Source organism: Klebsiella quasipneumoniae subsp. quasipneumoniae, from assembly GCF_020525925.1.
GTDB lineage: Bacteria > Pseudomonadota > Gammaproteobacteria > Enterobacterales > Enterobacteriaceae > Klebsiella > Klebsiella quasipneumoniae.
Genome location: NZ_CP084876.1, coordinates 3,223,043 through 3,335,404 on the forward strand (window position 1 = coordinate 3,223,043; position 112,362 = coordinate 3,335,404).

The window sequence follows — 112,362 nt, forward strand, 5'->3', positions numbered from 1 at the left end:
TCTAGTTTCTGCAGAGGTGCGCCAAGTAACTTGGCCTGGTGCGCTTCGCTGCATTCTTTGATTGCATTGGCCACCAGCTCAGTTTCAGTTAAGCCATGTTTTAGGCCATGTTTGCGCGCGATCTCTATCGGCATTGCATCAGCGATCGCCGCCGAAAGCTGGATGACATAACTGGTGTACTTCTCTGAACCGCCCTCGTTTTTCAGGTAGCGATACAGATTTTGTTTATTGACGCTGATACCGCGCCCGTTTTGTTTCTCCCACTGTTCGGCCACCAGCTGCGCGACGTGGTCTTGCGCACGCCCAGGTAATGAGGACTCCCATTCCTGAACGGCGGCCAAAATGGCTCGGCATTTCTTGCCGTCACGCCGACGGGGCAAATACTGATTTTCCGTTTTCAGTTGCATACTCATCACCGGAGTATGATTTTCAAAAGAGGTGGTTTGCATGGTCACTCCTTAGGTATTCCATCCGTCGGATTCGGATATAGATCAGGACGTAATTCATGAGGCGTAACGCCCGTTGCATTAAAAACCTGTAAAACTCGCGATGAAGGCACAATACCTTTTGTTTTCCACTGACTTACTGCCATGCCGCTTACTCCAAGCGTTGATGCTAATTTATTGGCTGAGCCAGCTACTCGAATTGCGTTATCAAGGGCTGTCATATCTATCTCCTCGTTAAGTTAGGCATAATAAAGCATAGGTTTATATTCAATGCAAATTTTTAATTTATTGTGACTATAAACTAAACCTTTACAATGGGCTTATGAAAAACACTGAAGAACTCAACAACCAACTGATTGCTCGTTTGGAAGAAATTACTCAAAGAGGGATCAGCAAGGCGGATATGGCTCGCATTGCTGGAGTTACACCTCAAGCGGTGAATGGGTGGTTTAAGAAAGGAGTAATCAGTAAAAAGTCCGCAATTGCCCTCGCGGAAGCTGCCAATGTGTCTGTAACTTGGTTGCTTGGAGAGAAAGTATCTGAAGATTCAGGCCTCAAGCCAAATGAGAGCAAAATGTTACGTCTGTTTAGGCAGTTACCTGAGGCTGAACAAGAGAGAATGATTGATACGTTTGAAGTCCGCCTAAAAGAAATCGATGATTATGTTGAGAAATATCTCCGTGGTCGATTTAAGGCTAGCGACACTAACTAACATCTCTGATCTCACCCCATGAAACCGGCAAATGCCGGTTTTTTTTTGCCTGCCGCGCAGCCTCAATCACTCCAACAGCTCCCCTGTCTCGATTAAAGCAAAAGTTTGCATCTGTATAAATCCAATATTGACATCAAACATAAACCAATGCTTTAATCATTCCATCGCAGCAAGTCATCGAGGCAGGAAGCCCACGAAGTAGCTGCCGGCGGCATACGAAACACCGGATGAGATGACAGCAATATCAATCGCAGCAGGTTCAACGTTCGGCTGCCCGGCCTTAAGGGAAAGAAATGAGTATGGATAAAGCATATGAAGACTATTTTGAAAGCCTCTCTGAAGGTGAGGAGGCGCTGAGTTTCAGCGAGTTTACCGCGGCGCTTTCAGGTAAGCCGGCAGACTGCGCCTCTTCTGAAATGTAATGGAAATCCTGCGCGCTTCGTGGTGGTGAATTGCAGGGTGAAAAAGCTCAATCGTGAAGATCAGCGTCACGACACCACCGACGAAGCGCGTCGAAGTAGTGAAAATAAAAAATCAGGGTTTGCAATGCGGTGAATGCGGCTATGCGCACGCGACACAGTTAAAAAAGTAAACATGGCGGTTATTCACACGTTGTGGGGAAAAAGTTGTCGGCGGTAGTTGTTAACTGGCTGCCGTCACCGGGAGGCACCCGGCGCCGCATTGCAAAACCACATCCTAATACTGAGTTAACTGGAGATAACTATGAAGGATTTTGCCCGAGTACCTACCGGGAACCAGGCGACCCGCCTGAACTGGTTCGAGGTGAGACTACGCCAGCTGTGTTACTTGCTGGCGCAGAAAGGAAACCCTGAGGCTGAGGCATGAATACCCTGTTTGCCCTTGTCATCAGCGTTTGTGCTCTCACTGGTGAATGCTCTGATGTTCTGATCGGTGTTTATCCATCAGAGGCCAGTTGCAACAGCAACGCCGATGAACAAAAAGTACAGGGCCAGTGCCTCCCCTACCGAAATGCACAAAACATGGCTGACGACCAACAGCCTGCAGCGAGTTTTTGAATCGAGTTTTGACCAATGGCCGTTACGGCCGGAGAAGTGATTATGGAATTTGGAATGAAACGCGTTCTGGCATCTGTCCAGGCCGCCGCCACTTTGAATAAGCTCTATGACGGCTCGCCCGTTTCACTGACGGCCATCAGTAAAGAGTCAAAGCTGTCTACTTCATACCTTGAGCAGATCTTCAAAAAGCTGCGGGCGGGTAACCTGGTAATTTCACAGCGTGGCCCAGGTGGTGGTTATAGCCCCCGCGGCGATGACATCACCGTTACAGAAGTGATCACTGCGGTATCTAAACTGCCAGCCCATAAAACTTTTGAGCCTATCCTGCGAGCGCTTGACGACGTTCGCGTATCACAGCTGCTGCGGGCCGATTCGCCAGCCCCATAAAGCACAAAACCCGCGCAAGGCGGGTTAAGTACCCGGTCAGCCGACCAAAGCTTTCCGGAATCGAGTTTTGACCAATGACCACCACCAGGGCGGCTGCCATCAGCTGCCGGGTATCTTACAATCCAAAGGAGCCCAAACGCAATGAACAACTACCCGTATCTCATTAAAGCTAAGGCAAAAGCAAACGAAGCGAAAAGCCTCTTCTGCTGGTTCTCTGCTAAATCCGATTCTCGCGCCGAGCGCAAAATCCTGGACATCCTGGAAGACGCTGAAATTAACGTTGGCCGTGGCGCCAGCCATCAGCTGCCGATCCGCACCAACTGGCTCATCGTTGATGACTTACCGGAAGAAGGTGTACTGGATGACACCTGGTGCGATCGCTACGAGCTTGGTGGTGAAGACGGGCTGACATGGCAAAAAATCGTTGCGCCGGCGGCTGCTGAACCACAGCCCTCTAGTAAACCAGAAAACGATATCTCTCCTGCAAATAGTGATGAAGAAGACTATTCGAACAATGAAGAAGCACTCTTCAACCTGGCGGAAATGTCATTCCGCACGCAGCTGCTTGCCCAGTATATGGCCGACGAACGTCACGTGTATCACATTAGCATTCCTCATCGTAACCGCCTTTCAGCGATGGAAATGGATACGGATAATCACGGTGTGCAGAATCTGCTGCTGACGGCAGAAAATATTCCGGAGCTTAAAAAATATGATATGCCTGGCCTGTGGAAATTTACCAGCGCATTTAAGAGCGTATTTCCTGTGGGGAAACGCCATGAGCTCGGCAAGCAAATTCAGTTCGCCAAATTGTGGCTTGAAACGTCGCACATTGACCGCGGGATCCTTACAAAGGAATGGACTGCTGGAAACTATATCACCTCAATAAACAAAACAGATACCGGCGCCAATGCTGGTGGCGGTAACAAAACTGACCGCAATCCGGATTATCAGCATTCGCTGGATACTCTGGACATAGAGATCGCCCTTGCGACGATGCCTATGGATTTTGATATCTATAATTTTCCGGCATCAGTCCACCGCCGCGCGAAGGAAATAGTACAGAAGAAAGAAAGTCCATTTAAAGAATGGTCTGCAGCATTACGGAGCACACCAGGCATCCTTGATTATTCCCGTGCAGCGATTTTTGTACTGATCAGGGAAGCATCCAGTGGAATAACTCCTTTTCCAGATCGGTTGCGTGGCTACATCAACGCGAATCTGACTGAACATAAGCATGATACCCCAAGCGCTGAAACGCTTGCCAAGGCGGGGCATATTCCATCTGCTGCAGTCACTCTGGATGCAATAAACCAAGCAATCGCCGGAGAGGATAGCAGCGCAAAGCTGGAAACACTCTCCTCCGACTTTAAAGCAGTTGGTACCGAACTGGTAAAAGAGGCTCAAAAGCAACGTCCAGACGCTAATCAGGTTCTGGCCTCCGAGCGCGGCGAATATGTTGAAGGGATTAGCGACCCTACGGATCCGAAGTGGGTAACCGAAGACCTTACCAAGACCAGGCAGCCTGAAGTTTCAAAAATTGGGGACGGAGTATTTTCCATTGACGGTCTTGTTGACGTTACGGGCAAGGTTAACCAAAAAGAAAAAACAGATGAAGTTGTTCATCAAACAGATGCTGTAGATATTGAATCCGGTCCTCATAATAAGGAGGAAGATCAGCCAATTGATTATGTTCACGTTATGGTTGATCTGGAAACCATGGGTAAAAAACATAACGCCCCTATCGTCGCTATTGGTGCGGTTGTTTTTGACCCGGCAACCGGCTCTATTGGAGAAAGTTTCTATAAAGTCGTATGCCTTGAATCCTCTGTGAACTGGGGCGCCGTAATCGATCCATCTACTGTTATCTGGTGGCTTAAGCAGTCCTCCGAAGCACGCTCTGCAATCGTAAATGATGATGCTATCCCGTTGCTGGATGCATTACTCCAGTTCAGAGAATTTGTTTCTGATAATGTCGCTGGTGGGAGCAAAAAGGCGCAGGTATGGGGTAACGGTGCGTCATTCGACAACTCTATTCTGCGTTCTTCTTACGATTGCATTGCTGAAGATTATCCGTGGGAATACTGGAACGATCGGGACGTACGAACAATGGTAGAGATCGGCCAGGCCATTAGCTTCGACCCCAAAACAACGATCCCGTTTGAAGGGTCTCGTCACAATGCCCTCGCTGATGCTATTCATCAGGCCCGCTATATATCAGCGATCTGGCAGCGAATAATTGCCGGCAATCAGGTGCTGCAAAAATTGATGCAAAACTGATTTTTTATTTTCAGATACTGGCCCAGCAATGGGCCATAATGAGGTAAAACATATGCTCCAGATGTTAACCCTTGAAGAGTGGGCAAACGAGAAATACAGAAGCAATCCTCCAAGTGTTTCCACTCTCAGGAATTATGCAAAACAGAATATGTTTTCTCCCCCAGCCAAAAAAGAAGGTCGATTCTGGCGCGTCAGGGAGGATGCTGAGTTGGTCGGTACATTGACCACTCCTGTAGTAAAGAAAAGCGACCCTGTTCTTTTGCAGAGGATTTTGAACGATGGCTGCCAGACCACGTAAAAATAATATATCTATTCCAAATTTATACCCGCTCTTCAGTAGAAAGGTTAATAAAGTATACTGGCGTTATAAGCACCCGATAACTGGTAAGTTTCATAGTCTAGGAACAGACGAAGCAGAGGCCACGGCAATAGCTATTGAAGCAAATAAAAGACTGGCGGAACAACAAACCCGCCAGATAATGGCAATCACTGACAGAATTTCCACCAGCTCAGGAAAATCAATATCAACTAACACTTGGCTTGAACGTTACTGGAAGATTCAGCAGGAAAGATTAAAGTCCGGAGATATTAAAGAAAATACTGTCAAACAAAAAGCAAAACCAGTATCTCTGCTTAAGGAACGGGTAGGAATGAAATTAATATCCGCTGTCAATGTTCGAGATGTTGCGCAAATTCTTGATGAATATTTAGCGGAGGGACAACCCAGAATGGCTCAAGTCATTCGCTCTGTCCTAATAGATGTTTTTAAAGAAGCTCAGCATGCGGGAGAAGTACCTCCTGGTTATAACCCTGCACTAGCAACTAAACAACCTCGTAGAAAGATCACTCGCCAGCGCCTCACTCTTGAGGAATGGCAAAAGATTTTTGATATAGCCGATGAAAATCACAAATACATGGGGAACGCCATGCTTTTAGCCATAGTAACAGGGCAGCGACTAGGTGATATATCCCGTATGAAATTCTCGGACATCTGGGACGATCATCTACACGTTGAGCAAGAGAAAACCGGAAGCAAAATCGCTATACCATTAGCTCTGCGTTGCAACGCAATCAACTGGAGCCTCCGAGATGTAATCAGTCGTTGCCGGGATTATGCAGTAAGCCCTTATTTGGTTCATTTCTTTAGAACCACCTCACAGGCTGAGCGAGGAGCACAGGTGAAACCCAGAACACTGACCATGAATTTCAGCAAGGCAAGAGACAGTGCAGATATTGACTGGGGACAAGGTACACCGGCAACTTTCCATGAACAAAGATCGCTTTCCGAGCGGTTATATAAAGCCCAAGGTATAAACACGAAAGATTTACTTGGACATAAAACTCAACAACAAACGGATAGGTACCATGATGATCGTGGGAAGGGGTGGACAACGGTGGCCTTATGAGGTTTTTCGGGAGGGGTTTTGATAACTTATTTTGATAAAATTTTGATAACCGTTCGAAAACTAATAATAAAAACGGGAACCACCAGGTTCCCGTTCTGACATAATCTGGGGGCCAGATTACATGTTCGCGATAATCGCGTCGCCAAACTCTGAACATTTCAGCAGTTTAGCGCCTTCCATCAGACGTTCAAAGTCATAGGTCACGGTCTTGGCGGCGATAGCGCCTTCCATGCCTTTGACGATCAGGTCTGCGGCTTCGAACCACTGCATGTGGCGCAGCATCATCTCTGCGGACAGGATGATGGAGCCCGGGTTCACTTTGTCCTGGCCTGCATACTTCGGCGCAGTACCGTGAGTCGCTTCGAACAGCGCGCACTCGTCGCCGATGTTGGCGCCCGGGGCGATACCGATACCGCCAACCTGTGCCGCCAGCGCGTCAGAGATGTAGTCGCCGTTGAGGTTCATACAGGCGATAACGTCGTATTCCGCCGGACGCAGCAGGATCTGCTGCAGGAAGGCATCGGCGATCACGTCTTTTACCACGATCTCTTTGCCGGTGTTCGGGTTCTTGATTTTCACCCACGGGCCGCCGTCGATCAGCTCGCCGCCGAACTCTTCGCGAGCCAGCTGGTAGCCCCAGTCTTTGAACGCGCCTTCGGTGAACTTCATGATGTTGCCTTTGTGAACGATGGTCACAGAGTCACGATCGTTGGTGATCGCATACTCAATGGCTGCACGAACCAGGCGTTTGGTGCCTTCTTCAGAGCACGGCTTGATGCCGATGCCGCAATGTTCCGGGAAGCGAATTTTCTTCACGCCCATCTCATCGCGCAGGAATTTGATCACTTTGTCTGCTTCAGCAGAGTCGGCTTTCCACTCGATGCCGGCATAGATATCTTCGGAGTTTTCACGGAAGATAACCATGTCGGTCAGTTCCGGGTGCTTAACCGGGCTCGGGGTGCCCTGGTAGTAACGTACCGGACGCAGGCAAACGTAGAGATCCAGCTCCTGACGCAGCGCCACGTTCAGGGAACGAATGCCGCCGCCGACTGGGGTCGTCAGAGGACCTTTGATAGCAACGCGGTAGTCACGAATCAGATCGAGGGTTTCAGCTGGCAGCCAGACATCCTGGCCATAGACGTGGGTCGATTTCTCACCGGTGTAAACTTCCATCCAGGAAATTTTACGCTCGCCCTTATAGGCTTTCTCAACGGCGGCATCAACCACTTTCAGCATCGCTGGGGTAACGTCAACGCCGATACCGTCGCCTTCAATGAACGGGATAATCGGATTATGAGGGACGTTCAGTTTGCCGTTTTGCAGGGTGATTTTTTGACCTTCCGCCGGAACTACTACTTTGCTTTCCATTAACCTCTCCTTCGAGCGCTTCTGGTTCTGCTCTTCCCTCTTCACGCGAGCCTGGTGTTGGCTGAGTCGGCCAGCTTCGGAGTACCGGGTCTTCCCGCTAACCGGAGCTATCGCGTCCGTGTCGCCTTCCTGCCTGTGTTGCGAATCGGTTTGAGCAATTTTTTGTTAATAATTTGTAATGAGCATGTCAATACTACCTGAATGTTTGCGTCCATGAAAGGCATTCGTAATTAGGCTATAATGCGGCAATTGATAGAGCCTGAAAATACCATGCAGAAAACTTCATTTAGAAAACATCGCGTTGAGCGATTCAGCACACAACAAGTCACCAGACAACGTAAAGAACGCCAGCCAAAAACTGTGATCTTGTTCAATAAACCCTATGATGTGTTGCCGCAATTTACCGACGAGGCCGGGCGCAGCACGCTGAAAGATTTTATTCCCGTAGCGGGCGTCTACGCCGCAGGTCGACTCGATCGCGACAGCGAAGGGCTGCTGGTGCTGACCAACGATGGCGCGCTGCAGGCGAAGCTGACCCAGCCGGGTAAACGCACCGGCAAGATCTACTACGTCCAGGTGGAAGGCGAACCCACGCCCGAGGCGCTGGCCGCTTTGCGCGACGGCGTCACCCTCAACGATGGCCCCACCCTGCCTGCCGGCGTAGAACTTGTGGAGGAGCCCGCCTGGCTGTGGCCGCGCAACCCGCCGATTCGTGAGCGCAAATCGATCCCCACCCGCTGGCTGAAGATCACGCTCTACGAGGGACGCAACCGTCAGGTGCGCCGGATGACCGCCCACGTCGGCTTCCCCACCCTGCGGCTGATCCGCTACGCTATGGGCGGCTACACCCTCGACGGGCTGGCCAACGGCGACTGGCGCAAAGCCGAATAACCGAAAAGGAAAAGCGATGTTTAAACCTCATGTCACTGTTGCCTGTGTGGTTCATGCCCAGGATAAATTTCTCATCGTCGAAGAGACCATTAACGGCAAAGCATTGTGGAACCAGCCGGCGGGCCATCTTGAGGCCAATGAAACGCTGCTGCAGGCCGCCGAACGTGAACTGTGGGAAGAGACCGGCATTCGCGCCACGCCGCAGCACTTCATCCGCATGCATCAGTGGCTGGCCCCCGATAACACCCCGTTTCTGCGCTTCCTGTTCGCCATCGAACTTAGCGATCTGTGCGCCACTGAACCACACGACAGCGATATCGATCGCTGCCTGTGGCTCAGTGCTGAGGAAATTCTTAACGCGCCAAACCTGCGCTCGCCGCTGGTTGCCGAAAGCATTCGCTGCTACCTGCAGGACCCGCGCCAGCCGCTGTCGCTGATTGGCGCATTTAACTGGCCGTTCACAGGGGGTGAATGAACGGTGAGCGCGTGCTAGAATACGCCGCCTCGAAGTTCAATGTAGCGAGTATTTCCATGTCAGAAAGCCAGAAAAAAGTGATCGTCGGCATGTCCGGCGGCGTCGACTCCTCGGTCTCCGCGTACCTGCTGCTGCAGCAAGGGTATAAGGTGGAAGGCCTGTTCATGAAGAACTGGGAGGAAGACGACGGCGAGGAATACTGCACCGCCGCCGCCGACCTTGCCGATGCGCAAGCGGTCTGCGATAAGCTGGGCATTGAACTGCACACCGTTAACTTTGCCGCCGAATATTGGGATAACGTCTTTGAGCTCTTCCTGGAAGAGTACAAAGCCGGCCGCACGCCGAACCCGGATATTCTGTGCAATAAAGAGATCAAATTTAAAGCCTTCCTCGAGTTTGCCGCTGAAGACCTCGGCGCCGACTACATCGCCACCGGGCACTATGTGCGCCGCGCCGATGTCGATGGTAAAAGCCAGCTGCTGCGCGGTCTCGACGGCAACAAAGATCAGAGCTACTTCCTTTATACCCTCAGCCACGAACAGATTGCCCAGAGCCTGTTCCCGGTGGGTGAGCTGGAAAAACCGCAGGTGCGTAAGATCGCCGAAGAGCTGGATCTGATCACCGCGAAGAAAAAAGATTCCACCGGCATCTGCTTTATCGGCGAGCGTAAATTCCGCGATTTCCTTGGCCGCTATCTGCCGGCGCAGCCGGGCAAAATCCTCACCGTCGACGGCGAGGAGATCGGCACCCATCAGGGGCTGATGTACCATACCCTGGGCCAGCGTAAAGGACTGGGTATCGGCGGCACCAAAGAGGGTAGCGAAGACCCATGGTACGTGGTCGATAAAGACGTTGAGAATAATATTCTTATCGTCGCCCAGGGCCATGACCACCCGCGCCTGATGTCTGTCGGCCTGATTGCCCAACAGCTGCACTGGGTTGACCGTGAACCGCTGCAGGGCACCCTGCGCTGCACGGTGAAAACCCGCTATCGCCAGACCGATATCCCCTGCACCGTTACCGCGCTGGATGAAGACCGTATCGAAGTCCGCTTCGATGAGCCGGTCGCGGCGGTGACCCCGGGCCAGTCCGCCGTGTTCTATTTGGGTGAAGTGTGCCTCGGCGGCGGAATTATTGAACAACGACTGCCTCTGCAGTCCTGAACGCGCGTTATTTCCGCCGGGACGAACCGCCCCGGCGGCTGACAAGGAGTATGTGTGGCGAAGAATTACTATGACATCACCCTGGCGCTGGCTGGCGTTTGCCAGGCGGCGCGACTGGTTCAGCAACTGGCGCATCAGGGACATTGCGACAGCGATGCCCTGCATGTGTCGCTGAACAGCATCATCGACCTCGATCCCGAGTCGACGCTGGCGGTGTTCGGTGGCAGTGAAGCCAATCTTCGCCTCGGCCTTGAAACGCTGCTCGGGGTGCTCAATACCAGCAGCCGTCAGGGCCTCAATGCGGAACTCACTCGCTATACCCTGAGCCTGATGGTGCTGGAGCGCAAGCTCGCCGCCAGTAAAGGGGCGATGGACACGCTCGGCAACCGCATCGCCGGCCTGCACCGTCAGCTGGAGCACTTTGACCTGCAGTCCGAAACGCTGCTCAGCGCCATGGCGGGCATCTATGTCGATGTGATAAGCCCGCTGGGCCCGCGTATTCAGGTGACCGGCTCCCCTGCCGTGCTGCAAAGCCCGCAGGTGCAGGCGAAAGTTCGCTCAGCGCTGCTGGCGGGGATTCGCGCCGCGGTGCTCTGGCATCAGGTGGGCGGCGGACGTCTGCAGCTTATGTTTTCCCGTAATCGTCTGGTTAACCAGGCAAAGCAAATTCTTGCTCATTTAACCCCGGAGTTGTGATCTATGGAATTATCCTCACTGACCGCCGTTTCCCCTGTAGACGGCCGCTACGGCGATAAAGTCAGCGCGCTGCGCGGTATCTTCAGCGAATTCGGTTTGCTGAAATTCCGCGTTCAGGTGGAAGTACGTTGGCTGCAAAAACTGGCCGCCCACGCAGCGATCAAGGAAGTTCCTGCTTTTGCTGCCGACGCAAACGGTTTCCTTGACAAAATCGTCGCCGATTTCAGCGTCGAAGACGCCGAGCGCATCAAAACCATCGAGCGCACCACTAACCACGACGTGAAAGCGGTAGAGTACTTTCTGAAAGAGAAAGTCGCTGACGTCGCCGAACTGCACGCCGTGTCGGAGTTTATTCACTTCGCCTGTACGTCCGAAGATATCAATAACCTCTCCCACGCGCTGATGCTGAAAACCGCCCGCGACGAAGTGGTTCTGCCTTACTGGCGCAAGCTGATTGACGCGGTAAAAGATCTGGCGACCCAGTACCGCGATGTACCGCTGCTCTCCCGTACCCACGGCCAGCCGGCGACGCCGTCCACCATGGGTAAAGAGATGGCGAACGTCGCCTACCGTATGGAGCGCCAGTACCGTCAGCTGAACCAGGTGGAAATCCTCGGTAAAATCAACGGCGCGGTGGGTAACTACAACGCCCACATCGCCGCCTACCCGGAAGTCGACTGGCATCAGTTCAGCGAAGAGTTTGTCACTTCGCTGGGCATTCAGTGGAACCCGTACACCACGCAGATCGAGCCGCATGACTATATCGCTGAGCTGTTTGACTGCATCGCGCGCTTCAACACCATTCTGATCGACTTCGATCGCGACGTGTGGGGCTACATCGCGCTCAACCACTTCAAACAGAAGACCATCGCCGGGGAAATCGGCTCCTCCACCATGCCGCACAAGGTGAACCCGATTGACTTCGAAAACTCCGAAGGCAACCTCGGCCTGGCCAATGCGGTCATGCAGCACCTGGCCAGCAAACTGCCGGTTTCCCGCTGGCAGCGCGACCTGACCGACTCCACCGTCCTGCGTAACCTCGGCGTGGGCATCGGCTATGCGCTGATCGCCTATCAGTCCACCCTCAAAGGGATCAGCAAGCTGGAGCTGAACCAGGATCGCCTGCTGGACGAACTGGATCACAACTGGGAAGTACTGGCTGAGCCGATCCAGACCGTGATGCGTCGTTACGGTATCGAAAAACCGTACGAGAAGCTGAAAGAGCTGACCCGCGGCAAACGCGTTGACGCGGAAGGGATGAAGCAGTTTATTGACAGCCTCGCCCTGCCGGAAGAGGAAAAAGTGCGTCTCAAAGCGATGACCCCGGCCAATTATATCGGTCGGGCAACCACCATGGTTGACGAGCTGAAGTAATCGCCCTGCCCCTCTTTCCGCCGGAAAGAGGGGCGTTTTATCGCCGGAAGGCGATCAGATCCAGACGTCGTTCACCGCCGTCCGCTCGCCGCCCTCGTGGCCGGTATTCAGCACCCCGCGCGGTTCAATCAGCAGCAGCTTCGCTTCCATCTCCGCCGAGGTCTTATGTTCCACCCCGCGCGGCACGACGATCATCTCCCCGGCCTTCACCAGCACATGTCCGTCGTGGAAGTCCACGCGCAATACCCCCTCCACCACCATCAGCGTCTCATCGGTTTCCGGATGGCTGTGCCAGATAAAGTCGCCGGCGATGCGCACGATCTTGAACTGATAGTCGTTCATTTCGGCCACCACTTTGGGCTGCCATTGTTCGCTGAACAGGGAAAATTTATGAGCAAGATTAACGAGTTGATACATAGGCTGTCTCCTTGTGATAAAGGCAGTCAGCATAGTTCGCCGCGCCGCGGTTACGCTTGAACGATTGTGCAACCTGCGCCGCCTTAGCCGCGGATCGCCCGCAGCCAGCGCCCCGGAGAGAGGCCAAAGCGGCTGATAAACTGGCGCGTCATGTGGCTCTGGTCGGCAAAGCCCGCCTCGGCGGCAATATCCACCAGACGCTCCCCGGCGCGCATCCGCTGGCGACAAAAATCAAGCCGGCGCATCATGACGTAACGCCACGGACTGGTGCCATACAGCGTTCTGAAATCGCGGCTCAGGCTCCAGCGGTCCCGGCCGCTGACCTGCGACAGGATGTCGAGGGTCATATCCTGCATAAAACAGGCATGGATATACTCCCGGGCCCTCTCCGCCGCCTGATAATCAAACGCCTGGCGACGGGAACGCTGCCCGCCGACCACGGCCAGGGTCTGCGCCAGGTCGTACAGGGCGTCCTCTTCCTCCAGCGGCTCGAAGGTAGCCGTGACCGCTTTCAACAGCGGTTGCGCGGCGCGACGTAGCCGTGGATCCGCCGACAGGCCGCCGGGGATAAACGGCAATGGCCTGCCGCCGAGTATCTTCTGGATCAGAGCGGGTTCGATATAGGCCATGCGGTAGTGAAACCCCGCCTCAGTGCCCGCCTCGCCATCGTGTATTTCGTCCGGGTGAAGGACCATCGTCCCGCCGGGCAGACTGTGCTGTAGCCCGCCGCGATAGTGAAAGCTCTGCACGCCGGCGATCGTCTGGCCGATGGCGTAGGTGTCATGCCGGTGCGGCTCATAGCCGTGGCCGCCGAAGAAGGCTTCGATGCGCTCCGTCCGACTGGGCGACTGCGCCAGCCTGACCCAGTCCGCGCTCTGCTGCTGAGACATAATGGATAACCTGCGGCGTCATTGAGGGATAATTCCAGCACTATTACACAAAAAATTAACATCACCAACCCGCCGCTGCCCGCGCCCTGCCGCTGGGCGTTTGCTGAAATTACGCATAGAATGAAGGAGTTCCATGCCCGTGCGCAAAAGGCGCCGCCCAACGCCGACCTGCCCGGCGATGCTGCACGCCGTTTGTATAAAAAGCTTTATTTAACAGCTGTTTATATTTTGCGTATATAATAAGCGTCAGACTACTTTCGAAATTGCAAGGGAGAACAGCCATGCGCGTACTCGTGGTTGAGGATAATGCCCTGCTGCGTCACCACCTCAAAGTTCAGCTACAGGAGCTGGGCCATCAGGTCGATGCCGCAGAGGATGCCAAGGAAGCGGATTACTATCTGGGCGAACATCTCCCGGATATCGCCATCGTCGATCTCGGTCTGCCGGATGAAGATGGATTATCGTTGATCCGCCGCTGGCGCAGCCACGACGTGTCACTGCCGGTGCTGGTGCTTACCGCCCGCGAAGGTTGGCAGGATAAAGTCGAAGTGCTGAGCGCCGGGGCGGATGATTACGTCACCAAGCCTTTCCATATTGAAGAGGTTGCCGCCCGCATGCAGGCGCTGCTGCGCCGCAATAGCGGCCTGGCCTCGCAGGTGATCTCTCTGCCGCCGTTCCAGGTCGACCTCTCCCGGCGCGAGCTGTCGGTGAACGACCAGCCGATCAAGCTGACGGCTTTTGAGTACACCATTATGGAAACCCTGATCCGCAATCGCGGCAAAGTGGTCAGTAAGGATTCGCTGATGCTCCAGCTTTACCCGGATGCCGAACTGCGTGAAAGCCATACCATCGACGTGCTGATGGGCCGGCTGCGTAAGAAAATTCAGGCTGAATACCCGCAGGACGTCATCACTACGGTGCGCGGCCAGGGCTATCTGTTCGAACTGCGCTGATGAAGGGACTGTTACGGCATATTTTCCCGCTGTCTTTACGGGTTCGCTTCCTGCTGGCGACCGCCGGGGTGGTGCTGGTGCTCTCCCTGGCTTATGGCATGGTGGCGCTGGTGGGCTACAGCGTCAGCTTCGATAAAACCACCTTCCGTCTGCTGCGCGGCGAGAGCAATCTCTTTTATATGCTGGCCAAATGGGAGAACGGCGCCATTGACGTCGATATCCCGGAAAATCTGAATATGGAAAGCCCGACGGTGACCCTTATTTACGATGAGAAGGGCAAACTGCTGTGGGCGCAGCGCGATGTTCCCTGGCTGACAAAACGCATTCAACCGGATTGGCTGAAACGCAATGGCTTCCATGAAATTGAAGCCGATGTCGACAGCAGCAGTATGCTGTTGCGCAATAACCATGAGGTTCAGGAACAGCTGGACGCCATCCGCGAACAGGGCGACGATTCGGAGATGACCCACTCGGTGGCGATCAACTTCTACCCGGCCACCAGCAAAATGCCCCAGCTCAGTATCGTGGTGGTCGACACCATCCCGGTGGAGCTCAAGCGCAGCTATATGGTGTGGAGCTGGTTTATCTACGTGCTGGCCGCCAACCTGTTGCTGGTGATCCCCCTCCTGTGGGTCGCCGCCTGGTGGAGCCTGCGCCCCATCGAGTCGCTGGCCAAAGAGGTGCGCGAGCTGGAGGAACATCACCGCGAGAAGCTCAATCCCAACACCACCCGCGAGCTGACCCGGCTGGTCAGCAACCTTAACCGGCTGGTTCGCAGTGAGCGTGAACGCTATGACAAATACCGTACCACCCTCACCGATCTCACCCACAGCCTGAAAACGCCGCTGGCGGTGATGCAGAGCACGTTGCGCTCGCTGCGCGGCGAGAAGATCAGCGTCGACGAGGCGGAGCCGGTGATGCTGGAGCAGATCAGCCGTATTTCGCAGCAGATTGGTTACTATCTGCATCGCGCCAGCATGCGCAGCGGCGGCACCTTGCTGAGCCGGGAGCTGCACCCGATCGCCCCCCTGCTCGACAGCCTGACCTCCGCCCTCAATAAGGTTTATCAGCGCAAGGGGGTCAATATCTCGCTCGACATCTCGCCGGAGATCAGTTTTGTCGGCGAGCAGAACGATTTTATGGAAGTGATGGGTAACGTTCTCGATAACGCCTGTAAGTACTGTCTGGAGTTCGTGGAGGTTTCCGTGCGCCAGACCACCGACAGCCATCTGCACATTCTGGTGGAAGACGATGGGCCGGGGATCCCGCCGAGCCAGCGCCGCGCGGTCTTCGACCGCGGTCAGCGGGCGGATACTCTGCGTCCCGGCCAGGGGGTGGGGCTCTCCGTCGCCCGGGAAATCGTCGAACAATATGACGGGGAGATCATCGCCGGCGAGAGCCTGCTCGGCGGCGCCTGCATGGAGGTGGTGTTTGGCCGCCAGCTGATGGAAGATAAAGAGAGTTAATCGTTGAGTTTTTTCACGGCGCCTGCATCGCCGGGGCGCCGCATCCGTTATAATCCCTGTCAGACACCTGCAGTGGAATATCAATATGGATTATCAATTAACGCTTAACTGGCCCGACTTTATCGAACGCTACTGGCAAAAACGGCCGGTGGTATTGAAGCGCGGCTTCGCCAATTTTATCGACCCGCTGAGCCCGGACGAACTGGCTGGACTGGCCATGGAGAGCGAGGTCGATAGCCGCCTTGTCAGCCATCAGGATGGAAAATGGCAGGTCAGTCACGGTCCCTTCGAAAGCTACGATCACCTGAGCGAAAACAACTGGTCCCTGCTGGTACAGGCGGTTAACCACTGGCATGAGCCGTCGGCGGCGCTGATGCACCCGTTCCGCGCCCTGCCGGACTGGCGTATCGACGACCTGATGATCTCCTTCTCCGTACCGGGCGGCGGCGTCGGCCCGCATCTGGATCAGTATGATGTGTTTATCATCCAGGGCACTGGCCGTCGGCGCTGGCGCGTCGGGGAAAAAGTGCCGATGAAACAGCACTGCCCGCATCCGGACCTGCTGCAGGTTGACCCCTTCGAGGCGATCATCGATGAAGAGATGGAGCCGGGCGATATTCTCTATATTCCGCCAGGATTCCCGCATGAGGGATATTCGCTGGAAAATTCGCTGAACTATTCGGTCGGCTATCGCGCACCGAATGCCCGCGAGCTGTTCAGCGGCTTTGCCGACTACGTTCTCCAGCGCGAACTGGGCAGCCAGCGCTACGCCGATCCGGACGTGCCCTCCCGCGACCATCCGGCGGATATTTTACCGGCCGAACTCGACCGCCTGCGCGAGATGATGCTGGGGCTGATTAACCAACCAGAGCACTTTAAGCAGTGGTTCGGCGAGTTTATCACTCAGTCGCGTCATGAGCTCGACGTCGCGCCGCCGGAGCCGCCGTATCAGCCCGATGAAATTTACGATGCCCTGCAGCAGGGCGATACCCTGGAACGCTTGGGCGGCCTGCGGGTGCTGCGCATTGACGGCGAGGTGTTCGTCAATGGCGAGAAGATCAACTCTCCGCACCGCCCGGCGCTGGACGCCTTAGCCACCCACCTGACGCTGCGCGCCGACCATTTTGGCGATGCGCTGGAAGATCCCTCTTTCCTCGCCATGCTGGCGGCGCTGGTCAACAGCGGCTACTGGTTCTTTGGCGACTGAGTGCCATCCTGCCCGGCGGCGCTGCGCTTGCCGGGCCTACGGGTTCCGCAGTCACCGGTTGGGCCGTAGGCCGGATAAGGCGTTAGCCGCCATCCGGCATAAAGACAAGTACCCGCTCTGCTGTTGGCCGCCCGGCGGCGCTGCGCTTGCCGGGCCTACGGGTTCTGCGGCCACCGGTTGGACTGTAGGCCGGATAAGGCGTTAGCCGCCATCCGGCATAAAGACAAGTACCCGCTCTGCTGTTGGCCGCCCGGCGGCGCTGCGCTTGCCGGGCCTACGGGTTCTGCGGTCACCGGTTGGACTGTAGGCCGGATAAGGCGTTAGCCGCCATCCGGCACGAAGACAGGCACCCGCTCTGCTGTTGACCGCCCGGCGGCGCTGCGCTTGCCGGGCCTACGGGTTCCGCGGCCGCCGGTTGGACTGTAGGCCGGATAAGGCGTTAGCCGCCATCCGGCACGAAGACAGGCACCCGCTCTGCTGTTGACCGCCCGGCGGCGCTGCGCTTGCCGGGCCTACGGGTTCCGCGGCCACCGGTTGGACTGTAGGCCGGATAAGGCGCAGCCGCCATCCGGCATAAAGACGAGTACCCGCTCTGCTGTTGACTGCCCGGCGGCGCTGCGCTTGCCGGGCCTACGGGTTCTGCGGTCACCGGTTGGACCGTAGGCCGGATAAGGCGTTACTCGCCATCCGGCACTTTGTGGTTTCGATGGCGGCAATGTCTTACCCGAGCATTATCGCCTCTCGCCTGCATCAAAGTCGCTTACCTCACCCGCCCACTCCGGGGGGTACCATCCCCGGCGCACATCACGATGAAAGGTCGAATACGGCCAATTCTGCACCCGACGGACATAACCGTGCTTAACGGGATTGATATAAACGTAATCCATATGCCGCCGGTAATCTTCTTCATTACGGATGGCATGTTCCCAGAAGCGCGGTTGCCAGATGTGGCGCTGCGCCAGCGCCCGGGTAAACGTTTTTTTAATATCCCGCCAGCGACCGGAATAATCGGTATCCCCCTCAGGCAGGGTCCAGATGCAGTGCATATGCTCCGGTAAAACCACCCAGGCGTTAATCAGAAAAGGTTTTTTGCTTTTAACCAGCGCTGTAGCGGTACGCAGATGAGCAATATGCCGCGTCAGGAGATCGCTGTGGCGATTTTGCAGGTTAACGGTGAAGAACCAGCAGCCGCCGGGGATATAACTGCGACGATAATCAGACATGTGAGGTTCCCTCCTCAGTATTAGCCTTATCGCTTTTGCCCGGCGGCGCTGCGCTTGCCGGGCCTACGGGTTCCGCGGTCACCGGTTGGACCGTAGGCCGGATAAGGCGTTAGCCGCCATCCGGCATAAAGACGAGTACCCGCTTTGCTGTTGACCGCCCGGCGACGCTGCGCTTGCCGGGCCTACGGGTTCCGCGGTCACCTGTTGGACCGTAGGCCGGATAAGGCGTTAGCCGCCATCCGGCATAAAAACGAGTATCCGCTCTGCTGTTGGCTGCCGGGCGGCGCTGCGCTTGCCGGGCCTACGGGGTCAGCAGTCACCGGTTGGACCGTAGGCCGGATAAGGCGCAGCCGCCATCCGGCGTCTTGTCCGACTCGCGGCCCTACCGGGCTGCCTGAGAAGATTAATGCCCTTTTCGTGCCGCCGTCAGCTCGGCGATACGCACGATCACCTGTACCGCTTTCTCCATCCCTTCCAGGGTGACAAACTCATGTTTGCCGTGATAGTTGTAGCCGCCGGTAAACAGGTTCGGGCATGGCAGTCCCATAAACGAGAGCTGCGCGCCGTCGGTACCGCCGCGGATCGGCTTCATCTGCGGTTCGATATCGCAGTCCACCATGGCCTGGCGGGCAATATCGACAACGTGCGGATGGGCGATCACCTGCTCATGCATGTTGTAATAACTGTCCTCGATCACCAGCTCGATATAGCAGTCCGGGTGCAGCCCCTTGCCCACCTTTTTGGCGATCTCCATCATCTTGCGCTTACGCGCCTCGAAGTGCTTACGGTCAAAATCGCGGATGATGTAGTGCATCTCGGCCCGATCGACGCTGCCTTTGATGCTGGTGAGATGATAAAAGCCTTCATAGCCTTCGGTAGTCTCCGGCGCCTCGTCGGCCGGCACTTCGGCATGAATCCGCGCGGCCAGCGACAGCGCGTTGACCATCACCCCTTTCGCGGTGCCGGGGTGCACGTTGTTGCCGACGATCTTAATAGTCACCGAGGCGGCATTGAAGTTTTCAAACTCAAGTTCGCCGACCCCGCCGCCGTCAACGGTATAGGCCCAGCGGGCGTCAAAGGCCTCGACGTCGAAATGTTTCGCCCCTTTTCCGACCTCTTCATCGGGGGTGAAGGCCACGCGGATATCGCCGTGGGGGATGTTTTTCGCCTGCAGGGTCGCCAGCGCGGTCATGATCTCGGCGATGCCGGCCTTGTCGTCCGCCCCCAGCAGCGTTTTCCCGTCGGTGGTGATCAGCGTCTGCCCCAAAAGCTGATGGAGAACCGGGAACATCACCGGGGAGAGCACCTCATCGCCGATACCCAGCGCAATATCGCCGCCGCGATAGTTTTCTACAATCTGCGGGTTAACGTTTTTGCCGCTGAAATCCGGGGAGGTGTCGACGTGAGAGATAAAGCCGATGGCCGGGATATCGCCCTCGACGTTGGCGGGCAGGGTTCCCATTACCGTCCCTTTTTCACTCAGCGTTACCTTGACCAGTCCCATTTCTTCCAGCTGCGCCTGCAACAGGCGTAACAGCTTCCACTGCCCTTCCGTGCTGGGGACCTGACGAACGCCAGGCTTCGACTGCGTGTCCAAAGAAACGTACTGCAAAAAACGCTCAAGCAATTTATCCATGTAGCCACCCTCTTCTTTTGTGACAACATTATTGATAAGCCAGAAAAGACAAATATTGCGTCAGGTCATTCTTAGCCCGTAAAGCGAAATTTAATAACGGAACCGACGTTATGGTGTAAAGGTAGACTATGCAGGCGTATCAAGGATTGGCGATTACCCTCGTTTGCCGTAGAATGCTGGCCCTTATTAAAAACGTGCAACCCCAAAGGTGGTTAATCACAAACCCCGCAGCGGTCGGAAGTTTCCGTTGCGTCTACATGGGACAGAGTCAAAAATTGAATATACAACCGCGTTCGCGTTCGCCGCTGGTGCAACTGGCGGGAATTCGCAAAAGCTTTGATGGTAAAACGGTCATCGATAACCTTAACCTGACCATCAACAATGGTGAGTTTCTCACCCTGCTTGGCCCCTCTGGCTGCGGTAAAACCACCGTTCTGCGCCTTATCGCCGGCCTGGAAAACGTCGACAGCGGACGGATCCATCTCGAAGATCACGATATCACTCATGTTCCGGCGGAAAACCGCCACGTTAATACCGTATTCCAAAGCTACGCCCTGTTTCCGCATATGACGGTGTTCGAGAACGTCGCCTTCGGCCTGCGCATGCAGAAAACCCCGGCGGCGGAAATCACTCCGCGGGTGATGGATGCCTTAAAGATGGTGCAGCTGGAGGCGTTTGCCCAGCGCAAACCGCACCAGCTCTCCGGCGGCCAGCAGCAGCGCGTGGCCATCGCCCGCGCGGTGGTCAACAAACCGCGCCTGCTGCTGCTCGATGAATCCCTTTCGGCGCTGGATTACAAGCTGCGTAAGCAGATGCAGAACGAACTGAAAGCGCTGCAGCGTAAGCTCGGCATCACCTTCGTCTTCGTCACGCACGACCAGGAAGAGGCCCTGACCATGTCCGATCGCATCGTGGTGATGCGTGATGGCAAAATCGAACAGGACGGCACCCCGCGCGAGATCTACGAAGAGCCAAAAAACCTGTTCGTCGCCAGCTTTATCGGCGAGATCAATATCTTCGACGCCACGGTCATTGAACGCCTCGACGAACAGCGCGTGCGGGCCAGCGTGGAAGGGCGTGAATGCAACATCACCGTCAATTTTGCGGTGGAGGCCGGCCAGCGTCTGCATGTCCTGCTGCGCCCGGAAGATCTGCGCGTCGATGAGATCCACCACAACAGCGACGCCGACGGCCTGATCGGCTATGTGCGCGAGCGCAACTATAAGGGCATGACCCTCGAGTCGGTGGTGGAGCTGGAAAACGGCAAAATGGTGATGGTCAGCGAATTCTTTAACGAAGACGACCCGGATTTCGACCACTCTCTTGACCAGAAAATGTCTATCAATTGGGTGGAGAGCTGGGAGGTGGTGCTGGCCGATGAAGAACACCAGTAAATTCCAGAATGTGGTGATCGCCACCATCGTCGGTTGGCTGGTGCTGTTTGTCTTTCTGCCCAACCTGATGATCATCGCCACCAGCTTCCTGACCCGCGACGACGCTAACTTCGTCAAGCTGGTCTTCACGCTGGACAACTACTCGCGGTTGCTGGATCCGCTCTATTACGACGTGCTGCTGCATTCGCTGAACATGGCGCTGCTGGCGACCCTTGCCTGCCTGGCGCTGGGCTACCCGTTTGCGTGGTTCCTTGCCCGGCTGCCGCAGAAGGTGCGGCCCCTGCTGCTGTTCCTGCTGATCGTTCCCTTCTGGACCAACTCGTTGATCCGCATCTACGGGCTGAAGATTTTCCTCAGCACCAAAGGCTACCTGAACGAGTTTCTCCTGTGGCTGGGAGTGATCGACACGCCGATACGCATTATGTTCACCCCGTCGGCGGTGATTATCGGCCTGGTGTACATCCTGCTGCCGTTTATGGTGATGCCGCTCTACTCCAGCATTGAGAAACTGGATCGGCCGCTGCTGGAAGCGGCGAAAGATCTCGGCGCCAGCAAGCTGCAGACGTTTATCCGCATCATCATTCCGCTGACCATGCCGGGGATCATCGCCGGCTGCCTGCTGGTCATGTTGCCGGCGATGGGGCTGTTCTACGTTTCCGACCTGATGGGCGGCGCCAAGAACCTGCTGATCGGCAATGTGATCAAGAGCCAGTTCCTCAATATTCGCGACTGGCCGTTCGGCGCGGCAACCAGCATTACCTTAACCCTGGTGATGGGCCTGATGCTGTTGATTTACTGGCGCGCGGCGCGCCTGCTGAATAAAAAGGTGGAGCTGGAATGATCGGTCGACTGCTGCGCGGCGGCTTTATGACCGCCATCTACGCGTATCTCTACATCCCTATTATTATTCTGATCGTTAACTCGTTTAACCGGTCGCGCTTCGGCATCAACTGGCAGGGGTTCACCACCGACTGGTATAGTCTGCTGATGAACAACGATAGCCTGCTGCAGGCCGCCCAGCACTCGCTGACCATGGCGGTGCTGTCGGCGACCTTCGCCACCCTTATCGGCTCGCTAACCGCCGTGGCGCTGTACCGCTACCGTTTTCGCGGCAAACCGTTCGTTAGCGGCATGCTGTTTGTGGTGATGATGTCGCCCGATATTGTCATGGCCATCTCCCTGCTGGTGCTGTTTATGCTGATTGGCGTCCAGCTTGGCTTCTGGTCGCTGCTGTTTTCGCATATCACCTTTTGCCTGCCGTTTGTGGTGGTCACCGTTTACTCCAGGCTGAAAGGCTTTGATGTGCGGATGCTGGAGGCGGCGAAAGATCTGGGCGCCAGCGAGATGACCATCCTGCGCAAAATCATCCTGCCGCTGGCCCTGCCGGCGGTGGCGGCCGGGTGGCTGCTGAGCTTCACGCTGTCGATGGATGACGTGGTGGTCTCCTCGTTCGTCACCGGTCCGGGGTATGAAATCCTGCCGCTGAAGATCTATTCGATGGTCAAGGTCGGCGTTTCGCCAGAGGTGAACGCTCTGGCAACGATACTGTTGGTTCTGTCGCTGGTGATGGTCATCGCCAGTCAGTTAATTGCACGTGATAAAACTCAGGGGACGTTAAAATGAAAAAATGGTCACGCCACCTGCTCGCGGCGGGCGCTCTGGCAATCGGCATGAGCGCCGCCCACGCGGACGACAGCAAAACGCTCTACTTCTACAACTGGACCGAATATGTGCCGCCGGGCCTGCTGGAGCAGTTCACCAAAGAGACCGGCATCAAGGTTATCTACTCGACCTACGAGTCGAACGAAACCATGTACGCCAAGCTCAAGACCTATAAAGACGGGGCGTACGACCTGGTCGTCCCGTCGACCTACTTCGTCGACAAGATGCGTAAAGAAGGCATGCTGCAGAAGATCGATAAGAGCAAGCTGACTAACTTCAGCAACCTCGATCCGCAGATGCTGAACAAACCGTTCGACCCGAATAACGACTACTCCATCCCCTACATCTGGGGGGCGACGGCCATCGGCGTCAACAGCGACGCTATCGATCCGAAAACCGTCACCAGCTGGGCCGATCTGTGGAAGCCGGAATACAAAAGCAGCCTGCTGCTGACCGACGACGCGCGCGAAGTGTTCCAGATAGCGCTGCGTAAGCTGGGCTATTCCGGCAACACTACCGACCCGAAAGAGATTGAAGCCGCCTATAACGAGCTGAAAAAACTGATGCCCAACGTCGCGGCCTTTAACTCCGATAACCCGGCGAACCCGTATATGGAAGGCGAAGTGAACCTCGGCATGGTATGGAACGGTTCGGCTTACGTCGCCCGCCAGGCCGGTACGCCGCTGGAAGTGATCTGGCCGAAAGAAGGCGGCATCTTCTGGATGGACAGCCTGTCGATCCCGGCAAATGCGAAAAACGTCGACGGCGCGCTGAAGCTGATTAACTTCCTGCTACGCCCGGATGTCGCCAAACAGGTCGCGGAAACCATCGGCTACCCCACGCCAAACCTGGCGGCGCGCAAAATGCTCAGCCCGGCCGTGGCCAACGATAAATCGCTCTATCCGGACGCCGCCACCATCGAGAAAGGCGAATGGCAAAATGACGTCGGCAGCGCCAGCGCTATTTATGAAGAGTATTACCAGAAGCTGAAAGCGGGCCGCTAATCCCGCCGGGCGGAACCGCGGTTCCGCCCTTTTTTTGCTCTCACTTTAGCCCCTCAGCGCGCGCCAGAGGATCGCCGGCAGCTTGCGCCAGCGCGGCCGATGGTAAAAATCCACCAGCCGCTGCGCCACCGCTTCCTGCCCCCGGTGAGTAATAAACCAGGGCGGCAGGGGCATCAGCGTCAGTTCGCCATGCCACAGACTGCGCGGAAACGGCCGAAACGGCGCCTCAATCACCGTGCGCTCGGTTTTCTCCAGCATAAAGCTGTTATGCACCTTGCCCCGCCCGCTCTGAATATCGTCGAGCCTGTGGCCGGGAAACGCCCCCCACGGGCAGGGAGCTAACAGAAAGGCCACCCCGCTCCAGCAGTTGATCGCCACCGTGCCATAGCGCAGCTCGGCGATCAGCGCGTTAAAACGCTTACGCCCAATCGCCTTGCGGGTGCGCGGGTGGATCACAATATTGGCCCCCAGCGTGCCCTGCAGCCGCTGATTGGCATAGCCGATCGCCTGGCGCAAAAAGCTTTCCGCGCTGTCGGCCTCAAGGCGGGTGACCGACAGCCCCGGGCCAAAGACCTCCTGCTGGCAGAAGTCCGGATCATCCTCGGTGTTCGCCACAATCAACGGCAGCGCGTCGCCGCGGGCTATCTCCAGCGGCTGACGGGCGCGCAGGCGAAAGTCAGTCAGCCGGTTTTCCGCGCCGGGGTAATAGTCCGGGCGGGTATTGGCGGCGATCAGCCGGTACAGCTGATTAAGCAGGGCCGACGCTGGCTCCCAACCCTGCTGCAGGATCAGCACCTGGCTGGCCACGCAGTTAAACCCGCCATTGTTCATCTTCTGCGTCGCCAGCTGCTGCGCCTGAAAAGCGATATCCGCCTCGCTCCACGGACCGGGGACGATAATGGTAGGGCTGACGCCGCCCAGCTCCGAGGTCACCCGACGCTGGTTCAGCGGCGTCCCGGCGGCCCGACGCTGGCGAGCCGCCTCACCATCGCCCCAGACGATAGCGTCATGGCTCTCCCGCGAGCCGGTGATATGGATCTCATCGACAGCGGGATGGGTGGTCAGCCACGCCCCCGCCTGGGCGTCGCCGGTGACGATGCGGAGCGCATCCATGGCGATCAGCGGCGCCAGAGCCTGAGCCAGCAGATCGTGCAGATAATCATTCACCGGGTTGAGCTTCAGCAGGCAGACCTGATTTTCAATAAACAGTTTGTGTAATACGTCCAGCGGCGCGATAGAGGCCACATTCCCGGCGCCGAGCACCAGCGCCAGCTTGCCCTGCCGCGCGGCCGGCGGGATATCGTATGCGGCCGCCGCGCAGCGATCGAGATTGGCCCGGGTGACCCCCGGCTGCATCCAAATTTCAGCGCGAACACCAGACAGCAACAGTCGATCCCAGAGCGTGCCGGGCACCACCCGCAGCGCCAGGCGGCCGTCCGCCAGCGTCCGCAGCGGGATCCGCCGGAGAAAGGTTTTCTCCTCCAGCTGCTCCAGGGTGGCGATAAGCCCGTTGCAGCCGACCATCAGCGCGCAGGGGCCTGCCAGCCACTCTTCGCCCGTCAGCGGATCGCCTGGCGGTAGTCCTTTGGCCCTCGCCGCCGCCTCCACCCACGCAGGAGCAATTGAAGCCAGGGCATCCTTGATCTGGCGCAGGAGCGCCAGACGACGATTCACTGAGGTCTCCGCCCAGCGCTGGCGCGCCGCCGACAAGGCGTGCAGCGCTGCGTCATACTGAGAGCAGGTCGTCAGACCGGGTCGCGCGTGGCTCATTTTCCCTCACTCATTAAAATCTCTCCATAGGCCTGGCGCAGCTGATTCTTGAGCACCTTGCCCGTGGCGCTGACCGGTAGCGCATCGACAAATATCACCCGGTCCGGGATCTGCCATTTGGGCACCCGTTTCTCAAACCAGGCCAGCAGATCGCTCTCTTCCACTTCGCCCCCTTCCACGCGAACGCACAGCAGCACCGGCCGCTCGTCCCAGCGCGGGTGACGGGCGGCGATGGCCGCCGCGCTGCGCACCGCCTGATGCGCGATGGCGATATTCTCCAGCTCAACGGTGGAGATCCACTCGCCGCCGGACTTGATGATATCCTTTGCCCGATCGCTGATCACCAGATAACCATTGGCGTCGAGCGTACCGATATCGCCGGTATCAAACCAGCCTGCCGCGGTCAGGGCGCTTTCGTCCTGACCATAGTACTGCTCCACCACCCAGTGCCCTCTGACCTGCAGATATCCCTGACTTTGGCCGTCCATCGGCAGTGGGTCCCCCTCGACATCCACCACCTGTAGCTCGATGCCAAAAATAGGCCGCCCCTGACCGGTACGCTGTTTTTGCTGCTCCGGCGCCGGGAGTGCGTCATGTTTGCTCAACAGCGTGTTAATGGTGCCGATGGGCGATGTTTCGGTCATTCCCCAGGCGTGGATCAGCGTAATGCCGTAATCGTGCTGAAAGGCCTCCATCATCGACGGCGGCAGCGCGGAGCCCCCGACAAACGCGCGTTTAAAATCAGGCAGCCGCATGTCCGACCGCCGCATCGCCGCCAACAGACCGGCCCAGATCACCGGCACGCCGAACGCCACCGTCACCTTCTCGGCGGCCAGCAGCTGCAGCAGGCTGTCGCCATCGAGGTGCGGCCCCGGTAGCACCAGCCGCGCGCCGACCATGGCGGCGATAAACGGCGTCCCCCACGCGTTGACATGGAACATCGGCACCACCGGCAACAGGCTATCCCTGGCCGAGATCCCGGCGGCGTCCGGCTGATTGCCGCTCAGGGCATGCAGGACCAGCGAACGATGGGTATTCAACACCCCTTTCGGTCGGCCGGTGGTCCCCGAGGTGTAGCAGAGCGAGGCCGGCGTCAGTTCATTGAGCGGCGGCCAGCGATAGTCTGCCATCCCCTGCTGCAACAGTTCGTCAAAAAACAGCAATGAGGGCAGCTGGCTGAGCGCCGCTTCGCTGCGGGGCGCCATCAGCACGACGTGTTTCACCGTCGGCAGCTGCGGCAGGAGCTGCGCCACCAGCGGCAAAAAGGTCTGGTCAAAGAACAGCACCTCGTCGGCAGCGTCGTTGAGGATATACCGCAGATGGTCAACCGACAGCCGCGGATTGACGGTGTGCGTCACCCAGCCGCCGGAGGCGACGGCAAAATAGATCTCCAGGTGGCGGCGATTGTTCCATGCGAGGGTGGCGCAGCGGGCGCCCGGCGGCAGCCCCAGCGACGCCAGCGCCGATGCCAGCCGCTGAGCGCGGCTGGCCACTTCCCCCCAGCTGCTGCGCTCCTTCTCACCGCCGGCGCCCACCGAGACGATCTCCGTCTCGCTGTGGTATTGCGCCGCATGGCTGAGCAGCGCGGTGGTAGTGAGATCCTGATAAATCATCGGTGACGGCATGGCGGGGTCTCCTTTACAGACTTCCGGGCGGGGGAACAGGGTCGCGGCGCGAACGTGCGGACGCCTATTGAATCTGGTCTACATTTGCCGGTCTGCACAAAAAAACGTACGGAAATCAGCGGTCACGCACAAAATTATCGCGGGTAATCGCTCAGAAAGGAGAAGCCGAGAATGATATGATGAAGGGCATTGCCCGGCGCCGGTCCGGGCGATATCGCCAGAGCGACCGCCGGGGACTGACGATAGCCTGGAGTACGTGATGCGCGCTTCAGAGGAAAGCGGCTCAGCGTCGCCCATCCTCGGGCTGGCCTTTGTCCTTCCCTTTTTCGGCTCGCCGTTGCACAAAATCTTCAATGATGCTGAAGAGCCCGTTGAGGGGTTTCCACAGCACCACCAGCAGCAGCATGGGGCCGTATACCCGCACACCGCCCGTCGCGACCTGACCGGTAAACAGCAGGGCTAAGCCATCCAGCAGCAGGCACAACGCGCTGCCGGTGCCGATCAACAGGCACAGCAGGAAGAGGATCGGTCGGCTATCGGCGTATTCAGGTAGCGCACGCTGGCTCCAGATGCCGACGATAATGGACGCGATCAAGGCGATCGATGCAATGACGAGGGGATGATGCATGGTCTGACTCCTGTCATGACGTGACATCCTTGTCAACAGCGCTGCCGGAAGCGGTGGGCGTCGCCCTGACCCCCGGCAGGCTGATTCAGTTTACAGCGCGTTTTCCTGCAGCAGCTTATCGATAAAGGCGGGTACCACTTCGCTTGCCAGCCCGTAGTGCTTTTCGGCAAACTCGCTGCCCACCTGGCTGGGCTCGAGGTTCAGTTCAACGGTATGGGCGCCGTGCAGTCGCGCCTCGTGCACAAAGCCGGCCGCCGGATAGACGTGGCCGGAGGTGCCGATGGCGATAAAAATATCCGCTTCGGCCAGCGCGCTGTAGATCTCGTCCATCCCCAGCGGCATTTCGCCAAACCAGACCACGTGCGGACGCAGCGCCGCCGGGAACTGGCAGCAGTGGCATTTGTCCTCTGCGGTGACGTCCCCGGTCCACTCCAGCACCTGGCCGCTCCACGAACAGCGCACCTTCAGCAGCTCGCCGTGCATATGGATCACCCGGCGGTTGCCGGCGCGTTCATGCAGATTATCGATATTCTGGGTGACCAGCAGAAAATGGTCGCCCAGCAGATCCTCCAGACGCGCCAGCGCCAGATGTGCCGCGTTCGGCGCGATCTCCGGACTCTGCAGCTGACGACGGCGGGCGTTGTAGAACGCCTGCACCAGCGCCGGGTCGCGGGCGAAGCCTTCCGGCGTCGCCACATCTTCCACCCGATGCTCTTCCCACAGGCCATCGGCCGCGCGGAAAGTTTTGATCCCCGACTCCGCCGATATGCCCGCGCCGGTTAACACCACCACTCTCGGTTTGGCCATCGCTTCAGGCTTCATCCTGTCCTCCCTAAAGAAAATCCGCTGACGCAGACGGTCACGCAACTGACGTTTATTGCGACGAAAACGGCTCAATCGATGTAAACGGCGCGACTGCATAGCTACCTCTGTGGTTAATGGCTCAGATGAAGGAAGGCCGCACCGCGCATTCCCCCGGCATCGCCGTGGCGCGCGCGCTCAATGCGCGGTACCCTGGCGACCGGCAGAAGATGGCGCGGCAATCGCTGCGCCAGCCCTTCGCTAATGGCCGTAAAGTTAGATAATCCACCGCCGAGCACCAGCAAATCCGGGTCGACAATGGTCAGTATATTTCCCAGACACACCGCCAGCAGATCGAGATAGCGCTCGACGTGCGCCTGGGCGCGGGGATCGTGCTGCTGCCACTGCGCCACAATCTCCGGCGAGGTAAGCGGTTGCTGATAAAAATGTTCATACAGCCAGGCGAAACCGCGGCCGGAGAGATAATTTTCAATGCAGCCCAGCTGGCCGCAGCCGCAGCGAAGCAGCGGAAAATCACGCCCGACCACCTCCAGGGCATCCACCGGCAGACGAATATGACCAAACTCGCCGGTGATATAGCTATGTCCGGTAATCGATTTACCGTTCAACACCAGGCCGCCGCCCACGCCGGTGCCGAGGATCAGCCCCATCACCAGCGGGTATTGCGTAAACTCATCGTCCCACGCTTCCGACAGCGCGAAGCAATTGGCGTCATTATCGAGGCGCACATCGCGCCCCAGCCGCGCGCTGAGGTCGGCGCGCAGCGGCCGGCCGCTGGCGGCAGGCACGTTAGCGGCATACAGCGTGCCGTCCGCCGTTTCCGGCATCCCCGGGATACCGATCCCAACCGTCCCCTGCCGGTCGAAGCGCGCATCGGCCTCGCGGACCAGCGCCTCCACCGCCTGGAGAAAATCCTCATAACTGCTTTTCGGCGTGGCGACGCGTTTTTCCCACTGCAGCCGCCGCTCCTGATTAAATACGCCCAGCGCTATCTTGCTGCCGCCAATGTCAAATCCATAGTACATTTCAGCAATTCCTCTTGTGTCGTCAGCCAGGCCGACGATGACGATAAATTACTGGCCACTCAGCACCCTCGCCGGGTCGATACGGCTGGCGCGGCGGGCGGGATACCAGCTGGCCAGCAAACTCAGCAACAGTGCTGTCACCAGCACATAAAAGACGTCCAGCCAGTGCAGTTCAGACGGCATGAAGTCAATAAAATAGATGTCGCCGGAGAGGAATTTATGCCCAATCAGGTATTCGATGCCGTTGATGATTGACGTCAGATTCAACGCGCAGATCACGCCGATCACCACCCCGAACAGGCTGCCTACCGATCCGGCTAATAAACCATACCACACGAAAATCGCGCGAATTAAGCCGTCTTTTGCGCCAAGCGTGCGCAGCACCGCAATATCGCCGCTTTTGTCTTTGACCGCCATCACCAGCGTCGAGACGATGTTGAAGCAGGCCACGCCGATCACCAGCACCATCGCCAGGTACATAATGGCGCGGATCATCTGGATATCGCGATACATATAGCCGTAGGTGCCAATCCAGCTCTTGATGTAGACGTAGCTGTTGGTCACCTCGCCGGCGTCGCGCACCAGCTTGTTAGCATGGAAAACGTCGGTGACCTTGATGGCAATGCCGGTCACGCTGCCGCCCATCTCCAGGTACTGCTGCGCATCCTGCATCGGGATCATGGCAAAACTATGATCGAGCTGGCCGCTCAGCTGTAAAATACCGGTCACATGCAGCCTGACGCGTTTCGGCTGCAGCAGTTGATGGTCGGCGTCGGCGTTAGGGATCATGATCGACACCCAGTCCCCCTGCTTCACGTGCAGGGCATCGGCGACGCCTTTACCCAGAATCACCTGCTGTTCGCCGGCCTTGAAGCCGGCCCACGCGTTATTCTGCACAAAGGTGGGCAGCGCGCTGAGCCGGGTTTCCTGCTGCGGGTCGACCCCTTTCACCTGGATGGCGCGCATATTGCTGCCGCTCTCCACCAGGCCGGTGAAGTTAATATAGGGCGCCGCCGCGACAATCCCCTTCACCTTCTGCACCTTCGCCAGCGCCTCCTGCCAGTTATTCCACGGCTGGTTCACGGGTTCGATTTCACCGTGCGGCACCACCGCCAGCACGCGGTGGTTCAGCTCGCGCTCAAAGCCGTTCATCGCGCTGAGACCGACGATCAGCACCGCCACCCCCAGCGCAATGCCGATGGTGGAGATCACCGAGATCAGCGACACCATGCCGCCGCGCCGCCGGCCGCGGCTGAAACGCAATGCAATTAATAACGATAAAGGAGAGGCCATTACTCGGCCCCCATCAGGGTCAGGTCGGCGGTCAGGCGGCCATCGCGCATCTCCAGCTGGCGGCTCATCCGCTTCGCCAGCAGCAGGTCGTGGGTCACCACCAGAAACGCGGTGCGCTGCGCGAGGTTCAGTTCGCCCAGCAGCTGGAAGATGCTGTCCGCGTTGCGGGCGTCGAGGTTCCCGGTCGGCTCATCCGCCAATACCAGCCGCGGTTTGTTCACCAGCGCGCGGGCAATCGCCACCCGCTGGCGTTCGCCGCCGGAGAGCTCCGACGGACGGTGTTGGCTGCGGTGTTCAAGCCCGACCGCCTGCAGCATTGCTTTCGCCTGGCGTTCAATGTCCGCCGGCTTCTTTTTACCAATCAGCAGCGGCATCGCCACGTTTTCCAGCGCGCTAAAGTCCGGCAGCAGATGGTGGAACTGATAGATAAAGCCCAGCTCGCGGTTGCGCAGGTCGGCGCGCGCGGCGGTGGAAAGCTTACTCATCGGCTGACCGGAGAAAATCACGTCGCCAGAGGTCGGCGTATCCAGGCCGCCCAGCAGATGCAGCAGGGTACTTTTGCCGGAGCCGGAGGTGCCGACGATGGCCATCATCTCGCCTTCATCAATGCTGAAGCTGACATTGTGCAGGACATCGGTTTGCACATTGCCTTCCTGATAGCGTTTGCACAGGTTGTCGCATTGCAGCAGGATCTTATTCATAACGTAAAGCCTCAGCGGGTTGAGTGGCGGCAGCGCGCCAGGAAGGGTACAACGTAGACAACAATGCCAGCGCCATCGCCACCAGGGCGATAACAATAACCTGCAGCGGCTCAATCGCCACCGGCAGCGCCGCGCCGTCAAGGAAGGCGCCGATGATCGGCATTAAATTATTCAACTGGCTGGCCAGCAGCGCGCCAAGCACGGCTCCCAGCAGCGCGCCGACGATCCCGGCGCTGGCGCCCTGCACCATAAAGACGGCCATAATCTGTCGCGGCGTCAGCCCCTGGGTCTGCAGGATCGCCACTTCGCCCTGCTTCTCCATCACCATCATCCCCAGCGAGGTAATAATATTGAAGGCCGCGACGGCGACGATCAGGCTGAGCAGCAGGCCCATCATATTTTTCTCCATACGCACCGCCTGGAACAGTTCGCCCTTGCGCTCGCGCCAGTCCTGCCACTGGGTGCCCGACGGCAGCGTCTGCTGGCTGAGGGTATCCACTTGCAGCGGTTTATCCAGCCACAGGCGCCAGCCGGTGATATTCCCCAGCGGATAGCGCATCAAACGGGAAGCATCGTCGATGTTGGTCAGCATCTGATAACCATCGACTTCGCTATTGGCGGCGAAGGTGCCGATGACTGTAAACAGACGCTGGCTCGGCACGCGTCCCATCGGCGTAAACTGGCTGGCGGAGGGGACCATCACGCGAATTTTATCGCCGCGATTCACCCCCAGCTGGCCCGCCAGCTGCTCGCCGAGAATCACGTTATATTTGCCCGCCTGCAGATCGCTCTGTTTGACGTTCACCAGGTACGGTGTCAGGGGATCGTTCTGCGCCGGGTCGATGCCCAGCATGACCCCGACCGCCACGCTGCGCGCGCTCTGCAGCACCACGTCGCCGGTGGTGATCGGCGCCACGCGGGTGACGCCCTGGAGTTTCGCCTCGCGCTCCGGCAGCTGTTGGGGATTCACCGAACCCTGTTTGGCGCTAAGAATGGCCTGGGGCATCAGCCCCAGGATGTTGTTTTGCAGTTCGCGTTCAAAGCCGTTCATCACCGACAGGACCGTCACCAGCGCCATGACGCCGAGGGTAATACCGATGGTGGAAAGCCAGGAGACGAAACGACCGAAGCGGTCGGCTGCGCGCCCGCGCATATAGCGCAGGCCGATAAAGAGTGCGGCAGGTTGGTACATGTCATCCATCTGGTTGCTGATAGCCGATTCCCGAGTATATAAGCGATTAGGGGCAGCGTAAATGACTGATACCTGACGACTTTATTAGCAATAATCCTAAAAATCAAGCAAATACAAACGGATAGATAAGTACTTACTTATTAATCTTTACGCTTATCGACAGCGCTGACCTTTCTTCACTCAACACGCGATGGCAATTCGGGTTGGCGAATCCAGACCAATCGCGGATAATCTCACTATTGAATATCAGCGAGTTGCCCTCCATATCGGCAGAGCGAATCCCTAAGAGACCATGAAACCGTCTATGCCTGAACAATATCGATACTCATTGCCGGTGAAAGCCGGTGACCAGCGCCAGCTTGGCGAGTTGACCGGCGCAGCCTGCGCCACCCTGGTGGCGGAGATGGCCGAACGCCACAAGGGCCCGGTGGTGCTGGTGGCGCCTGACATGCAAAACGCGCTGCGTCTGAACGACGAGATCAGGCAGTTCACCGACAGCCTGGTGATGGGGCTGGCGGACTGGGAAACGCTCCCTTACGACAGCTTCTCGCCGCATCAGGACATCATCTCCTCCCGTCTTGCCACCCTTTACCAGTTACCCACTATGCAGCGCGGCGTACTGATCGTCCCGGTCAGCACGCTGATGCAGCGCGTCTGTCCGCACAGCTTCCTTCACGGCCACGCGCTGGTGATGAAAAAGGGTCAGCGCCTGTCGCGCGATGCGCTGCGCGACCAGCTCGAGGGGGCCGGCTACCGCCATGTCGATCAGGTGATGGAGCATGGCGAATACGCCACCCGCGGCGCGCTGCTCGACCTGTTCCCGATGGGCAGCGACCAGCCCTACCGCCTCGATTTTTTTGACGATGAAATCGACAGCCTGCGCCTGTTCGACGTCGACAGCCAGCGCACGCTGGAGGAAGTGGCGGCCATTAACCTGCTGCCGGCGCACGAATTCCCCACCGACCAAACCGCCATCGAGCTGTTCCGCAGTCAGTGGCGCGACCGCTTTGAGGTGAAGCGCGACGCCGAGCATATCTATCAGCAGGTCAGTAAAGGGACGCTGCCTGCCGGTATCGAATACTGGCAGCCGCTGTTCTTCAGCGAGCCGCTGCCGCCGTTATTTAGCTATTTCCCGGCCAGCACGCTGATCGTCAACACCGGCGATCTCGAGGCCAGCGCGGAGCGTTTCCAGAATGAAGCCCGCGCCCGCTTTGAAAACCGCGGCGTCGATCCGATGCGCCCGCTCCTGCCGCCGGAACTACTGTGGCTGCGCAGCGATGAGCTGTTCAGCGAACTGAAAAAATGGCCGCGCGTTCAGCTGAAAACCGAGCGCCTGGCCGAAAAAGCAGCGAATACCAACCTGGGCTACCAGACGCTGCCGGACCTCGCCGTCCAGGCGCAAAACAAAGCGCCGCTGGATAATTTGCGCCGCTTCCTCGACGCGTTTGCCGGTCCGGTGATCTTCTCCGTTGAAAGCGAGGGTCGCCGGGAAGCGCTGAGCGAAATGCTGGCGCGGATCAAAATTGCGCCGAAACACCTGCTGCGCCTGGAGGAAGCCACCGGCAACGGGCGCTATCTGATGATTGGCGCCGCCGAGCACGGGTTTATCGACAGCCAGCGCGGCCTGGCGCTGATTTGCGAGAGCGACCTGCTCGGCGAGCGCGTAGCGCGCCGTCGTCAGGATTCCCGTCGCACCATTAACCCTGACACGCTAATTCGCAACCTTGCCGAACTGCATATCGGCCAGCCGGTCGTTCACCTGGAACACGGCGTGGGCCGCTATGCGGGGATGACCACCCTGGAGGCGGGCGGCATCACCGGCGAATACCTGATGCTGACCTACGCCAACGATGCCAAATTATACGTTCCGGTCTCCTCGCTGCATCTTATCAGTCGCTACGCCGGCGGAGCGGAAGAGAACGCGCCCCTGCACAAGCTGGGCGGCGATGCCTGGACCCGGGCGCGGCAAAAAGCGGCCGAGAAGGTACGCGACGTAGCGGCCGAACTGCTGGATATCTACGCCCAGCGCGCGGCGAAAGCCGGGTTTGCCTTTAAACACGACCGCGAACAGTATCAGCTGTTCTGCGACGGTTTCCCGTTTGAAACCACGCCGGATCAGGCGCAGGCGATCAACGCCGTCCTCAGCGATATGTGCCAGCCGCTGGCCATGGACCGCCTGGTGTGTGGCGATGTGGGCTTCGGCAAGACCGAAGTGGCCATGCGCGCCGCCTTCCTCGCCGTGGAGAACCACAAACAGGTGGCGGTACTGGTGCCGACCACCCTGCTGGCTCAGCAGCACTATGACAACTTCCGCGATCGTTTCGCCAACTGGCCGGTACGCATCGAAATGCTCTCCCGCTTCCGCAGCGCTAAAGAGCAGGCGCAGATCCTCGAGCAGGCCGCGGAAGGCAAAATCGATATCTTGATCGGCACCCATAAGCTGCTGCAGAGCGAAGTGAAGCTGCGCGATCTGGGGCTGCTGATCGTCGACGAAGAGCACCGGTTTGGCGTGCGGCATAAAGAGCGCATCAAAGCGATGCGCGCCGATGTCGATATCCTGACCCTCACCGCCACGCCGATCCCGCGAACGCTGAACATGGCGATGAGCGGGATGCGGGATCTGTCGATCATCGCCACGCCGCCGGCGCGCCGCCTGGCGGTAAAGACCTTCGTTCGCGAATACGATGCGCTGGTCGTGCGCGAGGCGATCCTGCGTGAAACGCTGCGCGGCGGTCAGGTTTACTATCTGTTTAATGACGTCGAGAACATCCAGAAAGCCGCCGACAAGCTGGCGGAGCTGGTGCCTGAGGCGCGGATCGCCATCGGCCACGGTCAGATGCGGGAGCGCGAGCTGGAGCGGGTGATGAATGACTTCCATCACCAGCGCTTCAATGTGCTGGTGTGCACCACCATCATCGAAACCGGGATCGACATTCCCACCGCCAACACCATCATTATCGAACGCGCCGACCACTTTGGCCTCGCCCAGCTGCACCAGCTGCGCGGCCGCGTTGGCCGCTCCCATCACCAGGCCTATGCCTGGCTGCTGACGCCGCATCCGAAGGCGATGACCACCGATGCGCAAAAGCGCCTCGAAGCCATTGCCTCGCTGGAAGATCTTGGCGCAGGCTTTGCGCTGGCGACCCACGATCTGGAGATCCGCGGCGCCGGGGAGCTGCTGGGCGAAGATCAGAGCGGTCAGATGGAGACCATCGGCTTCTCCCTGTATATGGAGCTGCTGGAGAATGCGGTAGATGCCCTGAAAGCCGGGCGCGAGCCGTCGCTGGAAGATCTCACCAGCCAGCAGACGGAAGTCGAACTGCGCATGCCTTCCCTGCTGCCTGATGATTTCATCCCCGACGTCAATACTCGTCTGTCGTTCTATAAGCGCATTGCCAGCGCCAAAAACGAACAGGATCTCGAGGAGATCAAAGTCGAGCTGATCGATCGTTTTGGCCGCCTGCCCGACGCCGCCCGCAATCTGCTGGATATCGCCCGTCTGCGTCAGCAAGCGCAGAAGCTGGGGATCCGTAAGCTGGAGAGCAATGAAAAAGGCGGCGTGATCGAATTTAACGAGAAAAACAACGTCAATCCGGTGTGGTTGATCGGCCTGCTGCAGAAGCAGCCGCAGCACTTCCGCCTGGACGGGCCGACGCGCCTGAAGTTCATGCAGGATCTCGAGGAGCGAAAGACGCGGATGGATTGGGTTCGCCAGTTCATGCGCCAGCTGGAAGAGAACGCCGTCGCCTGATCGCGGGGGAGATACGGCCGGTACGCCGTATCTCCCTTTTCACATATCTGGCAATCTTTACAAACATTTTGCAATCCGCCTGGATTTCCCCACACAGACTCACGCCATAATCTCATCTCCTTTTTCATATAAAAATAACCAGTTATATATTTTGGAGTTATGGTAATGAGAAACCGTTTCCCCCTGGCGCTGGCGCTGGTCGCGCTGGTTGCCGCGCTGGCGCTGCCTGCGCGCGCTAACACCTGGCCCCTTCCCCCGCCGGGCAGCCGGCTGGTGGGGCAAAATCAGTTCCATGTGGTGCAGGATAACGGCGGTTCGCTGGAGGCGATTGCCAAAAAGTACAATGTCGGCTTTCTGGCCCTGCTGCAGGCCAATCCCGGGGTAGACCCCTATGTTCCGCGCGCCGGCAGCGTGCTGACTATCCCCCTGCAGACGCTGCTGCCCGATGCGCCGCGCGAAGGGCTGGTGATCAACCTTGCCGAACTGCGCCTCTACTATTATCCGCCGGGCAAGAATGAAGTGACCGTCTACCCGATCGGCATCGGCCAACTGGGCGGAACCACCATCACACCGACGATGGTCACCACCGTGTCCGACAAGCGGGCTAATCCGACCTGGACGCCAACCGCTAACATTCGCGCGCGCTACAAAGCGATGGGGATTGAGCTGCCGGCGGTGGTGCCTGCCGGTCCTGACAACCCGATGGGCCATCACGCTATCCGCCTTGCCGCCTATGGCGGAGTCTATCTCCTGCACGGCACCAATGCCGATTTCGGCATCGGCATGCGCGTCAGCTCCGGCTGTATTCGTCTGCGCGACAACGATATCAAGGCGCTGTACAACGCGATCTCGCCGGGCACGAAGGTGAATATTATCAACACGCCGATTAAGGCGTCGGTGGAGCCGGACGGCCGCCGTCTGGTCGAAATCCACCAGCCGCTGTCTGAGCATATCGATGACGACCCGCAGACGCTGCCTATTACGCTTAACGCGGCCATGAAGGCGTTCAAACAGGCGCCGCAGACCGACGGTACGGTAATGGAGCGCGCGATGAATTACCGCTCGGGCATGCCCATTGACGTTACCCGTCATGCCGACCCTGGTCCGCAGTCGCTGTAACCTCACGCTGCAGAAAACAAAAAACCCGCCTGACGGCGGGTTTTTTGTTGGCAAGGGTCAAACAGGGGTACAACAGGGTCTTACTCATCGCTGACCGGTGAAGGGGGCCGGGCAGCGACGCATCGGGTTTACTTGTAGATAACCGCGGTACCGTGAAGAGTATTCGGACCAGTTACCGAAGTAATACGGTATGAGGTGGCGCCCATTTCATCCGCTTTCTGCGCCAGCTGGTCTTCCAGCGACCCCAGGTTAGTCCCTGCGGACGCAGAGATGGTGCCCACTTTATGCTGGCCGGCTGGGGTGGACTGCACCTCAACAGCGGCAAAGCTGGCGAAAGAGAGGGAGCTAAGCACGGCGGCAATAGCCAGAGTATTAACGGTTTTCATGATTATTATACCTATGCAGATGAATTTTATAGTAGGGTCGTAAGCATTAACTTAACGATCGATAGGTAAATAATAATGTGATCTAAGTCACACGTCAACGCATTTTTATAACGATCGTTTAACTATTTATAAAATGCTTAATTTTCATACGCATATGAATTATTTATTTTTGAACCAACAGCGCTGGCCCCGGCGATCGTTTATTTTTATAATGGCCATTCACCAAACCAACATAGGTACAACGGCATCATGACAACTGACGTTCAAAGTTGCGCCAAAAAAAGCCGTGGCCGACCGAAGGTGTTCGACAGGGATGCGGCGCTGGACAAAGCCATGACACTCTTCTGGCAGCACGGCTATGAGGCGACCTCGCTCGCCGATCTGGTCGAGGCGACAGGAGCAAAAGCCCCCACCCTGTATGCGGAATTTGTGAATAAAGAAGGACTGTTCCGCGCAGTATTGGATCGTTACATTTCGCGCTTTGCCGCGAAGCACGAAGCCGTGCTGTTTGCTGAGGGAAAAACCGTCGATCGGGCGTTGCGCGACTACTTCACCGCGGTCGCCACCTGCTTTACCAGCAAAGAGACGCCGGCCGGCTGCTTTATCATCAATACCTCCGCCGCGCTGGCCGCCTCCTCGACGGATATCGCCAACACCATCAAATCCCGCCATGCGATGCAGGAGCAGGCGCTAACCCAGTTTCTGCAGCAGCGGCAAGCGCAGGGCGAACTGCCTGCGGGCCGCGACGTGGCGCAGCTCGCGCAGTTTCTCAACTGTGTCCTGCAGGGGATGTCCATCAGCGCACGGGAAGGCGCCGATTTCGACAAACTGATGCAAATCACTGACACCACTCTCCGTCTCTGGCCGCTGGTCCTCGAGTCCTGATGCGCCCCGCTTCCGGCGGTATTCTGCCGCCGGAACCGCCCGCCGTTTCGCTTTACCCCCACAAAATAGATTGATTTTTATTACCTTTTCTCGCGCAAGATAAACGCAAATGATATTGATTGCGATATTCATTATGTGCAAAATCCTTTTTTGAGTTTTTCCAGATGTTTCGCATTGTAACGAATACCGGCCGACGCCGGCCCATAACAACGACAAAGCAACTTGCTCATAAAAGGAATGGATATGAAAAAGCGCCTCTGGGTGCTCCACCCTCTGCTGCTGGCCAGCGCGCTGCCTGCGCTGGCGGCTCAGTCTGATGAAGACAGCATCATCGTTAGCGCGAACCGCACCCACCGCACCGTGGCCGAGATGGCCCAAACCACCTGGGTCATTGAGGGCCAGGAGATTGAGCAGCAGGTCCAGGGCGGGAAAGAGTTCAAAGACGTGCTGGCGCAGCTGATCCCGGGCATCGATGTCAGCAGCCAGGGGCGCACCAATTACGGGATGAACATGCGCGGGCGCGCCATCGTCGTGCTGATTGACGGCGTCCGGCTCAACTCCTCACGCACCGACAGTCGCCAGCTCGACGCCATCGATCCGTTCAACATCGAACATATCGAAGTGATCTCCGGGGCGACCTCACTGTACGGCGGCGGCAGTACCGGCGGACTTATCAACATCGTCACCAAAAAAGGGCAGCAGGATCGGCAGGTCGATCTTGAGGTGGGCAGCAAGAGCGGGTTTGCCAACAGCAACGATCATGATGAGCGCGTCGCGGCGGCCGTCAGCGGCGGGACAGACCACGCGTCCGGGCGTTTATCGGTAGCCTATCAGCGTTTCGGCGGCTGGTACGATGGCAACAACGATGCGCTGCTCCTCGATAACACCCAAACGGGGCTCCAGCACTCTGATCGTCTGGACGTCATGGGAACGGGGACGATCGAGATCGACGACAACCGCCAGCTGCAGCTGGTCACCCAGTATTATAAAAGCCAGGGCGATGATGACTATGGCCTGTGGCTCGGAAAGAATATGTCCGCGGTGACCAGCGGCGGCAAAGCGTACACCACCGATGGGCTCAATTCCGATCGTATCCCCGGCACCGAGCGCCATCTGATCAGCCTCCAGTACTCCGATGCCGACTTCTTCGGTCAGAATCTGGTGAGCCAGGTGTACTATCGCGATGAATCCCTCACCTTCTATCCGTTCCCGACGCTCAGCAAAGGCCAGGTCAGCAGTTTCTCCTCGTCGCAGCAGGATACCGATCAGTATGGGGCAAAGCTGACCCTGAACAGTCAGCCGCTGGCGGGCTGGGATCTCACCTGGGGTCTCGACGCCGATCATGAGACCTTCAATGCCAATCAGATGTTCTTCGATCTGCAACAATCGCTGGCTTCCGGCGGGCTGCACAACGAATCGATCTACACCACCGGCCGCTACCCGGGATACAGCATCTCCAACGTCGCGCCGTTCCTGCAGTCAAGCTACGATCTGAACGATATCTTTACCATTAGCGGCGGGGTTCGCTACCAGTGGACCGAAAACCGGGTTGACGACTTTGTCGGCTACGCCCAGCAACAGGATATCGCCAACGGCAAAGCGCGCTCCGCCGACGCCATCAAAGGCGGCAAAACCGATTATGACAACTTCCTGTTTAACGCCGGGATCGTCGCCCATCTGACCGAGCGTCAACAGACCTGGTTTAACTTCTCGCAGGGCGTTGAGCTGCCGGATCCGGGTAAATACTATGGCATCGGGAAATACGGCGCCGCGGTCAATGGTCATCTGCCGCTGCTCTCCAGCGTCAACGTCGATGACTCGCCGCTGCAGGGGATCAAAGTTAACTCGTATGAGCTGGGCTGGCGCTACACCGGCGATAACCTGCGCACCCAGCTGGCGGCGTATTACTCGACTTCGGATAAAACCATCGTGGTCAACCGTACCGACATGACCATCGATGTTCAGTCCGACAAGCGGCGTATTTACGGCGTTGAGGGAGCGATCGATTACTTTATTCCGGACAGCGACTGGAGCGTCGGCGGCAACTTCAACGTGCTGAAATCACAGGTGCAGACCGATGGCCGCTGGCAAAAATGGGACGTCACCCTCGCCTCGCCGTCCAAAGCCACCGCCTGGGTAGGCTGGGCGCCGGATCCGTGGAGCCTGCGCGTGCAGAGCCAGCAGGTGTTTGACCTCAGCGACGCCGCCGGCAACAAGCTGGAAGGCTATAATACCGTCGATTTTATCGGCAGTTACGCGCTGCCGGTGGGGAAACTGACCTTCAGTATCGAAAACCTGCTTAACGAAGATTATGTCACCATCTGGGGCCAGCGCGCGCCGCTGCTCTACAGCCCAACCTACGGCAGCTCGTCGCTGTATGAATATAAAGGCCGTGGCCGTACCTTCGGTCTGAATTACGCGTTAACTTTCTGACAAAAAAAGCCCCTCAGCCTGAGCGATTGAGGGGCTAATCATTACACAAATCTGTTTTTAGATTTTGTTGTTCAGGACCAGCTGGCCGTTGTTGTCCAGCGGGATCTGGCTGCCAGGATCGTGATCCATACGGATTTTCCCCTGCTGATCGCCTATCTTATAGGTCACATCGTAGCCCAGCATTTTGTCGGATTTGTCATACACCGTTTTGCAGCGCTGCTGCGTGGTGGTGTAGGTGTCGTTATCCTGCATCGCGCCCTGGAGCTGGTTACCGGCATAGCCGCCGCCCAGCGCGCCCACCACCGTCGCCACGCTGCGTCCGTGACCGCCGCCGAACTGGTGGCCAATCACCCCGCCCGCCACCGCGCCCAGCACGGAACCGGCGATGCGGTTTTCATCCTGTACCGGACGACGATGGGTCACGGTGACATTGCGGCATTCCTGGCGCGGCGTTTTGACGGTTTCTTTAATCGGTGTACTGGAGACCACTTGCGCATACTGCGGGCCGCGATCTAACACGTTGAGACCAGCGACAGCTGCAACGCCCAGCGCGGCAGCCACGCCTATCCCTATACCCGCCAACATAGATTTATTCACGGGAGATCCTCCTTTGTTGCTGTTGATACAATTTTGCAACCGGACCCGGGAAGGCGCAAATCAGATAGCGGATGAAAAGTGCGAGAATTCGCTGCAAATCAAAGGGATTCAGAGGATTCCGAGCGGGATCACCGCCGGTTCAGCAGAAGAGCCCGGAGGCGCCGCCAGGGCGCTCCGGGTCGCGATAGCGATTAGTGCAGCTTGAGACGCGGGCGAATGATGCGGTTGATGCGACCAACCAGCATCATCAGGCCGGTTTTGAAATAGCCGTGCAGGGCGATCTGGTGCATACGGTACAGGGAGATGTACACGAAGCGCGCAATGCGCCCTTCCACCATCATCGAGCCGCGCATCAGGTTGCCCATCAGGCTGCCGACGGTGGAGTAATTGGACAGCGACACCAGCGAGCCATGGTCTTTATAGGTATACGCCTTCAGCGGTTTGCCTTTCATCTGCGCGAGGATGTTATTCAGCGCGCAGGTGGCCATCTGGTGCGCCGCCTGAGCACGCGGTGGCACAAACCCGCCTTCCGGACGGGCGCAGGAGGCGCAGTCGCCGATGGCGAAAATATCCGCGTCGCGGGTGGTCTGCAGCGTCGGCTCAACCACCAGCTGATTGATACGGTTGGTTTCCAGGCCGCCGATCTCTTTCATGAAATCTGGCGCTTTGATCCCGGCCGCCCAAACCATCAGATCCGCTTCAATATATTCGCCATCTTTGGTGTGCAGGCCGCCCGCATCGGCGCTGGTGACCATGGTCTGCGTCAGCACCCGTACGCCCAGCTTGGTCAGCTCATTGTGCGCCGCGCCGGAAATGCGCGGCGGCAGCGCAGGCAGAATGCGTTCGCCCGCTTCGACCAGCGTGACGTTCAGCGCTTCGTTGGTCAGCCCTTTGTAACCGTAGCTGTGCAGCTGTTTCACGGCATTATGCAACTCAGCGGAGAGTTCCACGCCGGTGGCGCCGCCGCCGACGATGGCAATGTTCACTTTACCGTTAGCGCCAAGGTTCGCGGAGTACTTAAGGAACAGGTTGAGCATCTCCTGATGGAAACGACGCGCCTGATGCGGGTTGTCGAGGAAAATGCAGTTCTCTTTCACCCCAGGGGTGTTGAAGTCATTCGAGGTACTGCCCAGCGCCATCACCAGCGTGTCGTACGGCAGTTTACGCTCAGCCACCAGCAGCTCGCCTTTTTCATTGCGCAGTTCGCCGAGGGTGATGGTCTTCCCTTCGCGATTGATATCGACCACCGATCCCAGCTGGAACTGGAAGCCGTGGTTGCGGGCATGGGCCAGATAGCTCAGCGCATCAACGCCTTCATCCAGAGAACCGGTGGCCACTTCGTGCAGCAGCGGCTTCCACAGATGGCTGTGGTTACGGTCCACCAGGGTGATTTTCGCTTTCTTATGGCGCCCTAACTTTTTCCCCAGCTGAGTTGCCAGTTCCAGTCCGCCTGCGCCGCCACCCACAATTACGATTTTTTTCAATGGCGTAGTCATGTGTACCCCTAAAATTATTAACCAATTGTTAAATAAAAGTTATTAAAATAGCCTTTATTTAACAACAAGTTACGTCAATGAAACCATTCAGCACTGTCGAGAATACCATGAACGGTGCATTGGTCATACCAAAATTGATGTGCATCAAGTTTTGTCGCGTATTTTTTCAGCGAAACCAATAAGTGTAGACATGAAAAAACCCGCGCGGTGAACCCGGCGCGGGTTTGGAGATAGGGGAAAAAGGCTTAACCGAGGGTTTTAAACGCTTTCAGCCGCTGCAGGTGCGGCGAGATGTTTTTAAACTTATGGGTCTGCTCTTCATCCCAGATAATTTCATAATAGTGGTGCAAAAGGTCGGCGGAACGCTGGCTGTCCAGCGCTTCGTCCTGCCGGGAAAGCACCACCAGGCAGCGATCGCGGTTCTTCTCGCGAAAGTTGGTCACGCACTTGGTGGCGATGTCAGCATACTCTTCCGGTCGGTCGATTTTGCCTTCCATATTCTCATGCGGAAACAGGTTCGGATTGAACACCGCCTGACGAATATCGCACAGGAAACCAATCCGCTCAGCCCAGTAACCGCCGAGTCCAACGCCGCAGATCAGCGGCCGGTCATCGGCGGTAAGCTGCAGCATTTTATCGACCTCTTTCAGCAAATGCTGCATGTCGTGCTTGGGGTGGCGCGTGCTGTAGCTTATCAACCGCACGTCAGGGTCAATAAACTGCAACTGCATCACCTTCTCGTGGTTACCGGGGCTGTTCGAGTCAAAACCGTGTAAATAGATAATCATCGCATCCTCACCAGACAACAACGCCCCGCAGAGCGTTACGCGGACTTCGCCTCTTGCCAGCGCGCATGAAGCTGCTCCAGCTGGGCACTCACCGTTTTCCAACGGGCTGAATCCCTTAACTCCTGACGGGAAAAGGAACCTTTATGATACAATTTCGTAACACGCTCTGCTTTGATCGGCGACAGGTTATCCAGCACACTGACCGCGCCCTTACGATTATTGCAGACCAGTATCATATCGCAACCGGCGTCGAGCGATGCCTGGCCGCGTTCGGCATAGCTGCCCATGATCGCCGCCCCTTCCATCGACAGATCGTCGGAGAAAATCACCCCGTCGAAGCCCAGCTCGCCGCGCAACACCGTCTTCAGCCAGTACGCTGAACCGCTGGCCGGGCGCGGATCGAGCTCCGGATAAATCACATGCGCCGGCATAATGGCATCCAGACGCTGCTCGGCGATAAGGCTTTTGAATATCGCCATATCGTGGTCGCGGATGACCGATGCCGGACGCGGATCGAACGGGGTTTCTTTGTGCGAATCGGCAGTCACCGCCCCGTGTCCCGGGAAGTGTTTGCCGGTGGTTTTCATGCCCGCAGCGTGCATGCCGTCAATGAAGTGACGCGCCATCGTCAGCGCTTTCTGCGGATTTTCATGATAAGAACGTTCGCCGATCGCGGCGCTGATATGGCCGACGTCCAGCACCGGCGCAAAGCTAATATCGATGTCCATGGCGATCATTTCGCTGGCCATCAGCCAGCCGGCCTCGGCGGCCAGTTTGCCCCCCTCTTCCATCCCCAGCAGCGCGGCGAAAGACTGGGCCGCCGGTAAACGGGTAAAGCCTTCGCGGAAACGCTGAACGCGTCCCCCTTCCTGATCGACCGCCACCACCAGATGGTTACGGGAGGCTTCGCGGATCTGGCGCACCAGCTCCCGCAGCTGCGCCGGATCGTGATAATTTCGGGTGAAGAGGATCAACCCTCCCACCAGCGGATGCGCCAGAATCTCTCGCTCTTCCGCATCCAGTTCATACCCTTCAACATCCAACATCACTGGGCCCACACTGACCTCTCTTATCCTTTGCGTTCGTTGTCTAACTGACACCATGTTTCATCTGCCAGCGTGATAAATTGCCGATCCCCGCTCTGCCGCCAGCGCATTTCATACCAGCCCGCCATCAGCAGCAGTACCCACGGACGCCAGCGCGCCACCTGCCGCCATAGCTGCTGCGGGTCGATGGCCGCCCGCCGGGCATACGCCGTCACCAGCTGGCGGCGCTCGCCCGGGGCGATCCATACGGCGGCCAGCTCCAGCGCGATATCGCCATCGCCGGCATATTCCCAGTCGATCAGCTTCAGACCGGCGTCGCTGTGGATAATATTGCCGGCATGGACGTCCATATGCAGCGGCGCCAGCCGCAGAGGACGAGGCTCGCCCCGGCGGCACAGCCGCTGATGCCAGCGTAGCCAGCGCGGCGTGCGCCGGGCCGGATCGCTCCTCTGCCAGTACTGCGCCAGCAGCGGCCCGAGACTCACATGCCAGCCAAACCGCGGTTGCTGATGCAAATCATACAATAAGGCAGACAGCTGCGGGCAGTCAGGTAACTCGCTTTTCACCTCACCCGCGCAATACTCCACCACCATCCAGCAGGGCGAGTAAAACAGGGGGTTGGGCGCCAGCCTGGCAGGCAGCCGGCGCAGCGCGCGATACTGACGGCGAAAATAACAGGCAGCGGCAGACGGGTCGTGCGGCTGACGCAGCACTCGTCGCCGGTCGCCGTCGCTGATAATCACACTGCCGCCGCTGAGGCCGGTCTGGCTCAGCGAGGCGACAGGATGATAGTGGGGAAAGAAGCGCGACAAGAGCTCGTCGCGCGTTAGCTTATTGTTGCTGAACAGCACCTTTACCTGACCAGATAATCTCGCCGGTTTGCACCAGCATCAACTGCATCTTCAGCTCAGGCGCGTTGACGTTGCCGGTGGCATTGGAGTAAAGCACATACTGCGCGCCCACGTTGCGGGCGATACCCATGGCTTTGCTGCGGCTGCCGAGGCTGTCCTGCGGCGACAGGCCCAACTGCTGCTTGGCGACCGCCAGCTGCTGCGGTGAAACAAGGGTAAATTTGCCGTTGCCCGCCAGCGCGTTGCGTAACGCGGTGGTAGCTTCTCCGGCATTCAGCGAACCGTTGGTGCGGTTGTTCACGCTGTCAACCAGCAGAATACTGCCGGCATTGACCCCGCCCGCCTGCAGCATCTGTCCCACCATCGGCTGCACCGCGCCGTTCCAGTCATAATGACGCACGCGCGGCGCCGGCTGACCCGACTGCTGATCCTGATGCTCAATCGGTCCTGGCTGCGACGGGACGGATGGCACCGCCGGTACCGTCGGCACCGTGGGCTGCGGCTGCGCAGGCTGCTGCGGCTGCGGTTTGGCCTCTTCTACCGGCGCGGGCTGCTCACGCAGCCCCGCACAGCCTGCGAGGAATATCGCCAGTGCTGTGATTAACGCATAGCGACACATTTTCATCATTATAATTACCCCTTACAGATAAAGATAAAGGCGGGCCTTATGCGCCCCCAGGATATTGGCGCTGCCATACAACGTCACCGAGGAGCGAGCCGGAACCACGATGGTGCGCGGCGCCTCCAGAGGGTGCATCTCCAGCCCTCGGGCGTCATACCAGAAAAAACGATAATGCACGGTGACCGGCTGTTGGCGCTCGTTATACAGCGTAGAGGAGGCGGTGGCCTGGATCTCCGTCGCCACGACGACAGGCTCGCTGGCGCTGATCCCGGCGGCCAGCACGCTCGACTCCATCACCAGCGCCTGCTGGTCAGAAACCGGGATCTCCGGATGTGAACTACATCCGGCCAGCAGCCCCGCCGCCAGACACGCGCCCAAAAGGGTCCTGAGCATGACGTTAGCCTTTGTGCGCCAGCATCGGACCCAGCGGACGACCGCCCAGCAGATGCATATGGATATGGTAAACTTCCTGGCCGCCGTGACGGTTGCAGTTGACGATCAACCGGTAGCCATCGTCGGCGAGGCCTTCATCGCGGGCAATCTTCGCCGCGACGGTCATCATCCGGCCCAGGGCCAGTTCATGTTCAATGGTAACGTCATTTACGGTAGGAATCAGAACGTTCGGGACAATCAGAATGTGGGTGGGCGCCTGCGGGGAGATGTCGCGAAAAGCGGTCACAAGCTCATCCTGATAAACCATATCCGACGGGATCTCCCGGCGAATGATTTTGCTGAAAATCGTTTCTTCTGCCATGACTGATTCCTTATTAGTTTTATCCCGTACGCTGGCCTGCTTCTGCAGATAAACGCGGACGCACAGGTTACGGTAAGAGTATGAGCGACATCCTCCCTCTCTTTCAACCTGAAAGCTCTTTTTCTTATTCAACTATAGACTTAGCTGCTGAGGGAATAAGCATTTGGCGGACAGTTTGCGGGGTTATCGCCTCTGGAAGGCCGATCTGGTGACGTAAAAAAGGCAGCCAGTTGGCTGCCTTAGTCTCCCCGATACTACGTCTTAACTGTTACGGATGTACTCATCCATTTCAGTTTTCAGGTTATCGGACTTGGTACCGAAGATGGCCTGTACGCCAGAACCTGCCACTACCACGCCAGCGGCGCCCAGTTTTTTCAGGCCAGCCTGGTCAACTTTCGCTACATCCGCCACGCTAACACGCAGACGAGTAATACATGCGTCGAGGTTGGTGATGTTCTCTTTACCGCCGAAAGCGGCGACCAGAGCCGGAGCCATCTCGCTGGTTGCGCCAGCCTTGCTCTCTTCGGTGGTATCTTCACGACCCGGGGTTTTCAGATCCAGGGCTTTAATCAGCACGCGGAAAATGACGTAGTACACGATCGCATAGCAGATACCAACGATCGGGAACAGCCACAGCTTGCTGCTGTTACCGGACAGCACGATAAAGTCGATCAGGCCGTGAGAGAACGAGGTACCGTCACGCATACCCAGCAGGATACAGATCGGGAACGCCAGACCCGCCAGGATGGCATGGATAACGTACAGGATCGGCGCCACGAACATGAACGAGAACTCGATCGGCTCGGTGATACCGGTCAGGAACGAGGTCAGCGCGGCGGAGATCATGATACCGCCCACTTTGGCGCGGTTTTCCGGTTTAGCAGAGTGCCAAATCGCGATAGCCGCTGCCGGCAGACCGTACATTTTGAACAGGAAGCCGCCAGACAGTTTGCCCGCAGTCGGGTCGCCTGCCATGTAGCGCGGGATATCGCCGTGGAATACCTGACCCGCCGCGTTGGTGTATTCGCCGATCTGCATCTGGAAAGGAACGTTCCAGATGTGGTGCAGACCAAACGGCACCAGGCAACGCTCGATGAAACCGTAGATACCAAACGCCACCACCGGGTTCTGATAAGCAGCCCACTGGGAGAAGGTCTGGATCGCGGAACCGATCGGCGGCCAAATGAAGGAGAGGATCACGCCGGTGAAGATAGCGGCCAGACCAGAGATAATCGGTACAAAGCGCTTGCCCGCAAAGAAGCCGAGATATTCTGGCAGCTTGATGCGATAGAAGCGGTTGAACATGTACGCGGCGATAGCACCGGAGATAATACCGCCAAGCACGCCGGTATCAGCCAGGTGTTTTGCCGCAATCTCGTCAGCAGGTAAATGCAGCACCAGCGGCGCAACCACCGCCATGGTTTTCACCATGATGCCGTAAGCTACGACTGCAGCCAGTGCGGATACACCGTCGTTATTGGTGAAGCCGAGGGCCACACCGATAGCGAAGATCAGCGGCATGTTGGCGAAAACAGAACCGCCTGCTTCTGCCATGACGTGGGAGACCACGGCTGGCAGCCAGCTGAAGTTTGCGGAACCGACGCCCAGCAGGATACCTGCGATAGGCAGTACGGATACCGGCAGCATCAGCGATTTACCGACCTTCTGCAGGTTAGCAAATGCATTCTTAAACATAATTGAGAGTGCTCCTGAGTATTTGGTACTTTTTTACGTTTTCACGCATTGGCCCGGGGGGAGAACCGCGCCGTGGACAGGACATCTAAGCGCCCTTTATTTATTACACAGAGTAAAATAATTAACGGGATGATTGTTTGACGGCTATCACGTTTCAATCAGCCTTCCGGTAAAAATTTACATCAGCTTACATAAGTTGTATCCAGATGTTGCCAAAAAACCTTCACCGCCACTTTTGTGGCGGTGAACTTTACTCGCTTTGGCTATTAATTACGAGCCTTAAAATAATAAGCAGATCAAGCAGGTTGCAAGCGGGCGGGGTCAATGTGGAACAGCGTGGCAAAATTGTCGGTGGTCTGCTGAGCCAGTTGCTCCAGCGACACCCCCTTCAGTACCGCCATGTATTCAGCAACGTCACGAACCATCGCCGGCTGGTTCTCTTTGCCGCGATGGGGTACCGGCGCCAGGTACGGCGAATCGGTCTCCACCAGCAGACGATCCAGCGGAACATAGCGCGCCGCATCGCGCAGTTGCTCGGCGTTACGGAAAGTGACGATACCGGAAAACGAGATATAGAACCCCATGTCGAGCAGCTTACCCGCCGTCTCCCTGTCCTCAGTGAAACAGTGTAGTACGCCTCCGCAATCCGTCACCTTTTCTTCACGTAAAATGGCCAGGGTATCGGCGCGAGCGTCACGGGTATGCACGATCACTGGCTTATTCAGCTCCCGGCCGATGCGGATATGGTCACGGAATGAGGTTTGCTGCTGGGCTTTGGTTTCCGGGGTATAAAAATAATCCAGCCCGGTCTCTCCCATCGCGACGACGCCCTCTTCCGCCGCCAGCGTGCGCAGCGTCTCCACCTCGTAGGGCTCGTCCTGGTTTAACGGGTGCACGCCACAGGAGAAAACGACATTGTCACGCCTCCCTACCAGCTCGCGCATACTGCGGTAGCCAGGCAGCGTCGTGGCGACCGCCAGGCAAAATTTCACATCGCGCGCGGCCGCTTTTGCCAGCACGTCATCGACGTTTTTGTGCAGAGTTTGATAATCCAGACCATCAAGATGGCAGTGGGAGTCGACTAAAAACATAATGTCTCACTCAGAGGTGGGAGACGGGTAAAACCGTCCCGGGTTGCAGGTAATGTTCCCAGCGCAGCAGGCGCTCGGTGAGCAGCAGTTCGCGGTTGACGCCGACGACGTTCAGCAATTGCTCGCGGCAGGTACAGACGTCATGGGCAATCGCCTGCAGCCGGGAGGCGGGCAGACTATGCGCCAACTGATCCAGCAGCGGCCAGACATCCGGATTACTCACCAGGGCAATTCCCTGCTGTCGTTTTTGCGCATCGACCAGCAGCGATGCCAGCCAGTTCAGGCGAACCGCCGCCTGTTCATGATTGAGTATCGGCAGCAGCGCCAGCCAGTCACCGCTCGCCAGCGTGGTCGCCAGCGCCTGACACAGCTGCTGTCGCGCCGTCCACTGCGGCTCCTTAAGCAGCTCAAGCGCGGCGGCCGGCGCGCTGGCGCACAGACGTAACGCGGTCAGCAGCGCCTCCTGCGGCAGGTTCACCTCACGCTCCAGCCAGGCCAGGGCATAAGATTCCGTCGGCGGCGACAGGTGGTGCAGGCGGCAGCGACTGCGCAGAGTGGTCAGCAGACACGCCGGCTCCTCGCAGGCGAGGAAGAACCAGGTATTTTCCGGCGGCTCCTCCAGCGTTTTCAGCAACGCGTTGGCGGCGGCATCGGTCAGCAAGGCGGCATCGCTAATCCATACCACCTTCGCCCCACCGAGGCGCGCGCGCTCATAGAGCTTGTCGTTGACATCGCGCACCGCGTCAATACCCAGCGCGCTCTTGCCTTTCTCGGGGCTCAGCGGGTAGTAATCGGGGTGCGTACCGGCCTGCATCAGCTGGCAGCTGTGGCAGTGACCGCAGCTTTTATGCCCTTCGGGCTGGCGGCACATCAGGAAGCGGCACAGCGCATACATCAACGCCTCGCCGCCCATCCCGCTCCGGGATTGTAACAGTAAGGCGTGGTGGCCTCGTCCGGCCTGATAGCTACCGACCAGTTGCTCGAACGAGGGGCGCAGCCACGGATACCATTTCATGCCGGTTGCTCCGCCATCCACTGGACGATCGTGGCGCGAATATCGCGCGCGACGGCATCCAGCGGCTGCGTCGCGTCCACCGTGCGGATAGAAGGATCCGCCGCGGCCAGCTCAAGGTAGCGCGCGCGGGTACGATTGAAGAAGTTCATGGACTCCTGCTCAATGCGATCCAGTTCGCCGCGGGCGCGGGCGCGCCGCAGGCCCACTTCCGGCGTGACGTCGAGGTACAGCGTCAAATTGGGGCGAAAATCGCCGAGAACGGCGTCACGCAGCGTCGCCAGCATCGTGCGGTCAATCCCCCTGCCGCCGCCCTGATAGGCCTGAGTGGAGAGATCGTGACGATCGCCGATCACCCACTGGCCGCGAGCCAGAGCAGGCTTAATCACGGTCTCCACCAGCTGGACGCGCGCCGCGTAAAACATCAGCACTTCCGCTTTATCGTTAATCACTTCATCGCCCGTGGACTGGATATCCAGCACCAGGCTACGCAGTTTTTCGGCAAGGATTGTGCCCCCCGGCTCACGGGTAAACACCATATCGTGAATACCTGCCGACTGCAGCGTCTCCACCACCAGTTGACGTGCGGTGGTCTTCCCGGCGCCCTCCAGCCCCTCGATGACGATATAGTTACTGCGCATTTTTTTCCTTAAGTACTTTCAGATAGTCCTGCACCGCGCGGTTATGGCTGACCAGGTTTGTGGTAAACGTATGGCCCCCTTTCCCGTCGGCGACAAAATAGAGGTATGGCGTTTTCGCCGGATGGGCGGCCGCCTTCAGCGACGCTTCGCCCGGCACCGCAATAGGGCCTGGCGGCAGGCCGCTGATGGTATAGGTATTGTACGCGGTCGGCGTCTCCAGATCCTTACGCGTTAACTTACCATTATACCCTTCTCCCATCCCGTAGATCACCGTTGGATCAGTCTGTAAACGCATGCCGATGCGCAGGCGGTTGATAAACACCGACGCGACGCGATCGCGCTCTTCCGCCACCGCGGTCTCTTTCTCAATAATCGAGGCCATGGTCAACAGCTGATTCTGATCGTCATAGGGCAGATTATCCATCCGTCCTTCCCAGACCTTCGCCACTTCGGTGACCATTTTCTGATGCGCGCGCTTGAGGATGGCGATGTCGCTGGTATTGGCGGTGTACATCCAGGTATCCGGCCAGAACCAACCTTCCACCCAGTCGGCGTGGTCAAGACCTAGAGCCTTAGCCACCGTCGCGTAGCTATCGTCTTCAAGCGTGTGCTTCACGTAGGGGGCATCGCGCAGCTGACGAAGGTAGTCGCTGACGCGCATGCCTTCGACAAAGCGCAGCGGAAACTGCGCCTCTTTGCCGCTGGCCAGCAGCTGCAGCATTTCGCGTACCGTCATTTGCGGCGTGAAGCGATAGGTCCCGGCCTTGAAGTGAGACAGCTCAGGCTCCATCCGCAGCAGCCACTGGAACACGCGCGGACGATTGATCACCTTCTCGCGATAGAGATCCTGCCCCAGCGCCAGCCGGCCGGTGCCGGCTTCGAGGGTAAAGATGGTCTCTTCTTTAATCAGCAGCTTGCTGTCCGCCAGCTGGCGTACCTTCCACATTCCTGCCGCCGCGGCGATGCCCAACAGCACGACCAGCAACAGGATAAAACGTAACATTTTCTTCATACTAACCAGACAGCTCACACAAAGGGGCTAAAAAATGGTAAAGCTCGCGAGAGGACCAGACGGTCTCCTCCCAGCGACGAACCGGCACCAGCGGCATAAGCGCATTGCAGATCAGCACTTCATCGGCCTCCCGCAACGTCTCGGGACGCGCTGTCACTTCGACAACGCGAAACGTCGATGGTGCCAGCTGCGCGATACAACGCTGCCGCATTATGCCGTTGACCCCGGCATAATCGAGTCGCGGAGTAAAGACATCCCGTCCCTGACGCCAGAATAAATTCGCGGCACAGCATTCCGTAAGCCACCCGTCACTGTCAAGGACCAGCGCCTCATCGGCGTCCGTCTGTTCAAGATGAGAGCGGATCAGCACCTGCTCCAGACGGTTAAGATGCTTCAGACCGGCCAGACAGGGGTTGCGCCCCAGGGTCACCGGGCTTCGGGTCAGGGTAATGCCCTCCTCCCGCCAGCGCGCGTAGTGCGCCGGAAGCGAAGAGACGCTCAGAATGCGGGTGGGCGACGCGCAGCCCGCCGTGCTGTATCCCCTCCCCCCGACGCCGCGGGTGAGGACCACCTTAAGCACACCCTGGGCGTGCGGCCGAGCCAGACGCTGCATCTCGTCGCTCAACGTCAGCCAGTCGTCAAATGGGATGCGTAATTTTTCGCAGGTCGTCTGCAAACGCTGCAGATGGGCGTCCAGTAACGCAACCTGCCCGTGCTGTATACGGGCGGTGGTAAAACAACCGTCGCCAAACTGGACGGCGCGATCGTTCGCCGCCAGCGTGTCCTGTTCAACGCCATTTATCAAGAACATAAAGGACTCCTTTTCACAGGTCGGTGAGTGTCTCAGGACACGGAGCAGAGGACAAGCGGAGAAAGCCGAATAAAAAAGGCCCGACGAACGGGCCTTTTGTTAAAGCAGTACCGGGGCAAGCCCTGTCACACTTTTTTGAAGATCAGCGAACCGTTAGTGCCGCCGAAGCCGAAGGAGTTGCACAGGGTGTACTCCATACCGGAAACCTGACGCGCTTCGTGCGGAACGAAGTCGAGGTCGCAGCCCTCATCCGGGTTGTCGAGGTTGATCGTCGGCGGAACCGCCTGATCCCGCAGCGCCAAGATAGAGTAAATCGACTCTACCGCCCCTGCCGCGCCCAGCAGATGCCCGGTCATGGATTTGGTGGAGCTCACCAGTACGCGGCTCGCCGCATCGCCGAAGACAGACTTAACCGCCTGCGCTTCCGCTTTATCGCCAGCCGGCGTCGAGGTGCCGTGGGCATTGACGTAGCCGATCTGGCCCGGTTCGATACCCGCATCGCGAATGGCATTCACCATCGCCAGCGCGGCGCCCGCGCCATCTTCCGGCGGTGACGTCATGTGGTAAGCATCGCTGCTCATGCCGAAGCCGACGATCTCGGCGTAGATTTTCGCGCCGCGTTTTTTCGCATGCTCGTACTCTTCCAGCACCACCATGCCCGCGCCGTCGCCCAGCACGAAGCCGTCGCGATCTTTATCCCACGGACGGCTTGCCGCCTGCGGGTTGTCATTGCGCGTGGAGAGCGCCCGCGCTGCGCCAAAGCCGCCCACGCCAAGCGGGGTACTGGCTTTTTCCGCACCGCCTGCCACCATCGCATCGGCATCGCCATAGGCGATGATGCGCGCAGCCTGACCGATGTTGTGCACGCCTGAAGTACAGGCGGTCGCGATGGAGATACTTGGTCCACGCAGACCAAACATGATGGTCAGATGCCCGGCCACCATGTTAACAATTGTGGAGGGAACGAAGAATGGGCTGATCTTACGCGGTCCGCCGTTGACCAGCGAACTGTGGTTTTCTTCGATCAAGCCGAGGCCGCCAATACCGGAGCCGATCGCGGCGCCAATACGGGTAGCATTCTCTTCCGTCACTTCAAGGCCAGAATCCTGCATGGCCTGAACGCCAGCGACAATTCCATATTGAATGAAGGCATCCATCTTGCGCTGCTCTTTGCGCGAGATGATGTCATCACAGTTAAAATCCTTTACTAAGCCAGCAAATTTCGTTGCATAGGCGCTAGTATCGAAATGGTCGATCAGGCTGATGCCACTCTGACCGGCAAGGAGAGCTTTCCAGGTAGACTCTACGGTATTGCCGACAGGAGACAACATGCCCAGTCCGGTCACAACTACACGACGCTTAGACACGTTTGTCCTCCAGGGAGGGAAAATAGATTCTTGTGGGACAAAAAAAAGATAAAACTCAGGCGGTCGAATGACCGCCTGGAGATGTTCACTTACGCCTGGTGGCCGTTGATGTAATCAATGGCAGCCTGAACGGTGGTGATTTTCTCAGCTTCTTCGTCCGGAATCTCAGTATCAAACTCTTCTTCCAGAGCCATTACCAGCTCAACGGTGTCAAGAGAATCAGCGCCCAGGTCTTCAACGAAGGAAGCATTGTTGGTAACTTCTTCCTGCTTAACGCCCAGCTGCTCGCCGATAATTTTCTTAACGCGTTCTTCGATAGTGCTCATACTCTTAAATTTCCTATCAAAACTCGCTTTCGCGATGGTTTTCGTAGTGTATAAAATGTTGAAAAATTTGCAACTAAATCCCGGCAGGTCTTACCACGATTTTGCGCTATTTTGAGGCCGTTTGCCCTAAGAACGCAAATCTTTTCGCACAAAACCGCACACAGAACCGTGCGAAGTGCGCGGTTCCTGAACGTTTTGCACAAATCTCGGTCAGACCATGTACATTCCGCCGTTGACGTGCAGGGTTTCACCAGTGATGTAACTTGCTTCGTCAGAGGCTAAAAATGCCACCGCGCTGGCGATTTCATTTGGGGTGCCAAGGCGCCCCGCAGGAACTGCCGCCAGCGTACCCGCACGCTGCTCATCGGTCAGCGCACGCGTCATGTCCGTTTCAATAAAGCCCGGAGCAACAACGTTTACAGTAATACCGCGTGACGCAACTTCACGCGCCAGTGATTTACTGAAGCCGATCAGACCCGCTTTCGCCGCAGCGTAGTTGGCCTGACCCGCATTTCCCATGGTACCAACCACAGAACCGATAGTGATAATACGTCCATGACGCTTTTTCATCATAGCGCGCATTACCGCTTTTGACAGACGGAAAACCGATGACAGGTTGGTTTCGATAATATCGTTCCACTCGTCATCTTTCATGCGCATTAACAGGTTGTCGCGAGTGATCCCGGCATTATTAACCAGGATATCCACTTCGCCAAACTCTGCGCGCACATTTTCCAGAACAGATTCAATAGATGCCGGGTCGGTCACATTCAACATCAGACCTTTACCGTTGGCGCCTAAATAGTCGCTGATCGCCTGCGCGCCGCTTTCGCTGGTCGCAGTACCGATAACTTTCGCGCCGCGGGCGACGAGCGTTTCAGCGATGGCGCGGCCAATACCGCGGCTTGCACCGGTAACCAGCGCGATTTTTCCTTCAAAACTCATGGTTTTCCTCTTTTATTGCTCAAGCGCCGCAGACATCGCCGCCGGCTCGTTAAGCGCGGAAGCGGTCAGGGTGTCAACAATACGTTTGGTCAGGCCGGTGAGGACTTTACCCGGGCCAACCTCATACAGATGCGTGACGCCCTGAGCAGCCATAAACTCAACGGTTTTGGTCCACTGAACCGGGCTATACAGCTGGCGTACCAGCGCGTCGCGAATGGCGTCCGGCGCGGTTTCGCACTTCACGTCGACGTTATTTACCACCGGAATCGTCGGCGCGTTGAAGGTGATGTTCTGCAGCTCAAGCGCCAGTTTTTCCGCAGCGGGCTTCATCAGCGCACAGTGGGAGGGCACGCTCACCGGCAGCGGCAGCGCGCGTTTAGCGCCCGCGGCTTTACAGGCGACGCCTGCGCGTTCGACGGCCTCTTTGTGACCGGCGATAACCACCTGTCCCGGGGAATTGTAGTTCACCGGAGAGACGACCTGCCCTTCGGCCGACTCTTCACAGGCTTTGGCGATAGCCGCGTCGTCCAGACCGATAATCGCTGACATGGCGCCGGTACCTTCCGGTACGGCTTCCTGCATAAATTTGCCGCGCAGTTCAACCAGGCGAACGGCGTCAGCGAAAGCGATAACGCCCGCGCAAACCAGCGCGGAGTATTCGCCAAGGCTGTGGCCTGCCAACAGCGCCGGCGCTTTGCCGCCCTGCTGCTGCCAGACGTGGTACAGCGCCACGGAGGCGGTCAGCAGCGCCGGCTGGGTCTGCCAGGTCTTATTCAGTTCTTCTGCCGGGCCCTGTTGCGTCAGCGCCCACAGATCGTAACCCAACGCTGCGGAAGCTTCACCGAAGGTCTCTTCAATGACCGGCCAGGTCGCCGCCATATCGGCCAGCATGCCTACGGCCTGAGAGCCCTGTCCCGGGAACACAAAAGCAAATTGCGTCATGTTTAAATCCTTATACTAAAAACGAACCAGCGCGGAACCCCAGGTGAAACCGCCACCAAAGGCTTCCAGCAAAATCAGCTGCCCACGTTGAATGCGGCCATCGCGGACGGCCTCATCCAGCGCGCAAGGGACTGACGCCGCGGAGGTGTTGCCATGGCGGTCGAGGGTCACTACGACGTTATCCATCGACATGCCCAGTTTCTTCGCCGTCGCGCTGATGATCCGCAGGTTTGCCTGATGCGGCACCAGCCAGTCCAGCGCTGAACGTTCAAGATTATTCGCGGCCAGCGTCTCATCAACGATATGCGCTAACTCGGTGACCGCCACTTTGAAGACTTCATTACCGGCCATCGTCAGATAGATCGGATTTTCCGGATCGACGCGATCGGCGTTCGGCAGGGTCAGCAGTTCGCCATAGCTACCGTCAGCATGCAGATGCGTCGAGATAATGCCAGGCTCTTCGGAGGCGCCCAGCACCACCGCGCCGGCGCCATCGCCGAAAATAATAATCGTCCCGCGATCGGCCGGATCGCAGGTGCGCGCCAGCACATCAGCGCCAACGACCAGCGCATAATCCACCGCGCCGTTTTTCACATACTGATCGGCGACGCTCAGCGCATAGGTGAAACCGGCGCAGGCGGCCGCGACGTCAAACGCCGGGCAGCCTTTGACGCCCAGCATAGACTGAATCTGGCAAGCCGAACTCGGAAACGCGTGCGTGCCGGAGGTGGTCGCAACGATGATCAGACCAATTTGCTCCGCGGACACGCCCGCCATCGCCAGCGCCTGCTTTGCGGCTTCAAAGCCCATCGTAGCAACTGTTTCATGCGCTGCGGCAATACGACGCTCACGGATACCTGTGCGGGTGACAATCCACTCGTCAGAGGTCTCTACCATTTTTTCCAGGTCGGCGTTTGTACGCACTTGCTCGGGCAGATAGCTGCCGGTACCAATAATCTTCGTATACATGTACGCTCAGTCACTCTTGGGTAATATACCCGCCTCGTTCAACCGCCGCGGCGTCAGTGGTGTCCATTCGTCCCGCTTTGCTGTCGGGCGTTCACGTCACTGTCGCTTTCCGGCAGCTCGAAACCAGCTGGGTATAAAGATTCCAGGCGCGCGGCGATCCGTTGAGGAATTTGCCGCTGCACCGCCTGCACTGCCTGCTCTATCGCGACGCTAAAGGCGCGCTGATTGGCAGCACCATGACTCTTGATCACGGAACCGCGCAATCCTAACAGACAGGCGCCATTATACTGGTCGGGGTTGAGGTGACTGAATCGCCTCGCCAGGCTTTTTTGTAACCAACGTTTTAGTAACAGCAGCCACCACGACCGTTTTTTGCCCTCTCCCTGAGATTTCAGCAGTGAAAGGAACATTCTGACAACACCTTCCATGGTTTTTAATGTGACGTTGCCCGTGAATCCGTCACAAACCAGCACATCGGTTTTTCCGGTCAACAGTTCATTGGCTTCAAGATAGCCGATGTAGTTGAGGGAAGGCAGCGTTTTGAGCACTGCGGCAGCATCGCGGATGCTGCTGAGGCCTTTCATCTCTTCTTCGCCGATGTTCAGCAAGGCGACGCGTGGATTGGCAATGCCGACCACCTCTTCCGCCAGTACCGCGCCCATCACCGCGAACTGCACCAGCATCGTGCTGTCGCAGTCGACGTTGGCGCCGAGATCCAGCACCACGGTTTTGCCCTTCTGCTGGTGCGGCAAAACCGTCACCAGCGCCGGCCGCTCAATACCTTCAATCGGTTTGAGCAGCAGTTTCGCCAGGCCCATCAGCGCGCCGGTGTTGCCGGCGCTAACGCAGGCTTCCGCCCGCCCTTCTTTCACAAGCTCCAGCGCCACGCGCATTGAGCTTCCGCGACTGCTGCGGATAGCCTGTGCGGGTCGCGCATCACTGGCAATAACTGACTGCGCAGGAATAATCTGCAGACGCGAACGTTGTTCGAAGTCAGCTTTGGCGAGTAATGGCGTGATGGCGTCGGGATCGCCGACTAAAAGAAGTGTGAGTTGCGAATTAGAGTTCAGTGCCTGCAGTGCTGCAGGCACTGTCACGGATGGGCCGAAATCGCCCCCCATGACATCTAACGCCAGGGTTAGACGTGTCAAGGTATCGTCGCTGCCCGGTTCGGTGATTCCCCAGTTGCCCGGGGAGTCCTCACTAAGCTTCATCACGCTGGCACCCGCGAATTTTCACGCTGCAGACGCAACAATCCGGGCATTGACGCTTCTGGTTACCGGGTTAACCGAGTGTCCAGGTACGCACACGCCCGCCATGGCCTGCAACGGGAAATCCTGCGAGTATCGCGTGATTACTTAGCGATAACCTTGCGACCGCGGTAGAAACCGTCGGCAGTGATGTGGTGACGCAGGTGTTTCTCACCAGAAGTTTTGTCTACAGACAGGCTGGTGACTGCGGTCAGCGCGTCATGGGAACGACGCATGCCACGTTTGGAACGGGTTGGTTTATTCTGTTGTACGGCCATGGACCTTACTCCTCAATTACTTACGCTTTAAGCTGGCTAATACGGCAAATGGGTTTGGTTTTTGTGCCTCTTCAGGCAGTTCGCCAAAGACCATGTCCGCGTCGGACACTTCACAGTGTTCAGAATCATGCACCGGAACTACGGGCAGGGAGAGGATAATTTCATCCTCGACCATTGCCTGCAGGTCGATTTCACCGAATTCGTTAACCTCAATCGGCTCATACGCTTCCGGTAGTGCTTCGGCCTGTTCGTCATTTCTGACGGGGCTAAAACAATACGTGGTGTGGACGTGATGGGAGAACGGTTTCCCGCAACGCTGGCATTCGAGGGTTACCGTTACCTTCGCATCGCCTGTAATGACGGCGAGACGCTGGTTATCGATAGCGAACGACATGCTGCATTCCACATCGCTGTCCACGCTGACTACAGAATCGGCTACACGTTCAACCTGATCGCGGGCATAGATGCCTTCGTAATCAAGGCGTTTTTGAGCCGTGCGTACCGGATCAAGAGTCAGGGGTAATTTTACCTTTTGCATAGGGCGCGCATATTAACTTTGTAATGTCATAGAGTCAAAGAAAAAGGCAGCCTCAGGTTGCCTTTTGCCATTTATTCGCACACATTGCGGCGCATAGTTTAAGATGATGCTCTGCGAAGCGCTATATGTGGATGAAAAAATATGTCTGAACTTATCCTGGCGTCAACCTCTCCCTGGCGGCGCATGCTGCTGGAAAAACTGGGATTACCGTTTGAATGCGCGGCGCCTGACGTCGACGAAACGCCCCGTCCTGAAGAATCCGCGCGTCAGCTTGTCACCCGGCTGGCGCAGGCCAAAGCGCAGAGCCTGGCCTCGCGCTACCCCAATCACCTTATTATAGGCTCCGATCAGGTTTGCGTACTGGACGGTGAGATCACCGGTAAACCGCACACCGAGGAAAATGCCCGCAGGCAGTTGAGAAAGGCCAGCGGGTCAATCGTCACCTTTTATACCGGCCTGGCGCTGTATAACTCCGCCAGCGGTCATCTGCAAACCGAATGCGAGCCCTTTGACGTCCACTTCCGCCATCTCAGCGATAAAGAGATCGAAGGCTATGTGCGCAAAGAGAACCCGCTGCAGTGCGCCGGGAGTTTCAAGAGCGAGGGGTTAGGCATTACGCTGTTCGAACGGCTGGAAGGCCGCGACCCGAATACGCTGGTCGGGTTACCCTTAATCGCGCTGTGTCAGATGCTGCGCCGCGAAAACGACAACCCGCTGTTAGGCTAAGGCAAAAAAAACGGCGGAACTGATTCCGCCGTTGCGCTTATTTGCTCTTCCGTAGCACCTGTAAACAGTGCTTCAGCTGGTTATCCAGCGGCGCCTCAACGCGCATCACCTCCCCGCTCCCCGGGTGGGTAAACTTCAGCGCAGCAGCGTGGAGGAACAGGCGGTTTAAGCCGGTACCTGAGAGTTGCTTATCAAATTCGCGGTCGCCATAGCGGTCGTCAAAGGCGATAGGATGGCCGGCATACTGGGTATGAACGCGAATCTGATGGGTGCGCCCGGTGACCGGACTGCAGCGCACCAGCGTGGCGAATTCATAACGCTCTTCCACTTTAAAGCGCGTCTCTGACGGCTTGCCTTCCTGACTCACGCGGACAATTCGCTCCCCGCTCTGCAGAATGTTCTTCAATAGCGGGGCCTGCACTACTTTGGTATGCGACTGCCACTGGCCGCGCACCAGCGCCAGATAGTCTTTCTGCATGCCTTTATCGCGCAGCTGCTCGTGCAGCGAACGCAGCGCCGAGCGCTTTTTCGCCACCAGCAGCACGCCTGAAGTATCGCGGTCGAGTCGATGCACCAGCTCAAGGAAGCGCGCCTCCGGGCGCAGGGCGCGCAACCCTTCAATCACCCCGAAGCTCAGGCCGCTGCCGCCATGTACCGCAGTGCCGGAAGGCTTATTGAGGACCAGAATATGATCGTCTTCATAGAGGATCACCTCAGAGAGCGCCGCGACTTTCTGTAGATGCGGCGATACCGCCTCTTCTTCACGCTCCGCCACGCGCACCGGCGGGATACGGACTTCATCGCCCGCTTCCAGCTTATACTCCGGCTTCACGCGTTTTTTATTCACCCGCACCTCGCCTTTACGCAGGATGCGATAAATCATGCTCTTCGGTACGCCTTTCAATTGCGTACGCAAAAAGTTGTCGATACGTTGCCCCGCTTCATCAGCAGCAATGGCAACCATTTTTACGGTTGGGGTCTCAGTTTTCATGGTGCGCGATTCTAAATAGCCGGACGCATTAGCGCCACTCATTTTTATATGCTTATATTTATCATTATCCTGTTTTCACGGTTTGCCTGACCGCCATATTGTTTGTTATTAGAACAATCTGTATGGGCAGGTGATAAAACTGTGAGTAACCGGGTGATAAAAGGTGAAAGTCAACTTGCTATAACAAGGTTAGCAATGGAATAATGAGACCGTTTTCCGTATTGCATCTTGTTAGAACAAGACATTAGCGGAATGACCAATTTTGTCTGACCGATCGCCCACGCAGCAATGGCGTAAGACGTTGTGATCTTTCAGACAGTTAGCGGGCTGCGGGTTGCAGTCCTTACCGGTACAGGCTCTATGGATTTCAAGTCGCAGGAAGGCGTCAACTCCGGGACTCCCGGGAGCTCATCTGGATCAGCCGATCGAGGTGAGCAGGTTAAGCCATCATGCCTGCAACGCGAAAGACGACGAGTATAAATGGAATATTCTCTGGTGATACATCCCAGGCTGTTCCCCTGAATAATTGCGCTGTGTTTCCGTTTGAAACACAGGCGACCGACACTCTGCGCCTCTTAAGCGCGCGACAACCGTGAGGTTGGCGACGTGAACCAGACACGAGGCCATCGGTTTTCCCCCGGAAAGGCATTACTCTGCCCGCAGCTTAGTCGTCAATGTAAGAATAATGAGTAAGTTACGATGAAAAGAATGTTAATCAACGCAACTCAGCAGGAAGAGTTGCGCGTCGCCCTTGTTGATGGGCAGCGCCTGTACGACCTGGATATCGAAAGCCCCGGGCACGAACAGAAAAAAGCGAACATCTACAAAGGCAAAATCACCCGCATTGAACCCAGCCTTGAAGCCGCGTTTGTTGATTACGGCGCCGAGCGTCATGGTTTCCTCCCCCTCAAAGAAATCGCCCGCGAATACTTCCCCGCCAACTACAATGCGCATGGTCGTCCTAATATCAAAGACGTACTGCGTGAAGGTCAGGAAGTTATCGTGCAGATTGATAAAGAAGAACGCGGCAACAAAGGCGCTGCGCTCACCACCTTTATCAGCCTGGCGGGCAGCTATCTGGTACTGATGCCGAACAACCCGCGCGCGGGGGGAATTTCCCGCCGTATCGAGGGCGACGACCGTACCGAACTGAAAGAAGCGCTGGCGAGCCTGGAGCTTCCGGACGGCATGGGCCTTATCGTTCGCACCGCTGGCGTCGGCAAATCCGCCGAAGCCCTGCAGTGGGACCTGAGCTTCCGTCTGAAACACTGGGAAGCGATTCAGAAAGCCGCGGAAAGCCGTCCGGCGCCGTTCCTGATCCACCAGGAAAGCAACGTCATTGTCCGCGCCTTCCGTGACTACCTGCGCCAGGATATCGGCGAAATCCTGATCGATAACCCGAAAGTGCTTGAGCTGGCGCGCCAGCATATCGCCGCGCTGGGTCGTCCGGATTTCAGCAGCAAAATCAAACTGTACACCGGTGAAATCCCGCTGTTCAGCCATTACCAGATCGAATCCCAGATTGAATCCGCCTTCCAGCGTGAAGTCCGTCTGCCGTCCGGTGGTTCTATCGTCATCGACAGCACTGAAGCGCTGACCGCTATCGATATCAACTCCGCCCGCGCTACCCGCGGCGGCGATATCGAAGAGACGGCGTTCAACACCAACCTCGAAGCGGCTGACGAGATTGCCCGCCAGCTGCGTCTGCGCGACCTCGGCGGCCTGATCGTTATCGACTTTATCGATATGACTCCGGTTCGCCACCAGCGCGCCGTGGAGAACCGTCTGCGCGAAGCCGTCCGTCAGGACCGGGCGCGCATTCAGATCAGCCATATCTCGCGCTTCGGCCTGCTGGAGATGTCCCGCCAGCGCCTGAGTCCGTCGCTGGGCGAATCCAGCCACCACGTCTGCCCGCGCTGCTCCGGCACCGGCACCGTGCGTGATAACGAATCGCTGTCGCTCTCTATTCTGCGTCTGATTGAAGAAGAAGCGCTGAAAGAGAACACCAAAGAAGTTCATGCCATCGTTCCGGTACCGATCGCCTCCTATCTGCTGAACGAAAAACGTGCCGCGGTGAGCGCTATCGAATCTCGTCAGGGCGATGTGCGCGTGATCATCGTGCCAAACGACGAAATGCAGACGCCGCACTACTCCGTCCTGCGCGTGCGCAAAGGTGAAGAGACTTCAACGCTGAGCTACCTGCTGCCGAAGCTGCATGAAGAAGAGATGGCGCTGCCGGGCGACGATGAGCCGGCAGAACGGAAACGTCCGGAACAACCGGCCCTCGCCGCTTTTGTCATGCCTGACGCGCCGCCGGCCCCGATGCTCGAAGAGCCAGCCGCCGCGCCTGTCGCCGCAGCGACCCCGGTCGCGGCCGCCGCACCGGCGCAGCCTGGCCTGCTCTCGCGCTTCTTCAGCGCGCTGAAGAATATCTTCTCTGGCGCCGAAGAGGCCAAACCGGCTGAAGTTCAGGTCGAGAAAAAAGCGGAAGAAAAACCAGAGCGTCAGCAGGAGCGCCGTAAACCGCGCGCCAACAACCGCCGCGATCGCAACGACCGTCGTGACAATCGCGACAATCGCGACAATCGTGATAACCGCGACAACCGTGATAACCGCGACGCGCGTGCCGAGAATAACGAAGGCCGTGAACCGCGCGAATCGCGTGAAGAGAACCGTCGCAACCGTCGCGAGAAGCCGTCGCAGAACGTGGAAGCCCGTGATGTTCGCCAGACCTCAGGTGACGACGCGGAAAAAGCGAAATCTCGTGACGAGCAGCAGCCGCGCCGCGAACGCACCCGCCGCCGCAATGACGACAAACGTCAGGCGCAGCAGGAAGCCAAAGCGCAGACACGCGAAGAGCCGGTAGTGCAGGAGACGGAGCAGGAAGAGCGTGTGCAGACCCTGCCGCGTCGTAAACCGCGCCAGCTGGCACAGAAAGTACGCGTCGAGTCCGCTGTCGTTGAGCAGGTTGCCGAGATCGTGCCAGAAGCCGTAGTGGCGGAAGTTATCGCTCCGCGCAGCGAGCCGGTGAAAGCCGAGCTGCCAGCAGTCGTGGAGAGCGTGGCGGACCAGGACGAAAATGGCGAATCCCGTGAAGCGAACGGTATGCCGCGTCGTTCACGTCGTTCCCCGCGTCACCTGCGCGTCAGCGGTCAGCGTCGTCGTCGCTATCGTGACGAACGCTATCCGACCCAGTCGCCAATGCCGCTGACCGTGGCCTGCGCATCGCCGGAGATGGCTTCCGGTAAAGTCTGGATCCGCTACCCGGTGGTTCGTCCGCAGGACCAGCAGCCGGAAGAGGTTCAGGTTCAGGACGACAACGTCGTGGAAACTGTCGCGGCCGTCGCGGCCCCGGTTGCCGTCGTTGAAACCGTTACCGCTGCGCCGGTCACAGTCGAGCCGGCAACCATGGAGCCGGTTACCGCTGAGCCTGTGGTCGTCGAGCCGGTCGCGGCCGCCGAGCCGGTGGTCGTTGATGCTGCGGAAGTTGTCGCGCCAGCAGCCGTCGAGCCTGCGCCGCAGGAGCTGGTCACCGAAGCGCCGGCTGTCGAAGCGCCTCAGGCTATCGCGCCAGTGACGATCGACGCCGAGCCGGTGGTGGTAGAACCTGAAGTGGTGGAAACGGCGCCTGTCGTTGAAGCGCCAGTGGAAACCATCGCCCCGGCGGCGGAAACCGCGGTTGAAGCACCGGTTGTCGAAGCAGCGCCTGTCGAGCCGGTCAAAGCCGAGCCACCGGTGAGCAAGCCGGTAGTGGTGGCGAGTCATCGCCATGCCACCGCGCCAATGACCCGTGCGCCAGCGCCGGACTATGTCCCGGAAGCACCGCGCCACAGCACCTGGGTGCGGCCGCCATTCGCCTTTGAAGGTAAAGGCGCCGCCGGCGGTCATAGCGCGACCCATAAAGCCACCGCTGAACCGACCCGCCCACAGCCCGTCGAGTAAGCGTGCTAAATAAAAAAAACCGGCCTCCTGGCCGGTTTTTTTTATGCGCTTTGCGGAGGCTGCATGCCGGCGAGGTCCGGCATGATCTCCCGCATCAGGTCGAGGAACTTACGCAGCCGCGTCGGATAATAGCGCGCCCAGGGATAGACCAGATGGACCGGCAGCGAGGCGGGACGCCACTGCGGGAACAGCTCTGTCAACCTTCCGGCGGCAAGATCCTCCGCCACCGTCCAGCTGGACACCATCGCCACCCCCAGACCCGCCAGCGCGGTATTGCGCGCGACGTACAGGCTGTCGGTGCTCAGACAGGGGGTAATCGCCGTGGAGACGATCTGCCCGCTTACCTGATGTCGGAGCCGTACCTCATGCTGATAAAAGGTGTTAATGGCGATCCACGGCAGGCCGGATAATGCCTCCAGCGAGGTTAACGGCGGGTACTTCGCCAGCAGTTCAGGAGAGGCCACCACGCAGCGCGGCACTTCCGCCAGCAGCACGGAGACCGTGGCCGGATCCACCTCCGCCCCCACGCGGATGGCGCAGTCGATATTATCGCTGAGAAAGTCGACAGTATTATCATTCAGCATCCACTCCACCGACAGCTGCGGATGACGCTGGAGAAAGGCGACCAGCGGCCCCAGCAGCTGCTGCTGGCCAAAAGCGTGCGGTGCCCTCACCCGCAGCACCCCTACCGGCCGATCGTCGGCAATACGCAGGTCATCTTCCAGCGCCAGCCAGGCATCCACCAGCTGGCGAGCGTGACGGTAGCAGCGTTCGCCATCGTCAGTGAGCTTCATCGCATGGGTGGTACGCAGGATCAGCTTGACCCCCAGCAGCCCTTCAAGGGACTGCAGGCGGCGGCTGACGGTCGCCTGAGTGGTATCCATCTGCCCCGCCGCGGCGGAGAGCGATCCGGTCTCCACAATGCGGATATAAGTGCGCATTAGCTCAATGCGGTCTATACGCTCCTGTCTTTTCATTCTTCTTTTGCCTATACGTGCTACGTATAACCGTTTTACCACCAGCCCGGCTACCGCGCCAGCCGCGTTCAGGGAAAAATAGCCCCATCGCATACACGAGGCACTGATCATGACACCGACTTCTCTTTCCGCCCGCGACGCAGGCTGGATTATCTTCATTCTCGCGCTCGGCGCTGGCTTTAGCGTCGCCTCTATCTACTACGCGCAGCCGCTGCTGCCGTTGATGGGCGCCAATCTCCACCTGACGGTAGAAGGTATGGGTCTGGTCCCTACCCTGACGCAGGCGGGTTATGCGCTCGGCATTCTGTTCCTGCTTCCGCTCGGCGACCGCCACGATCGCCGTCGGCTGACCCTGGTGAAAAGCGCGCTGCTGGCACTCCTGCTGCTGCTGTGCAGCCTCACCGGCCAGCTCAGCTCACTGCTGGTGGTTAGTCTGCTGATCGGTATGGCGGCGACCATGGCGCAGGATATCGTCCCGGCGGCGGCGATCCTCGCCCCGGCGGGCAAGCAGGGAAAAATGGTGGGCACGGTGATGACCGGGCTGCTGCTGGGGATCCTGCTTTCCCGGACGGTCAGCGGCGTGGTGGGCGCAGTGTTCGGCTGGCGGGTGATGTATCAGGCGGCGGCGGTCAGCGTGGCGCTGATTGGCCTGGTGATGTGGCGGGTGCTGCCGCGCTTCGCCATTCACTCGACGCTGAGCTATCCGCAGCTGATGGCCTCGATGGCGCATCTCTGGCAGCGTTACCCGGCGCTACGCCGCGCTGCGCTGGCTCAGGGGGCGCTCTCTGTCGCCTTCAGCGCCTTCTGGTCGACGCTGGCGGTGATGCTCTCCGAACACTATCACATGGGCAGCGCGGTAGCGGGCGGCTTTGGTATCGCCGGGGCCGCCGGGGCGCTGGCCGCGCCGCTGGCCGGCGGACTGGCCGATAAATTTGGCGCCGGTAAAGTGACGCAAATGGGGGCGGCGCTGGTCACCGTCTCCTTCGCCCTGATGTTTATACTGCCGCTGCTGCCACTGCATGGACAGCTGGCGCTGATTGCCCTGTCGGCGATTGGCTTCGACCTTGGCCTGCAGTCAAGCCTGGTGGCGCATCAGAACCTGGTGTATGGCCTTGAGCCACAGGCCCGCGGCCGCCTGAACGCTCTGCTGTTTACCGTGGTCTTCATTGGGATGTCGCTGGGGTCGGTGCTGGGCAGCAAGCTTTACGTACTGGCCGGCTGGAACGGGGTGGTTACCCTGGCGGTGGTCAGCGGGGCGATCGCCCTGGCGATCCGCTTGCTGGAGAATGCCCGTATCGTTGCAGCCGAACGCCGCGCATCATAAAAAAAACCCGCTTCGCCTGAGGCGAAGCGGGTTCATCAATTCCCATTCAAGCGCTTACGCTGTACGACGGGCAAACTCTTTCACGCGGAAGCCCAGCAGCAGCAGCGTGGCGAAATAAGCCACCACTCCGGCGATCACCACCACCAGCAGACGCATCAGACGGAACGGCATCGTCCCCAGCGACCACTCCGGCATGAGATGCATGACGCCCAGCAGCGCCGCGGCCATGACCAGCACCGCAGCAATCAGACGCAGCAGGAAGGCCAGCCAGCCCGGTTGGGGGGTGAAAATTTTCTGTTTACGCAACTGCCAGTAAAGCAGCGCAGCGTTCAGGCAGGCCGCCAGGCCGATGGACAGCGACAGACCCGCATGCTTCAGCGGGCCGATAAACGCCAGGTTCATCACCTGGGTCATAATCAGGGTGACAATGGCAATCTTGACCGGGGTCTTGATGTCCTGACGGGAATAGAAACCCGGCGCCAGCACCTTCACCACGATAAGCCCCATGAGCCCCACGGAATAAGCCACCAGCGCGCGCTGGGTCATCGCCGCATCAAAGGCGCTAAATTTGCCGTACTGGAACAGGGCCACGGTCAGCGGTTTAGCGAGGATCCCCAGCGCTACCGCGCTCGGCAGCGCCAGCAGGAAGCAGAGACGCAGCCCCCAGTCCATCAGCCGGCAATACTCGTCATGATTACCGCTGGCGAAACTTTTTGACAGCGAGGGCAGCAGGATAGTGCCGAGCGCCACCCCCAGAACACCGGACGGAAACTCCATCAGGCGGTCAGCATAGTACATCCACGACACCGATCCCGACACGAGAAACGAAGCGAAGATGGTATTGATGATAAGGGAGATCTGGCTTACCGACACGCCGAGGATCGCCGGGCCCATCTGCTTCACCACCCGCATCGCGCCGGCATTTTTCAGATTGATGCGCGGCAGGACCAGCATGCCAATCTTCTTCAGGTGCGGCAGCTGGTAGGCCAGCTGCAGCACGCCGCCGACCGTGACAGCCCAGGCCAGCGCCAGCACCGGCGGATGGAAGTACGGCGCGGCAAACAGCGCAAAGCCAATCATGCTGACGTTAAGGAACGTCGGCGCAAAGGCCGGCACCGAGAAGCGGTTCCAGGTATTGAGGATCGCCCCCACCAGCGAGGCCAGGGAGATCAGCAAAATATAGGGGAAGGTAATGCGCAGCAATTGGGTGGTCAGCGCAAATTTATCGGCGGTATCAGCAAACCCGGGGGCGGTGATGGTGATCACCCACGGCGCCGCCAGCATCCCGATAACGGTGACGATCGCCAGGGCCAGGGTCAGCAATCCGGAGACATACGAGACAAACACCCGGGTGGCATCTTCGCCCTGCTTGCTTTTATATTCGGCAAGGATCGGCACAAACGCCTGCGAGAAGGCGCCTTCGGCAAAAATACGCCGCAGCAGATTAGGCAGTTTGAAGGCGACGAAAAAGGCGTCGGTCGCCATCCCGGCGCCAAAAATGCGCGCCACAATCGCATCGCGGGCAAAGCCCAGCACGCGCGAAAACATGGTCATCGAACTGACGGCCGCCAGTGATTTTAAAAGGTTCATTACGCTGTTATTCCAAACCCTGGAGTAAAACGCCCGCAAATGCGGGCGCTGGAAAGTGGCGATAGTCTACCGGGTTCAACATGAATTACTACTGTCAGTTGTTACAACGGATTATTCGCTGATGGCGTCGCGCCAGAGTTTGTCGACCACCCGCTGAGCCAGCAGCGCCTGTTCGCCTGAAGTTTCAGGAACGGTCTGATTTTGCACGCATTCGATAAAATGGCGCGCGCAGCCGACAAAGCCGCGCTGCTCCAGGGTGGTTTGCCAGCCGGCGACCGGGCGCTGGACCACGCCGTGACCGCACTCTTCCTGCCATTCGCGCATCTCGCTGACGGCATATAGCCCGCCATCCGTCACCGCCTGCACCCACTCGCGCTGGCTGCCTGCGCGGCGGTGCATGCTGGTGGTGACCTGCAGCCGGGGCGAACTGAACTGGTGTTCGGCATAGAGCATCTCGCCCTGCGGAGTGATCTGTAGCGCGCCACCGCGCAGACGCGCCTGACCGTCGGCCAGCCATAGCGCGGTATCCACCACGTGTAGATAGTCATCAAGCAGGGTAAAGCGCAGATCGTTGCCCACGCTATCGCTGCGGTGCTTATCCATCCGCAGCGAGGCCGCCTCGCCCAGCCGTCCCTTCAGCTCCCGGTAGAGCGGTGCGAAGCGGCGATTGAAACCGACCATCAGCGTCAGACGCCGCCGCGCCGCCAGCTCGACCAGCATCTCCGCCTCACTCAGCTTGTCCGCCAGCGGTTTGTCCACGCAAACATGAACCCCGGCATTCAGCAAATGTTTCACCACTTCATAATGTGAAGCCGTCGACGTATGGACAAAAACCGCATCGCACTGCGCCGCCAGAGCATCCAGTGATTCAGCGTAGGGGATCCGCCAGGTTTCGCAGACCCGCAGCGCCTTCTCTTTTCCCGGCGACCAGGCCGCCTGCAGCGTCCAGCTTTCCGCCGCCCCCAGCACCGGCAGCCACGCTTTCTGCGCAATGCCGCCTAAGCCAACCATTCCGATGCGCAATCTTGTCCCCACGTTTTAGTCCCCCAGATGGTGTAACAGCGAATCGAGGCGCGCTTTCAGCTCCGCCACCTCGCCTTCCAGCGCTTCAACCCTGGCTCGCAGATCGTCATCCTCTTCCAGCGGCGCGAGTGCTTCCACCGTCGTGATCAGCGTATCCATCTCGTCGCAAAACAGATGCATATAGCGGCTTTCCCGTTTTCCCGGCTCCCGGGGCAGACGGGCGACGAAGGGACCATCTTCGCGGGTCGCCAGCCCTTCCAGCACGCTTTCCACTTCCGCCATGTCGCTGAACTCATGCATCCGCTGCGCCCGACTGCGTAATTCACCCGGCGTCTGGGCGCCGCGCAGCAGCAGCGTCGTCACCACCGCCACCTCGCCGGCGCTGAGCTTCAGATCGCCAAATTCGGAGTTGCAAAAGCGCTGCTCATACTTGGTTACCCGATTGCCGAATCCGCTGACCGTGCGCAGATAGTGGCGTTTCACCAGGGTATCCAGCAGCGTCTGGACCTCGCCTTCGCTCAGCGACATCACCGGCTCGCGGTTGGTTTTCTGATTGCAGGCGGTCACGACGGCGTTCACCGACAGCGGATACTGCTCGGGCGTGGTGACCTGCTTTTCCAGCAGACAGCCAATGACGCGCGCTTCATGCGCGGTTAACTGATATTTCATCCTCTCTCCTTAACGTCCCGCTGACCAGTCCGGCGTCGTTAGCGCCGTCAATACATGGTCACGCCACTGCCCGTCGATCAGCAGGTAATCTTTGGCGTAACCCTCTTTTTCAAACCCCAACCGCGCCAGCAGCGCGCCGCTGCGCTGATTATGCGGCATATAGTTGGCCATAATGCGATGAATATGCTGCGTACGCTGCATATAGCGAATCGCCGACGTCAGCGCTTCAAACATCAGCCCCTGCCCCTGCCACTTCTCGCCAATAGAGTAGCCGAGATAGCAGGCATGGAATGATCCACGCACCACGTTGGAAAAGTTCGCCACGCCGACGATCTCCTTTTCCTCCGGATCGAGCAGCGCGAAATAAAAAGCAGACCCCTGTTTATGAAACTCGGCGATCATCGACAGACGCGCCTGCCATCCGGAAGGATAGCAGTGGCTGTCGTCACGAACCGGCTCCCAGGGTTTTAAGAACGCCTTATTCTCGGCGTAATAATCGGCCAGACGCCAGGCGTCACGATCGTGAACCAGGCGCACCACCAGCCGGTCCGTCGTCAAACGCACCTTCGGCACGTTACTGCGATAGCCAAACATTTCCTTTTCAGTCCCCCTGACTTCATTCTTGCTGCCTTCACTATACCTGTCCTGCGCGACGGTGTGAAAACAGCAACATACCATTTTCTGCGCCATCTCCTCTTTTCGATGAATAGCCTCAATCGAACTTGCATTTTGATAAAAAAATATTGTCGCAAGGGCGCTGGGAAAAGCAGCAGATTGCCCGCAGAATATCCACGCTTATCTCTATTTTTCCCTGGAGGGGAAATGTCCCGCGTCTCGCAGGCAAGGAGCCTGGGTAAATATTTCCTGTTAGTCGATAACATGCTGGTCGTGTTGGGCTTTTTTGTCGTCTTCCCGCTGATTTCCATCCGCTTTGTCGATCAGATGGGCTGGGCGGCGCTGATGGTCGGCATCGCGCTCGGCCTGCGCCAGTTGGTGCAGCAGGGATTAGGTATCTTTGGCGGCGCTATCGCCGACCGCTTCGGCGCCAAACCGATGATCGTCACCGGTATGCTGATGCGCGCCGGCGGCTTCGCGGCGATGGCCGTCGCCCATGAGCCGTGGGTGCTGTGGTTCTCGTGCATACTTTCCGGGCTCGGCGGCACGCTGTTCGATCCGCCGCGGGCGGCGCTGGTGGTTAAGCTGGTGCGCCCGCATCAGCGCGGCCGCTTTTTCTCCATCCTGATGATGCAGGATAGCGCCGGCGCGGTGATTGGCGCGCTGCTGGGCAGCTGGCTGCTGCAGTATGATTTCCGCCTGGTGTGCAGCGCCGGCGCCGCGCTGTTTATCGCCTGCGCGGCATTTAACGCCTGGTATCTGCCGGCATGGAAGCTCTCGACGGTGAAAACGCCGATCCGCGAGGGGCTGGGCCGGGTGCTGCGGGACAAGCGCTTCGTCACCTATGTCCTGACGCTGACGGGCTATTACATGCTGGCGGTGCAGGTGATGCTGATGCTGCCGATCATGGTGAATGACATCGCCGGCTCGCCGGCCGCCGTGAAGTGGATGTACGCCATCGAAGCCACCATTTCGCTGACCCTGCTCTATCCCATTGCCCGCTGGAGCGAAAAACGTTTTCGCCTTGAGCACCGGCTGATGGCCGGTCTGCTGGTGATGACTCTGGCCATGCTCCCCATCGGCATGACCAGCAGTTTGCAACAGCTGTTTACCCTGATCTGCCTGTTTTACATCGGCTCCATCATTGCCGAACCCGCCCGGGAGACGCTGGGCGCCTCGCTGGCGGACGCCCGGGCGCGCGGCAGCTATATGGGCTTCAGCCGCCTGGGGCTCGCCTTTGGCGGCGCGCTGGGATATGCGGGCGGCGGCTGGCTGTTCGATGCCGGTAAGGCCGCGGGTCAGCCCGAGCTGCCGTGGCTGATGCTCGGGGCCATCGGGGTTATCACCTTCCTGGCGCTGTGGTGGCAGTTTAGTCCGAAACGCTCTGCCTCCGGCATGCTGGAGCCGCGGACCTGATGCGCGCGGCGGCGGTTTCTCCTGCTTTCAGCCTATTCTGCTGGTATCGAGGGTGCTGACAGGTCATGATGCTTTGTGTCAGGATGAATGAAGATATGAGCCAGAGGACCCCCATGAAAAAGATTTTGATCGCCGCCGCGCTGATTGTCAGCGGCCTGCTGAGCGGCTGTAATCAGCTGACCCAATACACAGTAAGCGAGCAGGAGATTAACCAGGCCCTGCAGAAGCGAAACCATTTTGCCAAAGATATTGGTCTGAAAGGCGTTGCCGACGCCCATATCGAACTGCAGAACCTCACCAGCGCCATCGGGCGCGAGGAGCCGGGCAAAGTCACGCTGACCGGGATCGCTAACGTCGACCTGAACTCCCTGTTCGGCACGCAGAAAGCGACGATCGATCTGAAGCTCAAAGCGCTGCCAACCTTTGACAGAGAGAAAGGCGCCATCTTCCTGCAGGAAATGGAGGTGGTGGATGCCAAAGTGGCGCCCGAGAAACTGCAGTCGGTCATTCAGGCCCTGCTCCCCTATCTGAATCAGTCGCTGCGCAGTTACTTCAGCCAGCAGCCTGCCTATGTCCTGCGTGAGGACGCCAGCACCGGTGAAGCGCTGGCGAAGAAATACGCCAAAGGCATAGAGGTGAAGCCGGGCGAGATTGTCATCCCCTTTACCAATTAATCTCCAGGGCGCCGCGGCGCCCTCAATTTTTTACGGAAATGAGTGCAAAGGAAAACGTTTACGCTTATCCTTAGTGCCCGGCAAAAAACAGCCCTGATGACTGAACCTATTAGCCGGAGCCTTCCATGACAGCACAATCCCAGGTATTGAAAATCCGCCGCCCAGACGACTGGCATATCCATCTGCGTGATGACGATATGCTGAAAACCGTCGTGCCTTATACCAGTGAGTTTTATGGCCGGGCGATCGTGATGCCGAATCTGGTGCCGCCTGTCACCACCGTCGCGGCGGCTATCGCCTATCGCCAGCGCATTATGGACGCCGTCCCGGCCGGGCACGATTTTACCCCGCTGATGACCTGCTATCTGACAGACTCCCTCGACCCGGCGGAGCTGGAGCGCGGCTTTAACGAAGGCGTGTTCACCGCCGCCAAGCTTTACCCGGCCAATGCCACCACCAACTCCAGCCACGGCGTCACCAGCACCGACGCCATTATGCCGGTGCTGGAGCGGATGGAAAAACTGGGGATGCCGCTGCTGGTACATGGCGAAGTCACCCACGCCGAGATTGATATTTTCGACCGCGAAGCGCGCTTTATTGAAACCGTGATGGAGCCGCTGCGCCAGCGCCTGCCCGGCCTGAAGGTGGTCTTTGAGCATATCACCACCAAAGATGCCGCCGAGTATGTGCGTGACGGCAATGAACTGCTGGCGGCCACTATCACCCCGCAGCATCTGATGTTCAACCGTAACCATATGCTGGTCGGCGGTATTCGTCCTCACTTATACTGCCTGCCGGTACTCAAACGCAATATTCATCAGCAGGCACTGCGCGAACTGGTCGCCAGCGGCTTTAGCCGCGTCTTCCTTGGCACCGACTCAGCGCCGCACGCCCGCCATCGTAAGGAAGCCAGCTGCGGCTGCGCCGGCTGCTTCAACGCCCCGACCGCCCTCGGCAGCTACGCCACCGTGTTTGAAGAAATGAACGCTCTGCAGCACTTTGAGGCCTTCTGCTCGCTGAACGGCCCGCGCTTTTACGGTCTGCCGGTCAATGAAAGCTATGTTGAACTGGTGCGTGAAGAGACGACCGTCGTCGACAGTATTGCGTTGCCCAATGACACCCTGGTGCCGTTCCTGGCAGGTGAAACCGTCCGCTGGACCATGAAGCGATAAAAAACGCGGCCCCCTGTTGTCAATGCTCACCAGATACTGTATAAATAACCAGTATCAAACACAGGGGGCAATTATGCGCATTGAAGTCTCTATCGCCAAAACGACCGCCTTACCCAACGGCGCGCTGGAAGCGCTGAATAACGAACTCTCTCGCCGTATCGCCGAACAGTTCCCGGCCATCGACAGCCAGGTGAGCGTCCGCTACGCCACGGGCAATCAGCTCTCGGTGTTCGGCGGCCTGAAAGAAGACAAAGACCGGATAAGCGAAATCCTGCAAGAAACCTGGGAAAGCGCGGACGACTGGTTTGTCCACGACCTCTCCTGAAGCATGGCGGGATCCAGTTACTCTGGTTTGCTCCCTCATTGTGCTTTTCTTTGCCGGGTCGCCCCGGCTTTTTTATCCTCTTCTCATGTTCAGAATATTCCTGATTATTCTGCTTAATATCGACTAAAATGGCCGTTTTGCACGCTTATCTTGAGTAAAAAAGCGGCAAAACAAGAAAATCATGCTGCCTTTCATTTAATTTCTCGAGTTTATTCTTGATCCCTGATATAATTAACTTGCTTCAAAAAACATGCATTAAACCTCGAGAATTGTTGTCTTTTAACATATGAATAAGGGGTTATGATGGAAAAAAATAATGAAGTCATTCAGACCCATCCCCTCGTCGGATGGGACATCAGCACCGTTGATAGCTACGATGCGCTGATGTTGCGCCTGCACTACCAGAACCCCGCTCAAGAAAACAGTCATGATGCTGAGATAGGCCAGACGCTATGGCTAACGACGGACGTCGCACGTCAGTTTATTTCAATCCTGGAAGCAGGCATTGCGAAAATTGAATCTGGCGAATACCAGGAAAACGAGTACCGCAGACATTAACGCGGCACGCGGAATGACTTAACAATAAGCTTAACAGGCACCTGCGGGTGCCTGAATTATTTTCGGGCTTGTATAAGCACAGGGAGTTAATTACCCTGCTAACAAGGCAATTACCCGGAACTCACCATGCAATACGATCTTATCATTATCGGCAGCGGCTCCGTCGGCGCCGCCGCTGGCTATTATGCGCGTCGTGCCGGACTCAATGTTCTGATGACCGATGCCCATCAGCCTCCTCACCAGGAAGGCAGCCATCACGGCAGCAGCCGTCTTATCCGTCACGCCTATGGCGAAGGTGAAAAATATGTTCCGCTGGTGCTGCGCGCCCAGCAGCTGTGGGATGAACTGGCCGAGATCAGTGGCGAAGCCGTGTTTGAACGCACCGGCGTCATAAACCTCGGCCCCGCCAGCTCCCCTTTCCTCGCCAACGTTGCCGCCAGCGCCCGTGCGTTCCAGCTTGAGGTGGTAGAGCTGGATGCCCAGGCCGTGATGCAGCGCTGGCCGGAGATACGCCTCCCCGATGACTATCGGGCGATTTTTGAACCCGCTTCCGGCGTACTGCGCAGCGAACTGGCCGTGGAAACCTGGATCCGTCTGGCGCGGGAAGCGGGCTGCGCGCAGCTATTCAACTGCCCGGTCTCGGCTATTCATCACCATGCAGATGGGGTCACCATCGATACCATCGACGGTGAATATCATGGTAAAAAGCTGCTGGTCAGCGCCGGGACCTGGGTCACCCGCCTGCTTCCGGACCTTCCCATCCAGCCGGTACGCAAGGTGTTCGCCTGGTACCAGGCCGATGGCCGTTACAGCAGCAAGAATCACTTCCCGGCCTTCACCGGCGAGTTGCCCAACGGCGATCAATACTACGGTTTCCCGGCGGAAGATAACGAGCTGAAGATTGGCAAGCATAACGGCGGTCAGCCGATCTCCATGCCGCAGGAGCGAGTGGCGTTTGGCGCTGTCGCCAGCGATGGCTCCGAATCGTTTCCGTTTTTGCGTAACGTCCTGCCCGGGATCGGCGGCTGCCTGCACGGCGCCTCCTGTACCTACGATAATACCGTCGATGAAGACTTTATTATCGATACGTTACCCGGCAGACCAGACACGCTGCTCATCACCGGTCTGAGCGGGCACGGCTTTAAGTTTGCCCCGGTGCTGGGGGAAATTGCCAGTCAGTTTGCTCAGGGCGAAGCTTCGAGCTTCAACCTGGCGCCCTTCTCGCTGGCGCGCTTTAACGCGTAATGGAATGCGGCACTTTTGCCGTCGGGCAAAAAAAACGGCCTCTGTCGAGGCCGTTAGTGATTGAGAGCGGTTATGCGTCGCCTGTTTAATTTGCTGGTCAATAACGTCCGCGAGCACTTTATGATCTACCTGGCGCTCTGGCTGCTGCTGGCGATCTTCGATCTTGTCTGGTTATGGTTTTTCTGACGGCTCAGGATCGAGGATCCCGAGTTTGGTGTTCAGCCGGCCACGGGATTTATTAAAGATTTTATTGCCGTTTTCACGCCCGGCGCGCAGCTGACGCTGCTCCTCTTCCGGCAGCTTATGCTCTTCCATGCAGGCTTCGCTACAGCAGCCGGCAAACTTCTCGGCACAGCTCGGGCACTGGATAAACAACAGATGGCAGCCATCATTCAGGCAGTTGGTATGGGTGTCGCACGGCGCGCCGCACTGATGACAGTGGGCGATAACGTCATTGGAGATCCGCTCGCCCATCCGTTCATCAAAGACAAAATTTTTGCCAATGAAACGCACCGGCAGCCCCTGCTCACGGGCGCGGCGGGCGTACTCAATGATGCCACCCTCGATGTGCCAGACCTTATTGAAGCCGTTATGCTTCATCCAGGCGCTGGCTTTTTCACAGCGAATACCGCCGGTGCAATACATGACAATTTTCTTGTCTTTATGGTCCTGCATCATTTCAACGGCTTTCGGCAACTGGTCGCGGAAGGTATCCGCTGGGATCTCCAGCGCGTTTTCGAAATGGCCCACCTCATATTCATAGTGGTTGCGCATATCGATAAACACGGCATCCGGATCGTCAAGCATCGCGTTGACCTCCGCCGCCTTGAGATAGTCTCCGACGTTGGAGGCGTCGAAAGAGGGATCGTCAATGCCGTCGGCAACGATGCGGTCGCGCACTTTCAGACGTAGCACCCAGAACGATTTACCGTCGTCCTCGAGAGCGATATTGAAACGCAGCCCCGCCAGCGCCGGATCGAAGCCATTGAGAAACTCACGCAGGGCTTCAACGTTGCTTTCCGGCACGCTGATTTGCGCGTTGATCCCTTCCCGGGCCAGATAGATGCGGCCAAAGACTTTCAACTGGGTTAAGGCAACCCACAGCGCATCGCGGGTCGCTTGCGGATCGACAATGGTGAAATATTTATAGAACGAGATCGTCGTGCGCGGCTCGGTTTCAGCCAGCATTTGCGCCTTTAACGTCTCATTTGAAATGCGGTTGTGTAACACTGGCATGGTGTACCTGCTCGACATAGAAATGAGGAAATAAACGGCGGGCATGATATAGCAAAGCTTATTAATTTACATCCCTACATTTTACGCTACATTTTTCTCACCGGTCGCCCCCCACTTAACAAAACGATGTGGCTGTCGCCGCCTTTGGCTGGCCGGTAAAAAAATGCGATAATATAAGATGTTGCTCACTGATACGGGTATGAAATGACTCATTTGCCTAAATTTTCTCCGGCGCTGCTGCATCCGCGCTATTGGCTGCTGTGGCTGGGTATCGGCCTGCTGTGGCTGGTTGTCCAACTGCCCTACCCGCTGATCTACCGCCTCGGGAACGCCATCGGCCGGCTGGCCATGCGATTTATGAAGCGCCGGGCGAAGATCGCCTATCGCAACCTTGAGCTCTGCTTCCCCGAGAAAAGCGAGCAGGAACGTCACCGGATGGTGGTGATGAACTTTGAATCGGTGGGTATGGGGCTGATGGAGACCGGTATGGCCTGGTTCTGGCCGGTTCGCCGTATCGCCCGCTGGACCGACACCATCGGCTTTGAGCATATTCGCGATGTGCAGGCGCAGCAGCGCGGCATTCTGCTGATCGGCATTCATTTCCTGACACTGGAAATGGGCGCGCGGATGTTCGGTATGAACGAGCCGGGGATTGGCGTCTATCGTCCCAACGATAACCCGGTCATCGACTGGCTGCAGACCTGGGGCCGACTGCGCTCCAACAAGGACATGATCGACCGCAAGGATCTGAAAGGCATGATCCGCGCGCTGAAAAAAGGCGACGTGGTGTGGTACGCGCCAGATCATGATTACGGCCCGACCGCCAGCGTCTTCGCCCCACTGTTTGCCGTAGACCAGGCGGCGACCACCTCCGGCACCTGGATGCTGGCGAAAATGTCCAAAGCCTGCATCGTGCCCTTTGTTCCACGCCGTAAACCGGACGGTAAAGGTTATGAACTGATTATCCTGCCGCCAGAGTGCTCCCCGCCGCTGGACGACGCGGAAACCACCGCTGCGTGGATGAATAAGATCGTAGAGCAGTGCATTATGATGGCCCCGGAACAATATATGTGGCTCCATCGCCGCTTTAAAACCCGCCCCGAGGGGATGCCCTCCCGCTACTGAACCTCTTTCCCGGCCGCGCGCCTCCCGGCCGGGAATCCCCAGCGCTCAGGCTTTACGCTCTGCTTTAGCTTTAAAAGCTCTTCTCCATTGCGGCATTTATTTCCCAGGCGCATAATTAGCAGGCTCATATTTTCTCTTAATTTGACCTGCCGCGCAGGCCAGTGGAACCCTATGTCGTCTGCTGATACCCCCATTAACTGGAAACGAAACCTGACCGTCACCTGGCTTGGCTGCTTTTTAACCGGCGCCGCCTTCAGCCTGGTCATGCCCTTTCTGCCGCTCTACGTCGAACAACTCGGCGTCACCGGGCATAGCGCCCTCAACATGTGGTCCGGGCTGGTCTTTAGCATCACTTTTCTCTTCTCCGCCATCGCCTCGCCGTTCTGGGGCGGACTTGCTGACCGCAAGGGACGTAAAATCATGCTGCTGCGTTCAGCCCTCGGGATGGCCATCGTCATGATGCTGATGGGGATGGCGCAGAATATCTGGCAGTTTCTGCTACTGCGCGCGCTGCTCGGCCTGCTGGGGGGCTTTATTCCCAATGCCAACGCCCTGATTGCCACCCAGATCCCGCGCCATAAAAGCGGCTGGGCGCTGGGCACGCTGTCAACTGGCGCGGTAAGCGGCGCCCTGCTCGGCCCGCTGGCGGGTGGCTTCCTGGCCGACCACTGGGGCCTGCGTACTGTCTTCTTTATGACCGCGGCGGTGCTGTTTATCTGCTTCCTGTTTACCCTGTTTTTAATCCGTGAAAATTTTGTCCCGATCGCCAAAAAAGAGATGCTCAGCGCGAAGGCGGTGTTCTCCTCGCTGCAGAATCCGAAACTGGTGCTCAGCCTGTTTGTCACCTCGCTGATCATCCAGGTCGCCACCGGCTCCATTGCGCCGATCCTGACGCTTTACGTGCGCGATCTGGCGGGTAACGTCAGCAATATCGCCTTTATCAGCGGGATGATCGCCTCGGTGCCGGGCATTGCCGCCCTGATGAGCGCCCCTCGTCTGGGCAAACTGGGGGATCGTATCGGACCGGAAAAAATCCTCATCGTGGCGCTGATTATCTCGGTGCTGTTGCTGATCCCGATGTCGTTCGTCCAGACCCCGCTGCAGTTAGGTATCCTGCGATTCCTGCTCGGCGCCGCGGACGGCGCGCTGCTGCCGGCGGTGCAAACCCTGCTGGTGTATAACTCCACCAGCCAGATCTCCGGGCGGATCTTCAGCTATAACCAGTCATTTCGTGATATTGGCAACGTCACCGGCCCCCTGATCGGCGCCTCGGTTTCCGCCAACTACGGCTTTCGCGCCGTCTTCCTTGTCACCGCAGGAGTGGTGTTGTTTAACGCGATCTATTCGACCCTCAGCCTGCGCCGGCCAGCCGCGGACGCCTCGCAGCCCGACCGCCATTCAGTAAATTAACGTCCAGAGGGGCTCAGCCCCTTGACGCTTTGCCTGGCGCCTTCTATAGATTGAATCGTGTTCAATTCATATTCTTCTCAGGAGATTCGCTATGCCAAAGGATTCGATGTTCTATGCTACGCTCGAAGAAGCTATTGATGCAGCACGTGAAGAATTTCTCGCCAACAACCCTGACAGCGATGAAGAGAGCGCTAACGTTGAGCAGCTCAATATTCAAAAGTATGTGCTGCAGGATGGCGATATCGCCTGGCAGGCCGAATTTTTTGCTGACGAAGAGGAACAAGGCGAATGCTTACCGATGCTCAGCGGCGAAGCCGCGCAGAGCGTCTTCGATGGGGATTATGATGAGATAGAGCTGCGTCAGGAGTGGCTGGAGGAAAATACGCTCCATGAGTGGGATGAAGGTGAATTCCAGCTCGAGCCCTCGCTGGACACCGAAGAGGGACAGACGGCGGCCGACGAGTGGGACGAGCGTTAATCAGTTATAGGGCCCGTGGCTGGCGTCCAGCGGCAGCAGCAGCGTATCGAAAACCAGCGAGAACGGCAGGTCCAGAATGGTGAGATAGCGCCATCCTGAATCGCGAACGTCCCACTGCACGCCCGGGTAATATTGATTGCCATGCCCCTGCCCGGGCACCGTCCGGCTAATAATGCTGCCGCAGCCGCTAAGCAGCAGCGCCATGGCAATGATAGGTAGTATTCGCATCCACAACCTCGTGTTTCAGATAAAAAAATACCGGCATCGCTGCCGGTATTTTCCTTAACGTACGGCTTATTTCGTTTTCAGCGCCAGCGGGTTAAGCGCCAGCTGCTGATAGGCGTTCACCCACGAAGAGTATTTCTCCGGCGCGGCCCATACGCGATAGTGCAGACGCGACATGGTTACCGGGTCGCTCAACAGCACCAGTCGACGATCGCGGTTCAGCTTATCCGGCGTTTCATTCAGCGCCTGCTCGACATGGCGCTCGCGGGCGATCTCCAGGATATGACCCTGACGGTGGCGCGCGGTGGCCATCGCGGTCGCGAGGGCGTTAAACGACGGGTTAAACACCGCGTGCATAAAGCCATCGTCCAGCGAACGCTGACGGTTCAGCGTCAGGTACGCATCGGTATCCTTGAGCACCTGCGGCGGCGAATACTCTTCCGGGATCAGGAACAGCTTCCAGCGCTTGGTGCGCAGGCCCACGGTCGCCCGGCTGGAGATCGCCGACACGAACGGCGACAGGATCAGCGATACGACAATCGGCGCCAGCCAGAACAGGAAGCGCAGATCCAGCCATGCCATTCCGACCGCCCATACCAGCCCCAGCAGCAGCTGCGAGCCGTGACGCATAAAGGCTTCTCCCCACGGCGTGGAGTCATCATCACGCTGCGGCGAATTCCACACCACTTCCCAGCCGAGGAAGGCGCTGACCACGAAGACGGTGTGGAACAGCATGCGCACCGGCGCCAGCAGGACCGAGAACAGGACCTCCAGCAGCAGGGAAAGCGTCACGCGGATAAATCCACCGTACTCCTTCGGCCCCTTACACCACACCAGGATGATACTCAGCAGCTTCGGCAGGAACAGCAGCACCATGGTCGAGGCGAACAGCGCAATAGCCAGCTCCGGACGCCACTGCGGCCACACCGGGAACAGCTGACGCGGCTGCAGGAAGTACTGCGGCTCGGTCAGGGCATGCACCACCTGCAACGCTGTCGACAGGGCAAGGAACATAAACCACAGCGGCGCCGACAGGTAGGACATCACGCCGGTAAGGAACACCGCCCGGTGAACCGGGTGCATCCCTCTCACGAGGAACAGGCGGAAGTTCATCAGGTTGCCCTGGCACCAGCGGCGGTCGCGTTTCAGCTCGTCCAGCAGGTTCGGCGGCAGCTCTTCATAGGAGCCCGGCAGATCGTAGGCAATCCACACGCCCCAGCCGGCGCGGCGCATCAGCGCGGCTTCAACGAAGTCGTGCGACAGAATCGACCCGGCAAAGTTGCCCTCGCCCGGCAGCGGCGCCAGCGCGCAGTGCTCAATGAACGGTTTCACGCGGATGATGGCGTTGTGTCCCCAGTAGTGGGACTCCCCCAGCTGCCAGAAGTGCAGACCCGCCGTAAACAACGGACCATACACCCGGGTGGCAAACTGCTGGCAACGCGCATACAGCGTGTCCATGCCCGAGGCGCGCGGGGATGACTGGATGATCCCGGCGTTCGGGTTCGCTTCCATCAGGCGCACCAGGCTGCTCAGACACTCTCCGGTCATCACCGAGTCAGCATCCAGCACCACCATGTAGCTATACTGGCTGCCCCAGCGGCGGCAGAAATCATCGATGTTGCCGCTCTTACGCTTCACGCGACGACGACGACGACGGTAGAAAATCTGCCCTTCGCCCTGTACTTCGGCAATCAGCTCCATCCACGCCTTTTGCTCAGCGACACAGATATCGGGGTTATAGCTGTCGCTGAGGATATAGACGTCGAAATGGGCGGCGTTGCCGGTGGCTTTCACCGACTCCCAGGTCGCCCGCAGCCCGGCGAACACGCGGTCAACGTCTTCGTTACAGATCGGCATAATAAGCGCCGTACGGTGCGCCGGGTTCAACGGTTCGTCACCGACCGTCGAGGCGGAAATACTGTACTTATCGCGACCGATCAATAGCTGAAGGAAGCCCATTAACGCGGTCCAGAAGCCGGCGGAAACCCAGCAGAACAGCACCGCGAAGAGGATCAGAATGCCGCTCTGCAACACGTACGGCAGCAGCTGCATGAACGAGACCCACAGGTTCTGCCCCACCATGTCGGCCGGGTTGATCAGCGCCCAGCCCTGATAAGGCAGAATGGTTTTCATGTACCAGGTCGCCACCACGGTCTGCGATAGCGTCAGCAGCAACAGGATGTAGCGACGAATGGTGCCGACGGTACGCCATTTTTGCTCGCTCTCGCGCTCTTCTTGCGTCAGGCGGGAGAGATAGCGCGGCGTGACATCGCGTCCGCGCAGACGGTCCCAGAAGCGGCCAACCGGGTTGGTACGCCACGGGTCCGGGATCATCGAGGAGCGCTTGGCTTTCGGCATCGCATGCAGCTGGGTGCGGCCTTCATCATCCTTCACCAGCTGATCGCCAGACAGCGAATCCGGCCAGCTGTGCGCCAGCCGCGCCTTGACCGACCCCAGCGGGGAGTCGTCTTCGCGGGCGAAGGTCTGATGTTCGTCATCCAGGGCCTGATGAACGGCCTGCAGGCTGGTGTCCGGCAGCGCCGATTTCTCGGCGTCCGACAGCGGCAATGCGTCAATGTACTTCGTTATCTTATTCATTGGCAGGCAGCTGATAGCTCCAGGTTTCGCTCAACGTGTCATCGCCGTTAACCAGTGCGGCGCGCATTTCCGTCGTTTTCTTCGGATCTTTCACCTTCAAACGCAGGATCATTCGCCAGCCTTTGGTCACCGGATTGTAACGCACGGTATTTTCAACGATTTCAGCGTTATCGCCGGTGCTCGCCTGGGCGGCGACCGGGGTATCCGCCGGCAGTTTTTTCATATCGGCGCCGGTGAAGTCGACAATGAAAGCAATGGTGCCGTCCGGCTGGCGGATCAGGTTCGACTGCTTCACATCGCCGGTAGAGCGGCGGGTCTGCATAACGTACGCGTTATCCGGCGCATGCAGCTTGTCTTCATCGCGGCTGAAGGTGATGGTGTACTTGAAGTTCATCTCCTTGCCCGGCTCCGGCAGCTGATCCGGCGTCCAGTAAGTCACGATGTTATCGTTGGTTTCATCGTTGGTCGGGATTTCGACCAGTTCGATTTTCCCTTTGCCCCACTCCCCTTTCGGGGTGATCCAGGCGCTCGGGCGCAGGTCATAACGATCGTCAAGGTCCTCGAAGCGCGAGAACTGACGGCCGCGCTGCAGCAGGCCGAACCCTTGCGGGTTTTCCATCGCATAGCTGCTAACGGCCAGGTGTTTCGGGTTGTTCAGCGGACGCCAGATCCACTCGCCGTTGCCCGCCAGGATCGACAGACCATTGGAGTCGTGCAGCGCCGGACGATAGTTCAGCGCCGGAGAAGGCTGGTTGGAACCAAACAGGAACATACTGGTGAGCGGCGCCACGCCCAGTTTGCCCACTTTGTCACGCAGGTAAACTTTGGACTGGACATCCACCACGGTATCGCGTCCCGGCATGATTACAAAGCGATAAGCGCCGGTTGCCCGCGGCGAATCCAGCAGCGCATAGATAGTCAGACGCTTGTCGGTAGCTTTTGGACGCTCAATCCAGAACTCACGAAAACGCGGGAACTCTTCGCCGGAAGGCAGCGCGGTATCGATAGCCAGACCGCGCGCGGACAGACCGTATACCTGACCCTGACCCAGCACGCGGAAGTAGCTGGCACCGAGCATGCTGACGATTTCATCGTTCTTATCTTTGCTGTTGATCGGATACAGTACTTTGAAGCCGGCGAAACCAAGGTCTTTCACCGTGTCTTTATCGTGCTGAACGTTACCAAAGTTAAAATAGTCCGGGCTATATTTAATTTTGCGCACGCTGGTGGCCGTCACTTCATTGATGGTGACCGGCGTGTCGAAGTACATACCCTGATGGTAAAATTCAAGCTTGAATGGGGTTTTCTGGTTATTCCAGTAAGCTTTATCGTGATTAAACTGAATTTGCTGGTAGTCCGCGTATTTCATGTCGCGGAAAGCGGAGGGCAGGTTACTCTTTGGCGCTTCATAGCCTTTCCCGGCTAACGTTTTGGCCTCTTTTGCAACGTCATCAATGCTAAATGCCCATGCAGATGAAGTACACAGGGACAACATTACGGCTGCGCTTAACCAACGCATTTTCATCATCTGTGGTTTATGTTTCATATAAGTAAGCACTTCCCCCTTTGTGTGCTTAAATCGATCCGATCTATTTTAATGGAAACTCAGGCAATCCGACAACATAATCCCTGCTTTGTTCAGCGTAGCGGCGCAGGGAATAAACAGTTCGCAGTCCCGTTTGCACTTTGCGTGCTTATCCTGGAGACAGGTACCCCGAGTTCATGTAGGGTTGCTGATAATGTAAGCGTTATCATCTTGAGTGATAAGACGAATTATCTGAGATTGTCGTGAATCGTATGAATAATACTCCGGTACAGCGTGAATATTTTTTCGACAGCATCCGCGCCTGGCTGATGCTGCTGGGGATCCCTTTTCACATTTCGCTGATTTATTCCAGCCATAGCTGGCATGTCAACAGCGCAGAGCCCTCGTGGTGGCTGACGCTGTTTAATGATTTCATTCATGCCTTCCGCATGCAGGTCTTCTTCGTGATCTCCGGCTATTTCTCCTACATGCTGTTCCTGCGCTACCCGCTGAAAAAGTGGTGGAAAGTGCGCGTCGAACGGGTCGGTATTCCGATGCTGACCGCCATCCCGCTGCTGACGCTGCCGCAGTTTATTATGCTGCAGTACGTCAACGGCAAGGCGGAAAACTGGCACACCCTTTCGGGGTACGACAAATTCAACACCCTGGCGTGGGAGCTCATTTCCCACCTCTGGTTTTTGCTGGTCCTGGTGGTGCTGACCTCGCTGGGGGTGGTACTGTTTAAATGGCTGACGCGCCGCCCGGCTCCGGGCGCTCACGCATTCGGTGACACTGTCACCATGGGCCAGCTGACGATGATTTTCCTCGCGCTGGGGGTGCTTTACGCGCTGATCCGTCGGTCATTGTTCGTGATCTACCCGCCCCTGCTGAGCAATGGTCTGTTTAACTTTGTGGTCATGCAGACGCTGTTCTATCTGCCCTTCTTTGTGCTGGGGGCGCAGACCTTTATTAACCCGCGCTTAAAGGCGATGTTCACCACCCCGTCGCCATGGTGTTGCGTGGCGTCACTGCTGGGATTCATCGCTTACCGCCTGAACCAGCAGTATGGATCTGGCGACGGTTGGATGTATGAAACGGAATCGGTGATCACCATGGTGCTGGGGCTGTGGATGGTGAATGTGATCTTCTCGCTCGGCCATCGCCTGCTGAATTTCCAGTCGGCGCGGGTGACCTACTTCGTCAATGCTTCGCTGTTCATTTACCTGGTGCACCATCCGCTGACGCTGCTGTACGGGGCGTGGATCACCCCGGCCATTAAGTCGAATACCTTAGGCTTTATTGGCGGGTTGGTTTTTGTGGTGGGGATTGCCCTGATCCTGTATGAAATTCATCTGCGTATTCCGCTGCTGCGTTTCCTGTTCTCCGGTAAACCCATGAGCAAACCGGCAAAAACCCCGGCCTCGGCCAGCTAACCTTTAGCCTTTGCGGCACGCCAGGCGTGCCGCGCTACGCTTGCTCATCAAACAGCCGATCGAAGATCATATTATACAGGGCTTCTAAATCCGCTTTATCGACCGGAGTGGAGGCGCTCAGCTCACAGCGGTAGGCTGCCCCCTCCGTCAGAACGGCGATGAGCTCTGAAGCAGCATTGCGTCGCGCATCGCTGAGACCGGGATGATAGCGCTGCGACAAACGGCCGCCCTCCTCTTTCAACCTCCGATCGGCCTGCACCAGGATTTCGCGCAAGCGTGGGTTACGCGAGGCTTCGGCGTTGATTTCCATCAACAGATAATTGTCGCTTTTGGTGGCTGCCGAAGTCGGGATCCTGCCGGCCAGCACCGCCGCTTTGCGCGCCAGATTGTGGTTCTCATCGATCATCTCCCCGACCCTGGCGTTGACGATTTCGCTGACAATCGCTTCGATGATCGCCTCCTTGCTGGCAAAAATGCGATACAGCTGACCGACGCTCAGGCCCGCCTCGCGGGCGATATCAGCGACAGAGGCGCCATGCAATCCCTTTGTCGCAAAACATCTTTGCGCAGCGGCAACGATCTCCGCGCGGCGCGCCTGCTGCTTCTGCTGTACTTTTCCTTCCGACACCTGCTCCCTCCTGCAATCCATCATTCCTGTCAATACCGGCGGTTATCATAGCCTATTCTGCGGAATCAGGGGTATGCCGCCAGCAGGCGACGATAGATAGCCGCCGTTTCCTCGTCGAAACAGACGAACAGGACCCGTTCAAGCGGGTTATAGCGGGTGAGAAACGCGGTCACAGTGCGCACGGCGATCGCCGCCGCTTCCTCTTTCGGATAGCCATACACGCCGGTGCTGATCGCCGGAAACGCAATGGAGCGATAATTGTTTGCCGCCGCCAGCTGCAGGCTGTTTTTGTAGGCATCGGCCAGGGTTTGCGCCTCCATGCGGTCGCCGCCGTGCCAGACCGGGCCCACGGTGTGGATCACCGCGCTGGCGGGAAGATCGCCCGCCATCGTGATCACCGCATGACCAGGGGGACATTCGCCCTGCTGCTGCAACACTTGCTTGCAGGCCGCCAGCAGCGCGGGACCGGCCGCCCGGTGGATCGCGCCATCCACCCCGCCGCCGCCCAGCAGCGAGGGGTTTGCCGCATTCACAATCACATCGACATCAAGCGTCGTAATATCGCCGAGAATTACTTCAGGTTGAACAGCCATTTCTCCTCCTGTCGGCATAGCGCGTAGATACGGCTTTCTGCCGATACTAGGGCATACCCGCCCCCGGGAGCAAGATTATCCCGCCGCGCCGGCGACAAGAAGGTAAAAAAAACAGGACCCTGAGGGTCCTGTTGCTATTATCGTCCCGCCGCTCAGGCGTTGTCATTGGCGAACGATTTATGCTTATCCGCACGGGCCGCCAGCCACAGGCCACTATTTTTCATGGCATAGCCAAAGACCAGGCCCAGCGCCAGAGAAGGGATAACCAGACGCCAGTCGCCGTCTGCCGCGAAGGTCGCGCAGGCGCCGATAAAGGTGCCGGGGACAAACGACAGCAACGTCTGTCGCGCCTGGATGCACATCAGAAAGGCCACGACGCCGGTCATCATATAGCTGAGGATCTGCAGCTGCGGGGCCAGCGCGCTACCGTGGATAATCACCAACGCCCAGACCACGCCGCTCATTACCGTACAGGAGGAGATGGCCAGACCTTTCAGACCGCCCTGCGGGCAGGCGAAATAGGCGGTACAGCCGAGGAAACCGGCCCAGCTCAGCAGGCCGAGGGCGACCGCCACCCATCCCCAAATCCCGGAGAGAATGCCCGTCGTTAATGCGATTGCGAAGAGTATGTTCATGGCGCGTATCCTAGCAGATACGCGCCGGAAGAATGCGATCTAAAACACACTATATGAATGAACCTAATTTCAGTTACATTAAAATAGTGACTTAAATCACATTTTATTGCTCATCTTCTTCCTGAAGCTCGTCCCACATCGCGGCGATGGCGTCGCGGGTCAACGGCGCCATCGTGCGCCAGAACGCTGTGTGCGCATGCGCTTCGACTTTCCCCAGCATTGTCCCGCACCACGGCAAGATGTAGTCGGCAAACAGGCGCTCCAGCGTCTCGCTCTGCTCTTCTGTGGCATGATCCTCCAGCCAGGAGGCGGCCAGCAGCAGCGATCCGAGATGATCCGCCGGACCTTCTCCCGTCGGGATGCCATGCTCGCTCAGAAAAGCCCGGACCTCCGCTTCCGAGGAACCCTCCACCCACGCGCTGCGGTACGGCGGGACGCTGCAGGCTTCACCGACGAACAGCGCATTATAGTCCGTCGCCAGGGACTGCATTTCACAGCTTTTCTGCAGACGCGCCAGCAGCTCGTCCTGTTCCAGCGGCCAGCTGGCGGCCAGTTTGCCCTCGCGGATCAGGGTAAACAGCGGCACCAGCAGCGGGTCCTGCGGTTGACGGTAATACAGCGAACCCAGCACGCGGCAGAGGATTGAAAACTCGTTCATTCAGTTATTCCAGTTATACAAATTAAAGGTCAGCAAATTCCGGGATCGCCGGCATACCACGCGACTCGAGGAAGTCGAGCAGGCGACGCGGAGAAACGTTGAGGATCCTCTCCTCCGGGAAATCGACAGCATCGAGGATATTGCGGCATTCGGTAAACTCTCCGAGGGTAAACGCAGTGTGAGAGTCCGAGCCCAGCGCCACCCACCCTCCGGCGTCGCGCACCGCGGCGGCGATGGCCCGGCAGTTATCTTCACTGCCCACGCGCGATGAAACGAAAGAGGAGTTATTGATCTCCAGCGCCACCTGGTAATGGGCCGCCGCTTCGGCAATGGCCGGGATATCCACCGGGAATTTCGGATTACCCGGATGGCTAATCATATGCACTTTACCGCTGGCCATCGCGGCAATCATCGCCTGCGTATGGGTGGCGCTATCCTGCGGCGGAAACACCGGCTCGTGGAATCCGGCGATGATCAGATCGAGCGACGTCAACATCGGCCCGGAACAGTCGATCTCGCCTTCGATATTTTTAATATTCGACTCAATTCCGCGCAGGATCCCCACACCGTCCACCAGACGGGGCCAGATGCGCATATTAACGAAATGCCAGTAGTGCGGAGCATCCGCCATGTCCGGGCCGTGATCGGTAATGGCGAAGAGTTTGATCCCTTTACGCTTTGCTTCCGCAATATAATCGTGCAGGGTGCTGTAGGCGTGGGTGCTGGCGACGGTATGCATGTGCAGGTCAACGGGATACATCACATTCTCCTCTTCTGTTTGCCGCAAGAATAGCAGGAATCCGGGCGCTTGATTAGCAAAAACCCCGCCGTGGCGGGGTTTGCTTACCTTAATAACCGCGCTGACGATCGACCTGACCGCTAACCGGTTCCCCTCGCTCCAGGCGGCTAATGGTCCCGGCGATGTAGGCAATGGCCTCCATCGGGCGGGTGACTGCCGCCACGTGGGGAGTCATGGCCACCCGCGGGTGCGCCCAAAGCGGGCTCTCCTGGGGCAACGGTTCGCGACTGAAGACATCGAGCATTGCCCCTTTGAGCTTACCGCTGTTCAGCGCCGCCAGCAGATCTTCTTCAACGACATGCACGCCGCGGGCAAGGTTTAGGACATAGCTCTCATCCGGCAGCTGCGCCAGCAGCGTCTGGTTAATAATGCCGACGGTTTCAGCGGTGTTCGGCAGCAGGTTGATCAGCACGCGGGTCCCCTGCAGGAATGTGCCCAGCTCGGCCTGGCCGGCAAAGCTCTGCACCTGCGGCCAGGCTTTGCGGCTACGGCTCCAGACGCGAAGCGGGAATCCCCAGGGTTGCAGGCTTTCCGCCACCTTCGCCCCCAGCACGCCGGCGCCCATAATCCCGACGGTGAAATCGTCGGCAAGATACTCAGGCAACGGCTGCCAGCAGGACGCCAGCTTCTGCGCCTGATAGTCATCGAACCGGCGGAACCAGTGCAGAACCTGGCTCACCGCATACTCCTGCATCTGCCGTCCCATGCCCGTATCTTCGAGGCGAAACAGCGGGATCGACAGGGGCAACATATCCGGATGATCGCGCAGCTTACTGAGGATCGAATCCACCCCCGCCCCAAGGGCGAACACGGCCTTCAGCGCCCTGCCCTGCAGCATCTCTACCGGTGGATGCCAGACCAGGGCATAGTCCGCCGGCTGGTTATCGCCCGCTTTCCATTCGCGCACTCGCGCGCCGGGTAACTGCTTTTCCAGCTCTCGAATCCAGTATTGGGTATCAAAGGTCGGATGGTAAAAAATAATCTCCATAGGGGCTCCTGATAGCAAACGCCCGGGGCAGGTTAATGCTGGCGTCTTATTTTACTCATTGTTTTCTATTGGTTTGCCAGCATAGCAAATTTCCCCTTGTCGCAAAGTGAAAAGGGAGTGGCGACAAAAAAAACGGATTTCGCACGTTTAAGGAGCAAGTTGTTCGAAGTTTGTCTAAACGCGCTGATTTTGCAAAAAGTTGATTGACGGGCGATACGTATTTCCCTACATTAGCGCCCGTTCCCGACAACAACGGGAAAGACAATATGGTGAGGTGTCCGAGTGGCTGAAGGAGCACGCCTGGAAAGTGTGTATACGGCAACGTATCGGGGGTTCGAATCCCCCCCTCACCGCCATATTTTAAGAAGAGCTCGTACGCAAGTACGGGCTTTTTTTTCGCATGTGGCACCCGCCGGGGGGGATGAGAATCCCCGACCGGGGTTCGACAACTGGCAACGCCAGTTGGACAGACCGCGAGCCTGCGAGCGGGCTGCCCCGCAGGGGCGAGCGAAGCGAGTCAATCCCCCCCTCACCGCCATATTTTAAGAAGAGCTCGTACGCAAGTACGGGCTTTTTTTCGCATGTGGCTCCCGCCGGGGGGGATGAGAACCCCCGACCGGGGTTCGACAACTGGCAACGCCAGTTGGACAGACCGCGAGCCTGCGAGCGGGCTGCCCCGCAGGGGCGAGCGAAGCGAGTCAATCCCCCCCTCACCGCCATATTTTAAGAAGAGCTCGTACGCAAGTACGGGCTTTTTTTTCGCATGTGGCACCCGCCGGGGGGGATGAGAATCCCCGACCGGGGTTCGACAACTGGCGCAGCCACCTGGACAGACCGTGAGCCCGCGAGCGGGCTGCCCCGCAGGGGCGAGCGAAGCGAGTCAATCCCCCCCTCACCGCCATATTTTAAGAAGAGCTCGTACGCAAGTACGGGCTTTTTTTTCGCATGTGGCTCCCGCCGGGGGGATGAGAATCCCCGACCGGGGTTCGACAACTGGCGCAGCCACCTGGACAGACCGTGAGCCCGCGAGCGGGCTGCCCCGCAGGGGCGAGCGAAGCGAGTCAATCCCCCCCTCACCGCCATATTTTAAGAAGAGCTCGTACGCAAGTACGGGCTTTTTTTTCGCATGTGGCTCCCGCCGGGGGGATGAGAATCCCCGACCGGGGTTCGACAACTGGCGCAGCCACCTGGACAGACCGTGAGCCCGCGAGCGGGCTGCCCCCGCAGGGGCGAGCGAAGCGAGTCAATCCCCCCCTCACCGCCATATTCGAGATGAGAGCCTGTACGCAAGTACGGGCTCTTTTCTTTTATATTCTCCGCTGGGGGGACGCCCCCCGGGAAAAGCGAATCCCGAAGCTAATCCTCCTCCATTCGTTGATACTCTTCGCTGAGGTAATCCACCAGCGCTCTAACGGAGGGCAGCAGCCCGCGCCGGGAGGCAAATACCGCATGGATCACTTCCCGCCGCGGCTGCCACTCATCCAGTACCACCTCTAACTCCCCTGACGCCAGCTGATCGCGCACCATCAATAAAGGAAGCTGCACCACCCCCACGCCGGCTATCGCCGCCTCGCGCAGCGCCAGCATATCGGTGGTCACCATTCGCGGCGTGAAATACACCTCCGCCCTTGCCCCTTCAGGCCCGGTAAGCTGCCATTTATGCTGATGCTTGTTCGCCCCCAGGCTGAGCCCCGGCCAGTCGCTCAGCTCAGACGGCGCCTGCGGGCGTCCGAGCCGGGAAATCAGCTGCGAACTGGCCACCAGCCGGTGCCCGCGGTCCGCCAGCACGCGCATCACCAGGTCGCTGTCCTCGATTGGCCGGGGACGGACGCGGATCGCCACATCAATGCCCTCACCGACCACATCCACCCGGCGGTTGGTCGCCTCAAGATGCAATGTTACCCCGGGATAGCGCGCCATAAATCGCGCCAGCATCGGTCCGATATGGACATGCAGCAAGGTGACCGGACAGGTGATCCTGACGCTGCCGCGCGGCTCGGCGCGCAGCGTGTCGACCGCCTGCTGCGCCGCCTCGGCCTCAATCAGCATCGCTTTGCAATGCTGGTAAAAGGTCTGCCCGACCTCGGTGACCGCGAACTGGCGAGTGGTTCGCTGAATCAAACGCACGCCCAACCGCTCCTCGAGTTGCGCAATACGGCGGCTGAGCTTGGATTTCGGCTGGTCAAGCGCTCGCCCCGCCGCGGCGAAACCGCCATGATCCACGACCTGGACAAACCAGGCGAAGTCATTGAGATCCTGCATCCTTCCTCCATTGTTCCATTTTTGGAACAGTATAGGTCATTTTTGCTTACTACCGCACACGTCGTCCCGGATATAAGCTTATTCACATCAGATACCGATACACAGGAGAAAGCCATGAAACAGATTACAGGAGTCTACACCGCGCCTGCGCAGCATTGGGTAGGCGACGGCTTCCCGGTTCGTTCGATGTTTTCCTATCAGACGCACGGCCAGCAGTTGAGCCCCTTCTTACTGCTCGACTATGCCGGGCCGTACACCTTCCCGGCAGGCAGCGATAAACGCGGCGTCGGTGAGCATCCGCATCGCGGATTCGAAACCGTCACTATCGTCTACGCCGGTGAAGTAGAGCATCGTGACTCCACCGGACGCGGCGGGGTGATCGGCCCAGGCGACGTGCAATGGATGACGGCCGGCGCCGGGATCCTACACGAAGAGTTCCACTCGGAGGCCTTCACCCGCAGCGGCGGCGAGCTGAAGATGATCCAGCTGTGGGTCAACCTGCCCGCCAAAGACAAAATGACGGCCCCCGGCTACCAGAGCATTACCGCCGGGACAATCCCCACCGCCGCGCTGGCGAATGGCGCCGGACAGGTTCGGGTTATTGCCGGCCAGTATGACGACGTCAGCGGCCCGGCCCATACCTTCTCACCGCTTAACGTGTGGGATCTGCAGCTGAATCAGGGGCACGACCTCACGCTGCGCCAGCCGGAAGGCTGGAGTACTGCGCTGGTGGTACTGGAAGGGGAAGTGATCATCAACGGTTCCGAATCCGCCCGCGAAGGCCAGCTCGCCGTCCTGAGCCAGGCAGGAGACGCACTGCACCTGGAGGCGACCGCCCAGGCAAAAGTTCTGCTGATGGCCGGCGAACCGCTGCAGGAGCCGATTGTGGGCTATGGCCCCTTTGTCATGAATAACAAAACACAGATCGCAGAAGCCGTTCGCGATTTTAACAGCGGCCGCTTTGGCCAAATCTAACTCATTGAGGTGAATACTATGTCTACTCCCGCTAACTTTAACGGTGCTCGTCCGGTGATTGATGTCAACGATACCGCCATGCTGTTGATTGACCACCAGAGCGGCCTGTTCCAGACCGTCGGCGATATGCCGATGCCAGAGCTGCGCGCTCGCGCCGCCGCGCTGGCGAAGATGGCCTCGCTTGCCGGGATCCCGGTGATCACCACCGCTTCCGTGCCGCAGGGGCCGAACGGTCCGCTGATCCCGGAGATTCATGAGAACGCGCCGCATGCGAAATATATCGCCCGTAAAGGCGAGATCAACGCCTGGGATAACCCGGAATTCGTCGCCGCGGTGAAAGCGACCGGTCGCAAAACGCTGATTATCGCCGGGACCATCACCAGCGTCTGCATGGCCTTCCCGGCGATTGCCGCCGTCGCCGACGGTTATAAAGTATTTGCCGTGATTGACGCTTCCGGCACCTACAGCAAATTGGCGCAGGAGATCACCCTGGCTCGCGTGGTACAGGCCGGCGTAGTGCCGATGGATACCGCCGCCGTCGCCTCTGAGCTGCAGCGTACCTGGAATCGCCCGGACGCCGCAGAATGGGCGGAGGTGTACACCAAAGTCTTCCCGGCCTACCAGCTGCTGATCGAAAGCTACAGCAAAGCGCAGGACGTCGTGAAGAATAACGAACAGCTTGATTCCCAGCGCTAAAACGCCTGCCCCGCTACGTCGCAGCGGGGCGTTGTTCATTGCGTGAGCGGTCGGTAAAGAAAGAAGAAATTATGCTTGACCGTTTAAACGCAACTCCCTATAGTAGCGCCCCGTTGCCCACCCAAGGTGAGCAGCAAGACAATATGGTGAGGTGTCCGAGTGGCTGAAGGAGCACGCCTGGAAAGTGTGTATACGGCAACGTATCGGGGGTTCGAATCCCCCCCTCACCGCCATATTCGAGATGAGAGCCTGTACGCAAGTACAGGCTCTTTTCTTTTATATTCTCCGCTGGGGGGGATGAGAACCCCCGACCGGGGTTCGACAACTGGCAACGCCAGTTGGACAGACCGCGAGCCTGCGAGCGGGCTGCCCCGACAAAAACGCCGGGAGCGTTTTTGAACAACGCCTGCGTTGGCCCCGCAGGGGCGAGGCCCATGGATGGGCCGAGTAACGGCGAGCGAAGCGAGTCAATCCCCCCCTCACCGCCATATTTTAAGAAGAGCTCGTACGCAAGTACGGGCTTTTTTTTCGCATGTGGCACCCGCCGGGGGGGATGAGAACCCCCGACCGGGGTTCGACAACTGGCGCAACCACCTGGACAGAACGAAAAAGACAATCCGAATGAAACTATCTCACTTCACGTCACTGGGATTTGTTAAGCAAAAATAAAACCAGATTCGCCATATCCTCTGCATAGGTATCATAGTCATCTTGCGCGAGTGATGCATTGTTAATATGATATTTCCCTGAAACATAAAAAGAAGGCGTACCACTTACTTTCATTTTTTCGACCAGATTGTCCTGTCTGGCAATTAAAGCTTTTACCATAAAATTACTTTGCATTTCGGCATATTTCTCGGACGTAATGCCAAGTTGATTAAATACCTTAACAATATCAGCTGTCGTTTTAATATCACGCTTAACCTGTAAGCCTTCAAACAATAACTTTTCCACCTTGCCATCTACCCCAGCATATTGTGCTACGGCCCATGCTTCTGTTAATGCTGGTCCTAAAGGTCCCATCTGGCTGACATGGTATTTTTCCAGTTTCATATCGGCGGGCAGGCGCTTTCTGATAGCTGTATCAACATTGATGCGCTCTGCAAACGCATAACAAGGTCCGCAGTAGAAGGAAAAAAACTCAACCAGTTGCGGCGGTTGCTTAACAGTAGAATTAATGACAGTGAAGTTTTTCCCTGGCTGATAATCTTTACTATAAGCAGCAGATGACAACCCCACCATCAAAATAGTAATTAATAACTTGATAACTTTCCCATGTACGACCATAGTGCTTCCCTTACAAGTATCCATACAATTAAATGAGTAAAACGGCGTAAGACGAAGGAAATTATTAGAAAGGCGCTTATGTATAGCAAAGCAGATATTCTTGTATTACAGAGAAGAAATTCTATCACCTACAGCGATGGATCCCTCAAAACAGAAAGTTTATCCGCACTTCAGACTGTCGCAAAGATAAAACAACAAAGCCCGGGCTAGCCCGGGCCTTGCTCACAGTATGACGATCAATAATAGGCTTTCAGCGTCCGCTGGCAGAGGGCCGAGCGCACGCAGTCATCGGTGGTGAAACGCACGATGCCGATCATCTCGTCTTCCTCAAAACGCGCCAGCGCATCACTTAGGCCAGATCTCACACCAGAGGGCAAGTCGCACTGGGTGATATCGCCATTGACGATGACCGTCACGTTCTCCCCGAGGCGGGTTAAAAACATCTTCATTTGCGCTGCGGTCACGTTCTGGGCCTCGTCCAGAATCACCACCGCATTTTCAAAGGTACGTCCGCGCATATAGGCGAACGGCGCGATTTCCACCTTGCCGATTTCCGGACGCAGGCAGTACTGCATAAAGGAAGCCCCCAACCTTTTCACCAGCACGTCATAAACCGGTCGGAAATAGGGCGCGAACTTCTCGGCGATATCTCCCGGTAAGAAGCCGAGATCTTCGTCGGCCTGCAGAACGGGACGGGTAACAATAATTCTGTCCACATCCTTATGGATCAGCGCTTCCGCTGCCTTCGCCGCACTAATCCAGGTCTTGCCGCATCCGGCTTCGCCGGTGGCGAAAATCAGCTGTTTATTGTCGATGGCATTCAGATAATGCGCCTGAGCCTCATTGCGCGCCTCAATTGGGGAAGTATCACGGCTGTCCCGCGCCATGCCAATTGCTTCTACGCCACTCATTTGCACAAGCGATGTGACCGATTCTTCTTCACGCTGCTTATGACTGCGTGAATCCCGTCTCAGCACACGTTTTGCTTCACGACGAGCTTTGATCACTGCTTTTTGTCTTCCCATGGATAGCACCTTGCGTTGTAGGTTTACATCACACGCGTCAACATCGACGCGACTATGCGCACGAACGATTGAGGTTTGGCTTCCTTGTAAGCCATTGCTTGCCGGTAGAACTGACAACGAGTCGCGGCTACGCGCACCGCGTACCCTGCCAAGGTGATAATAATTCGAAGCGGAGGGAGAAAGAGTGAGAAAATCGCTGCCGGAAGCGGGGCTTCCGTGCTGAAGAGTACGGTCTGTGGTTTTACGTTGTCCGGTACGGGACCTTACCATTCGCGATCTCCATAGTGAAACGTCACACTGCCGGGAACTACCGCGTATGTAATAAGTACATCAAAAAAGATTCTTAATGCAACTTATTTTTCACAATGACGCAACAAATAGTTCTTAAGCAAGTGTAGGAGACTATCGGTCATTTGTATTACAGAAATATAACACATGGCAGGAAATATAAGAAAAATGAGAAAAACAGCAGAAAACGCCCTGCCCTTGCGGACAGGGTCGGTATCAGGCCTGCAGCAGCGTCTGTCCCAGGTAGTGCTTGTCATCCACTACGCCGGGTAAAACAAAGAAGTAGCCCCCGCCAATGGGTTTGACGTACTCCTCCAGCGCCTCGCCGTTAAGCCGTTTCTGCACCGTCAGAAAACCCTTTTCCAGATCGTGCTGATAGCAAACGAACAACAGCCCCATATCCAGTTGCCCGGCGTTAGTGACGCCCAGCGAATAGCTGTAGCCGCGGCGCATCATCAGGCTGGACTGGGTTTCCGGCGTGCGAGGATTGGCCAGACGAATATGGCTATCCAGCGCGATCGTCTCGCCGCCAGGATCGTTGCTGTAATCCGGGGTATCGTGCTCGTTTTTCATCCCCAGCGGCGCTCCGGTGTGTTTGTCGCGGCCAAAGATCGTCTGCTGCTCTTTCAGCGGCGTCCGGTCCCAGAACTCGACGTGAAACTGGATGATGCGCGCCGCCTGATAGCTGCCGCCCACGGCCCAGGCCGGCTCGTCCTGATCCGCCGTTACCCACACGACCTGATCCATCAGCGCGCTGTCATGGCTCGCCGGATTAGCGGTGCCGTCTTTGAAACCCAGCAGGTTGATGGGGGTCTCTTTGCCTTTGCTGCGCGCCGCGCTATCGGAGATAAACCCTTCCCGCTTCCAGCGCACGCTGAGCAAATCCGGCGTATGTTTGATGACATCGCGCAGGGCGTGGATCACCGTATCCTGAGTATTGGCGCAGATCTGCAGCAGCAGGTCGCCATGGCACAGGGCGGCATCCAGCGAATCATTGGGGAAGCGAGTCATCGGCTGCAGTTTTCTCGGCACTTTATCCGCGAGACCAAAGCGCTCATCAAACAGCGAATGGCCGACCGAGACGGTGATGGTCAGGTTATCCGGGGCAATCCACGGCCCTAAGATGCCGGAATCCATCGGCGGCAGCCGGGGATTAGGCGTATCCGGCGCCGGGCCGCCGTGGGTTAAAAAGGCGATACGCTGGGTCAGCAGCCGGAACAGACGCTCGAGGTCGGCTTTATCTGACGCCAGCACGTCGAACGCCACCAGCATCATCGAGGCCTGCTGCGGCGTCAGAATGCCCGCCTGATGCCGGCCGTAGAATGGCTGTTTTTCCTGACGCGCGTCGGGTGCGAGCGTCCCGGGGGAACTTTCCGCTTTTGCCGCATGTGCCACCGGGCAGCCGCCGGTGATGGCCAGCGCGCCGCCAAGCGCGCCGATCCCTTTCAGTAAGCGACGACGTGACGGCTCGTTCACGTCGTGTGGTTTCTGTTGTGCCATCGACTTAGTCCAGACCCAGGATCCCGCGCAGCTGAGCCAGATCTTCCGCCAGGGTGGTGATCGGCCCTTTCAGCGCATTACGGTCAGCGGTGGTCAGCTTATCGTAAGTTTCGAAACCGTCTTTGGTGCGGTATTTGCTGAGGATACTGTCCACTTTCTTAAAGTTGGCGTCCACTTTCGCCAGCAGCGCGCTGTTCTCTTTTTGCAGCTGCGGGCGCAGCAGGTCGACAATTTTCTGGGCACCGTCAATATTGGCCTGGAAGTCCCACAGGTCGGTATGGCTGTAGCGATCTTCTTCACCGCTGATCTTGCTGGCCGCGACTTCTTCAATTAATCCTGCCGCACCGCCCACGACTTTTGACGGCGGGAACGCCAGCTCGCTGATGCGTTTTTGCAGCTCCAGCACATCGCTGTTCAGCTGATCGGCATATTTTTCCATGCCCTTGACGCTGTTATCGCCAAACAGCGCCTTTTCCAGACGGTGGAAACCGGTGAATTTCGGATCTTCCGCTTTTTTCTCGAAATCGTCTTCGCGGGCGTCGATGCTGCCGTCAAGGTCAGAGAACAGCTCGGCGATCGGCTCGATGCGCTCGTAATGCTGGCGCGTCGGGGCGTACAGCGCTTTCGCTTTCTCGATATCGCCCGCTTTCACCGCGTCGGTAAAGGCTTTGGTGCCGCTGACCAGCTGCGCGGTTTCCGCCGTCACATAGGCTTTGTAAGCGGTGATCGCTTCGCCGAGGCTCAGCACCGCATCGGCTTTCGCCGCGTCTTTGGTGGCGGCGCCGGTGACGATCAGTTTGCCTTTCGGGTTGGTGAGCAGGCCGCAGGTCATGTCATATTCGCCCGGCTGCAGGTTCGCGGTGAGCTTCTGGGTAAAGCCCGGCGCGATGTTCTCACGCTCTTCCACCACCATGACCCCTTTCAGAATCTCCCACTCCAGCGCTTTCTGGCTGTGGTTCTGAATAATAAACTGGGTTTTACCCGCGTTAACGGTCACCTGCATCGGCTCGCACTGTTTATCGTTGACGGTGACTTTGACCTGCGGGATATCCGCAGCCTGAGCACCGAATGCAGAGCAGAGCAGCGCGGCCACGGTCACCCGCAGCGCATTACGGCGAAAATGAATCATCATGATCATCCCTTTCGGTAAGTAGAGTGTCGCTTATAAGCTCGCAGCGCCCGGTCAGGCAGCCCGCGAGGCAGTCGTATTATTTCGCGGCGGCAGCGCAAACAGCACCAGCGCCGGGATCAGATAAAGCAGATAAACAGCCACTTCGCTGACGCTTGGCGTCTCCTGGTAGCCGAAGATCCCTTCCAGCAGCGTGCCGAACAGCGTATGCGTCGACAGCACAGCGCTCAGATCGAAGGCGGTCTCCTGGAACAGGTTCCACAGGCCCGCCTCGTGGAAGGCGCGGATCGCCCCCGCGGCCAGGCCAGCGGCCACCAGCAGGATAAACAGGCTGGTCCATTTGAAGAACACGCCGAGGTTGAGACAGATACCGCCCCAGTAGAGCAGGAAGCCCAGCACGATAGCCGTGGCCAGCCCCAGCAGCGCCCCCAGCGGCGGCCAGATGCCGACATCCTGCTGGAATGCCGCCAGCAGAAAGAAGACCGACTCCAGCCCCTCACGGGCGACCGCGAAAAAGACCATCATCACCAGCGCCCAGCCATGGTGATTGCCGCGCTGTAGCGCCTTGTCCACGGCCTGCTCCAGCTGCTGCTTGACGTTGCGTGAGACATTGCGCATCCAGAAGACCATCCACGTCAGGATCACCACTGCGATGACCGCGACGATCCCTTCGAACAGCTCCTGTTCACGCTGAGGAAATTCACCGGTGGTTTCGTTGATAAAAATGCCTAAGCCAAGACACAGCGCCGCCGCAAGGATCACGCCAATCCACATCACGCCAATCCAGTTGCCGCGCTGGGTGCGTTTCAGATAGCTGGCGATCAGGCTGACAATCAGCGCCGCCTCCAGGCCTTCGCGTAACATAATGAGAAATGGGACAAACATGCCAATACCCTTAAATGTAAAGCACCGTCAACGAATGCAAAAACAGGTAATATTTATGATAGTGATTATCATTACAATACTCAGAAACACAAGCAAAATGTGCAGAGAATGATGATCAGTTGTAAATAAATCGCTGGCAAATAATGACTTATGAAAATATTCGCCTGTTATGAGGGAAAAGAATAAGCAAAGGATTTTTTACGTCAGATATTTACCCGTCGCAGCGGCTATGGCTAAATGGCGGCCTTATTGACCTGCGAAAAGAACAACATGACTGCATTTTTTCATTTCCTGCTGGCGCTGGCGGTGATCCTCGCCCTGGCCTGGCTTGTCAGCTATGACAGACAAAAAATCCGTATTCGTTATATTCTCCAGTTGATTATTATCGAAATAGCGCTCGCTTTCTTTTTCCTGCACGCCGAAAGCGGCCTGTGGCTGGTGAAAAATATCTCCGGCTTTTTTGCTTCGCTATTAGGCTTTGCCGCCGAAGGGACCAATTTCGTCTTTGGCGGCATGAGCGAAAAAGGCTTAGCCTTTATTTTCCTTGGCGTCCTGTGTCCGATTGTGTTTATTTCCGCGCTGATTGGTATTCTCCAGCACTGGCGGATCCTGCCGATTTTTATTCGCGTCATTGGCACCCTGCTGTCGAAGGTCAACGGCATGGGTAAGCTGGAATCTTTTAACGCCGTCAGCTCACTGATCCTCGGCCAGTCAGAAAACTTCATCGCCTACAAAGGCGTGCTGGGCGACCTCTCCTCGCGGCGTCTGTTCACCATGGCGGCGACGGCCATGTCGACCGTATCGCTGTCGATCGTCGGCGCCTATATGACCATGCTGGACGCCAAATACGTCGTCGCGGCGCTGATCCTGAATATGTTCAGCACCTTTATCGTGCTGTCGGTGATTAACCCGACGCGGCCGGGCAGCGAGCAGGAAATAAAGCTGGAGAAGCTGCATGAATCGCAGAGTTTCTTTGAAATGCTCGGGGAATATATTCTGGCCGGCTTTAAGGTGGCGATGATTATTCTGGCGATGCTGATCGGCTTTATCGCGCTGATCAGCGCCATTAACGCGCTGTTCGCTACCCTGTTTGGCCTCAGCTTCCAGCAGATCCTCGGCTACGTCTTCTATCCGCTGGCCTGGCTTGTCGGCATTCCGCTGAGCGATGCGCTGAACGCCGGCAGCATCATGGCCACCAAGCTGGTCGCTAACGAATTTGTGGCGATGATTGAGCTGCAAAAGATTGCCGCCAGCATGACGCCGCGCGGGCTCGGCATTCTCTCGGTCTTTCTGGTATCGTTTGCCAACTTTGCCTCGATCGGCATTATCGCCGGGGCGATCAAAGGCCTGAATGAACCGCAGGGCAATATTGTCTCCCGCTTCGGCCTGCGGCTGGTGTATAGCGCCACGCTGGTGAGCCTGCTTTCGGCCAGCTTCGCCGGGCTGGTGCTGTAAGACAAACGGCGGGGCTGTCCCCGCCGTTAACTCAAAACTGTACGCAGACCGGCTGGTCGACACGCATCACCGACTCCTGCGCGAACCGTGATTTATAGCCCTGGCGCAGCGCCTCAATACCGGCCTCGCTCTGCGCGTCGTTGCCATGGATCACCATCAGCGCCTTACTCTGCTCCCGCACCACCTGTCCATTCTGGCCCAGCCACTGGCCGCGAGCGTCAAACACCGTCAGCCCGTCGCGAAAACGCGGCGTGACGTCGCGGTCGACAAACTGTTGCCACTCATCAGGGGTGATGTCTTTCCCCGCCGGGCGGCTCAGGCCGAAGTAAAGCGTGGTTTGCACCATGGACTGATCCGCCGGGCAGGCGCCGGGCTTCGGCGCGCTGGTCGACGAACTTCCACCCGCCGCGCAGCCGCTGAGTAACCCTGCCAGCACCAGCGCCATTGCACCCTGTCTGAACGTCATCTTTGCTATCCTCATTGTTATTAGTCAGGAAATATCAGCGGATTTTCAAATAATTAGCAAGGGTTATAATATTCCGGCCCGGCAACAGGCAAAAAAAAGCCCGCCAGCGGCGGGCTCGTGAACATCAGTTGATCTTACTCAGCCGTGGCGCGTACCGGCGGCGGCGTATGGTAGTGGGCATCCGCTTCGGCGAAGCGCTGCTGCATGCTGGCCGACGGCGCTTTATCCAGCAGGCTAAAGACCACGATCCCGATGCTGCCGAAGACAAAGCCCGGAATAATTTCATACAGGCCCAGCCAGCCAAACTGCTTCCAGACGATCACGGTCAGGGCGCCAATCACCATCCCGGCCAGCGCGCCGTTACGGGTCATGCGCGACCACATCACCGAGAACAGCACCACCGGACCAAAGGCGGCGCCGAAGCCGGCCCAGGCATAGCTCACCAGACCCAGCACGCGGTTTTCCGGATTGGCCGCCAGGGCAATCGCCACCAGGGCAACCACCAGCACCATCATCCGGCCCATCCACACCAGCTCTTTCTGACCGGCGTTTTTACGCAGGAAGGCTTTATACAGGTCTTCGGTAATCGCGCTGGAGCAGACCAGCAGCTGACAGCTCAGAGTGGACATCACCGCCGCCAGAATCGCCGACAGCAGGATCCCGGCAATCCATGGGTTAAACAGGATTTGCGCCAGTTCGATAAACACGCGCTCGGCGTTCTGGTTAACCGCGCCCGCCAGGCTCGGGTTGCTATTGAAGTAGGCGATACCAAAGAAGCCGACGGCCACCGCCCCGGCGAGGCAGAGGATCATCCAGGTCATACTAATGCGACGCGCGTGGACGATGCTGTGGTGCGAATCCGCCGCCATAAAGCGCGCCAGAATATGCGGCTGACCGAAATAACCCAGCCCCCAGCCCATCAGCGAAATAATCGCCACGAAATTCAGCCCTTTCAGCATGTCGATATTTTCGATGCTCTTTTGCTTAATGACTTCCAGCGAATCGCCAAAGCCGCCGACGGAAATAATCACGATCACTGGGGTGAGGATCAGCGCGAAAATCATCAGGCTGGCCTGCACGGTATCCGTCCAGCTGACGGCGAGGAAGCCGCCGACAAAGGTATAGATAATCGTCGCCGCCGCGCCGGCCCACAGCGCGGTTTCATAACTCATGCCGAAGGTGCTTTCAAACAGACGCGCCCCCGCCACAATTCCCGAGGCGCAATAGATGGTAAAGAACAGCAGAATAACCAGCGCTGAAATAATTCTCAGCACCCGGCTTTTATCTTCAAAACGGCCGGTAAAATAATCGGGCAGCGTCAGGGCGTTATTATTCACCTCGGTATGCACGCGCAGGCGCCCGGCTACCAGCTTCCAGTTAACCCACGCCCCCAGCGTTAAGCCGATGGCGATCCAGCTTTCGGAAATCCCGGAGAGGAAAATGGCGCCCGGCAGGCCCATCAGCAGCCAGCCGCTCATGTCCGAGGCGCCAGCGGAAAGCGCGGTCACAAATGGCCCCAGACTGCGTCCCCCGAGAATATAATCATCAAAGTTTTTGGTCGAACGCCAGGCAATAAACCCTATCAATACCATACCAAGAATATAAATAATAAATGTCACCAGCATCGGTGTGCTAATAGCCATGCAAAGTCTCCAGAATTTTTATCGACAGCGTCCAACTTCGTCGTTTTTTTCCACTACCGGAACGGGGTAATGGCGCATTGTTTAATTGGGCGACCGTATCCTGACGGAAGCTTCGGTTTTTCACAAACGATTTAACACAGCATTTACACGAAAAACCGACGGCGCAAAACGTCAATTTGCGAGAGGTTGCACTCTCTCACGTTTTTAAAGGTTGCACCAAACAAAAGTGTTAACTCACGCATACAAATACCCTATGAGCCCGGGGTTAAAATTCTGCTATTTTAGGCACTATTTTTAACAAATCCGCCATTTCATGGCTTTCGTCACACGCCTCAATTAACAAGGTTGCACAAAGTTGCAACATAGTGGATATTTCCAGGCAACCGCATAAGCCTAACGATAAATGACAGGAGTTTTGAGCATGGGCACCACCACCATGGGTGTTAAGCTTGACGACGCAACCCGCGAGCGCATTAAGTCCGCCGCGAGCCGCATTGACCGCACGCCGCACTGGCTGATTAAGCAGGCCATCTTCAACTATCTGGAAAAGCTGGAGAACGACGAAACGCTGCCCGAACTGCCGGCGCTGCTCTCCGGGGCCGCCAATGAAAGCGATGAAGCGGGTTCCCCGGCGGAAGAGCCGTATCAGCCGTTCCTCGAATTCGCCGAGCAGATCCTGCCGCAGTCGGTTAGCCGCGCGGCGATCACCGCCGCCTGGCGTCGCCCGGAAACCGACGCGGTGCCGATGCTGCTGGAGCAGGCCCGACTGCCGCAGCCGCTGGGCGAGCAGGCGCATAAGCTGGCGTATCAGCTGGCGGAAAAACTGCGCAACCAGAAGACCGCCAGCGGCCGCGCCGGCATGGTGCAGAGTCTGCTGCAGGAGTTCTCCCTCTCCTCACAGGAAGGGGTGGCGCTGATGTGCCTGGCGGAAGCCCTGCTGCGTATTCCGGATAAAGCCACCCGCGATGCGCTGATCCGCGACAAAATCAGCAACGGCAACTGGCAGTCGCACATCGGCCGCAGCCCGTCGCTGTTCGTCAATGCCGCCACCTGGGGGCTGCTGTTCACCGGCAAACTGGTCTCCACCCACAACGAAACCAGCCTCTCACGCTCGCTGAACCGCATCATTGGCAAGAGCGGCGAACCGCTGATCCGTAAGGGCGTGGATATGGCGATGCGCCTGATGGGCGAGCAGTTCGTCACCGGGGAAACCATCGCCGAAGCGCTGGCTAACGCCCGCAAGCTGGAAGATAAAGGTTTCCGCTACTCCTACGATATGCTCGGCGAAGCGGCCCTGACCGCCGCCGACGCCCAGGCCTATATGGTCTCTTATCAGCAGGCGATCCATGCCATCGGCAAAGCTTCCAACGGCCGCGGCATTTATGAAGGCCCGGGCATCTCCATTAAGCTCTCGGCTCTGCACCCGCGCTACAGCCGCGCCCAGTATGACCGGGTGATGGAAGAGCTCTATCCGCGTCTGAAATCGCTGACCCTGCTGGCGCGCCAGTATGACATCGGCATTAACATCGATGCTGAAGAGGCCGACCGTCTCGAGATCTCCCTCGACCTGCTGGAAAAACTGTGCTTCGAGCCGGAGCTGGCGGGCTGGAACGGCATCGGTTTTGTTATTCAGGCCTACCAGAAGCGCTGCCCGTTCGTCATCGACGCGCTGATCGATCTCGCCACCCGCAGCCGTCGTCGCCTGATGATCCGTCTGGTGAAAGGCGCCTACTGGGACAGCGAAATCAAACGCGCGCAAATGGAAGGTCTCGAAGGCTACCCGGTCTACACCCGCAAGGTTTACACCGACGTCTCCTATCTCGCCTGCGCGAAAAAGCTGCTGGCGGTGCCGAACCTGATTTATCCGCAGTTCGCCACTCACAACGCCCATACTCTGGCGGCTATCTACCAGCTGGCGGGCCAGAACTACTACCCTGGCCAGTATGAGTTCCAGTGCCTGCACGGCATGGGCGAACCGCTGTACGAGCAGGTGGTGGGCAAAGTCGCCGACGGCAAACTGAACCGGCCGTGCCGGATCTACGCTCCGGTGGGCACCCACGAGACGCTGCTGGCGTATCTGGTGCGTCGTCTGCTGGAGAATGGCGCCAATACCTCCTTCGTCAACCGTATCGCGGACAATACCCTGCCGCTGGACGAACTGGTGGCCGACCCGGTCAGCGCGGTGGAAAAACTGGCGCAGCAGGAAGGCCAGGCCGGTCTGCCGCACCCGAAAATTCCGCTGCCGCGCGATCTCTACGGCAGCGGCCGGAGCAACTCCGCCGGTCTGGATCTGGCTAACGAGCATCGTCTGGCCTCCCTCTCCTCTTCCCTGCTCAACAGCGCCCTGCATAAATGGCAGGCATTGCCGATGCTGGAGCAGCCGGTGGCCGAAGGCGAGATGCAGCCGGTGGTCAACCCGGCGGAGCCGAAGGATATCGTCGGTTACGTCCGCGAAGCCAGCGATGACGAAGTGCAGCAGGCGCTCACCAGCGCTATCAATAACGCGCCCATCTGGTTCGCCACCCCGCCGCAGGAGCGCGCCGCCATTCTTGAGCGCGCCGCGGTGCTGATGGAAAGCCAGATGCCGACCCTGATGGGGATCCTGGTGCGCGAAGCGGGTAAAACCTTCAGCAACGCCATCGCCGAAGTGCGCGAAGCCGTCGACTTCCTCCACTACTACGCCGGTCAGGTGCGCGACGATTTCGATAATGAAACCCACCGTCCGCTGGGTCCGGTGGTCTGCATCAGCCCATGGAACTTCCCGCTGGCGATCTTCACCGGGCAGATTGCCGCCGCGCTGGCGGCCGGCAACAGCGTGCTGGCGAAACCGGCCGAGCAGACGCCGCTTATCACCGCCCAGGGCGTGGCGATCCTGCTGGAAGCCGGCGTGCCGCCAGGGGTGATCCAGCTGCTGCCGGGCCGCGGGGAAACCGTCGGCGCCGCGCTGACATCCGATGAGCGCGTGCGCGGCGTGATGTTCACCGGCTCCACCGAAGTGGCCACCCTGCTGCAACGCAATATCGCCAGCCGCCTCGACGCTCAGGGACGCCCAACGCCGCTGATCGCCGAAACCGGCGGGATGAACGCGATGATCGTCGACTCGTCGGCGCTTACCGAGCAGGTGGTGATCGACGTCCTGGCTTCCGCGTTCGACAGCGCCGGTCAGCGCTGCTCCGCCCTGCGCGTCCTCTGCCTGCAGGAAGAGGTAGCCGACCACACCTTAACCATGCTGCGCGGCGCGATGAGCGAGTGCCGGATGGGCAATCCCGGCCGCCTGACCACCGATATCGGCCCGGTTATCGATGCGGAAGCGAAAGAGAATATCGAACGCCATATTCAGACGATGCGCGCCAAAGGCCGCACCGTCTATCAGGCGGTGCGCGAGAATAGCGAAGACGCCCGCGAATGGAACCACGGGACCTTTGTGCCGCCGACGCTTATCGAACTCGACAGCTTCGACGAGCTGAAAAAAGAGGTCTTCGGCCCGGTGCTGCACGTGGTGCGCTATAACCGTAACGAGCTGGACAAACTGGTGGAGCAGATTAACGCTTCCGGCTACGGCCTGACCCTCGGCGTACATACCCGTATCGACGAGACCATCGCCCAGGTCACCGGCAGCGCGAAGGTGGGCAACCTGTACGTCAACCGCAATATGGTTGGCGCGGTGGTCGGCGTGCAGCCGTTCGGCGGCGAAGGGTTGTCCGGTACCGGTCCAAAAGCCGGCGGCCCGCTGTACCTTTACCGCCTGCTCTCCAGCCGTCCGCAGGGCGCGGTTGGCGTGACCTTCGCCCGCCAGGATGCAGAGCGTCCGCTGGACGCCCAGCTGAAAACGCTGCTGGAAAAACCGCTGCAGGCGCTGCAGCAGTGGGCGGCGGGCCGTCCTGAGCTGCAGGCGCTGTGCCAGCAGTACAGCGAGCAGGCGCAAAGCGGCACCCAACGCCTGCTTCCGGGGCCCACCGGCGAGCGCAACACCCTGACGCTGATGCCTCGCGAGCGCGTGCTGTGCGTGGCGGATAATGAGCAGGATGCGCTGATCCAGCTGGCGGCCGTGCTGGCGGTCGGTTGTGAAGTGCTGTGGCCGGACAGCGCCCTGCAGCGCGATCTGGCGAAGAAACTCCCGCGGGACGTCAGCGAGCGGATCCGTTTCGCCAAAGCGGATCAGTTGCCTGGCCAGGCCTTCGACGCGGTTATCTATCACGGCGACTCCGACCAGCTGCGCGAGCTGTGCGAGCAGGTGGCGGCGCGCGACGGGGCGATTGTCTCCGTGCAGGGCTTCGCCCGCGGCGAAACCAATCTGCTGCTGGAGCGGTTGTACATCGAGCGTTCGCTGAGCGTCAACACCGCGGCGGCAGGCGGTAACGCCAGCCTGATGACCATCGGCTAAGACGGGCTCCCCGGTGGCGCTGTGCGCCGCCATCCGGGAAATCGGCGATGCGATCAGCTAATGACAGCCGACGTCAGCTGTGCTTAATTAAGGCTCCCGGACGGGAGCCTTTTTTATGGGAGCAGAACAATGAAACGCATGTTATTTGCCGCGGCGGTCTTGCTGGCCAGCGGCGCGGCGCTGGCGGACGAGTGCAGCAACGCCAACACCCAAACCGAAATGAATCAGTGCGCGGCCGCGCAGTATCAGGCAGCCGACAAAAAGCTGAACGACACCTGGCAGCAGGCTCTGCAGCGTGCGGTGGGTAAACAGCAGACATTACTGAAGCAGGCCCAGCAGGCATGGATCGCCCTGCGCGACGCCGACTGCGCTTTCCTCGCGTCCGGAGCCGAAGGCGGCAGCATGCAGCCGATGCTGGTGAGCCAGTGCATGACCGATAAGAGCGTGGAGCGGGAATCTTTCCTCGCCTCGCTGCTGCAGTGCGAGGACGGCGATCAAAGCTGCCCGCTGCCGCCGGCCAATTAACGGACGCGAATGCCTTCGATAATCATCCGCTGGACATTATCGACCGTTTGCTCAAAAAAGGCCGCGTCCTGCAGCGTGGCGCCGGTGACCGCCTCCACCTGGGTGGCGAAGTCGGCGTAATGCTGGGTAGTGGCCCAGATCATAAAGATTAAATGCTGCGGATCGACCGGCGCCAGCTTGCCGCGGTCGATCCAGCCGGAAACAATCGCCGATTTCTCATCGACCAGCGCTTTCAGATCCCCGGTCAGTTCGCCCATCAGCAGCGGCGCGCCCTGCAACATCTCAAGGCAGAAGAGCTTCGAGGCCTGGGGGTGATCGCGGGACACCTCCAGCTTCAGACGAATATACTCGCGGATCGCCACCAGCGGGCTGATATCCTCGCGAAAGGCCTTCAGCGGCGCCAGCCAGATGGCGAGGATCTGCTGCAGAACGGCCACGTACAGCGCCTCTTTCGAAGGGTAGTAATAGAGCAGATTGGTTTTCGACACCCCGGCGCGCTCAGCCACCTGCTCCAGTCGCGTACCGTGAATACCAAATTGCGAAAATGCCTCCAGCGCGGCGGCCAGAATGGCCTCCTTTTTGGCGCTGACCGCTTGTGAACGTTTGCCGTTTTTCTTCACCGCGCCCTGTGCCATACATCCTCTCCTTCAGTTGACGCCACCAGCATAGCAAAAGCCCTTCGCCGACACGACCCCATGCACCCTGATTGCGCATGACTGCCGTTTTTTCGTGCACTGATTTTGACCATCCAGTCCACTTTTTTATCGTCCTTTTTAGCAACCCAATAGTAACACATTAATAACATTAGCATTTATAAAACTGGCATCGTGTTTGCTTTACCTCTTCTGCGAGGTGGTCCAGGGAGAGGCAGGATGCCGCGCCACCGCAACCCATCTTCCATGACTGTAGAGAGGTAGGTATGAAAATTGGTGTTTTCGTTCCCATTGGCAACAACGGCTGGCTGATCTCCACCCATGCCCCGCAGTATATGCCGACCTTCGAACTGAATAAGGCTATCGTACAGAAAGCCGAGCACTACCATTTCGACTTCGCGCTCTCCATGATCAAGCTGCGCGGCTTCGGCGGGAAAACCGAATTCTGGGATCACAACCTGGAGTCCTTCACCCTGATGGCCGGCCTGGCCGCGGTAACCTCGAAGATCCAGATCTACGCCACCGCCGCCACCCTCACGCTGCCGCCGGCGATCGTCGCCCGGATGGCCTCCACCATCGACTCCATCTCCGGCGGCCGGTTTGGCGTCAATCTGGTGACCGGCTGGCAAAAACCGGAATATGACCAGATGGGCATGTGGCCAGGGGATGACTATTTCGCCAGCCGCTATGACTATCTCACCGAATACGTTCAGGTGCTCCGCGACCTGTGGGGCACCGGGCGCAGCGATTTCAAAGGCGACTACTTCACCATGAACGACTGCCGGGTCAGCCCGCGCCCTTCGCAGCCGATGAAGGTGATCTGCGCCGGGCAGAGCGACGCCGGCATGGCCTTCTCCGCCCAG

The 112,362-nt window shown here is 58.1% G+C and carries 110 protein-coding genes and 2 tRNA genes (2 of these 112 only partly in view); 47 read left to right on the forward strand and 65 right to left on the reverse strand.

Annotated features, from left to right (window positions below; translation table 11 throughout):
• Positions 1–449: the 5' portion of a toxin YdaT family protein gene (locus LGM20_RS15730; RefSeq protein WP_014907826.1), read on the reverse strand. The gene continues 106 nt to the left of window position 1, outside the view; 449 of the gene's 555 nt are visible here — the first part of the coding sequence; its start codon is at positions 447–449; the stop codon falls past the left edge of the window.
• Between the two features lie 2 nt (positions 450–451).
• Positions 452–667 carry a transcriptional regulator gene (locus LGM20_RS15735; protein WP_012542199.1) on the reverse strand — a complete coding sequence of 72 codons (216 nt, stop codon included), beginning with the start codon at positions 665–667 and terminating at the stop codon, positions 452–454.
• Positions 668–768: 101 nt separating this feature from the next.
• On the opposite strand from LGM20_RS15735, the gene LGM20_RS15740 reads away from it, so the two are divergent.
• From LGM20_RS15740 to LGM20_RS15765, 7 genes are all read left to right on the forward strand, one after another.
• The gene (locus tag LGM20_RS15740) at positions 769–1,158 is read left to right on the forward strand and encodes a helix-turn-helix domain-containing protein (protein WP_012542200.1); all 390 of its coding nucleotides are present in this window, start codon (positions 769–771) and stop codon (positions 1,156–1,158) included.
• A 293-nt stretch (positions 1,159–1,451) separates the two neighbouring features.
• Positions 1,452–1,580, forward strand: coding sequence for a hypothetical protein (locus tag LGM20_RS26490; RefSeq protein WP_014907827.1), 129 nt, complete (start codon positions 1,452–1,454; stop codon positions 1,578–1,580).
• Between the two features lie 420 nt (positions 1,581–2,000).
• Positions 2,001–2,195 carry a DUF1482 family protein gene (locus tag LGM20_RS15745; RefSeq protein ID WP_021462581.1) on the forward strand — a complete coding sequence of 65 codons (195 nt, stop codon included), beginning with the start codon at positions 2,001–2,003 and terminating at the stop codon, positions 2,193–2,195.
• A gap of 42 nt (positions 2,196–2,237) precedes the next feature.
• Entirely contained in the window at positions 2,238–2,582 is a 345-nt protein-coding gene (locus LGM20_RS15750) for an Rrf2 family transcriptional regulator (RefSeq protein WP_021462580.1), read from the forward strand.
• A gap of 141 nt (positions 2,583–2,723) precedes the next feature.
• Positions 2,724–4,862 (forward strand): 3'-5' exonuclease, encoded by a 2,139-nt coding sequence (locus LGM20_RS15755; protein ID WP_044522126.1) that lies wholly within the window; start codon positions 2,724–2,726, stop codon positions 4,860–4,862.
• A gap of 52 nt (positions 4,863–4,914) precedes the next feature.
• A complete protein-coding gene (locus tag LGM20_RS15760) occupies positions 4,915–5,160 on the forward strand; it encodes an excisionase (RefSeq protein ID WP_012542206.1) in 246 nt (81 codons plus the stop codon).
• The gene (locus LGM20_RS15765) at positions 5,141–6,268 is read left to right on the forward strand and encodes a site-specific integrase (protein WP_040203304.1); all 1,128 of its coding nucleotides are present in this window, start codon (positions 5,141–5,143) and stop codon (positions 6,266–6,268) included. The genes LGM20_RS15760 and LGM20_RS15765 overlap by 20 nt, the downstream gene beginning before the upstream one ends.
• Before the next feature lie 117 nt (positions 6,269–6,385).
• Here LGM20_RS15765 and icd read toward each other — a convergent pair whose 3' ends face one another.
• Complete coding sequence (icd, locus tag LGM20_RS15770) at positions 6,386–7,636, reverse strand: NADP-dependent isocitrate dehydrogenase (protein WP_023289166.1); 1,251 nt, start codon at positions 7,634–7,636, stop codon at positions 6,386–6,388.
• A 240-nt stretch (positions 7,637–7,876) separates the two neighbouring features.
• Between icd and rluE the strand changes: the two genes are divergently transcribed.
• Genes rluE through purB form a run of 5 tightly spaced genes read left to right on the forward strand, consistent with a single transcriptional unit; the run spans position 7,877 to position 12,235 of the window.
• On the forward strand, positions 7,877–8,527 hold the full coding sequence (rluE, locus tag LGM20_RS15775) for a 23S rRNA pseudouridine(2457) synthase RluE (protein ID WP_032452457.1): 651 nt from the start codon (positions 7,877–7,879) through the stop codon (positions 8,525–8,527).
• Positions 8,528–8,543: 16 nt separating this feature from the next.
• Positions 8,544–9,002, forward strand: coding sequence for an NUDIX hydrolase (locus LGM20_RS15780; protein WP_004150802.1), 459 nt, complete (start codon positions 8,544–8,546; stop codon positions 9,000–9,002).
• Between the two features lie 56 nt (positions 9,003–9,058).
• Positions 9,059–10,165 (forward strand): tRNA 2-thiouridine(34) synthase MnmA, encoded by a 1,107-nt coding sequence (gene mnmA, locus LGM20_RS15785; protein ID WP_012542211.1) that lies wholly within the window; start codon positions 9,059–9,061, stop codon positions 10,163–10,165.
• Between the two features lie 54 nt (positions 10,166–10,219).
• Positions 10,220–10,861, forward strand: coding sequence for a high frequency lysogenization protein HflD (gene hflD / locus LGM20_RS15790; RefSeq protein WP_004140557.1), 642 nt, complete (start codon positions 10,220–10,222; stop codon positions 10,859–10,861).
• Between the two features lie 3 nt (positions 10,862–10,864).
• Complete coding sequence (gene purB, locus LGM20_RS15795; RefSeq protein ID WP_004176557.1) at positions 10,865–12,235, forward strand: adenylosuccinate lyase; 1,371 nt, start codon at positions 10,865–10,867, stop codon at positions 12,233–12,235.
• A 54-nt stretch (positions 12,236–12,289) separates the two neighbouring features.
• On the opposite strand, the gene LGM20_RS15800 is transcribed toward purB, so the two are convergent.
• Together LGM20_RS15800 and LGM20_RS15805 are read right to left on the reverse strand one after the other, a co-directional pair.
• Entirely contained in the window at positions 12,290–12,652 is a 363-nt protein-coding gene (locus LGM20_RS15800; protein ID WP_044522124.1) for a cupin domain-containing protein, read from the reverse strand.
• Between the two features lie 83 nt (positions 12,653–12,735).
• The gene (locus LGM20_RS15805; RefSeq protein ID WP_023289162.1) at positions 12,736–13,542 is read right to left on the reverse strand and encodes an AraC family transcriptional regulator; all 807 of its coding nucleotides are present in this window, start codon (positions 13,540–13,542) and stop codon (positions 12,736–12,738) included.
• A gap of 21 nt (positions 13,543–13,563) precedes the next feature.
• Here LGM20_RS15805 and LGM20_RS15810 point away from each other — a divergent pair, with 21 nt between their 5' ends.
• From LGM20_RS15810 to LGM20_RS15825, 4 genes are all read left to right on the forward strand, one after another.
• Positions 13,564–13,782, forward strand: coding sequence for a hypothetical protein (locus LGM20_RS15810; protein ID WP_123822730.1), 219 nt, complete (start codon positions 13,564–13,566; stop codon positions 13,780–13,782).
• 41 nt (positions 13,783–13,823) lie between these two features.
• Positions 13,824–14,495, forward strand: a complete 672-nt coding sequence (gene phoP / locus LGM20_RS15815) for a two-component system response regulator PhoP (protein ID WP_004206636.1) — start codon at positions 13,824–13,826, stop codon at positions 14,493–14,495.
• A complete protein-coding gene (gene phoQ, locus LGM20_RS15820) occupies positions 14,495–15,961 on the forward strand; it encodes a two-component system sensor histidine kinase PhoQ (protein WP_004206635.1) in 1,467 nt (488 codons plus the stop codon). The genes phoP and phoQ overlap by 1 nt, the downstream gene beginning before the upstream one ends.
• A gap of 85 nt (positions 15,962–16,046) precedes the next feature.
• The gene (locus tag LGM20_RS15825) at positions 16,047–17,168 is read left to right on the forward strand and encodes a ribosomal protein uL16 3-hydroxylase (RefSeq protein WP_004206634.1); all 1,122 of its coding nucleotides are present in this window, start codon (positions 16,047–16,049) and stop codon (positions 17,166–17,168) included.
• 731 nt (positions 17,169–17,899) lie between these two features.
• On the opposite strand, the gene LGM20_RS15830 is transcribed toward LGM20_RS15825, so the two are convergent.
• The gene (locus tag LGM20_RS15830; protein WP_044522118.1) at positions 17,900–18,391 is read right to left on the reverse strand and encodes an REP-associated tyrosine transposase; all 492 of its coding nucleotides are present in this window, start codon (positions 18,389–18,391) and stop codon (positions 17,900–17,902) included.
• Between the two features lie 403 nt (positions 18,392–18,794).
• Complete coding sequence (pepT, locus tag LGM20_RS15835; RefSeq protein WP_023289160.1) at positions 18,795–20,027, reverse strand: peptidase T; 1,233 nt, start codon at positions 20,025–20,027, stop codon at positions 18,795–18,797.
• Between the two features lie 257 nt (positions 20,028–20,284).
• Between pepT and potA the strand changes: the two genes are divergently transcribed.
• The 4 genes from potA to potD are packed head-to-tail and all read left to right on the forward strand — an operon-like array spanning position 20,285 to position 24,087.
• Complete coding sequence (gene potA, locus LGM20_RS15840) at positions 20,285–21,421, forward strand: spermidine/putrescine ABC transporter ATP-binding protein PotA (protein WP_017898964.1); 1,137 nt, start codon at positions 20,285–20,287, stop codon at positions 21,419–21,421.
• A complete protein-coding gene (gene potB, locus LGM20_RS15845) occupies positions 21,405–22,262 on the forward strand; it encodes a spermidine/putrescine ABC transporter permease PotB (protein WP_004150812.1) in 858 nt (285 codons plus the stop codon). Before potA ends, potB begins: the two co-directional genes overlap by 17 nt.
• Entirely contained in the window at positions 22,259–23,044 is a 786-nt protein-coding gene (gene potC / locus LGM20_RS15850) for a spermidine/putrescine ABC transporter permease PotC (RefSeq protein ID WP_004150813.1), read from the forward strand. Before potB ends, potC begins: the two co-directional genes overlap by 4 nt.
• A complete protein-coding gene (gene potD, locus LGM20_RS15855) occupies positions 23,041–24,087 on the forward strand; it encodes a spermidine/putrescine ABC transporter substrate-binding protein PotD (protein WP_023289157.1) in 1,047 nt (348 codons plus the stop codon). Before potC ends, potD begins: the two co-directional genes overlap by 4 nt.
• 45 nt (positions 24,088–24,132) lie before the next feature.
• On the opposite strand, the gene LGM20_RS15860 is transcribed toward potD, so the two are convergent.
• The 9 genes from LGM20_RS15860 to LGM20_RS15900 form a co-directional block, all read right to left on the reverse strand.
• On the reverse strand, positions 24,133–25,857 hold the full coding sequence (locus LGM20_RS15860) for an aldehyde dehydrogenase family protein (RefSeq protein WP_044522115.1): 1,725 nt from the start codon (positions 25,855–25,857) through the stop codon (positions 24,133–24,135).
• A complete protein-coding gene (locus tag LGM20_RS15865) occupies positions 25,854–27,482 on the reverse strand; it encodes a long-chain fatty acid--CoA ligase (protein ID WP_044522103.1) in 1,629 nt (542 codons plus the stop codon). Before LGM20_RS15865 ends, LGM20_RS15860 begins: the two co-directional genes overlap by 4 nt.
• 283 nt (positions 27,483–27,765) lie before the next feature.
• Positions 27,766–28,110 carry a hypothetical protein gene (locus LGM20_RS15870; RefSeq protein ID WP_044522101.1) on the reverse strand — a complete coding sequence of 115 codons (345 nt, stop codon included), beginning with the start codon at positions 28,108–28,110 and terminating at the stop codon, positions 27,766–27,768.
• Between the two features lie 90 nt (positions 28,111–28,200).
• Positions 28,201–29,031 carry a Sir2 family NAD+-dependent deacetylase gene (gene cobB / locus LGM20_RS15875; protein ID WP_017898959.1) on the reverse strand — a complete coding sequence of 277 codons (831 nt, stop codon included), beginning with the start codon at positions 29,029–29,031 and terminating at the stop codon, positions 28,201–28,203.
• 14 nt (positions 29,032–29,045) lie between these two features.
• On the reverse strand, positions 29,046–29,957 hold the full coding sequence (nagK, locus tag LGM20_RS15880) for an N-acetylglucosamine kinase (RefSeq protein WP_044522096.1): 912 nt from the start codon (positions 29,955–29,957) through the stop codon (positions 29,046–29,048).
• A gap of 48 nt (positions 29,958–30,005) precedes the next feature.
• Complete coding sequence (gene lolE / locus LGM20_RS15885) at positions 30,006–31,250, reverse strand: lipoprotein-releasing ABC transporter permease subunit LolE (RefSeq protein WP_044522095.1); 1,245 nt, start codon at positions 31,248–31,250, stop codon at positions 30,006–30,008.
• Positions 31,250–31,951, reverse strand: coding sequence for a lipoprotein-releasing ABC transporter ATP-binding protein LolD (gene lolD / locus LGM20_RS15890; protein ID WP_044522094.1), 702 nt, complete (start codon positions 31,949–31,951; stop codon positions 31,250–31,252). Before lolD ends, lolE begins: the two co-directional genes overlap by 1 nt.
• Positions 31,944–33,143, reverse strand: coding sequence for a lipoprotein-releasing ABC transporter permease subunit LolC (lolC, locus tag LGM20_RS15895; protein WP_044522323.1), 1,200 nt, complete (start codon positions 33,141–33,143; stop codon positions 31,944–31,946). Before lolC ends, lolD begins: the two co-directional genes overlap by 8 nt.
• A 133-nt stretch (positions 33,144–33,276) precedes the next feature.
• Complete coding sequence (locus LGM20_RS15900; protein ID WP_032428740.1) at positions 33,277–33,408, reverse strand: hypothetical protein; 132 nt, start codon at positions 33,406–33,408, stop codon at positions 33,277–33,279.
• 39 nt (positions 33,409–33,447) lie between these two features.
• Between LGM20_RS15900 and mfd the strand changes: the two genes are divergently transcribed.
• On the forward strand, positions 33,448–36,894 hold the full coding sequence (mfd, locus tag LGM20_RS15905; RefSeq protein WP_032452446.1) for a transcription-repair coupling factor: 3,447 nt from the start codon (positions 33,448–33,450) through the stop codon (positions 36,892–36,894).
• A gap of 165 nt (positions 36,895–37,059) precedes the next feature.
• Positions 37,060–38,013 (forward strand): L,D-transpeptidase LdtC, encoded by a 954-nt coding sequence (ldtC, locus tag LGM20_RS15910; protein ID WP_023289149.1) that lies wholly within the window; start codon positions 37,060–37,062, stop codon positions 38,011–38,013.
• Positions 38,014–38,141: 128 nt separating this feature from the next.
• Here ldtC and bhsA read toward each other — a convergent pair whose 3' ends face one another.
• Positions 38,142–38,399, reverse strand: a complete 258-nt coding sequence (bhsA, locus tag LGM20_RS15915; RefSeq protein WP_002900788.1) for a multiple stress resistance protein BhsA — start codon at positions 38,397–38,399, stop codon at positions 38,142–38,144.
• 133 nt (positions 38,400–38,532) lie between these two features.
• Here bhsA and LGM20_RS15920 point away from each other — a divergent pair, with 133 nt between their 5' ends.
• The gene (locus LGM20_RS15920; protein WP_044522093.1) at positions 38,533–38,652 is read left to right on the forward strand and encodes a hypothetical protein; all 120 of its coding nucleotides are present in this window, start codon (positions 38,533–38,535) and stop codon (positions 38,650–38,652) included.
• On the forward strand, positions 38,649–39,284 hold the full coding sequence (locus tag LGM20_RS15925; protein WP_023289148.1) for a TetR/AcrR family transcriptional regulator: 636 nt from the start codon (positions 38,649–38,651) through the stop codon (positions 39,282–39,284). The genes LGM20_RS15920 and LGM20_RS15925 overlap by 4 nt, the downstream gene beginning before the upstream one ends.
• A 52-nt stretch (positions 39,285–39,336) precedes the next feature.
• Here the strand turns inward: LGM20_RS15925 and LGM20_RS15930 are convergent, their stop codons facing one another.
• Positions 39,337–39,459: a hypothetical protein gene (locus tag LGM20_RS15930; protein WP_004140642.1), complete on the reverse strand. Its 123-nt coding sequence runs from the start codon at positions 39,457–39,459 to the stop codon at positions 39,337–39,339.
• Between the two features lie 68 nt (positions 39,460–39,527).
• Between LGM20_RS15930 and LGM20_RS15935 the strand changes: the two genes are divergently transcribed.
• Positions 39,528–41,717, forward strand: coding sequence for a TonB-dependent siderophore receptor (locus LGM20_RS15935; RefSeq protein WP_044522092.1), 2,190 nt, complete (start codon positions 39,528–39,530; stop codon positions 41,715–41,717).
• Positions 41,718–41,774: 57 nt separating this feature from the next.
• On the opposite strand, the gene LGM20_RS15940 is transcribed toward LGM20_RS15935, so the two are convergent.
• The 22 genes from LGM20_RS15940 to yceD form a co-directional block, all read right to left on the reverse strand.
• Positions 41,775–42,314: a glycine zipper 2TM domain-containing protein gene (locus tag LGM20_RS15940; RefSeq protein WP_064158277.1), complete on the reverse strand. Its 540-nt coding sequence runs from the start codon at positions 42,312–42,314 to the stop codon at positions 41,775–41,777.
• A 191-nt stretch (positions 42,315–42,505) separates the two neighbouring features.
• Positions 42,506–43,810 (reverse strand): NAD(P)/FAD-dependent oxidoreductase, encoded by a 1,305-nt coding sequence (locus tag LGM20_RS15945; RefSeq protein WP_008805997.1) that lies wholly within the window; start codon positions 43,808–43,810, stop codon positions 42,506–42,508.
• A 245-nt stretch (positions 43,811–44,055) separates the two neighbouring features.
• Positions 44,056–44,598 carry an alpha/beta hydrolase YcfP gene (ycfP, locus tag LGM20_RS15950; protein ID WP_002900775.1) on the reverse strand — a complete coding sequence of 181 codons (543 nt, stop codon included), beginning with the start codon at positions 44,596–44,598 and terminating at the stop codon, positions 44,056–44,058.
• Positions 44,599–44,633: 35 nt separating this feature from the next.
• A complete protein-coding gene (nagZ, locus tag LGM20_RS15955; RefSeq protein ID WP_072422053.1) occupies positions 44,634–45,644 on the reverse strand; it encodes a beta-N-acetylhexosaminidase in 1,011 nt (336 codons plus the stop codon).
• Between the two features lie 23 nt (positions 45,645–45,667).
• Positions 45,668–46,495, reverse strand: a complete 828-nt coding sequence (gene thiK / locus LGM20_RS15960) for a thiamine kinase (RefSeq protein WP_044522088.1) — start codon at positions 46,493–46,495, stop codon at positions 45,668–45,670.
• Positions 46,476–47,114 carry a penicillin-binding protein activator LpoB gene (lpoB, locus tag LGM20_RS15965; RefSeq protein ID WP_072096711.1) on the reverse strand — a complete coding sequence of 213 codons (639 nt, stop codon included), beginning with the start codon at positions 47,112–47,114 and terminating at the stop codon, positions 46,476–46,478. Before lpoB ends, thiK begins: the two co-directional genes overlap by 20 nt.
• A gap of 21 nt (positions 47,115–47,135) precedes the next feature.
• A complete protein-coding gene (locus tag LGM20_RS15970) occupies positions 47,136–47,510 on the reverse strand; it encodes a YcfL family putative periplasmic lipoprotein (protein ID WP_004204572.1) in 375 nt (124 codons plus the stop codon).
• Between the two features lie 4 nt (positions 47,511–47,514).
• Complete coding sequence (gene hinT / locus LGM20_RS15975; protein ID WP_044522087.1) at positions 47,515–47,871, reverse strand: purine nucleoside phosphoramidase; 357 nt, start codon at positions 47,869–47,871, stop codon at positions 47,515–47,517.
• 261 nt (positions 47,872–48,132) lie between these two features.
• A complete protein-coding gene (gene ptsG / locus LGM20_RS15980; RefSeq protein ID WP_002900680.1) occupies positions 48,133–49,566 on the reverse strand; it encodes a PTS glucose transporter subunit IIBC in 1,434 nt (477 codons plus the stop codon).
• Positions 49,567–49,862: 296 nt separating this feature from the next.
• Positions 49,863–50,657, reverse strand: a complete 795-nt coding sequence (locus LGM20_RS15985; RefSeq protein ID WP_032452441.1) for a metal-dependent hydrolase — start codon at positions 50,655–50,657, stop codon at positions 49,863–49,865.
• 10 nt (positions 50,658–50,667) lie between these two features.
• Positions 50,668–51,672 carry a DNA polymerase III subunit delta' gene (gene holB / locus LGM20_RS15990; RefSeq protein ID WP_044522085.1) on the reverse strand — a complete coding sequence of 335 codons (1,005 nt, stop codon included), beginning with the start codon at positions 51,670–51,672 and terminating at the stop codon, positions 50,668–50,670.
• Positions 51,669–52,310, reverse strand: coding sequence for a dTMP kinase (tmk, locus tag LGM20_RS15995; protein WP_023289141.1), 642 nt, complete (start codon positions 52,308–52,310; stop codon positions 51,669–51,671). The genes holB and tmk overlap by 4 nt, the downstream gene beginning before the upstream one ends.
• Positions 52,300–53,322 (reverse strand): cell division protein YceG, encoded by a 1,023-nt coding sequence (gene yceG / locus LGM20_RS16000; RefSeq protein WP_023289140.1) that lies wholly within the window; start codon positions 53,320–53,322, stop codon positions 52,300–52,302. The genes tmk and yceG overlap by 11 nt, the downstream gene beginning before the upstream one ends.
• Before the next feature lies 1 nt (position 53,323).
• The gene (gene pabC, locus LGM20_RS16005) at positions 53,324–54,133 is read right to left on the reverse strand and encodes an aminodeoxychorismate lyase (RefSeq protein WP_044522082.1); all 810 of its coding nucleotides are present in this window, start codon (positions 54,131–54,133) and stop codon (positions 53,324–53,326) included.
• Positions 54,134–54,258: 125 nt separating this feature from the next.
• Positions 54,259–55,500 (reverse strand): beta-ketoacyl-ACP synthase II, encoded by a 1,242-nt coding sequence (gene fabF, locus LGM20_RS16010; protein ID WP_002900666.1) that lies wholly within the window; start codon positions 55,498–55,500, stop codon positions 54,259–54,261.
• Between the two features lie 89 nt (positions 55,501–55,589).
• Positions 55,590–55,826, reverse strand: coding sequence for an acyl carrier protein (gene acpP / locus LGM20_RS16015; RefSeq protein ID WP_000103754.1), 237 nt, complete (start codon positions 55,824–55,826; stop codon positions 55,590–55,592).
• A 210-nt stretch (positions 55,827–56,036) separates the two neighbouring features.
• The gene (gene fabG, locus LGM20_RS16020) at positions 56,037–56,771 is read right to left on the reverse strand and encodes a 3-oxoacyl-ACP reductase FabG (RefSeq protein ID WP_002899294.1); all 735 of its coding nucleotides are present in this window, start codon (positions 56,769–56,771) and stop codon (positions 56,037–56,039) included.
• A gap of 12 nt (positions 56,772–56,783) precedes the next feature.
• Positions 56,784–57,713 carry an ACP S-malonyltransferase gene (gene fabD / locus LGM20_RS16025; protein WP_044522080.1) on the reverse strand — a complete coding sequence of 310 codons (930 nt, stop codon included), beginning with the start codon at positions 57,711–57,713 and terminating at the stop codon, positions 56,784–56,786.
• 15 nt (positions 57,714–57,728) lie between these two features.
• Complete coding sequence (locus LGM20_RS16030) at positions 57,729–58,682, reverse strand: beta-ketoacyl-ACP synthase III (protein ID WP_002899288.1); 954 nt, start codon at positions 58,680–58,682, stop codon at positions 57,729–57,731.
• Between the two features lie 53 nt (positions 58,683–58,735).
• Positions 58,736–59,833, reverse strand: coding sequence for a phosphate acyltransferase PlsX (gene plsX, locus LGM20_RS16035; RefSeq protein ID WP_201785712.1), 1,098 nt, complete (start codon positions 59,831–59,833; stop codon positions 58,736–58,738).
• A 203-nt stretch (positions 59,834–60,036) separates the two neighbouring features.
• Entirely contained in the window at positions 60,037–60,210 is a 174-nt protein-coding gene (rpmF, locus tag LGM20_RS16040) for a 50S ribosomal protein L32 (protein WP_000290724.1), read from the reverse strand.
• Positions 60,211–60,226: 16 nt separating this feature from the next.
• Positions 60,227–60,748 carry a 23S rRNA accumulation protein YceD gene (yceD, locus tag LGM20_RS16045; protein ID WP_017900733.1) on the reverse strand — a complete coding sequence of 174 codons (522 nt, stop codon included), beginning with the start codon at positions 60,746–60,748 and terminating at the stop codon, positions 60,227–60,229.
• Between the two features lie 141 nt (positions 60,749–60,889).
• Between yceD and LGM20_RS16050 the strand changes: the two genes are divergently transcribed.
• Positions 60,890–61,474: a Maf family protein gene (locus tag LGM20_RS16050; RefSeq protein WP_023289135.1), complete on the forward strand. Its 585-nt coding sequence runs from the start codon at positions 60,890–60,892 to the stop codon at positions 61,472–61,474.
• 37 nt (positions 61,475–61,511) lie between these two features.
• Here LGM20_RS16050 and rluC read toward each other — a convergent pair whose 3' ends face one another.
• On the reverse strand, positions 61,512–62,465 hold the full coding sequence (gene rluC, locus LGM20_RS16055) for a 23S rRNA pseudouridine(955/2504/2580) synthase RluC (RefSeq protein WP_012542245.1): 954 nt from the start codon (positions 62,463–62,465) through the stop codon (positions 61,512–61,514).
• 699 nt (positions 62,466–63,164) lie between these two features.
• Here rluC and rne point away from each other — a divergent pair.
• Entirely contained in the window at positions 63,165–66,407 is a 3,243-nt protein-coding gene (gene rne / locus LGM20_RS16060; RefSeq protein WP_044522077.1) for a ribonuclease E, read from the forward strand.
• Positions 66,408–66,448: 41 nt separating this feature from the next.
• On the opposite strand, the gene LGM20_RS16065 is transcribed toward rne, so the two are convergent.
• Positions 66,449–67,477: a LysR family transcriptional regulator gene (locus LGM20_RS16065; protein ID WP_072096710.1), complete on the reverse strand. Its 1,029-nt coding sequence runs from the start codon at positions 67,475–67,477 to the stop codon at positions 66,449–66,451.
• A gap of 16 nt (positions 67,478–67,493) precedes the next feature.
• Here LGM20_RS16065 and LGM20_RS16070 point away from each other — a divergent pair, with 16 nt between their 5' ends.
• Entirely contained in the window at positions 67,494–68,708 is a 1,215-nt protein-coding gene (locus LGM20_RS16070) for an MFS transporter (RefSeq protein ID WP_044522075.1), read from the forward strand.
• A gap of 54 nt (positions 68,709–68,762) precedes the next feature.
• Here the strand turns inward: LGM20_RS16070 and murJ are convergent, their stop codons facing one another.
• The 4 genes from murJ to rimJ all read right to left on the reverse strand — a co-directional run bounded on the left by murJ (position 68,763) and on the right by rimJ (position 72,584).
• Entirely contained in the window at positions 68,763–70,298 is a 1,536-nt protein-coding gene (gene murJ / locus LGM20_RS16075; RefSeq protein WP_044522073.1) for a murein biosynthesis integral membrane protein MurJ, read from the reverse strand.
• 111 nt (positions 70,299–70,409) lie between these two features.
• Positions 70,410–71,321 carry a Gfo/Idh/MocA family protein gene (locus LGM20_RS16080; protein ID WP_072422056.1) on the reverse strand — a complete coding sequence of 304 codons (912 nt, stop codon included), beginning with the start codon at positions 71,319–71,321 and terminating at the stop codon, positions 70,410–70,412.
• Positions 71,322–71,336: 15 nt separating this feature from the next.
• The gene (locus LGM20_RS16085) at positions 71,337–71,990 is read right to left on the reverse strand and encodes a YceH family protein (RefSeq protein ID WP_023289129.1); all 654 of its coding nucleotides are present in this window, start codon (positions 71,988–71,990) and stop codon (positions 71,337–71,339) included.
• Between the two features lie 9 nt (positions 71,991–71,999).
• A complete protein-coding gene (gene rimJ, locus LGM20_RS16090) occupies positions 72,000–72,584 on the reverse strand; it encodes a ribosomal protein S5-alanine N-acetyltransferase (protein WP_017900738.1) in 585 nt (194 codons plus the stop codon).
• A gap of 228 nt (positions 72,585–72,812) precedes the next feature.
• On the opposite strand from rimJ, the gene mdtH reads away from it, so the two are divergent.
• The 7 genes from mdtH (at position 72,813) to LGM20_RS16125 (ending at position 78,181) form a co-directional block, all read left to right on the forward strand.
• Positions 72,813–74,021, forward strand: coding sequence for a multidrug efflux MFS transporter MdtH (gene mdtH / locus LGM20_RS16095; RefSeq protein ID WP_023289127.1), 1,209 nt, complete (start codon positions 72,813–72,815; stop codon positions 74,019–74,021).
• A 113-nt stretch (positions 74,022–74,134) separates the two neighbouring features.
• Positions 74,135–74,695, forward strand: coding sequence for a lipoprotein (locus LGM20_RS16100; RefSeq protein WP_004204546.1), 561 nt, complete (start codon positions 74,135–74,137; stop codon positions 74,693–74,695).
• A 125-nt stretch (positions 74,696–74,820) separates the two neighbouring features.
• Positions 74,821–75,867: a dihydroorotase gene (gene pyrC, locus LGM20_RS16105; protein WP_023289126.1), complete on the forward strand. Its 1,047-nt coding sequence runs from the start codon at positions 74,821–74,823 to the stop codon at positions 75,865–75,867.
• 73 nt (positions 75,868–75,940) lie between these two features.
• A complete protein-coding gene (gene dinI, locus LGM20_RS16110) occupies positions 75,941–76,192 on the forward strand; it encodes a DNA damage-inducible protein I (RefSeq protein ID WP_023289125.1) in 252 nt (83 codons plus the stop codon).
• A gap of 303 nt (positions 76,193–76,495) precedes the next feature.
• Complete coding sequence (gene bssS / locus LGM20_RS16115; RefSeq protein ID WP_023289124.1) at positions 76,496–76,750, forward strand: biofilm formation regulator BssS; 255 nt, start codon at positions 76,496–76,498, stop codon at positions 76,748–76,750.
• Between the two features lie 126 nt (positions 76,751–76,876).
• Positions 76,877–77,995, forward strand: coding sequence for an N-methyl-L-tryptophan oxidase (gene solA / locus LGM20_RS16120; protein ID WP_044522067.1), 1,119 nt, complete (start codon positions 76,877–76,879; stop codon positions 77,993–77,995).
• Positions 77,996–78,067: 72 nt separating this feature from the next.
• Positions 78,068–78,181, forward strand: coding sequence for a YceO family protein (locus LGM20_RS16125; RefSeq protein WP_044522066.1), 114 nt, complete (start codon positions 78,068–78,070; stop codon positions 78,179–78,181).
• Here the strand turns inward: LGM20_RS16125 and trhO are convergent.
• Complete coding sequence (gene trhO / locus LGM20_RS16130) at positions 78,167–79,231, reverse strand: oxygen-dependent tRNA uridine(34) hydroxylase TrhO (protein ID WP_023289122.1); 1,065 nt, start codon at positions 79,229–79,231, stop codon at positions 78,167–78,169. The two genes, LGM20_RS16125 and trhO, sit on opposite strands and share 15 nt — an antisense overlap.
• Before the next feature lie 204 nt (positions 79,232–79,435).
• Between trhO and LGM20_RS16135 the strand changes: the two genes are divergently transcribed.
• The 3 genes from LGM20_RS16135 (at position 79,436) to LGM20_RS16145 (ending at position 82,244) form a co-directional block, all read left to right on the forward strand.
• Positions 79,436–80,356 (forward strand): Kdo(2)-lipid IV(A) acyltransferase, encoded by a 921-nt coding sequence (locus LGM20_RS16135; protein ID WP_044522065.1) that lies wholly within the window; start codon positions 79,436–79,438, stop codon positions 80,354–80,356.
• Positions 80,357–80,527: 171 nt separating this feature from the next.
• The gene (gene mdtG / locus LGM20_RS16140) at positions 80,528–81,766 is read left to right on the forward strand and encodes a multidrug efflux MFS transporter MdtG (RefSeq protein WP_044522063.1); all 1,239 of its coding nucleotides are present in this window, start codon (positions 80,528–80,530) and stop codon (positions 81,764–81,766) included.
• A gap of 91 nt (positions 81,767–81,857) precedes the next feature.
• Positions 81,858–82,244, forward strand: a complete 387-nt coding sequence (locus LGM20_RS16145; RefSeq protein ID WP_002898981.1) for a MysB family protein — start codon at positions 81,858–81,860, stop codon at positions 82,242–82,244.
• Here LGM20_RS16145 and LGM20_RS16150 read toward each other — a convergent pair whose 3' ends face one another.
• The 3 genes from LGM20_RS16150 to mdoG form a co-directional block, all read right to left on the reverse strand.
• Entirely contained in the window at positions 82,245–82,472 is a 228-nt protein-coding gene (locus LGM20_RS16150; protein ID WP_004204534.1) for a YceK/YidQ family lipoprotein, read from the reverse strand. It lies immediately after the preceding gene.
• 66 nt (positions 82,473–82,538) lie between these two features.
• Entirely contained in the window at positions 82,539–85,067 is a 2,529-nt protein-coding gene (gene mdoH / locus LGM20_RS16155) for a glucans biosynthesis glucosyltransferase MdoH (protein WP_032452426.1), read from the reverse strand.
• Positions 85,060–86,613, reverse strand: a complete 1,554-nt coding sequence (gene mdoG, locus LGM20_RS16160) for a glucans biosynthesis protein MdoG (RefSeq protein WP_004140751.1) — start codon at positions 86,611–86,613, stop codon at positions 85,060–85,062. The genes mdoH and mdoG overlap by 8 nt, the downstream gene beginning before the upstream one ends.
• 251 nt (positions 86,614–86,864) lie before the next feature.
• Between mdoG and mdoC the strand changes: the two genes are divergently transcribed.
• Positions 86,865–88,025 (forward strand): glucans biosynthesis protein MdoC, encoded by a 1,161-nt coding sequence (gene mdoC, locus LGM20_RS16165; protein WP_023289117.1) that lies wholly within the window; start codon positions 86,865–86,867, stop codon positions 88,023–88,025.
• Between the two features lie 34 nt (positions 88,026–88,059).
• Here the strand turns inward: mdoC and LGM20_RS16170 are convergent, their stop codons facing one another.
• The 6 genes from LGM20_RS16170 to ghrA form a co-directional block, all read right to left on the reverse strand.
• A complete protein-coding gene (locus LGM20_RS16170; protein ID WP_044522059.1) occupies positions 88,060–88,653 on the reverse strand; it encodes a TetR/AcrR family transcriptional regulator in 594 nt (197 codons plus the stop codon).
• Positions 88,654–88,718: 65 nt separating this feature from the next.
• Positions 88,719–89,246 (reverse strand): O-acetyl-ADP-ribose deacetylase, encoded by a 528-nt coding sequence (gene ymdB / locus LGM20_RS16175; protein WP_023289115.1) that lies wholly within the window; start codon positions 89,244–89,246, stop codon positions 88,719–88,721.
• Positions 89,247–89,398: 152 nt separating this feature from the next.
• Positions 89,399–89,881 carry a DUF1097 domain-containing protein gene (locus LGM20_RS16180; protein WP_044522057.1) on the reverse strand — a complete coding sequence of 161 codons (483 nt, stop codon included), beginning with the start codon at positions 89,879–89,881 and terminating at the stop codon, positions 89,399–89,401.
• 103 nt (positions 89,882–89,984) lie between these two features.
• Positions 89,985–90,539, reverse strand: coding sequence for a TorD/DmsD family molecular chaperone (locus tag LGM20_RS16185; protein WP_023289113.1), 555 nt, complete (start codon positions 90,537–90,539; stop codon positions 89,985–89,987).
• A gap of 22 nt (positions 90,540–90,561) precedes the next feature.
• Positions 90,562–91,299, reverse strand: a complete 738-nt coding sequence (locus LGM20_RS16190) for a phosphatase (RefSeq protein ID WP_044522051.1) — start codon at positions 91,297–91,299, stop codon at positions 90,562–90,564.
• Positions 91,300–91,387: 88 nt separating this feature from the next.
• Entirely contained in the window at positions 91,388–92,326 is a 939-nt protein-coding gene (ghrA, locus tag LGM20_RS16195) for a glyoxylate/hydroxypyruvate reductase GhrA (RefSeq protein ID WP_044522050.1), read from the reverse strand.
• 268 nt (positions 92,327–92,594) lie between these two features.
• Between ghrA and LGM20_RS16200 the strand changes: the two genes are divergently transcribed.
• Positions 92,595–92,682 (forward strand) — tRNA-Ser (locus tag LGM20_RS16200).
• Between the two features lie 1,000 nt (positions 92,683–93,682).
• Here LGM20_RS16200 and LGM20_RS16205 read toward each other — a convergent pair.
• Complete coding sequence (locus LGM20_RS16205) at positions 93,683–94,588, reverse strand: LysR family transcriptional regulator (protein ID WP_023289111.1); 906 nt, start codon at positions 94,586–94,588, stop codon at positions 93,683–93,685.
• Positions 94,589–94,702: 114 nt separating this feature from the next.
• On the opposite strand from LGM20_RS16205, the gene LGM20_RS16210 reads away from it, so the two are divergent.
• From LGM20_RS16210 to LGM20_RS16220, 3 genes are all read left to right on the forward strand, one after another.
• Positions 94,703–95,563 (forward strand): pirin family protein, encoded by an 861-nt coding sequence (locus tag LGM20_RS16210; protein ID WP_044522040.1) that lies wholly within the window; start codon positions 94,703–94,705, stop codon positions 95,561–95,563.
• Positions 95,564–95,581: 18 nt separating this feature from the next.
• A complete protein-coding gene (locus tag LGM20_RS16215) occupies positions 95,582–96,259 on the forward strand; it encodes an isochorismatase family protein (protein WP_044522037.1) in 678 nt (225 codons plus the stop codon).
• Between the two features lie 145 nt (positions 96,260–96,404).
• Positions 96,405–96,492: transfer RNA gene (locus LGM20_RS16220), tRNA-Ser, on the forward strand.
• 409 nt (positions 96,493–96,901) lie between these two features.
• On the opposite strand, the gene LGM20_RS16225 is transcribed toward LGM20_RS16220, so the two are convergent.
• From LGM20_RS16225 to efeU, 5 genes are all read right to left on the reverse strand, one after another.
• Entirely contained in the window at positions 96,902–97,546 is a 645-nt protein-coding gene (locus LGM20_RS16225; RefSeq protein WP_044522035.1) for a DsbA family protein, read from the reverse strand.
• A gap of 236 nt (positions 97,547–97,782) precedes the next feature.
• Positions 97,783–98,571, reverse strand: a complete 789-nt coding sequence (gene phoH / locus LGM20_RS16230; protein WP_002898923.1) for a phosphate starvation-inducible protein PhoH — start codon at positions 98,569–98,571, stop codon at positions 97,783–97,785.
• Positions 98,572–99,075: 504 nt separating this feature from the next.
• A complete protein-coding gene (gene efeB, locus LGM20_RS16235; RefSeq protein ID WP_023289108.1) occupies positions 99,076–100,359 on the reverse strand; it encodes an iron uptake transporter deferrochelatase/peroxidase subunit in 1,284 nt (427 codons plus the stop codon).
• Positions 100,360–100,363: 4 nt separating this feature from the next.
• Positions 100,364–101,491 carry an iron uptake system protein EfeO gene (gene efeO / locus LGM20_RS16240; RefSeq protein ID WP_023289107.1) on the reverse strand — a complete coding sequence of 376 codons (1,128 nt, stop codon included), beginning with the start codon at positions 101,489–101,491 and terminating at the stop codon, positions 100,364–100,366.
• A gap of 51 nt (positions 101,492–101,542) precedes the next feature.
• A complete protein-coding gene (efeU, locus tag LGM20_RS16245; protein ID WP_044522032.1) occupies positions 101,543–102,373 on the reverse strand; it encodes an iron uptake transporter permease EfeU in 831 nt (276 codons plus the stop codon).
• A gap of 270 nt (positions 102,374–102,643) precedes the next feature.
• Here efeU and LGM20_RS16250 point away from each other — a divergent pair, with 270 nt between their 5' ends.
• Positions 102,644–103,828 (forward strand): NupC/NupG family nucleoside CNT transporter, encoded by a 1,185-nt coding sequence (locus LGM20_RS16250; protein WP_032429119.1) that lies wholly within the window; start codon positions 102,644–102,646, stop codon positions 103,826–103,828.
• A gap of 31 nt (positions 103,829–103,859) precedes the next feature.
• On the opposite strand, the gene LGM20_RS16255 is transcribed toward LGM20_RS16250, so the two are convergent.
• Together LGM20_RS16255 and putP are read right to left on the reverse strand one after the other, a co-directional pair.
• Positions 103,860–104,294, reverse strand: a complete 435-nt coding sequence (locus tag LGM20_RS16255) for a DUF3574 domain-containing protein (protein WP_044522031.1) — start codon at positions 104,292–104,294, stop codon at positions 103,860–103,862.
• Between the two features lie 134 nt (positions 104,295–104,428).
• Complete coding sequence (putP, locus tag LGM20_RS16260) at positions 104,429–105,937, reverse strand: sodium/proline symporter PutP (protein WP_044522028.1); 1,509 nt, start codon at positions 105,935–105,937, stop codon at positions 104,429–104,431.
• Between the two features lie 421 nt (positions 105,938–106,358).
• Between putP and putA the strand changes: the two genes are divergently transcribed.
• Both putA and LGM20_RS16270 read left to right on the forward strand, forming a co-directional pair.
• Complete coding sequence (putA, locus tag LGM20_RS16265; protein WP_044522027.1) at positions 106,359–110,321, forward strand: trifunctional transcriptional regulator/proline dehydrogenase/L-glutamate gamma-semialdehyde dehydrogenase; 3,963 nt, start codon at positions 106,359–106,361, stop codon at positions 110,319–110,321.
• A 129-nt stretch (positions 110,322–110,450) separates the two neighbouring features.
• Entirely contained in the window at positions 110,451–110,846 is a 396-nt protein-coding gene (locus LGM20_RS16270; RefSeq protein WP_023289101.1) for a lysozyme inhibitor LprI family protein, read from the forward strand.
• Here the strand turns inward: LGM20_RS16270 and rutR are convergent.
• Positions 110,843–111,481, reverse strand: a complete 639-nt coding sequence (gene rutR / locus LGM20_RS16275; protein ID WP_004204508.1) for an HTH-type transcriptional regulator RutR — start codon at positions 111,479–111,481, stop codon at positions 110,843–110,845. The genes LGM20_RS16270 and rutR overlap by 4 nt on opposite strands.
• A 284-nt stretch (positions 111,482–111,765) precedes the next feature.
• On the opposite strand from rutR, the gene rutA reads away from it, so the two are divergent.
• Positions 111,766–112,362, forward strand: the 5' portion of a protein-coding gene (rutA, locus tag LGM20_RS16280; RefSeq protein WP_004204507.1) for a pyrimidine utilization protein A. Its footprint extends 495 nt past the window's final position; the window shows 597 of its 1,092 coding nt (coding positions 1–597); its start codon is at positions 111,766–111,768; its stop codon lies beyond the right edge, outside the window.

What these genes read in the sequence shown, in the direction of transcription:
- bssS (WP_023289124.1), top strand. Translation starts at nt 76,496, where the DNA reads ATGGAAAAAAATAATGAAGTCATTCAGACCCATCCCCTCGTCGGATGG.
- phoQ (WP_004206635.1), top strand. Translation starts at nt 14,495, where the DNA reads ATGAAGGGACTGTTACGGCATATTTTCCCGCTGTCTTTACGGGTTCGC.
- fabG (WP_002899294.1), bottom strand. Translation starts at nt 56,771, where the DNA reads ATGAGTTTTGAAGGAAAAATCGCGCTGGTTACCGGTGCAAGCCGCGGT.
- LGM20_RS16190 (WP_044522051.1), bottom strand. Translation starts at nt 91,299, where the DNA reads ATGTATCCCGTTGACCTGCACATGCATACCGTCGCCAGCACCCACGCC.
- LGM20_RS15740 (WP_012542200.1), top strand. Translation starts at nt 769, where the DNA reads ATGAAAAACACTGAAGAACTCAACAACCAACTGATTGCTCGTTTGGAA.
- mdtG (WP_044522063.1), top strand. Translation starts at nt 80,528, where the DNA reads ATGTCGTCTGCTGATACCCCCATTAACTGGAAACGAAACCTGACCGTC.
- mdoH (WP_032452426.1), bottom strand. Translation starts at nt 85,067, where the DNA reads ATGAATAAGATAACGAAGTACATTGACGCATTGCCGCTGTCGGACGCC.
- potC (WP_004150813.1), top strand. Translation starts at nt 22,259, where the DNA reads ATGATCGGTCGACTGCTGCGCGGCGGCTTTATGACCGCCATCTACGCG.
- LGM20_RS15805 (WP_023289162.1), bottom strand. Translation starts at nt 13,542, where the DNA reads ATGTCTCAGCAGCAGAGCGCGGACTGGGTCAGGCTGGCGCAGTCGCCC.
- pepT (WP_023289160.1), bottom strand. Translation starts at nt 20,027, where the DNA reads ATGGATAAATTGCTTGAGCGTTTTTTGCAGTACGTTTCTTTGGACACG.
- ymdB (WP_023289115.1), bottom strand. Translation starts at nt 89,246, where the DNA reads ATGGCTGTTCAACCTGAAGTAATTCTCGGCGATATTACGACGCTTGAT.
- LGM20_RS26490 (WP_014907827.1), top strand. Translation starts at nt 1,452, where the DNA reads ATGAGTATGGATAAAGCATATGAAGACTATTTTGAAAGCCTCTCTGAA.
- LGM20_RS15765 (WP_040203304.1), top strand. Translation starts at nt 5,141, where the DNA reads ATGGCTGCCAGACCACGTAAAAATAATATATCTATTCCAAATTTATAC.
- LGM20_RS16150 (WP_004204534.1), bottom strand. Translation starts at nt 82,472, where the DNA reads ATGCGAATACTACCTATCATTGCCATGGCGCTGCTGCTTAGCGGCTGC.
- potB (WP_004150812.1), top strand. Translation starts at nt 21,405, where the DNA reads ATGAAGAACACCAGTAAATTCCAGAATGTGGTGATCGCCACCATCGTC.
- LGM20_RS15745 (WP_021462581.1), top strand. Translation starts at nt 2,001, where the DNA reads ATGAATACCCTGTTTGCCCTTGTCATCAGCGTTTGTGCTCTCACTGGT.
- ldtC (WP_023289149.1), top strand. Translation starts at nt 37,060, where the DNA reads ATGAGAAACCGTTTCCCCCTGGCGCTGGCGCTGGTCGCGCTGGTTGCC.
- lolC (WP_044522323.1), bottom strand. Translation starts at nt 33,143, where the DNA reads ATGTACCAACCTGCCGCACTCTTTATCGGCCTGCGCTATATGCGCGGG.
- rimJ (WP_017900738.1), bottom strand. Translation starts at nt 72,584, where the DNA reads ATGTTTGGCTATCGCAGTAACGTGCCGAAGGTGCGTTTGACGACGGAC.
- putP (WP_044522028.1), bottom strand. Translation starts at nt 105,937, where the DNA reads ATGGCTATTAGCACACCGATGCTGGTGACATTTATTATTTATATTCTT.
- LGM20_RS16205 (WP_023289111.1), bottom strand. Translation starts at nt 94,588, where the DNA reads ATGCAGGATCTCAATGACTTCGCCTGGTTTGTCCAGGTCGTGGATCAT.
- LGM20_RS15825 (WP_004206634.1), top strand. Translation starts at nt 16,047, where the DNA reads ATGGATTATCAATTAACGCTTAACTGGCCCGACTTTATCGAACGCTAC.
- mdtH (WP_023289127.1), top strand. Translation starts at nt 72,813, where the DNA reads ATGTCCCGCGTCTCGCAGGCAAGGAGCCTGGGTAAATATTTCCTGTTA.
- LGM20_RS16085 (WP_023289129.1), bottom strand. Translation starts at nt 71,990, where the DNA reads ATGAAATATCAGTTAACCGCGCATGAAGCGCGCGTCATTGGCTGTCTG.
- LGM20_RS16255 (WP_044522031.1), bottom strand. Translation starts at nt 104,294, where the DNA reads ATGACGTTCAGACAGGGTGCAATGGCGCTGGTGCTGGCAGGGTTACTC.
- LGM20_RS15830 (WP_044522118.1), bottom strand. Translation starts at nt 18,391, where the DNA reads ATGTCTGATTATCGTCGCAGTTATATCCCCGGCGGCTGCTGGTTCTTC.
- potD (WP_023289157.1), top strand. Translation starts at nt 23,041, where the DNA reads ATGAAAAAATGGTCACGCCACCTGCTCGCGGCGGGCGCTCTGGCAATC.
- LGM20_RS16125 (WP_044522066.1), top strand. Translation starts at nt 78,068, where the DNA reads ATGCGTCGCCTGTTTAATTTGCTGGTCAATAACGTCCGCGAGCACTTT.
- LGM20_RS16210 (WP_044522040.1), top strand. Translation starts at nt 94,703, where the DNA reads ATGAAACAGATTACAGGAGTCTACACCGCGCCTGCGCAGCATTGGGTA.
- LGM20_RS16050 (WP_023289135.1), top strand. Translation starts at nt 60,890, where the DNA reads ATGTCTGAACTTATCCTGGCGTCAACCTCTCCCTGGCGGCGCATGCTG.
- phoH (WP_002898923.1), bottom strand. Translation starts at nt 98,571, where the DNA reads ATGGGAAGACAAAAAGCAGTGATCAAAGCTCGTCGTGAAGCAAAACGT.
- LGM20_RS15780 (WP_004150802.1), top strand. Translation starts at nt 8,544, where the DNA reads ATGTTTAAACCTCATGTCACTGTTGCCTGTGTGGTTCATGCCCAGGAT.
- mdoG (WP_004140751.1), bottom strand. Translation starts at nt 86,613, where the DNA reads ATGAAACATAAACCACAGATGATGAAAATGCGTTGGTTAAGCGCAGCC.
- LGM20_RS15970 (WP_004204572.1), bottom strand. Translation starts at nt 47,510, where the DNA reads ATGCTCAGGACCCTTTTGGGCGCGTGTCTGGCGGCGGGGCTGCTGGCC.
- LGM20_RS16225 (WP_044522035.1), bottom strand. Translation starts at nt 97,546, where the DNA reads ATGGTCGTACATGGGAAAGTTATCAAGTTATTAATTACTATTTTGATG.
- LGM20_RS15865 (WP_044522103.1), bottom strand. Translation starts at nt 27,482, where the DNA reads ATGCCGTCACCGATGATTTATCAGGATCTCACTACCACCGCGCTGCTC.
- LGM20_RS15860 (WP_044522115.1), bottom strand. Translation starts at nt 25,857, where the DNA reads ATGAGCCACGCGCGACCCGGTCTGACGACCTGCTCTCAGTATGACGCA.
- mnmA (WP_012542211.1), top strand. Translation starts at nt 9,059, where the DNA reads ATGTCAGAAAGCCAGAAAAAAGTGATCGTCGGCATGTCCGGCGGCGTC.
- fabD (WP_044522080.1), bottom strand. Translation starts at nt 57,713, where the DNA reads ATGACGCAATTTGCTTTTGTGTTCCCGGGACAGGGCTCTCAGGCCGTA.
- lolE (WP_044522095.1), bottom strand. Translation starts at nt 31,250, where the DNA reads ATGGCCTCTCCTTTATCGTTATTAATTGCATTGCGTTTCAGCCGCGGC.
- hinT (WP_044522087.1), bottom strand. Translation starts at nt 47,871, where the DNA reads ATGGCAGAAGAAACGATTTTCAGCAAAATCATTCGCCGGGAGATCCCG.
- LGM20_RS16185 (WP_023289113.1), bottom strand. Translation starts at nt 90,539, where the DNA reads ATGAACGAGTTTTCAATCCTCTGCCGCGTGCTGGGTTCGCTGTATTAC.
- icd (WP_023289166.1), bottom strand. Translation starts at nt 7,636, where the DNA reads ATGGAAAGCAAAGTAGTAGTTCCGGCGGAAGGTCAAAAAATCACCCTG.
- rne (WP_044522077.1), top strand. Translation starts at nt 63,165, where the DNA reads ATGAAAAGAATGTTAATCAACGCAACTCAGCAGGAAGAGTTGCGCGTC.
- ycfP (WP_002900775.1), bottom strand. Translation starts at nt 44,598, where the DNA reads ATGATTATCTATTTACACGGTTTTGACTCGAACAGCCCCGGTAACCAC.
- LGM20_RS15760 (WP_012542206.1), top strand. Translation starts at nt 4,915, where the DNA reads ATGCTCCAGATGTTAACCCTTGAAGAGTGGGCAAACGAGAAATACAGA.
- dinI (WP_023289125.1), top strand. Translation starts at nt 75,941, where the DNA reads ATGCGCATTGAAGTCTCTATCGCCAAAACGACCGCCTTACCCAACGGC.
- LGM20_RS16145 (WP_002898981.1), top strand. Translation starts at nt 81,858, where the DNA reads ATGCCAAAGGATTCGATGTTCTATGCTACGCTCGAAGAAGCTATTGAT.
- LGM20_RS16070 (WP_044522075.1), top strand. Translation starts at nt 67,494, where the DNA reads ATGACACCGACTTCTCTTTCCGCCCGCGACGCAGGCTGGATTATCTTC.
- LGM20_RS16065 (WP_072096710.1), bottom strand. Translation starts at nt 67,477, where the DNA reads ATGCGATGGGGCTATTTTTCCCTGAACGCGGCTGGCGCGGTAGCCGGG.
- rutR (WP_004204508.1), bottom strand. Translation starts at nt 111,481, where the DNA reads ATGGCACAGGGCGCGGTGAAGAAAAACGGCAAACGTTCACAAGCGGTC.
- LGM20_RS15750 (WP_021462580.1), top strand. Translation starts at nt 2,238, where the DNA reads ATGGAATTTGGAATGAAACGCGTTCTGGCATCTGTCCAGGCCGCCGCC.
- trhO (WP_023289122.1), bottom strand. Translation starts at nt 79,231, where the DNA reads ATGCCAGTGTTACACAACCGCATTTCAAATGAGACGTTAAAGGCGCAA.
- rluC (WP_012542245.1), bottom strand. Translation starts at nt 62,465, where the DNA reads ATGAAAACTGAGACCCCAACCGTAAAAATGGTTGCCATTGCTGCTGAT.
- lpoB (WP_072096711.1), bottom strand. Translation starts at nt 47,114, where the DNA reads ATGTGTCGCTATGCGTTAATCACAGCACTGGCGATATTCCTCGCAGGC.
- yceG (WP_023289140.1), bottom strand. Translation starts at nt 53,322, where the DNA reads ATGAAGAAAATGTTACGTTTTATCCTGTTGCTGGTCGTGCTGTTGGGC.
- LGM20_RS15900 (WP_032428740.1), bottom strand. Translation starts at nt 33,408, where the DNA reads ATGGAGGGCAACTCGCTGATATTCAATAGTGAGATTATCCGCGATTGG.
- LGM20_RS16180 (WP_044522057.1), bottom strand. Translation starts at nt 89,881, where the DNA reads ATGAACATACTCTTCGCAATCGCATTAACGACGGGCATTCTCTCCGGG.
- purB (WP_004176557.1), top strand. Translation starts at nt 10,865, where the DNA reads ATGGAATTATCCTCACTGACCGCCGTTTCCCCTGTAGACGGCCGCTAC.
- pyrC (WP_023289126.1), top strand. Translation starts at nt 74,821, where the DNA reads ATGACAGCACAATCCCAGGTATTGAAAATCCGCCGCCCAGACGACTGG.
- efeU (WP_044522032.1), bottom strand. Translation starts at nt 102,373, where the DNA reads ATGTTTGTCCCATTTCTCATTATGTTACGCGAAGGCCTGGAGGCGGCG.
- LGM20_RS15870 (WP_044522101.1), bottom strand. Translation starts at nt 28,110, where the DNA reads ATGCATCATCCCCTCGTCATTGCATCGATCGCCTTGATCGCGTCCATT.
- nagK (WP_044522096.1), bottom strand. Translation starts at nt 29,957, where the DNA reads ATGTACTATGGATTTGACATTGGCGGCAGCAAGATAGCGCTGGGCGTA.
- ptsG (WP_002900680.1), bottom strand. Translation starts at nt 49,566, where the DNA reads ATGTTTAAGAATGCATTTGCTAACCTGCAGAAGGTCGGTAAATCGCTG.
- potA (WP_017898964.1), top strand. Translation starts at nt 20,285, where the DNA reads ATGGGACAGAGTCAAAAATTGAATATACAACCGCGTTCGCGTTCGCCG.
- rluE (WP_032452457.1), top strand. Translation starts at nt 7,877, where the DNA reads ATGCGGCAATTGATAGAGCCTGAAAATACCATGCAGAAAACTTCATTT.
- holB (WP_044522085.1), bottom strand. Translation starts at nt 51,672, where the DNA reads ATGAAATGGTATCCGTGGCTGCGCCCCTCGTTCGAGCAACTGGTCGGT.
- solA (WP_044522067.1), top strand. Translation starts at nt 76,877, where the DNA reads ATGCAATACGATCTTATCATTATCGGCAGCGGCTCCGTCGGCGCCGCC.
- ghrA (WP_044522050.1), bottom strand. Translation starts at nt 92,326, where the DNA reads ATGGAGATTATTTTTTACCATCCGACCTTTGATACCCAATACTGGATT.
- LGM20_RS15800 (WP_044522124.1), bottom strand. Translation starts at nt 12,652, where the DNA reads ATGTATCAACTCGTTAATCTTGCTCATAAATTTTCCCTGTTCAGCGAA.
- efeO (WP_023289107.1), bottom strand. Translation starts at nt 101,491, where the DNA reads ATGATGATTCATTTTCGCCGTAATGCGCTGCGGGTGACCGTGGCCGCG.
- LGM20_RS15930 (WP_004140642.1), bottom strand. Translation starts at nt 39,459, where the DNA reads ATGCGAAACATCTGGAAAAACTCAAAAAAGGATTTTGCACATAATGAA.
- murJ (WP_044522073.1), bottom strand. Translation starts at nt 70,298, where the DNA reads ATGAACCTTTTAAAATCACTGGCGGCCGTCAGTTCGATGACCATGTTT.
- LGM20_RS16270 (WP_023289101.1), top strand. Translation starts at nt 110,451, where the DNA reads ATGAAACGCATGTTATTTGCCGCGGCGGTCTTGCTGGCCAGCGGCGCG.
- efeB (WP_023289108.1), bottom strand. Translation starts at nt 100,359, where the DNA reads ATGGCACAACAGAAACCACACGACGTGAACGAGCCGTCACGTCGTCGC.
- LGM20_RS16030 (WP_002899288.1), bottom strand. Translation starts at nt 58,682, where the DNA reads ATGTATACGAAGATTATTGGTACCGGCAGCTATCTGCCCGAGCAAGTG.
- cobB (WP_017898959.1), bottom strand. Translation starts at nt 29,031, where the DNA reads ATGCAGTCGCGCCGTTTACATCGATTGAGCCGTTTTCGTCGCAATAAA.
- LGM20_RS15925 (WP_023289148.1), top strand. Translation starts at nt 38,649, where the DNA reads ATGACAACTGACGTTCAAAGTTGCGCCAAAAAAAGCCGTGGCCGACCG.
- LGM20_RS15935 (WP_044522092.1), top strand. Translation starts at nt 39,528, where the DNA reads ATGAAAAAGCGCCTCTGGGTGCTCCACCCTCTGCTGCTGGCCAGCGCG.
- LGM20_RS15735 (WP_012542199.1), bottom strand. Translation starts at nt 667, where the DNA reads ATGACAGCCCTTGATAACGCAATTCGAGTAGCTGGCTCAGCCAATAAA.
- LGM20_RS16135 (WP_044522065.1), top strand. Translation starts at nt 79,436, where the DNA reads ATGACTCATTTGCCTAAATTTTCTCCGGCGCTGCTGCATCCGCGCTAT.
- mfd (WP_032452446.1), top strand. Translation starts at nt 33,448, where the DNA reads ATGCCTGAACAATATCGATACTCATTGCCGGTGAAAGCCGGTGACCAG.
- LGM20_RS16250 (WP_032429119.1), top strand. Translation starts at nt 102,644, where the DNA reads ATGACTGCATTTTTTCATTTCCTGCTGGCGCTGGCGGTGATCCTCGCC.
- nagZ (WP_072422053.1), bottom strand. Translation starts at nt 45,644, where the DNA reads ATGTTGGATGTTGAAGGGTATGAACTGGATGCGGAAGAGCGAGAGATT.
- tmk (WP_023289141.1), bottom strand. Translation starts at nt 52,310, where the DNA reads ATGCGCAGTAACTATATCGTCATCGAGGGGCTGGAGGGCGCCGGGAAG.
- LGM20_RS16100 (WP_004204546.1), top strand. Translation starts at nt 74,135, where the DNA reads ATGAAAAAGATTTTGATCGCCGCCGCGCTGATTGTCAGCGGCCTGCTG.
- putA (WP_044522027.1), top strand. Translation starts at nt 106,359, where the DNA reads ATGGGCACCACCACCATGGGTGTTAAGCTTGACGACGCAACCCGCGAG.
- yceD (WP_017900733.1), bottom strand. Translation starts at nt 60,748, where the DNA reads ATGCAAAAGGTAAAATTACCCCTGACTCTTGATCCGGTACGCACGGCT.
- LGM20_RS16215 (WP_044522037.1), top strand. Translation starts at nt 95,582, where the DNA reads ATGTCTACTCCCGCTAACTTTAACGGTGCTCGTCCGGTGATTGATGTC.
- pabC (WP_044522082.1), bottom strand. Translation starts at nt 54,133, where the DNA reads ATGTTCTTGATAAATGGCGTTGAACAGGACACGCTGGCGGCGAACGAT.
- acpP (WP_000103754.1), bottom strand. Translation starts at nt 55,826, where the DNA reads ATGAGCACTATCGAAGAACGCGTTAAGAAAATTATCGGCGAGCAGCTG.
- rpmF (WP_000290724.1), bottom strand. Translation starts at nt 60,210, where the DNA reads ATGGCCGTACAACAGAATAAACCAACCCGTTCCAAACGTGGCATGCGT.
- bhsA (WP_002900788.1), bottom strand. Translation starts at nt 38,399, where the DNA reads ATGAAAACCGTTAATACTCTGGCTATTGCCGCCGTGCTTAGCTCCCTC.
- LGM20_RS15985 (WP_032452441.1), bottom strand. Translation starts at nt 50,657, where the DNA reads ATGTTTTTAGTCGACTCCCACTGCCATCTTGATGGTCTGGATTATCAA.
- phoP (WP_004206636.1), top strand. Translation starts at nt 13,824, where the DNA reads ATGCGCGTACTCGTGGTTGAGGATAATGCCCTGCTGCGTCACCACCTC.
- mdoC (WP_023289117.1), top strand. Translation starts at nt 86,865, where the DNA reads ATGAATAATACTCCGGTACAGCGTGAATATTTTTTCGACAGCATCCGC.
- LGM20_RS15945 (WP_008805997.1), bottom strand. Translation starts at nt 43,810, where the DNA reads ATGACTACGCCATTGAAAAAAATCGTAATTGTGGGTGGCGGCGCAGGC.
- lolD (WP_044522094.1), bottom strand. Translation starts at nt 31,951, where the DNA reads ATGAATAAGATCCTGCTGCAATGCGACAACCTGTGCAAACGCTATCAG.
- LGM20_RS15920 (WP_044522093.1), top strand. Translation starts at nt 38,533, where the DNA reads ATGCTTAATTTTCATACGCATATGAATTATTTATTTTTGAACCAACAG.
- LGM20_RS15755 (WP_044522126.1), top strand. Translation starts at nt 2,724, where the DNA reads ATGAACAACTACCCGTATCTCATTAAAGCTAAGGCAAAAGCAAACGAA.